The 115,343-nt window shown below is 52.7% G+C and carries 102 protein-coding genes, 1 other RNA gene, 2 pseudogenes and 1 riboswitch (1 of these 106 running past the window's edge); of the genes and pseudogenes, 23 read left to right on the top strand and 82 right to left on the bottom strand.

The annotated features are described in order from the left end of the window. The 5 genes from IEW70_RS06795 to IEW70_RS06775 all read right to left on the bottom strand — a co-directional run. Nucleotides 1-153, bottom strand: the 5' portion of a protein-coding gene (locus IEW70_RS06795; protein WP_188647177.1) for a homoserine dehydrogenase. The gene continues 888 nt to the left of window position 1, outside the view; 153 of the gene's 1,041 nt are visible here — the first part of the coding sequence; the start codon lies at nt 151-153; its stop codon lies beyond the left edge, outside the window. After that, complete coding sequence (locus IEW70_RS06790; RefSeq protein WP_229751863.1) at nt 150-1,388, bottom strand: M20 metallopeptidase family protein; 1,239 nt, start codon at nt 1,386-1,388, stop codon at nt 150-152. The genes IEW70_RS06795 and IEW70_RS06790 overlap by 4 nt, the downstream gene beginning before the upstream one ends. Before the next feature lie 154 nt (nt 1,389-1,542). Further along, complete coding sequence (locus IEW70_RS06785) at nt 1,543-2,763, bottom strand: cystathionine gamma-synthase family protein (protein ID WP_188647176.1); 1,221 nt, start codon at nt 2,761-2,763, stop codon at nt 1,543-1,545. Between the two features lie 41 nt (nt 2,764-2,804). Beyond that, entirely contained in the window at nt 2,805-3,797 is a 993-nt protein-coding gene (locus IEW70_RS06780) for a cyclodeaminase (RefSeq protein ID WP_188647175.1), read from the bottom strand. A gap of 3 nt (nt 3,798-3,800) precedes the next feature. After that, the gene (locus IEW70_RS06775) at nt 3,801-5,012 is read right to left on the bottom strand and encodes a M24 family metallopeptidase (protein ID WP_188647337.1); all 1,212 of its coding nucleotides are present in this window, start codon (nt 5,010-5,012) and stop codon (nt 3,801-3,803) included. 216 nt (nt 5,013-5,228) lie between these two features. Between IEW70_RS06775 and IEW70_RS06770 the strand changes: the two genes are divergently transcribed. The 6 genes from IEW70_RS06770 (at nt 5,229) to thpD (ending at nt 11,940) form a co-directional block, all read left to right on the top strand. Then, nucleotides 5,229-6,230, top strand: coding sequence for a pyridoxal-phosphate dependent enzyme (locus tag IEW70_RS06770; RefSeq protein ID WP_188647174.1), 1,002 nt, complete (start codon nt 5,229-5,231; stop codon nt 6,228-6,230). A 31-nt stretch (nt 6,231-6,261) separates the two neighbouring features. Further along, nucleotides 6,262-7,878, top strand: coding sequence for a PucR family transcriptional regulator (locus IEW70_RS06765; RefSeq protein ID WP_188647173.1), 1,617 nt, complete (start codon nt 6,262-6,264; stop codon nt 7,876-7,878). Between the two features lie 510 nt (nt 7,879-8,388). Next, entirely contained in the window at nt 8,389-8,904 is a 516-nt protein-coding gene (gene ectA, locus IEW70_RS06760; RefSeq protein ID WP_373285940.1) for a diaminobutyrate acetyltransferase, read from the top strand. A 90-nt stretch (nt 8,905-8,994) separates the two neighbouring features. After that, nucleotides 8,995-10,248 carry a diaminobutyrate--2-oxoglutarate transaminase gene (ectB, locus tag IEW70_RS06755; protein WP_188647335.1) on the top strand — a complete coding sequence of 418 codons (1,254 nt, stop codon included), beginning with the start codon at nt 8,995-8,997 and terminating at the stop codon, nt 10,246-10,248. Nucleotides 10,249-10,305: 57 nt separating this feature from the next. Further along, entirely contained in the window at nt 10,306-10,692 is a 387-nt protein-coding gene (locus IEW70_RS06750; protein WP_188647172.1) for an ectoine synthase, read from the top strand. 312 nt (nt 10,693-11,004) lie between these two features. After that, nucleotides 11,005-11,940 carry an ectoine hydroxylase gene (gene thpD, locus IEW70_RS06745; RefSeq protein WP_188647171.1) on the top strand — a complete coding sequence of 312 codons (936 nt, stop codon included), beginning with the start codon at nt 11,005-11,007 and terminating at the stop codon, nt 11,938-11,940. A 45-nt stretch (nt 11,941-11,985) separates the two neighbouring features. Here the strand turns inward: thpD and IEW70_RS06740 are convergent, their stop codons facing one another. The 3 genes from IEW70_RS06740 to IEW70_RS06730 all read right to left on the bottom strand — a co-directional run bounded on the left by IEW70_RS06740 (nt 11,986) and on the right by IEW70_RS06730 (nt 15,723). Then, nucleotides 11,986-12,618, bottom strand: a complete 633-nt coding sequence (locus IEW70_RS06740) for a LysE family translocator (protein WP_188647170.1) — start codon at nt 12,616-12,618, stop codon at nt 11,986-11,988. A gap of 263 nt (nt 12,619-12,881) precedes the next feature. After that, complete coding sequence (locus IEW70_RS06735) at nt 12,882-13,661, bottom strand: PhzF family phenazine biosynthesis protein (RefSeq protein ID WP_308423143.1); 780 nt, start codon at nt 13,659-13,661, stop codon at nt 12,882-12,884. 262 nt (nt 13,662-13,923) lie between these two features. Next, nucleotides 13,924-15,723: a peptidoglycan D,D-transpeptidase FtsI family protein gene (locus IEW70_RS06730; RefSeq protein WP_188647168.1), complete on the bottom strand. Its 1,800-nt coding sequence runs from the start codon at nt 15,721-15,723 to the stop codon at nt 13,924-13,926. Between the two features lie 157 nt (nt 15,724-15,880). Between IEW70_RS06730 and IEW70_RS06725 the strand changes: the two genes are divergently transcribed. After that, nucleotides 15,881-16,483 carry a YitT family protein gene (locus tag IEW70_RS06725; protein WP_188647167.1) on the top strand — a complete coding sequence of 201 codons (603 nt, stop codon included), beginning with the start codon at nt 15,881-15,883 and terminating at the stop codon, nt 16,481-16,483. Between the two features lie 88 nt (nt 16,484-16,571). On the opposite strand, the gene tatA is transcribed toward IEW70_RS06725, so the two are convergent. Continuing rightward, entirely contained in the window at nt 16,572-16,790 is a 219-nt protein-coding gene (gene tatA, locus IEW70_RS06720; protein WP_188647166.1) for a twin-arginine translocase TatA/TatE family subunit, read from the bottom strand. A 3-nt stretch (nt 16,791-16,793) separates the two neighbouring features. Beyond that, nucleotides 16,794-18,377, bottom strand: coding sequence for a PhoX family protein (locus tag IEW70_RS06715; protein ID WP_188647165.1), 1,584 nt, complete (start codon nt 18,375-18,377; stop codon nt 16,794-16,796). A 329-nt stretch (nt 18,378-18,706) separates the two neighbouring features. Between IEW70_RS06715 and IEW70_RS06710 the strand changes: the two genes are divergently transcribed. Continuing rightward, nucleotides 18,707-19,471: a pyridoxamine 5'-phosphate oxidase family protein gene (locus tag IEW70_RS06710; protein WP_229751862.1), complete on the top strand. Its 765-nt coding sequence runs from the start codon at nt 18,707-18,709 to the stop codon at nt 19,469-19,471. A 111-nt stretch (nt 19,472-19,582) separates the two neighbouring features. Next, nucleotides 19,583-19,927 carry a cupin domain-containing protein gene (locus tag IEW70_RS06705; protein ID WP_188647164.1) on the top strand — a complete coding sequence of 115 codons (345 nt, stop codon included), beginning with the start codon at nt 19,583-19,585 and terminating at the stop codon, nt 19,925-19,927. Nucleotides 19,928-20,070: 143 nt separating this feature from the next. On the opposite strand, the gene mltG (IEW70_RS06700) is transcribed toward IEW70_RS06705, so the two are convergent. From mltG (IEW70_RS06700) to IEW70_RS06640, 13 genes are all read right to left on the bottom strand, one after another. After that, the gene (gene mltG, locus IEW70_RS06700) at nt 20,071-21,147 is read right to left on the bottom strand and encodes an endolytic transglycosylase MltG (protein ID WP_188647163.1); all 1,077 of its coding nucleotides are present in this window, start codon (nt 21,145-21,147) and stop codon (nt 20,071-20,073) included. A gap of 178 nt (nt 21,148-21,325) precedes the next feature. After that, a complete protein-coding gene (gene mltG / locus IEW70_RS06695) occupies nt 21,326-22,363 on the bottom strand; it encodes an endolytic transglycosylase MltG (RefSeq protein ID WP_188647162.1) in 1,038 nt (345 codons plus the stop codon). Between the two features lie 90 nt (nt 22,364-22,453). Further along, nucleotides 22,454-22,765 carry a DUF1292 domain-containing protein gene (locus IEW70_RS06690; RefSeq protein ID WP_188647161.1) on the bottom strand — a complete coding sequence of 104 codons (312 nt, stop codon included), beginning with the start codon at nt 22,763-22,765 and terminating at the stop codon, nt 22,454-22,456. A gap of 8 nt (nt 22,766-22,773) precedes the next feature. Then, nucleotides 22,774-23,085: a DUF1292 domain-containing protein gene (locus IEW70_RS06685; RefSeq protein ID WP_229751861.1), complete on the bottom strand. Its 312-nt coding sequence runs from the start codon at nt 23,083-23,085 to the stop codon at nt 22,774-22,776. Then, complete coding sequence (ruvX, locus tag IEW70_RS06680) at nt 23,078-23,506, bottom strand: Holliday junction resolvase RuvX (protein ID WP_188647159.1); 429 nt, start codon at nt 23,504-23,506, stop codon at nt 23,078-23,080. The genes IEW70_RS06685 and ruvX overlap by 8 nt, the downstream gene beginning before the upstream one ends. A gap of 38 nt (nt 23,507-23,544) precedes the next feature. Further along, nucleotides 23,545-23,796, bottom strand: coding sequence for an IreB family regulatory phosphoprotein (locus IEW70_RS06675; protein ID WP_188647333.1), 252 nt, complete (start codon nt 23,794-23,796; stop codon nt 23,545-23,547). A gap of 231 nt (nt 23,797-24,027) precedes the next feature. Beyond that, complete coding sequence (gene alaS / locus IEW70_RS06670; RefSeq protein WP_188647158.1) at nt 24,028-26,652, bottom strand: alanine--tRNA ligase; 2,625 nt, start codon at nt 26,650-26,652, stop codon at nt 24,028-24,030. A gap of 365 nt (nt 26,653-27,017) precedes the next feature. Next, on the bottom strand, nt 27,018-28,088 hold the full coding sequence (locus IEW70_RS06665) for an AI-2E family transporter (RefSeq protein WP_188647157.1): 1,071 nt from the start codon (nt 28,086-28,088) through the stop codon (nt 27,018-27,020). Between the two features lie 123 nt (nt 28,089-28,211). After that, nucleotides 28,212-28,439, bottom strand: coding sequence for a hypothetical protein (locus IEW70_RS06660; RefSeq protein ID WP_188647156.1), 228 nt, complete (start codon nt 28,437-28,439; stop codon nt 28,212-28,214). Nucleotides 28,440-28,459: 20 nt separating this feature from the next. Then, nucleotides 28,460-28,657: a YrzR-like zinc ribbon domain gene (locus IEW70_RS06655; protein WP_188647332.1), complete on the bottom strand. Its 198-nt coding sequence runs from the start codon at nt 28,655-28,657 to the stop codon at nt 28,460-28,462. A gap of 19 nt (nt 28,658-28,676) precedes the next feature. Next, nucleotides 28,677-29,174, bottom strand: a complete 498-nt coding sequence (locus tag IEW70_RS06650; RefSeq protein WP_188647155.1) for a PRC-barrel domain-containing protein — start codon at nt 29,172-29,174, stop codon at nt 28,677-28,679. Between the two features lie 64 nt (nt 29,175-29,238). Continuing rightward, nucleotides 29,239-31,494, bottom strand: a complete 2,256-nt coding sequence (gene recD2 / locus IEW70_RS06645) for an SF1B family DNA helicase RecD2 (protein ID WP_188647154.1) — start codon at nt 31,492-31,494, stop codon at nt 29,239-29,241. Between the two features lie 328 nt (nt 31,495-31,822). Further along, entirely contained in the window at nt 31,823-32,242 is a 420-nt protein-coding gene (locus IEW70_RS06640; RefSeq protein WP_188647153.1) for a DUF4395 domain-containing protein, read from the bottom strand. A 167-nt stretch (nt 32,243-32,409) separates the two neighbouring features. On the opposite strand from IEW70_RS06640, the gene IEW70_RS06635 reads away from it, so the two are divergent. From IEW70_RS06635 to IEW70_RS17815, 3 genes and pseudogenes are all read left to right on the top strand, one after another. After that, nucleotides 32,410-32,973, top strand: coding sequence for a winged helix-turn-helix domain-containing protein (locus IEW70_RS06635; protein ID WP_229751860.1), 564 nt, complete (start codon nt 32,410-32,412; stop codon nt 32,971-32,973). A gap of 34 nt (nt 32,974-33,007) precedes the next feature. After that, nucleotides 33,008-33,244: a hypothetical protein gene (locus tag IEW70_RS06630; protein WP_188647152.1), complete on the top strand. Its 237-nt coding sequence runs from the start codon at nt 33,008-33,010 to the stop codon at nt 33,242-33,244. Nucleotides 33,245-33,386: 142 nt separating this feature from the next. Continuing rightward, a pseudogene (locus IEW70_RS17815) lies at nt 33,387-33,527 on the top strand (NAD-dependent dehydratase); the annotation flags it as partial. Between the two features lie 153 nt (nt 33,528-33,680). Here IEW70_RS17815 and IEW70_RS06625 read toward each other — a convergent pair. The 36 genes and pseudogenes from IEW70_RS06625 to IEW70_RS06450 form a co-directional block, all read right to left on the bottom strand. Next, nucleotides 33,681-35,144, bottom strand: a complete 1,464-nt coding sequence (locus tag IEW70_RS06625; RefSeq protein ID WP_373285925.1) for a CoA-acylating methylmalonate-semialdehyde dehydrogenase — start codon at nt 35,142-35,144, stop codon at nt 33,681-33,683. Between the two features lie 35 nt (nt 35,145-35,179). Further along, nucleotides 35,180-36,133 carry a 5-dehydro-2-deoxygluconokinase gene (gene iolC, locus IEW70_RS06620; RefSeq protein WP_188647150.1) on the bottom strand — a complete coding sequence of 318 codons (954 nt, stop codon included), beginning with the start codon at nt 36,131-36,133 and terminating at the stop codon, nt 35,180-35,182. Then, nucleotides 36,133-37,050, bottom strand: a complete 918-nt coding sequence (locus tag IEW70_RS06615; RefSeq protein ID WP_188647149.1) for a Cgl0159 family (beta/alpha)8-fold protein — start codon at nt 37,048-37,050, stop codon at nt 36,133-36,135. The genes iolC and IEW70_RS06615 overlap by 1 nt, the downstream gene beginning before the upstream one ends. A 166-nt stretch (nt 37,051-37,216) precedes the next feature. Beyond that, nucleotides 37,217-38,053: a 5-deoxy-glucuronate isomerase gene (gene iolB / locus IEW70_RS06610; protein WP_188647148.1), complete on the bottom strand. Its 837-nt coding sequence runs from the start codon at nt 38,051-38,053 to the stop codon at nt 37,217-37,219. 16 nt (nt 38,054-38,069) lie between these two features. Further along, nucleotides 38,070-39,011 carry a myo-inosose-2 dehydratase gene (gene iolE, locus IEW70_RS06605; RefSeq protein ID WP_188647147.1) on the bottom strand — a complete coding sequence of 314 codons (942 nt, stop codon included), beginning with the start codon at nt 39,009-39,011 and terminating at the stop codon, nt 38,070-38,072. 93 nt (nt 39,012-39,104) lie between these two features. Next, nucleotides 39,105-41,039, bottom strand: a complete 1,935-nt coding sequence (gene iolD / locus IEW70_RS06600; protein WP_188647146.1) for a 3D-(3,5/4)-trihydroxycyclohexane-1,2-dione acylhydrolase (decyclizing) — start codon at nt 41,037-41,039, stop codon at nt 39,105-39,107. 56 nt (nt 41,040-41,095) lie between these two features. Continuing rightward, a complete protein-coding gene (locus tag IEW70_RS06595) occupies nt 41,096-41,932 on the bottom strand; it encodes a sugar phosphate isomerase/epimerase family protein (RefSeq protein WP_188647145.1) in 837 nt (278 codons plus the stop codon). Between the two features lie 24 nt (nt 41,933-41,956). Beyond that, the gene (locus tag IEW70_RS06590; RefSeq protein WP_188647144.1) at nt 41,957-42,961 is read right to left on the bottom strand and encodes an ABC transporter permease; all 1,005 of its coding nucleotides are present in this window, start codon (nt 42,959-42,961) and stop codon (nt 41,957-41,959) included. Nucleotides 42,962-42,990: 29 nt separating this feature from the next. Continuing rightward, entirely contained in the window at nt 42,991-44,454 is a 1,464-nt protein-coding gene (locus tag IEW70_RS06585) for a sugar ABC transporter ATP-binding protein (protein WP_373285939.1), read from the bottom strand. Between the two features lie 95 nt (nt 44,455-44,549). Further along, on the bottom strand, nt 44,550-45,539 hold the full coding sequence (locus tag IEW70_RS06580; RefSeq protein ID WP_188647142.1) for a sugar ABC transporter substrate-binding protein: 990 nt from the start codon (nt 45,537-45,539) through the stop codon (nt 44,550-44,552). Between the two features lie 82 nt (nt 45,540-45,621). Continuing rightward, nucleotides 45,622-46,773 carry a Gfo/Idh/MocA family protein gene (locus tag IEW70_RS06575; protein ID WP_188647331.1) on the bottom strand — a complete coding sequence of 384 codons (1,152 nt, stop codon included), beginning with the start codon at nt 46,771-46,773 and terminating at the stop codon, nt 45,622-45,624. 95 nt (nt 46,774-46,868) lie between these two features. Continuing rightward, nucleotides 46,869-47,882 (bottom strand): Gfo/Idh/MocA family protein, encoded by a 1,014-nt coding sequence (locus tag IEW70_RS06570; protein ID WP_229751859.1) that lies wholly within the window; start codon nt 47,880-47,882, stop codon nt 46,869-46,871. 171 nt (nt 47,883-48,053) lie between these two features. Continuing rightward, the gene (locus IEW70_RS06565) at nt 48,054-49,064 is read right to left on the bottom strand and encodes a LacI family DNA-binding transcriptional regulator (protein ID WP_188647141.1); all 1,011 of its coding nucleotides are present in this window, start codon (nt 49,062-49,064) and stop codon (nt 48,054-48,056) included. Between the two features lie 111 nt (nt 49,065-49,175). Further along, on the bottom strand, nt 49,176-50,192 hold the full coding sequence (gene iolG / locus IEW70_RS06560) for an inositol 2-dehydrogenase (RefSeq protein WP_188647140.1): 1,017 nt from the start codon (nt 50,190-50,192) through the stop codon (nt 49,176-49,178). 70 nt (nt 50,193-50,262) lie between these two features. Next, nucleotides 50,263-50,717 (bottom strand): annotated as a pseudogene (locus tag IEW70_RS06555) (aldehyde dehydrogenase family protein); the annotation flags it as partial. A gap of 958 nt (nt 50,718-51,675) precedes the next feature. After that, the gene (locus tag IEW70_RS06550; RefSeq protein ID WP_188647139.1) at nt 51,676-53,085 is read right to left on the bottom strand and encodes a cobyrinic acid a,c-diamide synthase CobB; all 1,410 of its coding nucleotides are present in this window, start codon (nt 53,083-53,085) and stop codon (nt 51,676-51,678) included. Beyond that, entirely contained in the window at nt 53,082-54,191 is a 1,110-nt protein-coding gene (locus IEW70_RS06545) for a cobalt-precorrin 5A hydrolase (RefSeq protein ID WP_188647138.1), read from the bottom strand. Before IEW70_RS06545 ends, IEW70_RS06550 begins: the two co-directional genes overlap by 4 nt. Beyond that, nucleotides 54,188-54,985, bottom strand: a complete 798-nt coding sequence (cobM, locus tag IEW70_RS06540) for a precorrin-4 C(11)-methyltransferase (RefSeq protein WP_188647137.1) — start codon at nt 54,983-54,985, stop codon at nt 54,188-54,190. The genes IEW70_RS06545 and cobM overlap by 4 nt, the downstream gene beginning before the upstream one ends. After that, nucleotides 54,982-55,716 (bottom strand): precorrin-2 C(20)-methyltransferase, encoded by a 735-nt coding sequence (gene cobI, locus IEW70_RS06535; RefSeq protein WP_188647136.1) that lies wholly within the window; start codon nt 55,714-55,716, stop codon nt 54,982-54,984. The genes cobM and cobI overlap by 4 nt, the downstream gene beginning before the upstream one ends. Further along, a complete protein-coding gene (cbiE, locus tag IEW70_RS06530; RefSeq protein WP_188647135.1) occupies nt 55,713-56,954 on the bottom strand; it encodes a precorrin-6y C5,15-methyltransferase (decarboxylating) subunit CbiE in 1,242 nt (413 codons plus the stop codon). Before cbiE ends, cobI begins: the two co-directional genes overlap by 4 nt. Further along, nucleotides 56,920-58,056: a cobalt-precorrin-5B (C(1))-methyltransferase gene (locus IEW70_RS06525; protein ID WP_188647134.1), complete on the bottom strand. Its 1,137-nt coding sequence runs from the start codon at nt 58,054-58,056 to the stop codon at nt 56,920-56,922. The genes cbiE and IEW70_RS06525 overlap by 35 nt, the downstream gene beginning before the upstream one ends. Before the next feature lie 13 nt (nt 58,057-58,069). Further along, nucleotides 58,070-58,714, bottom strand: coding sequence for a precorrin-8X methylmutase (locus tag IEW70_RS06520; RefSeq protein WP_188647133.1), 645 nt, complete (start codon nt 58,712-58,714; stop codon nt 58,070-58,072). After that, the gene (gene cobK / locus IEW70_RS06515; RefSeq protein WP_188647132.1) at nt 58,695-59,489 is read right to left on the bottom strand and encodes a precorrin-6A reductase; all 795 of its coding nucleotides are present in this window, start codon (nt 59,487-59,489) and stop codon (nt 58,695-58,697) included. Before cobK ends, IEW70_RS06520 begins: the two co-directional genes overlap by 20 nt. A 38-nt stretch (nt 59,490-59,527) precedes the next feature. Then, a complete protein-coding gene (locus IEW70_RS06510) occupies nt 59,528-60,400 on the bottom strand; it encodes a sirohydrochlorin chelatase (protein WP_188647131.1) in 873 nt (290 codons plus the stop codon). A gap of 27 nt (nt 60,401-60,427) precedes the next feature. Then, entirely contained in the window at nt 60,428-62,134 is a 1,707-nt protein-coding gene (gene cobJ / locus IEW70_RS06505; RefSeq protein WP_268234831.1) for a precorrin-3B C(17)-methyltransferase, read from the bottom strand. A gap of 283 nt (nt 62,135-62,417) precedes the next feature. Beyond that, the gene (locus IEW70_RS06500; RefSeq protein WP_188647129.1) at nt 62,418-63,020 is read right to left on the bottom strand and encodes a cob(I)yrinic acid a,c-diamide adenosyltransferase; all 603 of its coding nucleotides are present in this window, start codon (nt 63,018-63,020) and stop codon (nt 62,418-62,420) included. Between the two features lie 5 nt (nt 63,021-63,025). Next, nucleotides 63,026-64,585, bottom strand: coding sequence for a cobyric acid synthase (locus IEW70_RS06495; RefSeq protein ID WP_188647128.1), 1,560 nt, complete (start codon nt 64,583-64,585; stop codon nt 63,026-63,028). A 68-nt stretch (nt 64,586-64,653) separates the two neighbouring features. Then, a complete protein-coding gene (locus IEW70_RS06490; protein WP_188647127.1) occupies nt 64,654-65,301 on the bottom strand; it encodes a HoxN/HupN/NixA family nickel/cobalt transporter in 648 nt (215 codons plus the stop codon). A gap of 106 nt (nt 65,302-65,407) precedes the next feature. Continuing rightward, nucleotides 65,408-66,937: a uroporphyrinogen-III C-methyltransferase gene (gene cobA / locus IEW70_RS06485; RefSeq protein ID WP_188647126.1), complete on the bottom strand. Its 1,530-nt coding sequence runs from the start codon at nt 66,935-66,937 to the stop codon at nt 65,408-65,410. After that, a complete protein-coding gene (locus IEW70_RS06480) occupies nt 66,883-67,149 on the bottom strand; it encodes a hypothetical protein (protein WP_188647125.1) in 267 nt (88 codons plus the stop codon). Before IEW70_RS06480 ends, cobA begins: the two co-directional genes overlap by 55 nt. Next, nucleotides 67,108-67,298: riboswitch (cobalamin riboswitch) on the bottom strand. Its footprint overlaps the gene before it by 42 nt. Nucleotides 67,299-67,369: 71 nt before the next feature. Beyond that, the gene (locus IEW70_RS06475; protein ID WP_188647124.1) at nt 67,370-68,056 is read right to left on the bottom strand and encodes an LrgB family protein; all 687 of its coding nucleotides are present in this window, start codon (nt 68,054-68,056) and stop codon (nt 67,370-67,372) included. Continuing rightward, nucleotides 68,056-68,421 carry a CidA/LrgA family holin-like protein gene (locus IEW70_RS06470; protein ID WP_188647123.1) on the bottom strand — a complete coding sequence of 122 codons (366 nt, stop codon included), beginning with the start codon at nt 68,419-68,421 and terminating at the stop codon, nt 68,056-68,058. The genes IEW70_RS06475 and IEW70_RS06470 overlap by 1 nt, the downstream gene beginning before the upstream one ends. 80 nt (nt 68,422-68,501) lie before the next feature. Beyond that, nucleotides 68,502-69,650 carry a cysteine desulfurase family protein gene (locus IEW70_RS06465; protein ID WP_188647122.1) on the bottom strand — a complete coding sequence of 383 codons (1,149 nt, stop codon included), beginning with the start codon at nt 69,648-69,650 and terminating at the stop codon, nt 68,502-68,504. A 16-nt stretch (nt 69,651-69,666) separates the two neighbouring features. Next, a complete protein-coding gene (gene cymR, locus IEW70_RS06460) occupies nt 69,667-70,086 on the bottom strand; it encodes a cysteine metabolism transcriptional regulator CymR (protein ID WP_188647121.1) in 420 nt (139 codons plus the stop codon). Beyond that, a complete protein-coding gene (locus IEW70_RS06455; RefSeq protein WP_188647120.1) occupies nt 69,989-70,750 on the bottom strand; it encodes a YczE/YyaS/YitT family protein in 762 nt (253 codons plus the stop codon). The genes cymR and IEW70_RS06455 overlap by 98 nt, the downstream gene beginning before the upstream one ends. A 178-nt stretch (nt 70,751-70,928) precedes the next feature. Further along, nucleotides 70,929-71,420, bottom strand: coding sequence for a spore coat protein (locus IEW70_RS06450; RefSeq protein ID WP_188647329.1), 492 nt, complete (start codon nt 71,418-71,420; stop codon nt 70,929-70,931). A gap of 287 nt (nt 71,421-71,707) precedes the next feature. On the opposite strand from IEW70_RS06450, the gene IEW70_RS06445 reads away from it, so the two are divergent. After that, on the top strand, nt 71,708-73,039 hold the full coding sequence (locus IEW70_RS06445) for an AAA family ATPase (protein WP_188647119.1): 1,332 nt from the start codon (nt 71,708-71,710) through the stop codon (nt 73,037-73,039). 274 nt (nt 73,040-73,313) lie between these two features. Here IEW70_RS06445 and IEW70_RS06440 read toward each other — a convergent pair whose 3' ends face one another. From IEW70_RS06440 to hisS, 4 genes are all read right to left on the bottom strand, one after another. Then, on the bottom strand, nt 73,314-73,883 hold the full coding sequence (locus tag IEW70_RS06440) for a 5' nucleotidase, NT5C type (protein ID WP_188647118.1): 570 nt from the start codon (nt 73,881-73,883) through the stop codon (nt 73,314-73,316). Nucleotides 73,884-73,959: 76 nt separating this feature from the next. After that, nucleotides 73,960-74,136, bottom strand: a non-coding RNA gene (ssrS, locus tag IEW70_RS06435) — 6S RNA. Between the two features lie 67 nt (nt 74,137-74,203). Then, nucleotides 74,204-75,994 carry an aspartate--tRNA ligase gene (aspS, locus tag IEW70_RS06430; protein WP_188647117.1) on the bottom strand — a complete coding sequence of 597 codons (1,791 nt, stop codon included), beginning with the start codon at nt 75,992-75,994 and terminating at the stop codon, nt 74,204-74,206. 12 nt (nt 75,995-76,006) lie between these two features. Continuing rightward, entirely contained in the window at nt 76,007-77,275 is a 1,269-nt protein-coding gene (gene hisS, locus IEW70_RS06425; protein WP_188647116.1) for a histidine--tRNA ligase, read from the bottom strand. A 614-nt stretch (nt 77,276-77,889) separates the two neighbouring features. Here hisS and IEW70_RS06420 point away from each other — a divergent pair. Continuing rightward, nucleotides 77,890-78,030 carry a hypothetical protein gene (locus tag IEW70_RS06420; RefSeq protein ID WP_188647115.1) on the top strand — a complete coding sequence of 47 codons (141 nt, stop codon included), beginning with the start codon at nt 77,890-77,892 and terminating at the stop codon, nt 78,028-78,030. 312 nt (nt 78,031-78,342) lie between these two features. On the opposite strand, the gene IEW70_RS06415 is transcribed toward IEW70_RS06420, so the two are convergent. Both IEW70_RS06415 and IEW70_RS06410 read right to left on the bottom strand, forming a co-directional pair. Then, a complete protein-coding gene (locus IEW70_RS06415) occupies nt 78,343-79,533 on the bottom strand; it encodes a threonine synthase (RefSeq protein ID WP_188647114.1) in 1,191 nt (396 codons plus the stop codon). Between the two features lie 138 nt (nt 79,534-79,671). Further along, nucleotides 79,672-80,412, bottom strand: a complete 741-nt coding sequence (locus IEW70_RS06410) for a YheC/YheD family protein (RefSeq protein WP_188647113.1) — start codon at nt 80,410-80,412, stop codon at nt 79,672-79,674. A 258-nt stretch (nt 80,413-80,670) separates the two neighbouring features. Between IEW70_RS06410 and IEW70_RS06405 the strand changes: the two genes are divergently transcribed. Beyond that, nucleotides 80,671-81,501 (top strand): glycerophosphodiester phosphodiesterase, encoded by an 831-nt coding sequence (locus tag IEW70_RS06405; protein WP_188647112.1) that lies wholly within the window; start codon nt 80,671-80,673, stop codon nt 81,499-81,501. A 436-nt stretch (nt 81,502-81,937) separates the two neighbouring features. On the opposite strand, the gene IEW70_RS06400 is transcribed toward IEW70_RS06405, so the two are convergent. The 3 genes from IEW70_RS06400 to IEW70_RS06390 form a co-directional block, all read right to left on the bottom strand. Further along, a complete protein-coding gene (locus tag IEW70_RS06400) occupies nt 81,938-83,452 on the bottom strand; it encodes a coproporphyrinogen III oxidase (RefSeq protein WP_188647111.1) in 1,515 nt (504 codons plus the stop codon). 112 nt (nt 83,453-83,564) lie between these two features. Beyond that, nucleotides 83,565-83,729 carry a hypothetical protein gene (locus IEW70_RS06395; protein ID WP_188647110.1) on the bottom strand — a complete coding sequence of 55 codons (165 nt, stop codon included), beginning with the start codon at nt 83,727-83,729 and terminating at the stop codon, nt 83,565-83,567. 257 nt (nt 83,730-83,986) lie between these two features. Next, the gene (locus IEW70_RS06390; RefSeq protein ID WP_188647109.1) at nt 83,987-84,604 is read right to left on the bottom strand and encodes a DedA family protein; all 618 of its coding nucleotides are present in this window, start codon (nt 84,602-84,604) and stop codon (nt 83,987-83,989) included. 125 nt (nt 84,605-84,729) lie between these two features. On the opposite strand from IEW70_RS06390, the gene IEW70_RS06385 reads away from it, so the two are divergent. Further along, nucleotides 84,730-85,002, top strand: coding sequence for an acylphosphatase (locus tag IEW70_RS06385; protein WP_188647108.1), 273 nt, complete (start codon nt 84,730-84,732; stop codon nt 85,000-85,002). A 215-nt stretch (nt 85,003-85,217) separates the two neighbouring features. Here the strand turns inward: IEW70_RS06385 and tkt are convergent, their stop codons facing one another. The 7 genes from tkt to IEW70_RS06350 all read right to left on the bottom strand — a co-directional run bounded on the left by tkt (nt 85,218) and on the right by IEW70_RS06350 (nt 99,921). Beyond that, on the bottom strand, nt 85,218-87,236 hold the full coding sequence (gene tkt / locus IEW70_RS06380; protein ID WP_188647107.1) for a transketolase: 2,019 nt from the start codon (nt 87,234-87,236) through the stop codon (nt 85,218-85,220). A gap of 119 nt (nt 87,237-87,355) precedes the next feature. Beyond that, entirely contained in the window at nt 87,356-87,811 is a 456-nt protein-coding gene (gene dtd / locus IEW70_RS06375; protein WP_188647106.1) for a D-aminoacyl-tRNA deacylase, read from the bottom strand. 16 nt (nt 87,812-87,827) lie between these two features. Continuing rightward, a complete protein-coding gene (locus IEW70_RS06370; RefSeq protein WP_188647105.1) occupies nt 87,828-89,978 on the bottom strand; it encodes a RelA/SpoT family protein in 2,151 nt (716 codons plus the stop codon). 134 nt (nt 89,979-90,112) lie between these two features. Next, nucleotides 90,113-90,448, bottom strand: a complete 336-nt coding sequence (locus IEW70_RS06365) for a hypothetical protein (protein ID WP_188647104.1) — start codon at nt 90,446-90,448, stop codon at nt 90,113-90,115. A gap of 309 nt (nt 90,449-90,757) precedes the next feature. Continuing rightward, nucleotides 90,758-92,824, bottom strand: coding sequence for a transglycosylase domain-containing protein (locus IEW70_RS06360; RefSeq protein ID WP_188647103.1), 2,067 nt, complete (start codon nt 92,822-92,824; stop codon nt 90,758-90,760). A gap of 291 nt (nt 92,825-93,115) precedes the next feature. Continuing rightward, entirely contained in the window at nt 93,116-96,655 is a 3,540-nt protein-coding gene (locus tag IEW70_RS06355) for a UvrD-helicase domain-containing protein (protein WP_188647102.1), read from the bottom strand. After that, nucleotides 96,652-99,921, bottom strand: a complete 3,270-nt coding sequence (locus IEW70_RS06350; protein WP_188647101.1) for a PD-(D/E)XK nuclease family protein — start codon at nt 99,919-99,921, stop codon at nt 96,652-96,654. The genes IEW70_RS06355 and IEW70_RS06350 overlap by 4 nt, the downstream gene beginning before the upstream one ends. Nucleotides 99,922-100,047: 126 nt before the next feature. Here IEW70_RS06350 and IEW70_RS06345 point away from each other — a divergent pair, with 126 nt between their 5' ends. The 4 genes from IEW70_RS06345 to mnmH all read left to right on the top strand — a co-directional run bounded on the left by IEW70_RS06345 (nt 100,048) and on the right by mnmH (nt 102,793). Next, complete coding sequence (locus IEW70_RS06345; RefSeq protein WP_188647100.1) at nt 100,048-100,212, top strand: hypothetical protein; 165 nt, start codon at nt 100,048-100,050, stop codon at nt 100,210-100,212. A 191-nt stretch (nt 100,213-100,403) separates the two neighbouring features. Beyond that, nucleotides 100,404-101,024: a Crp/Fnr family transcriptional regulator gene (locus IEW70_RS06340; protein ID WP_188647099.1), complete on the top strand. Its 621-nt coding sequence runs from the start codon at nt 100,404-100,406 to the stop codon at nt 101,022-101,024. A 242-nt stretch (nt 101,025-101,266) separates the two neighbouring features. Then, a complete protein-coding gene (locus IEW70_RS06335) occupies nt 101,267-101,632 on the top strand; it encodes a group I truncated hemoglobin (RefSeq protein WP_188647098.1) in 366 nt (121 codons plus the stop codon). A gap of 81 nt (nt 101,633-101,713) precedes the next feature. Next, nucleotides 101,714-102,793, top strand: coding sequence for a tRNA 2-selenouridine(34) synthase MnmH (mnmH, locus tag IEW70_RS06330; RefSeq protein ID WP_188647097.1), 1,080 nt, complete (start codon nt 101,714-101,716; stop codon nt 102,791-102,793). Nucleotides 102,794-102,917: 124 nt separating this feature from the next. Here mnmH and IEW70_RS06325 read toward each other — a convergent pair whose 3' ends face one another. The 3 genes from IEW70_RS06325 to IEW70_RS06315 are packed head-to-tail and all read right to left on the bottom strand — an operon-like array spanning nt 102,918 to nt 107,437. Continuing rightward, complete coding sequence (locus tag IEW70_RS06325) at nt 102,918-103,352, bottom strand: NUDIX hydrolase (protein WP_188647096.1); 435 nt, start codon at nt 103,350-103,352, stop codon at nt 102,918-102,920. Nucleotides 103,353-103,376: 24 nt separating this feature from the next. Continuing rightward, nucleotides 103,377-106,307 carry an AAA family ATPase gene (locus IEW70_RS06320; RefSeq protein ID WP_188647095.1) on the bottom strand — a complete coding sequence of 977 codons (2,931 nt, stop codon included), beginning with the start codon at nt 106,305-106,307 and terminating at the stop codon, nt 103,377-103,379. Continuing rightward, complete coding sequence (locus IEW70_RS06315; protein WP_188647094.1) at nt 106,304-107,437, bottom strand: metallophosphoesterase family protein; 1,134 nt, start codon at nt 107,435-107,437, stop codon at nt 106,304-106,306. The genes IEW70_RS06320 and IEW70_RS06315 overlap by 4 nt, the downstream gene beginning before the upstream one ends. 155 nt (nt 107,438-107,592) lie before the next feature. Between IEW70_RS06315 and IEW70_RS06310 the strand changes: the two genes are divergently transcribed. Continuing rightward, nucleotides 107,593-108,075 (top strand): hypothetical protein, encoded by a 483-nt coding sequence (locus IEW70_RS06310; protein ID WP_188647093.1) that lies wholly within the window; start codon nt 107,593-107,595, stop codon nt 108,073-108,075. Nucleotides 108,076-108,147: 72 nt separating this feature from the next. On the opposite strand, the gene IEW70_RS06305 is transcribed toward IEW70_RS06310, so the two are convergent. Together IEW70_RS06305 and greA are read right to left on the bottom strand one after the other, a co-directional pair. After that, nucleotides 108,148-108,531 carry a hypothetical protein gene (locus IEW70_RS06305; RefSeq protein WP_188647092.1) on the bottom strand — a complete coding sequence of 128 codons (384 nt, stop codon included), beginning with the start codon at nt 108,529-108,531 and terminating at the stop codon, nt 108,148-108,150. Nucleotides 108,532-108,638: 107 nt separating this feature from the next. Continuing rightward, nucleotides 108,639-109,115, bottom strand: coding sequence for a transcription elongation factor GreA (gene greA, locus IEW70_RS06300; RefSeq protein ID WP_188647091.1), 477 nt, complete (start codon nt 109,113-109,115; stop codon nt 108,639-108,641). Between the two features lie 475 nt (nt 109,116-109,590). Here greA and IEW70_RS06295 point away from each other — a divergent pair, with 475 nt between their 5' ends. Further along, a complete protein-coding gene (locus IEW70_RS06295) occupies nt 109,591-110,409 on the top strand; it encodes a CPBP family intramembrane glutamic endopeptidase (protein ID WP_188647090.1) in 819 nt (272 codons plus the stop codon). A 3-nt stretch (nt 110,410-110,412) separates the two neighbouring features. Here IEW70_RS06295 and IEW70_RS06290 read toward each other — a convergent pair whose 3' ends face one another. Beyond that, a complete protein-coding gene (locus IEW70_RS06290) occupies nt 110,413-111,393 on the bottom strand; it encodes a 2-hydroxyacid dehydrogenase (RefSeq protein ID WP_229751858.1) in 981 nt (326 codons plus the stop codon). Between the two features lie 442 nt (nt 111,394-111,835). Continuing rightward, nucleotides 111,836-113,644, bottom strand: coding sequence for a DUF2339 domain-containing protein (locus IEW70_RS06285; protein WP_188647088.1), 1,809 nt, complete (start codon nt 113,642-113,644; stop codon nt 111,836-111,838). Nucleotides 113,645-114,153: 509 nt separating this feature from the next. Between IEW70_RS06285 and IEW70_RS06280 the strand changes: the two genes are divergently transcribed. Next, on the top strand, nt 114,154-114,597 hold the full coding sequence (locus IEW70_RS06280; RefSeq protein ID WP_229751877.1) for a ferritin-like domain-containing protein: 444 nt from the start codon (nt 114,154-114,156) through the stop codon (nt 114,595-114,597). Nucleotides 114,598-115,343: the final 746 nt, after the last annotated feature.

Raw genomic sequence — 115,343 nt, 5'->3', positions numbered from 1 at the left:
ATGATACAGCGCCCCCTTAAATTTGTCCGAAACGGCGGTGATTACCGCTTCAAACCCCTCTTCCTTCTTCAAACGCTCCTCTTTGTCCAGCAGGATTTCTGCCAGTGCCTGACCTACGGTGCCGAATCCGATCAATGCCAGCCGATAGATCATATCCGTTCCCTCCCATCTGCCCGGAACCGGAGAAAACGAAGAGCTGTCTCTGCAAAGATCGCCGCCCCCATCGGCAGACAATCTTCATCGATATCAAAAATCGGGGTGTGCAGCTCCCGCCGTACGCCGTCTTTTTTGGCACAGCCCAGAAAAAACATGGCCCCGGGAACCTGTTCTGTCATATGACTAAAATCTTCCGCTGCCATTCCAAAAGGACCCCAGTGCAGACTGCACTCGGGATAAAGTGAACGAATCGTTTCCACAATGCGCCTGTTTACATCCGGATCGTTGTGCAGGACCGGTTCGCCCCGGTCCACCTGAAAAGTGTAGTTGCCGCCCAAAGAAACCGCCAACCCAAAGGCCCGTTCCAGCTCCTGGAATATTCTCTCCCGCACCTCCGGGTGAAAACTGCGGATCGTCCCCTGGATAAACACTTCCGCCGGGATCACATTGCTCGCCGTTCCCGCGTGAATTTGTCCGATGCTGACCACCGCCGGTTCCAAAGGGGAAATTCTGCGGGGGACTATGCCGTGGATGGCCTCCAACACCGGGATCAGCATCCAGGTCGGGTCCGTGCCGAGGTGCGGAGCAGCACCATGCCCACCGGTACCGTACAGGGTACCATGGAAGGTACCCACGCCCGCCATGGTATATCCCTCATGCACCCGCACCGCACCCACAGGCAGCTCGGGGTTCATGTGAAGGGCCATGACCGCATCCACTCCGTCCAACGCTCCGTCTTCGATCATACGGGGAGCTCCGGTCATCCCGTCGGGCCCGGTGTATTCTTCAGCGGGCTGAAAGAGGAATTTTACCGTTCCCTCTACGGCTCCCTCGGCGAACACCTCGCCCAACAAATGGGCCGTACCCAGCAGGATGGCCGTATGGGCGTCATGACCGCAGGCGTGCATCACTCCCGGGTTGCGGGAGCGATAAGGGGTTTCCGAAGCTTCCGTGATGGGCAGCGCATCCATATCGGCTCGAATGGCGATGACCGGCCCCGTACCGCGGCTCAGCGTACCGACCACCCCGGTGACTCCCACCCCCGTCTCTACCTGCATCCCTGGAATACGGCGCAATTCCTCCGCGACAAACTTCGCCGTTTCAAATTCCCGGAAGCTCAGCTCAGGATAGGCGTGCAAATGCCGCCGCCAGGCGATCAATTGCAGATGTAATGCCTCTGCCTTCGCTGCCATCACCTGTTTTTTGGCCGCCACTACAATCACCTCGTTCACTCATCACCTGCAGCTGTTTTCATTTAGGCACACTGGATTTGCCTTCCCTCTCCTTGTTAAATACCCCTGACGCTGTCCATGCTCCCGATGTTGTTCCGATAGGCAGTCCCTGTTCGCGATTCTTCACTCCACCAACGAGGTGCTGCCGTCTGTCTCACAGAGCCGCCGGCATCCTCTTTTTCAGCACATCCAGCCCTTGTTTTAAATCGGCCAGCAAGTCTTCCAGATCTTCTATGCCGGTGGAGTAGCGGACGAGTCCTTCGGGAATGCCCATGGCTTTACGTTCCTCTTCCGTACATTCCACATGGCTGGTGGTTCGCGGCGGTCCGGCGACGGTTTCCACCGATCCCAGATTGGCCGCCAAATGAACATGTTGCAACTGCGGCAAGAAAGCTCGTACGGTATCCACGCCCCCCTTCAGTGCAAAGCTGAGCACCCCACCGTAGCCCTTCATTTGCTTCCGGGCAACATCATGTGAAGGATGATCAGGCAACCCGGGGTAATAGACAGTCTCCACCATGGGATGAGAAGCCAAGTATTGCGCGATGGCCAGCGCGCTTTCATTTTGTTGGCGGATCCGCAAGTGCAGGGTCTTCATCCCGCGCAGAATCAGATACGCCGCCATGGGATCCAAGGTGGCCCCATTGATTTCCCGGTAGTGATAGATCGCGCGTACCAGCTCCTCAGAGCCGCACACCACGCCGCCCAGTGCGTCTGCATGGCCGCCCAGGAATTTGGTGGCACTGTGAACGACCAGATCTGCGCCCAATGCGAGGGGACGCTGGTTGAGGGGAGTGGCAAAGGTGTTATCCACCACCACCACTGCTCCGGCCCGGTGGGCTGCTCGCGCCAGCCGTTCGATGTCCACCACTTTGAGGGTCGGGTTGGTCGGGGTCTCCAGATACACCACCTGACATCCTTTGCTGATCTCCGCTTCCAAGGCCTCATGGTCCTCCGTATCACACAAAACGGATTCGATCTGAAAACGGGGAAGGAACTCCAAAAAGATTTTGTTGGTACCGCCATAGGTATCTTTGATGGAAACCACCCGATCACCTGGAGACAGCAAGGTAAATAAGATGCCGCTGATCGCTGCCATACCCGTGGAAAAAGCGGTGGCCGCCTCCGCTCCTTCCAAGGTGCGCACTTTTTCTTCAAAAGCTTCCACCGTGGGGTTGGTGTTGCGCCCGTAAATGTGACCCTGTTCTTCCCCGAGAGCGACCCTGTGCCACTCATCAATATCCCGGTACCCGAACGAGACGCTATGCACAACAGGCACCTGGGTCGCTCCCTGCAAAAGATAGGAGGTCTCCCCGGCCCACACGGTTTGGGTTCCCGGACGAATCTGATCCCAAGCGATGTTGCGTTCTCTCATAAGATCGCCCCTTTGCATTGGTTTTATGAAACAATAACCATTTACTGGATAGCACCCTCTACCTGAATCCCTGCACCGACTTCCCGCAACCGCCGGTACGCCAACAAAGCGATGGCCGTGTCTTGCACGCCGGTCCCGGTGAGATCACAGACCGTGATTTGCTCCTCCCGGACCCGCCCGTTTTCCCGGCCGAGAACCAAGCTTCCCAAATCCGGGACATGGGCATTCTCCGCCAACAAGCCTGCTTCTCGTACGCTGCGCAGCTCGCCCAGCCGCGCACACTGGTCAACGGAATCGCACACCCAGATATCCGCTCGTCGATACACCTGAGCCTCCAGTTCCTGCTTATGTTCCGCATCGGATCCCATCGCCGTCACGTGAACACCCGGTTCCAGCCAGTCTGTTTTTATCATCGGATGAGAAGCTGGCGTGCAGGTAATCACTACATCGCTCCCCCGCACCGCTTCCTCCGCATGGACTGCCGCCGTTACGAGAATATCCAACTCCTGCTCCATTTCCCGGACAAAGCGTTCCACCCGGGAGGAATCACGTCCTGCCACACGCAGCCTCTTCACATTCCGCACCTGCGCCAACGCCTTGACTTGAAACCGAGCTTGGGTTCCGGCCCCGATCACCGTGACCGTATCGGTTTCTTGTTTGGCCAGATAACGGGCGGCGACAGCACCTGCCGCCCCGGTCCGTACATCGGTAAGGTAGCCGTTGTCCATCAGCACGGCTTCCATCCGTCCATTCACCGCATTGACCAAAATCATCATGCCGTTTCCCGTGGGAAGACCCAACCGGGCATTGGCAAAAAAACCGGAGGAGATTTTGATGGCAAACAGCGATTCACCATGGATCACCGCCGTTTTCACATCTACCTCTCCCTCGTGTTCAGGAATGTCCACCCGCAGGATCGGAGGCATCGTCACCCCGTCTTCGGCCAAACAGGCAAACCCCTTCTCCACCGCCGCGATCGCATCACCATCCAGCCCAACCACCCGGCGAATCTCTTCTTCCCGAAAGATCCACATGGCCTACGCCCCGCTCTCTTCCAACGGACGGATAAATCCTGGACCAATCGGACGGTGAAACAGTTCACGGGGAAAACGGGACAACACTTCGCAGCCCGTTGGGGTCACCACAAAAGTCTCGCTCATCTCCACTCCGTAATGATCCAGCCAAATCCCCGGTATCAGGTGAAACGTCATGTTGGGTTTGAGCACGGTGCGATCTCCCGGACGCAAACTGGCGGTATGCTCACCCCAATCCGGAGGGTAATTGAGTCCGACTGAGTACCCCAACCGGGAATCTTTCCAAATGCCTCTTTGCTGGATGACGCTTTTCCAAACCGCTTCCACTGCTTCACAGGTCATTCCTGGCCGGATTGCATCCAGTGTGGTGTTCAGCCCTTCGATCACCACCTCCGCCAAATCTTTTACTTTCGAGGAAGGATGGCCGATCACTGCGGTCCGGGCCAAAGGAGCATGGTACCGACGGCAGCATCCGGCCAGCTCGATAATCACGGTATCCCCCGACTGATATGGACGATCCGTCCAGGTTAAATGCGGCGTCGATGTCTTTTCTCCTGACGGCATCAGCGGTACGATCGCCGGATAATCCCCGCCGAAAGCCGGTGTACCGCTGATCTGCGCATAAGATATGGCTGCAGCCACATCACATTCCCGCACTCCGCCCGCCAGCGCATCCATTCCTGCTTTCATCGCCTGCTCCGCGATTTTCCCGGCTTTTTTCATCCATTCGATTTCGGCATCCGATTTAATCATTCGGACTTCGTTTACCAGCCGGGTCGTATCCTGAAAGCGGGCATTGGGCATCTTGGCACTCAGCCGTTCCATTGCTTTGGCAGTGAAATAATAACTGTCCATCTCGACGCCGATGCGACGGTTGGATTGACCGATCTGCACCAAGAAGTCCGCGATGAACTCCATCGGATGCATTTCGGCGGACTGCACGTAATCGTCGGGATAGGGCATAAGATGATCCGGATGAAACCAGGTGGTTAAACGGGCTCCGTTTGCATCCTGCTTTCGTCCGATCCACAGCGGCTGCTCTTCATCGATGATGACGATCAACATTTGATGCACATAAAAGGACCAACCGTCATACCCGGAGAGATAGTGTATATTGGCCGGATCCGTGATGAGCAGCACCTCCACCCCGGCTCGCTCCATTTGCTGTTTGATTTTGTGTATTCTGTCTGTGTATTCCGATATTTCAAAAGGCAAATCTTTTACCACCGGTATCCCCTCCTTGCTTCTCCCGTCTTTCCTCCATCATATGGAGAACCCTTCTTTTCCAACAATCATCATTCTGTATGAAGTTAAAGCCCCTCTTTTCGTCATTTTTTCGAATAGACTGAATAACAACTCCGGTTTTACGATGGAGTCAAGAGCTTTCATACGCGTTCAATAGCAATCTTGTCCCAGAAAGGAGGACCCTCATTGGACGGTAGAACTTCACCCCCCACAGCCGAAAAAATCCACGTCCATCACGTATGGGAAGCCAAACGCCGCATCGCCGGAATCGTCCAAAAAACACCGCTCACTTACAGCGACCCATTGAGCGAAACAGCGGGGATCCCCGTCTATTTGAAGCAGGAACAGCTTCATCCTGTCCATGCATTTAAAATCCGGGGAGCCGCCAATGCGATTTTGCGATTGTCCGATGAAGAAAGATCCCGCGGCATCACCACATTTTCCACCGGCAACCACGGTCTTGCGGTGGCGTATGTATGCCGCCGGCTCAACATTCCAGCGGTTATCTGCCTATCCTCCCGCGTGCCGAGAGCGAAGACGGAGACCCTGCACCGCCTGGGAGCGCGCCTTGAAATCGTCGGCACCAGTCAGGATGATGCTGAAAATCGGTGCCGGCAGCTGGAACGGGAAGAAGGGCTGACTCTGGTCCCGCCCTTCGACGATCCCTGGGTGATCGCCGGGCAAGGAACGATCGGGTTGGAACTGTTGGAAGAACTGCCGGAACTGCGTTCCGTTTTGGTTCCCCTGTCCGGAGGCGGTCTTCTGTCCGGGCTGGCATTAGCTTTGAAATCCAACCTCCCCCGGGTCTCCATCATCGGCATCTCGATGGAACGTTCCGCAGTCATGCTGGAAAGCTTAAAGGCAGGAAAACCGGTAAAACTTGACGAAAGCGACACATATGCAGACAGTTTGCTGGGCGGCCTCGGAGCCTGCAACCACTGGACATATTCATTGGTCCGGCGATGGATGGATGCTGCGATCCAAGTTCCCGAAGATGCGATCGCCGCTGGCATCGCTTTTTTATACCGTCATCACCGAATCATTGCGGAAGGAGCTGCGGCTGTAGGAGTCGGTGCGGTGTTGACCGGACGTCTCCCCGAACCAAAAGGCCCTGTGGTCATTCCTGTCACCGGCAGCAACATCAACCCCGATCGATTCACTCAAGCGATCCTGTCTTCCCCCGAATAAACGAAAAACCCCGTCCTGCGGAGGTGGTACGATGCTGACCGTACAAGATGTGCTGCAAATGGAGATCATGTCAGGTTCCCGCGTCCATGCCGCCCGACAGGCGCTTCCCTTGCGGGAAGTGAAACGGGTCTCCGTTATCGAAGTCCCGGTGGAAAATTTTGTCCGCGAGCACGAATTGGTACTGAGCACGGCAGTAGGCTGCGGCCATGATACCGAGCTGTTCTGCCGGTTTCTTCGGGATGTCATTCACTCCGGCGCGTCAGCCCTGGGTGTGGCTACCGGTCCCCACATCGCCTCCGTCCCCGAAGATGCGAGAACGCTGGCGGAACAACATGACCTGCCCCTAATCGAAATCCCCTGGGAAACCCGCTTTTCGGATATCATTCAGGAAATTTTCCTGCAGATCGAAAGCCGGCAACATCGTCTAATCACCTTATCGGAGCGGGTGCAACGGGATTTGCACCAGTTGGTTCTTCAGGGAAAAGGACTCGCCTCCCTCACCTCCACGGTTCAGCAATTACTGGGCACTTCCGTTCAATTCGCCTGGGATGTGATGAATGAAGGGAGCCGGTGGCTGGATCATTCCTCTTTTGCCGGTGCCATCCCCCCGTTGTCTCCCCATCCCTCCCTGCCGCCTCATTGGGGCTGGTTTCAAAACGGACCGGAGATGCATGCAGCCGTCCCGGTTGCTTCCGGGGCCCGCACCCGCGGCTATCTACTTGTCAAAGTCCCGGAAGGCACGGGACTGGAATTGTTTCTGACGGAAGAGCGCAAAGTTGTCCTGGAGCATGCTGCCACCGCCTGTGCCTTTTGCTGCCTGCGGGAGTCGGCGGTCCTGGAAACCGAGCTGAGGCTGCAGGATGATTTTGTCTGGAGCCTGGCCCAAGGAGATTTCTCCTCTTCCGATCAGATGGCTTCACGCGCCCGTGTCTTGGGACTGGACATCTCCCTTCCTTATGTCTGTCTCATCGGCAAACTGGAAAAAAACAACCCTCTGACCCAGATGGGGAACGAAATTCCGCCGGACTTGAGCGAAGCCATCCACCATGCCGCCCGCAAGCTGAACAAGAGAGTCCTGACCACCTATCAAGGGTCGGAACGGATCATTTTTTTGGAAACCGATCCCGAGCAGGTGATGGAATACGTGCATTCCTTCCTCGACCAGGTGGAAGAAAAACTGCGGCAGCACCACCCGGGCTGGATCATCTCATGGGGCATTGGGGAAAATCAGGCCGGCGTCCACCGTTTTCACGAAGGATACCGGGATGCCCGTACCGCCTTCACCCTCGGGCGCCGGCAAAAAGGGCCGGGCCGCCATTTTACCGCAGATACCGGATTGTACCGGGCCCTGCACCACCTTGCCGCCCACGACGAGATGAAGGCCATCACCCGCAGCATCCTGGGGCGGCTGTTGGATTACAGTCGCCGCAGGGGAATCGACCTAATTCACACCTTTCAGTGCTACTTTCGCAACCACGGCAATGTGAGCCAAACCGCCCGGGAGCTGAACCTGCACCGGCAATCCCTCCTGTACCGCCTGCGCAAAATCGAATCCCTGACCGGACGTTCCCTGATCGACGCCGATGACTTGTTTCTGCTCCAACTATCGATCAAGATTTGGATGTGTGAAGAAGATGGAGGGGAGTAAGCAAACCTTTTTCCGAGAGGAAGCTGACGACGAGCTGTAGCTGTAACGAAAAGCGAGAATCGTTCTTCTCCAACAGCCACTTTTAAACGATGTACCGAGGGGAAAGCAGAAGGACTCGATTTTTTCATCCACTTCCTTTGACCAAGAGCCATTTTAGAGCTTCATCCTCCTTGTCTCCTCGGTTCAGGAAAAAAAGAGCGACAGGTAGAAGAGCCTTTCTGCTGGATAAAAACAAAAAGATTTGCCAATTTTTGTCGTACTTTGCCGGATCGGGAGCATTTGCAGGCGTATCTGAAGAAACTTTCCATCATTCCATCCTTACTCCGATTCAGGGCGAATAAAAATGTTTAACCCTCTGCAGATCGGGTAGAGAACTTTAGACGGTGAGAGCAAGAACAGTTAGGATAAAAAGGCGAACGGTAAAACGGACGCCAAAATCCAGAGGCAGGTGATGATCACATCCGACAGGACGACAGTGTGCAGGTGTTGGAAAAGACGGACACTTCAAGAGTGTCTGATGATCGTAAAGTTTCTCATAAACCATCAGAAGAACTGCTGTTTCGCAAACCCTCCGGCGAAGACGGCGCCCAAGTATGGGAGCTGATCAAAAGAGCCGGTACGTTGGATCTTAACTCTTCTTACAGCTATATCATGCTGTGTGAGTTTTTCCCCGAGACCTGCGTGATCGCCGAACAGGACAACCAGATCGTCGGCTTTGTCTCGGCCTTTCGTCCCCCGATCAAGGAGGACGTCATCTTCGTTTGGCAGATCGCGGTCGATTCCTCGCAACGCGGGAAAGGACTGGGGAAACGGCTGTTGCATGAGTTGCTGAACCGGCAAGCCTGCCAGGATGTGCGCTACCTGGAAGCAACCATCTCACCGTCCAACTCTCCTTCCCAATCATTGTTCCGCAGTTTAGCCAACAGCCTCGATACGGAATGTGAAGTGTCCGAGTGCTTCCCCGAAGAGTATTTTCCCGGCAGCGGACATGAAGAAGAGCTGCTGTTCCGGATTGGACCCTTTTAATCCCCACACCTATAGGAGGTATGTAAAACCTTGCTACAAGCATCTGAAACCTTGGAAGTTGACAAGAGCGACAAGACGATCCAAACCGATATGAGCGTATTTGAACAGTTGGAATCCGAAGTCCGCAGTTACTGCCGCAGTTTCCCGACGATTTTCACCAAAGCAAAAGGATATAAACTGTGGGACACCCAAGGCAACGAATTTATTGATTTTTTCGCTGGTGCGGGTGCCTTGAACTACGGACACAACGATCCCCACATCAAGCAAAAACTGCTGGACTACATCGCCGATGACGGTATTGTCCACAGCCTAGATATGGCCACTTCGGCCAAGGAGCGGTTTCTCGAACGATTTCACGAAGTCATTTTGAAACCGCGGGGATTGGATTACAAGGTGATGTTTCCGGGACCCACCGGAACCAACACCGTGGAAAGCGCCCTGAAGCTAGCCCGGAAAATCACGGGGCGGGAAACCGTCATCAGCTTTACCAACGCCTTTCACGGCATGACGCTCGGCTCTTTGTCGATCACGGGTAACTCCTTTAAGCGTCACGGCGCAGGGGTTCCTCTTAACCACAGCGTTTCCATGCCCTTTGACAACTACTTTGACGACGAGCTGGACTCCGTCACCTTGCTGGAACGGTATCTGGAAGACAAGGGAAGCGGCTTGGACCTGCCTGCCGCCATCATTCTGGAAACCGTGCAGGGTGAAGGGGGCATCAATGTCGCCCGGTTCGAATGGCTGAAACGGATCGAAGAAGTCTGCCGCCGCTTCGATATCCTGCTGATCATCGACGATGTTCAAGTGGGCTGCGGCCGGACCGGTCCCTTCTTCAGCTTTGAACCCGCTGGCATCGAACCGGATATCGTCTGTCTGTCCAAATCGATCGGGGCTTACGGATTGCCCTTGGCACTCACCCTCATCAAGCCGCAATACGACAAATGGGCGCCTGGTGAACACAACGGCACCTTCCGCGGTCACAACCTGGCTTTTATTGCCGCCACGGAAGCCCTGCGCTACTGGGAAACCGACGAATTCGCCAAGGAGACCCAACGGAAAGGGGAAAAGGTACACCAGTTCCTTAAACAGCTGGTGGAGAAGTATCCGCAGTTGCGCGGTGAAGTCCGCGGTCGCGGCTTGATGCAAGGGCTGGCTGTCGAAGTGGAAGGCTTAGCGGATCAGATATGCAAAGCCGCCTTCAAACGGGGCCTGATCATGGAAACATCCGGGCCGGACAGCGAAGTGGTTAAGGTGATGCCCCCGCTGATTATCGACGATGAGGGATTGGAGAAAGGTCTGTCCATTCTGGAAAAAAGCATCCAGGAAGCGATTAAAAATCTCTAATAAACGCGGAAAACACTCTTCTTCTAACGAAAAAAACATGGAAGCGAGGAATCTGACATGATCGTCAAACAATTGGAAGACTTGATCGGTACCGATGGAGAAGTCAAAGGAGAGACCTGGACCAGCCGCCGTCTGCTCCTGAAAAAAGACAACGTGGGCTTCTCGATGCACGACACCATCATTAAAGCCGGCACCACCACTACCATGTGGTACAAAAACCACATCGAAGCCGTTTATTGTGTGGAAGGTGAAGGGGAAGTGGAAGAACTGGAAACCGGCAAGGTGCATCCCATCAAGGACGGTACCTTGTACTGCCTGAATAATCACGATCGGCACCAGTTGCGTGCCAAAACGGATATGCGTATGATCTGCGTCTTCAATCCTCCTTGTACCGGACGGGAAACCCACGACGAAGACGGCGCCTATCCGCTGTTGGAAGACTGATAGAAAGCTGAATGCCAGATGGGTTTCTCCACGCGCTCTTCTGTCATTGACAAGGAAGCAAGAGAGGAAAACCAACCCGTGATATCATGATCGTCTAAACATCTTTTTCTGTCGTGTACAATTTCAGGGCATAGCGGAGGACACCGGATCGATATCCCCCCTTTGCATTCATCGATCCGGCTGTCTTCCTCACAATATCAATGTTACCGGTTCAGGAACATCGCTGACGAGGTACGGCATAGCCTCTTCTCGCTGAGACACTTCCAGTATGCATGGATTGATCAAATTAGCATTCATACAGGAGTGATCAACGTGAAGGATCTGTATCCCTCTCGGGTGTATCAAAAGCCGAAGATTCTGGAACGAAAGGACCCAGTGATTCACGGTGATAAACAGTCGGCCAAGGAAGGCCCGTTGAATGAACAGCAGTTGAAAGAATATGAGAAAAACGGTTTTCTCTTGCTGAAAAACTTCTTTTCTCCTCAAGAAGTAAAGAAGATGCGCGTCGAACTAGATCGTCTCTGGCAAGAGAATAAACACAATGCCTCTCCCGAGGTAATCCGGGAACCCGGAAGCCAAGAGATTCGGTCCATTTTTGACGCACACCGCAAAAATGAACTCTTTCACGACTTGGCAAGGGATCCCCGGATCACGTATATGATCCAGCAATTGCTCGGTAGTGATGTTTATGTTCACCAGTTTCGGATCAATTTTAAACCGGGGTTCAAAGGTAAAGAATTCTACTGGCATTCGGACTTTGAAACCTGGCACGTGGAAGACGGGATGCCGCGCATGCGGGCGGTCAGCTGCTCCATCCTGTTGACCGATAACCACTCCTACAACGGCCCGCTCATGCTGGTGCCGGGATCGCACAACTATTTCGTCTCTTGCGTTGGGGAAACTCCCGAGGATAACTATAAAACCTCGTTGAAAAAACAAGAGCTGGGCGTTCCCGACCACGACAGCCTCTCCTGGCTCGTGAAAAAAGGCGGCATCACTACCGCCACCGGCCCCGCCGGTTCCCTGCTCCTGTTTGAGTGCAACACCATGCACGGTTCCAGCGGCAACATCAGCCCGGAACCCCGAAGCAATGTCTTCTTCGTGTACAACAGTGTAGAAAATGCCTTAGTGAAACCTTTTTCCGGTCAGAAACCCCGTCCGGAATTCCTCGCCAACCGGACCACCCAAACACCGGAACTGGATAAACCGGCGGAAAAAGTAGACATGTCTAGCAAGAAGACAGGATAACGGGAAGAAGTAAACAGCCGCAGGCATTTAGTTCTGCGGCGTTTTTTAATCCTTTCCTTCCAAAATCAACCCCATCCCGAGCAGGGCATAAATCCCCGCTTTGACTTGATTCACCCATTTCATCCTCTGTCCTTGCCGTGTCAGCACCCGGCCCACACGGTGAGCAAACAGCGACACAAACACAAAGATCAACAACGCTTGGATGATGAACAGGGCTCCCAGCAACAGCATCTGCAAGGGAATGGCCCCGTCCTTCGCAGTTACGAACTGCGGCAAGAAGGCCAAAAAGAAGAGGGAGACTTTGGGGTTTAAGAGATTCATCCAGATCCCGCGCCAATACATGGCCCCCCAGTTTTCCTTTATTTCCGAAGCCAGCTCCGGCGTTTGGGTTTCTCCGCGTTCCCTCCATGCCTGATAGGCCAGGTAAAAAAGATAGATCCCCCCTGCGATTTTCAGCACTTGAAAGGCAAGGGCCGATTGATGGAAGATCGCTGAAATTCCCAGCGCTGCTGCCGATGTATGGACGATTAACCCCGTACATAGTCCGAATGCGACGGCAATGCCTTCTCTGCGGCTTTTGGCGATGCTTTGGGTAATCACAAACAAGATATCCGGCCCGGGCATCAACGTCAGCATGACGGAAACCCCGACAAAATAGATCAGGTGCGTCCAGTCCATTCTTGTTCCTCCCCAAGCCGTTTAGGGTCTGTCTGATCAATGGTTATAGGGGTTCCGGTGTGGCCGTCTCCGATCTCTTGCAAAAAGCGCATAGCGAGACCAGGGAGCGGAGCGACCTTGGCGAGACTTGTACTCTGTGAGTGCAACGGACCTTCGCCAATCACACGACCCTCTCCCTCGATTGAAAGACCAGATACGCCCTAGCCCGTTCTCCCTCTCTTACGTTGCCTTTCAACTCATTGCGACATCTTTTTTCACAGCAGTCAAAAGCTCCCTTTCATGACTGTGACCGCTTTTCCGTACAGCAACACCCGCTCCCCTTGCACTTCCATCCGTACCACGCCGCCGCGTTTGGAAGCCTGATACCCTGTGAGCTCAGACTTCCCCAGTTTGTTTTGCCAATAAGGGGCCAACATACAGTGAGCCGACCCGGTGACCGGATCTTCCAGTACGCCCAGGTCCGAATAAAAGGCTCGGGAAACGATATCCCGATTCGGGTGATTGCTGCGACAGGTTACAACGAGTCCCCGAGCCGTGTCAAAGAGAGGGGCCAGGCGGTGCAGGTCCGGGTTCAGCTCACACAGCACCTGTTCATCTTCCAACTCGATCAGCCAATCCATCCCTTTACTCACCTGTACAGCTGAAACATCCAACGCGGATTCCAAGTCCACAGGAGAAGCCGTTGTCTTCGGCACGTCTGCGGGAAAATCCATCCGTATCCACTCCCCGTTCCGTTCCGCCGTCAACCATCCGCTCCTTGTGAAAAATCGAGCGGCAACCGATTCATTCAACATCCCTGTTTCCCAAAGAATATGAGCGCTTGCCAATGTAGCATGCCCGCACAGGTCCACTTCCGCTTCCGGGGTAAACCAGCGCAGAGAGTATCCTTCATCGATCGGATACAAAAAAGCCGTCTCCGAAAGGTTCATCTCTTGGGCAACCTGTTGCATCCATTTTTCACTCGCTGGTTGCCCCATGACACAAACCGCCGCAGGATTCCCGGTAAAAGGAGCCTCTGCGAAGGCGTCCACCTGATAGATCACGGTCGACAAATCGGTTCACCTCTTCCATCCTTTTCGAATGTTATGACCACTATATCGTTCATCAGCCGAAAAAAACAAGACCCTGTTGCTCCTTACACAAACAGAAAAATGAGCCGTTTCACTGTGCAGTATATCACCGTCGATAACCACCTTGGTCCGGTAACACCCCCGGATGGTCCCTCTTTTTGTCGGAATCCGCTGATTGGAGCGACAGCCCTTTCTCAGTGTCTCGGAAAATAACACCAATGAAAAACCGGAAGCTTTATGACTTCCGGTTTGTTGAGGTCTTTTCCAACGAAGCGATTCCATCCATCACCCGTTTGAATACGGTGTGAGCACGGATATCTTTGCTGTCGGGTACTGAACGGATCACGACCGATACCACGACGATAGGCCGTTCGACAGGTCCGAATCCGATCATCCATTTATTGAAACGGTTTTCTTTCGGACCTACTTGTGCAGTGCCTGTCTTGGCGGCCAATGCCCACTTCGCTCCTTGCAGCGACTGGGCTGTTCCCTTGATGACGGCGGAACGCATCATCATCCTCACCTGCTCCAAAGCCCGTGTCCCGATGGGATGATCCGCCTGCAAAATATGAAGGGGAAAGCGGTGAATTACTTTGCCGTTCGAATCTTGAATCTCCTTCACAATCCGCGGGTTGGGCGTCTTTCCTCGATGAAAGAGCGCCGTCACCATGTTGGCTGCTTGCAAGGGGGTCATTTTCACATCCCGTTGCCCGATCGCCGTTTGCATAACTGCCCCCGTATCCTTCAGCAACGCCGGGTCGGATAGGATCATCCCTGTTTGCTCCCGGGGGAGTTGCCGAAACTCTTTTTCCTTATCGAGCGGTCCTTTCCACATCACTTGCTGACCCAGTCCCATCTTGCGGGCATATTGATTGATCGTATCCCCGCCGATCCGTTCCGCCACTTGGGCAAAGACGACATTGCACGAGTTGGCGTACGCTTCGGTAAAAGTTTGTTTTCCGTGGCCGTGCGGACGGGGGTCCCGCATTCCGTAGCGACCTAGTTCCCCTTTACAGACAAAGGTTTCATCGGGCTTCACCTTGCCGGTGTCCAAAGCGGCTGCCGCTACCACCGTTTTAAAAATGGACCCCGGCACGGCTTCCATCAGGGCCCGGTTATCCCAGGGATTCTGCCCTGAGTTGCCATCCTCCCAACCCGGCCGGCTCGCCATCGCCAGCACATCACCCGTAGAGATATCCTGAACGACGACGGCTCCCTCTTTCACGCCTTCTGCATCCAGCGCCTGTTCAGCTGCTCGCTGCACATCTTTATCCAGCGTGGTCACCAGTCGATGGGCGCTTCCATCCTTTTCTTCACGGACCCGCACCTGAAACCCGTTCAGCGGCTTTCCACGCCCATCTTTTTTATAGGTAAAGGTACGGACTTCACCGCCGCGTAAAAACGGCTCGAAAGCCGACTCCAAGCCGGTCACTCCGACACGGGAGTTGGAATGGTACTTTCCTTTTGCCCATTCCTCCGGATACCGGTCCTTGATCCAAAAGGGATTTCGCTCCACCCGACCGATGACTTGCCGGGCGGGTCGATGTTCGGAAAAACGATCATCCGATTGCATGACGAACACTCCGGGGATCTTCAGCTTGCGAATCTGCTCCACTTGGGATGGCGTCAACAGCAGTTCTTCCCCTTCGGGCGAAGACAGTGCCTGAGGCGCTTGTATTTTCGTTACGCTTCGAACCAATTGGGGATAAGAAAAACCGAGGATCGATGTCAGCTTCTGCATTTTGGATCGATTAGCGGCTACTTGCTGTTCCGACAGCGGAAACACAATGGCGCGCCAACCCCGTTCACCTGTGAGCGGCCGGCCCGTTCGATCCAGGATCGTTCCTCTCCCGCTGTCCACTACATATTCCTTGCTCTGCTGTTCTTGCGCTTGTGTCAATAAATCCGCCTGTTCACGGGAAAAAGAGCGTACTGTCACCATCTGAATCCAGTACAATCGCACGACGATCATGGAAAAAAGAACCACCATCAGCACAGCCAGCAGGATTCCGCGTCTCCGATCTTTCTTCTCCACATCCTGTCACCCGCCTTCAGCTTCCAGCTTCGGCATGGCAAGACCGTAGTATACCCGGAGATAAGAATTTCCCGATTCCGACACAACTTCCCCGCATGACTGAGACAACGTTACACACCCTATAAAAATAACATCAGGAAAAAAAGCAGGGGATCGTATGTACCGACACGGAACGATCTGGCTCGGCGGCAGTCTGATCGGGCTGGGAGTGCAACTGTTTATCACCCCCCACCGCCTGTTGGACGGGGGCATTTTGGGAATTGCTCTGATCCTGCAATATCTGTGGGGGATGCACACCGGTTGTTCGATGATCCTGTTAAGTCTGCCGGTATTTATCTTTCTCAGTATAGTCAATCGAAAGATGCTGATCAGCGGCTTATACGGCATGCTGATCTCTTCCGGATGGATCGAGCTGTTGGAGCCTATGCGGGGGTGGCTCGATTGGAGCCTCCTTCCCAGCGCGCTGATCGGCGGATTGTTGATCGGGTGCGGCGTCGGACTGATGATGTGTTGTGAAACCAGCACCGGCGGTCTCGATCTCCTGGCCCAATGGATTGCCCAACATAAACGATGGAATGCGGGGCTGCTGATCTTCCTCTGGGATACCTGCATCCTCGCCTGCGGAAGCTGGTTTTTTGATCCGCTGCGCATTCTGTATACCTTCTTGACCGTCAGCTGTGCCGGTTTGGCTACCTCCCTCCTGCTTCTTTGGAAAAAGAACCCCTCTTATTGGATGGAAAAAACGAAGCCCAGCACGTGACATCACAGTCCGTGCCGGGCTTCGTTGTGTTTTGCTCGGTTTGGCTTTCGTTTTTTGCGGAGTGGTGAATCGATTGATACTCGGGAATTCAGATCCTTTTGGAAGAATCTTTCTGATCTGTTGCCGCTTCTTTTTTCTTTTCTTCCTTTTTGTCATCGTCACTGAAAATTCCCGATGTAGATTCCTTGAATTCCTTAATGGTTCGGCCGAAGGCCCGTCCCATCTCCGGCAAGCGCTTGGGTCCGAAGAGGATCAGCGCCAGCAACAGGATGAGGATGAGCCCCGGAAGTCCAATATTGGTTAGCATCGGTTAAAACCCCCGGACTGCCACCACCGCAGGTTTCGGGGTATCCCCATAAGGCCAACGGCTGGTGGGATTGTTCAGGTCGGTGGTTTCTTCACCCGGATGTTGTACCGCAATAAAGAGGGTTTTCTCATCCGGAGTAAACCACGGACCCGTCATTTCACATTGCACGGGGCCGGATGCAAATTGGAAGGCATCTCCTTTGTTCGGCCCCTGGGTCGGGATGAAAAACGCGCCGTTGTTTTTGAAGGTTTCATAGGGACCTTCTTGGTTCAACTTGTCGGAAGACATGTCGCAGAAGAGCCACAGGTTCCCTTTTTTATCGAAGCAGATGTTATCGGGGCAAGCAAATCCGCTCTTCGGTCCGCCGACAGCAAATACATCAAAGGAGAAAGTTTCCGACGCAGCATCTTTTCCGTCTTCGATGAAGCGAAGGATCTGGCCATAGTAGTTGCCGCGTGCCACATTGTTTGTCAAGGCAAGGTAGGGGCATCCGTCCACCGGATTTACCTCCACATCTTCCGGACGATCCAGCGGTGTTGCTCCCAGCAGTTTGGCCGCCTCTCGGGCGTTCACCAACACTTCGCCCTGGGTGCTGAACTTCTCCTTCAACTTCGGAGACTTTTCCAGATCCAGCGGCAACCATTTTCCTTCCTCCAAGTTGGCTGCATACAGGGTTCCTTCTTCCAACAACTTGCTGTTGCCTTTCCCTTTGGCCGGATCGTATTTCCCTTTGGAAACGAATTTGTAGAAGTGTTCATCCGCTTTGTCATCACCCATGTAGACGACCAACCGATTGTCCTTGGAAAGCGTCATTGCTGCATTTTCATGGGAGAATCGTCCCAGCGCCGTATGTTTTTTCGGCTTGGATTTGGGATCAAAGGGATCCACTTCGACGACCCAGCCGTAGTGGGTAAGGTTGCGACCCCAGCGTTTGGCATCTTCTTCAAAGTTTTCCTCACAAGTGAGCACCGTATCCCATTTGGTGCGGCCGCCGCTGCAGTTTGCATACGTTCCTTCCACTTCGGCCACGCCTCCGACTGCTTTGTCTCCGCGTGCCGGACCGGTTAGATCCATCGGAGTGTTAGCCGTAATCCGACGGGCGTATTTGGACTTCTTGTCCAACACCCATTTACCCTTTTCTTTCTTGATCTCGATGACCGATCCACCGAGGTTGTACTGCTCGATTTTGTGCTTCTCAGCCTCCGGGGTGTTTTCTGGATAAAGGAAGATTTTTCCGTCTCCGGTGTACTCATGGTTCACCCACAGCAAGCCGTGTTCCGAAGAGCCATTGATGGGAAAATACACCGTCAAGTCGCAGTTGAATCCGAATTTTTCCCCGTTGCCGATGTCATCGCCCCAAGCAGCTACGACATCATACGTAAAGCCTTTCGGCAAGACCAATTCGTCTTTGTCGGAAGGAGAGATCGGTTGAAAAGGTATACCCTTGGGTGTACCCGCCGTTGTGGCGGCTTGGGTTGCATCCGCCGCTTCCAGCACTTTATATACACCGGCGGCCGAACCGATCAATGCCGCGGTTCCTGCCCCCAAATAGGTCATAAACTTCCTTCTCGTAATCTTTTTATCCATACGGTTTCTCCTTTCATGTCTTCATGACGCAAAGGATCCGTTTCACATTCGACTGTACCGACCGATCGTTAACAAAGGTTTAAGTGGAAATAAATTTTGATTAAACCTACTCTGTTTTCCACAATATTTTCTGCGCTTCCAACGCATCATGCTATAATAATCGTATAAAAATTCTATTTATTATGTCAAAACTTGACACTCGAAGTTCTAGTCTTGCTATAATGAAAAAATCGATTGAGTCGGTTAGTGGTTTATTCCTTTACCCCTGTGGTAATGTGATGGAGGATGACCGAAGCGATTACAGACCGGAGAGGAAGGATGTCTTCCCTATGTGGACAAGATACTACAATCGCCTTGCCCGCAAATTTCAAAAGGGCAAGTCTTTGATTGCCCAGCAACTTGGTAACACTCCCTCAGCTTCTGTTGAAGAAAAAAGCGGTCTCCCGGATTCCCATCCTGAGATGCCGGGTTCTCGAGGGGAGCACTTGTTGCAAGAACGCTACGGTACGACCAAGCAAGCCCTCACCTTTTACAACTACCAAATGTTGGACCGGCTGAACGACATCATGAAAGAGTACATTGCGGAGCAGGAGATGGTGTTTATCGCCACTTCGGATGCCCGTGGAGAGTGTGACTGTTCGTTTCGTGCCGGTGAACCGGGATTTGTGCGCGTCCTTGATGATAAATATTTGATCTACCCGGAATACCGGGGCAACGGCGTAATGGCCAGCTTGGGAAATATCACGGAAAATCCCCACATCGGCATGGTGTTCATCGACTTTTTCCGTACAGCCGTCGGTCTTCATGTCAACGGCAAAGCGAAGATTTTTGAAAATGAGGATTTGCTGAGCCAACCCGGTTTGCCCGATGTCATCCGGCAGGACATCTTCACCGAGGGCGGGCGTACACCGGAGCGCTGGGTGATGGTGGAGGTAGAAGAAGCCTACATCCATTGCTCCAAGCACATCCCCCGCCTGAAGAAGCTGGATAAAGAAATTGATTGGGGAACGGACGATACCGTGAAAAAGGGCGGAGATTATTTTAAGGCCAAAAACGAAAAACGCCCTTGGGACGCTTTTGTCTCACAAAAATAAATCCTTTTTGTTCGGATTTTGATGTTAAATACCTGGTGACTCCGGGTATTTTTTTATTAAGCAATAACCGGGGGTGCTGCGGTTTGCGGTTCAACAGAAAGGATGAGTAGCTTGAAACGGACAAGACATTCGGTGCCTCATATAATGAACCGTTCGGGATATCAACAGTGGAGTTTCTGTGAACGGAGCAACATGCGCATCGTAATGGAAGAGTTGCTCCCCGAGAGCAAAACACCGGTAAAAACACACAACAACTTTCGCTTGCTGCTGTATGTATTGCAAGGTCGTGGTTTTATTCGGGTGGACGGACATCATTATCCCGTGGCACGGGATGAATGCGTGGAAATCCCCCCGGGGGCGCGACATCAGATTCATAATTGGGGTGATAACACTTTGCAATATTTGCTCGTCGGCGTACCGGAAGAAAAGGAAGATCAGGCCCCTTCTCTTCTCTGACCCTTCTATTCCCTGCCTAATGGTCCCTCCTACGGAAGACAGGAGATCCGCTGATGCCGAAAAAACCCCCGGTAAAAACCGGGGGAGGTTCATGACCATTCTTTTGATCACCACATTAATACTCTTCTGATCATCGCTCCCTATTATTGTGACGAGGAACCGTTGCCGGAGGAAGGCTCACCTTGACTCGAGGTCTGCCCCCGGGCTTCCTGTTTGCTGCGGAGGATATTGCGTTGGTGGTCCGCCTCAGTACGGGCGAAATAGTGGCGTCCCGAACCGTCTTTTCGCGTCACATAGAAGAAGTACTGGTGCTTTTCAGGGTTCAGGGCGGCTTTCAGCGCCTGCTTGCCGGGGTTGGAAATGGGGCCCGGCGGAAGTCCCGGGTACAAATAGGTGTTGTAGGGACTTCTCACTTTCAAATCCTTGAAATACAAGCGCTCTTTCTGTTTCCCAAGGGCGTACTGGACCGTTGCATCCACTTGCAGCTTCTTGCCAGTTTTCAATCGATTGTAGATCACTCCGGCAATACGGGGAAACTCGTCCTTCACCTGCCCCTCCCGCTCCACGATGGAAGCGATGGTGACCCATTCATCCACCGTCATATTTTTGGCCTTCAACTTTTGCAGGACTTGCTCCCGATCCATTTCTTGTTGAAACTGGTCCAACATTTTATCCACCAATTTTTCCGGGTCCGTGTTTTTGGACAAATTATAGGTGGAGGGATACAAGTATCCTTCTAACAAATATTTTCGCTTGCTGCTGTTGATGTGCCGCAGGAAGGGATGTCGGTACGTCCGTTGATTAACCGCTCGGTAAAAAGCCTCCTTGTCCACTCCTTTTTTCTGCAGCTCCTCAGCGATTTGGTCCACCGTATACCCTTCCGGGACGGTTAACCGCATCACATTGTTTTCGGCATGGGAGAAGATATCAAGGATTCCGTTCACATCCGTCCCCGGCGGAATCTCATATACACCGGGCTTCAAGGCCTTGGCTTGGCCTTTGACCATTGCGTAGGCGGCAAAAAACAGATCGTCGCGGATCAGTTTTTTCTTTTCCAACTGTGTACCTACTTGCATAATGGAGTCCCCTTGGGAAACTTCCACTTCCACAGGTTTTGTCCGGGGAGGTGAGCTTAACGTGTATTGGACATACATATATCCGAGCACGGACACTGCCGCAATCAACAGAAGAGTTACCATGAATCGTATGAACCACTTCATTGGTTTGTTCCCCTCTTGCTGTTTTTTCATACCGTTAGCATAACACAGCTCTCCTGTGGATGTTACCGGATTTTTGTACTATCTCATATCCGAAATTTTGCAGAAAAAGGGACAGAGCCCTTCTGTCCGCCGCAGAAGAGCTCTGTCGTTTTGAACCAGCAAACAATAAATCCCTTCATCAGTTGCTGCTGTTTTGCAACTGATTTTTGCTTTGGAAGATGTAGCGCCGGTGCTCCTGGAAGGTCTTCGCAAAATAGTGCTCTTGGGAGCCGTCTTTCTTTGTCACATAATACAGATACTGATGCTGCTCCGGTTCCAGCGCAGCCAAAAGGGCATCTTCCCCCGGGTTTGAAATGGGTCCCGGTGGAAGTCCGGTATGAAGATACGTGTTGTAGGGGCTTTGTTTCTCCAAGTCGCTATAGAGCACCCGGTTTTTATGCTCCCCTAAAGCATATTGCACCGTGGCATCCACTTGCAATCGCATGTCCTGATCCAAACGATTGTAAATCACCCCGGCAATCTTGGGCAGTTCCTCTTTTACCTGACCTTCCCTTTCAACGATGGAAGCCACATTCACCAACTGGTCCAGCGTCATATTGCGGCTTTCCAATCGATCCATGACCCGATTTTTTTTGAGAATCTGATCGAATTGGCCCAGCATCATATTGACGACATCCTCGGCTTTGGCATTTTTGGGGATGTTGTATGTACTCGGATAAAGGTAGCCTTCCAACCAATGACGGCGTTCTCTCCCTTTGGGAATCTCTTTGAGAAAGGCATAATCGTACTGCCCATGATCCACCGCCTCAAGGAACTCTTCCCGGTTGATCCCTTTGGTTTGCAGCCGGTTCGCAATCTGTTCGGTGGTAAACCCTTCCGGGATCGTCACGGGAATGGTATTTTGCTTTCCATGAGTAATCATGTCCAAAATGTCATCAATATCCATATCGGGACGTATTTCGTAAACACCCGCTTGCAGGCCTCGAGAACTTCCGGTCAGCCAGGAATATGTGCTGAAGAACCAATCTTTACGAATAAGTCCGTTTTCCATCAGAAGATGCCCGATATCTTCACTGGTAGCGCCGGGCTGAATGGATAAGGTGACAGGCTTGTCTCGGGGAGGGGAGCTCAGAGAATGATCCACATAAATATAGGCCAACGTAGACCATGCCGCGAATAGGATGATCGTATACACAAATCGCATCAGCCATCTCATCATGGGTACTCCTTCGCTCACAATTTGACATCAGGCTTTATGGTAACACAGCTTACCAAAAAAAATAACGGGGATTTTCCCCGTCATTCGTCACCATTCGTCAAAATAGAGCATTTCGTCTATGGCATCCGCCACTTGTTCCCATTCGTAGTCGTCTTCCACATGCTCTAAAGAGTATTCGCCTGCTTGGTCCGTGACCCGGAAAAGATACGCATCATGACCGGAATCATCCCAGGGACACATAACGGCATAGTGCTTACCGTTTAGGTCCAGTTCTTTAAGAAGCCGATAGCGGGTGTCCTGCTCGCTCTTCCCTGAAGGGAGTGTGATATCGACCCCTCGCGCCTGTTCCAGCATATCCATTTTTTGAGCTTTTGTCCGCCGGGGATTCCTTTCTTTCATAGGAAGATTCACTCCGTCTCTTCGTCTTCTTGGAAGGTATTCAGCACTTCCTCTACCATATCCCATTCATCATCATCTTCAATGGTAAACAGCTTCAGTTGTTCGCCTTCTTCTTCATACCGGAAAGCGTACACATCTTGTTCCACTATGTCGTCATTACCCTGCACTTGGGCGTCTTCATCCTCTTCTGGAGCGACCACCATGTATTGGTTTCCCGTCTCATCATGCTCAAACGTCAGGATGATTCGAAATCGCTCCTTTTCTCCCTCTTCATTGGTGATAAAAATAAACTCATCTTCCGGATGACTGTAATTACTCAATAGTATGCCTCCTTCGAGCATCCAAATATCCCTGCAAAATCCAGGATGCCGCCATTTGATCCACTACTTTTTTCCGCTTTTTGCGGCTGATGTCCGCCTCGATCAACGTCCGTTCCACAGCCATGGTTGAGAGCCGCTCATCCCACAAATGAACAGGCAGGGAGAAGCGCTGCCTGATCTTCTCTGCAATTTCTCGGCACGCTTCTCCCCGCTGACCGATACTGCCGTCCATATTACGGGGAAATCCAACAACGATGCTGTTCACCTGGTAACTCTCGATCAATTGACCCAGGCGTTCCAACCAGCTGTCGTCCCCGTTTGGACGCCGAATGATTTCCACCCCTTGAGCAGTCCAACCCAATTCATCGCTAATCGCGACGCCAATCCGTTTTTCGCCGATATCCAAACCCAACACCCGCATGTCTTCACTCCTGCTTTTTACCTATTGACGGGCACTAATCAGCTGTGGTTCTCCAAATAGGATTTCACCAATTCCTCCAACAATTCATCCCGTTCCAGCTTTCGAATCAATGCCCGCGCATTGTTGTGCCGGGGAATGTAGGCGGGATCCCCCGACAACAAATACCCCACGATCTGGTTGATCGGATTGTACCCTTTTTCTTTCAAAGCATGATACACCGTTAGCAGCACTTCTTCTGCGCTCGCTTCCAGCTCCTCGCCACGGAAATCAAACTTCATGGTTTTATCCATGGACAATCTAAACACCTCTTTCTATCTTTGAATCTCACCTTTCCTGAACATTCGCCTTACAAGGATGCATTTCCTCTTTTTCCTTCTTTCTGCCCGTGGATGTTTTCAAGGGAACGAGAGAATCTTCCATTCACACAGCCGGTCGCCGCACTAGGTCCGTCAAAATGGTGTTCATTATCTTCGTTTTCTTCATGAGAAAACCAATCCGCCATACCACCGCTTTTTAAAACATTACACCTGAGCCCCTACCCAATCGCGGGCGGCTTGCAGCGCTTCATCCAATTTGGAAGGATCTTTGCCGCCGGCCTGAGCCATATCCGGACGGCCTCCTCCTCCACCGCCGCATCGGGTCGCTACCTCTTTGACCAACTTCCCTGCATGAAGTCCCTGTTTGACATAATCGGGGCTGACGCTGGCAACCAACTGCACTTTGCCGCCATTGACAGCGCCTAAGATGATGACGCCTTCTTTCAGCTGATTCTTCAGATCGTCCATCATATTGCGCAGCCCGTCCATATCCGGAACGTCCACTTTGGCTGTCAATACGGGAACACCTTTTACTTCTTCCACTTGATTCACCAAGCTTTGTCCTTCCAGCCGGTTCAGTTTGCTGCGAAGGGATTCGGTTTCCCGGTTCAATTCTTTTATGCGGCTTTGCAAAGCATCGACCCGATCCACGACATCCGCCGGGTTGGATTTCAGTTTGGCTGCCACTTGCTGCAGCAGGGCCATTTGTTTTTCAAAGTAGCGGAAGGCGTGTTGTCCGGTCACTGCTTCGATCCGGCGCACCCCGGAGCCGATCCCGCTCTCGCTGATAATCTTGAACAACCCGATTTCACTGGTCTGGTTGACGTGGGTACCGCCACACAGTTCGAGACTGTAATCGCCCACTTTGACAACACGTACCTCATTCCCGTATTTTTCACCAAAAAGAGCCATAGCACCCATCGCTTTTGCTTCGGCCAACGGCTTCACCATCGTCTCCACAGGAAGGTTGGACCAGATCTGACGGTTGACCCGCTCTTCCACTTCCCGGCGCTCTTCTTCCGTCAACGGATCGATGTGGGTAAAGTCAAACCGCAGACGTTCCGCTGCCACCAGCGAACCTGCCTGGTTGGCGTGTTCGCCGACCACTTCTTTCAACGCTTTATGCAAAAGGTGTGTGGCGGTATGGTTTTTCACAATATCCCGTCGCTGGGCACTATCGATTTCAGCCCGTACCTCTTCCCCTTGTCGGATGGTGCCTTCTTCCACCACGGCGGTGTGAACGTGCTCCCCGTTGGGGCCTTTCTTCACATTTTTCACCCGTAGACGGGCCCGGGAAGAGACGATCGTCCCCTGGTCGGCCACCTGTCCGCCGCTTTCAGCATAGAAGGGAGTTTGCTCCAACACGATCAGGCAGGTTTCACCGGCTCCCACCATATCCACCAACTGATCCTCATGGATCAAGGCAGCCACACGGGTATCCGTGCTCCACTTGGTATATCCCACAAACTCGGACTGTACATCCAAGTCCGCCAGAGCACCGCCCTGGACTTGCATGCTGTCTACATCCTGTCGGGCCTCACGGGCACGTTCCCGCTGGGCTTCCATCGCTGCGGCGAAACCGTCTTTATCCACATTCAGCCCGTTTTCCCGGGCGAAATCCTCGGTGAGATCCACCGGGAAGCCGTAGGTATCATACAAGGTGAAAGCCTCTTGACCGGTGATGATATCCCTGCCCTCCGCTTTCGCCTTTTCCACCACTTCGCTCAAAATGCGCAATCCCTCGGACAAGGTTTCCAGGAAGCGCTCCTCTTCTCCTTCGATGACGCGCTCGATAAACGCTTGTTTTTGTGCCGGTTCGGGATAATATTCCTTCATCCCTTCCGCCACAACACCGGTCAACCGATAGAGAAACGGACGCTCAATACCGAGTACCCGGGCATAGCGTACCGCGCGGCGCAGCAAGCGGCGCAGCACATATCCGCGCCCTTCGTTGGAGGGAACCACGCCATCACCGATGGCGAATACGATGGTCCGCACGTGGTCAGCAATCACCTTCAGCGCAATGTCCGTTTCCCGGTCCGTGCCGTATTCCACCCCGGCTTCTTTGCAGGTAGCCTGGATAATCGGCTGGAACAAGTCGGTGTCGTAGTTGGTAGGCACATCTTGCATGACGGAAGCCATCCGTTCCAACCCCATGCCGGTATCGATGTTTTTCTTGGGCAGCGGGGTATAACTGCCGTCGGGGTTGTGGTTGTACTGGGAGAACACCAGGTTCCAGATTTCCAGATAGCGCTCGTTTTCCCCGCCGGGATAACATTCGGGATCATCAGGATCACAGAGGTGCTCTCCACGGTCATAAAAAATCTCCGTATTGGGTCCGCTCGGCCCTTCTCCGATATCCCAAAAGTTCTCTTTCAACTTGACGATCCGTTCTGAGGGAATGCCCACTTGTTCATTCCAGATCCTATAGGCTTCATCGTCTTCCGGATGGATGGTGACCGAGAGCTTTTCCGGGTCCAACCCCATCCACTTGGGATCAGTCAAAAACTCCCATGCCCACAGAATCGCTTCTTCTTTGAAATAGTCTCCAATAGAGAAGTTGCCCAGCATCTCAAAGAAGGTATGGTGGCGGGCAGTATAACCCACATTTTCGATGTCATTGGTACGAATCGCTTTCTGCGCATTGACGATCCGGGGATTCTCCGGTTTTACCCGTCCGTCAAAGTACTTTTTCAGCGTAGCCACTCCGCTGTTGATCCACAACAACGACGGATCATCTACCGGCACCAGGGATGCGCTCGGCTCCACTCGGTGTCCTTTTTCCTTGAAAAATTGCAGGTACTTGCGTCGAATCTCATTTGCTTTCATCTAGGCGCCCTCCTTTGAAAAAATCCAACAAAAAAACCCTTCCCTCCCCTTTTTCAGGGACGAGAAAGGCTCCCGCGGTACCACCCCGATTACTGCCTGCGATCGATTCAGCAAAGTTCATATGTAACCGATCCAGATCGCTTTTGCCGGTACATACTTTGCAGACAGTCACTTCAAGGGATAACGGCGTTAGCCGGCAGGCTCTTCACCTGCACTCGGGAACTGGCTTTCAACCGCCTGCACCGAAGGAGCCTTCCAGCCAAGGGCTCCTCTCTCTGCAACGGGAGAACGGTCTACTTCGGTTCCGTCATCGCATTCTGCTCTCAAGCTTGTCTATTTATATTATACTACGAAACCTCCCCGCTTCAAACCTGTCCTTTGAAACGATGAGCAACGATGTGTCCGAAGATTACTTTGAGGATCGCGAAAAAGGGCACGGCCAAAATCAATCCGATGATCCCGCCGATCTCTCCTCCCACCAACAACGCAAAGATGATCATCATCGGGTGCAAATGAAGCGTCCGCCCCACAATCTGCGGCGAGAGGACATTCCCTTCCAGCACTTGCACGATCAGGTTGACGATCACCACACCGAATACCAATTCTTTGGATACGGTAAAACCAACCAATATCGCCGGAATCGCTCCAAAAAAGGGGCCCAGATAGGGAATCACGTTAAACACCGCTACCAATGCCGCCAACAACAAAGCATAGGGCAAGCCGATAATCAAATATCCGATATAGGCGAACATCCCCACCGCCGCACAAACCAACAGCTGACCGCGAATGTAGTTGCCCAGGGCGCTGTCGATGTCCTTGATTAAACGATGCGCTTCTTTCCGGCTTTTGAGCGGGAGCCATTTAATCAGAGTGCTTTCAATGGAGTGCACATCCTTCAGCATATAAAAAGCCAAAAAAGGGACGATTAACGCTAAAAATAGATGATTGATTGTTGAGCCCAGACTCCCCATCAAATCGCCTACTCCGTCGGTAATGGCCGCTTCGATGCGATTCAAAGTCTTTTCAATCCCCGCCTGTACACTCTCCGGCAATGCATCTTTATTGTGATTGTACTGCTCAATCCAGGACTGCACCTGCTGGTTCCATTGAGGAAAGTGTTCGATGATTTCTTGCAACTGGGCATTGAGTAAGGGAACCAAATTCAAGATGACAATCACAATACAAGTGATAAACAGCGAATAGATGAGCAGCACCGCTACCGAACGGGGAACGGCCCGGTTACTTAACATATTTACAATCGGATTGAGCAGATAGGAAATAATGACCGCTACAAAAAAGGGGCCCAGTACTGCCTTAAAAAACAGGAAAATTCCCGTAATCATCGGCTCGATCTGAAGCAACATATACAGGATACCGAGAAAAACCAAAGTGAGCAGCGACCAAAAAAACAACCGGCTCTGGGTTAAGCGTTCCATGCCCACGCAACCTCCCGGGACTCGTCTGTTACAGTATATGTCCAAGTCAGGGGGTTTCATGAAAAATCCCCTGAACCGGAGTTCAGGGGATTGGGAAGGATGGATGTTTTCACGGTGATTGAATCAGGCCACGCGTCGAAGCCATTTGCGGCCTACAACACGGGAGACAATACTGGCCAACTTGACCTGCAATCGGGCTCGCTTTAACCAACGGGGCGATGATAAATTACCCATTCCCGTCATCATTCTGCCCAACATGTTTTTCATGGGAGTGCGGGATCGCAAAGCCCGCGCAGCCATGACGGCTATGCTCCCAATCAACAAGGTGGAAAAGATTCGCCGCCGTTTCAAATGGAATTCCCCTTTCAATGTCACATGGACATCCGGTCTTGGCCTTCCTCTAGAAACAGATCGTTCAGGGAGCTCAGGCTCCCGTCCTCCTCCACTTGGTAAACGGACTGAATCTCGCCGTTTACCACCGACAACTCGATAAAACAGCTCCAACAGTAAAACTGATTGGTCCCCACTTTGCCAATATCGTGGGAATGACAGTTGGGACAGCGAAGCATGGACAACACCTGGCTTTCTTCAAACGTCCGCAAGCTGTCCGGCGGAAGGGGAGATCAGCACGTCTCCACCCCAAATGAGCGGGACGAGCGGTTGAAACACCTTGCGTCCGTGACGCCAATCGGTCAACATCCCCTCGGACAACTCGTACCCCAACAGGGTTCCCAACTTTTCATGGAAATAGACGTTTTCTACAGCACCCAATTCATTGCCGTCATCCGACATTACTGAGCGCCCTTTTAAGTGGTGTTGTCCCGTCAGCAAACCCGTCCAGCGGCTTTGTTCTCCGTCCAGTGCTTTGAGCGCCTCTTCGCTGTCCACCACCACCGCGTCGGTACCAAAAGAACCTACCCTTTCAGCAGGAATGTACCGTCCGCGGCGCATCCATCCTCCACATTCCAGCAAGACGCCCCGAAGGCGCTGCTGTTCATTAAACAGAAGGTCACACACGGTTCCCAACCGTTTGCCCGTCTGGACGTGAATCACCGGCAAGCCGATCACATCTTGGGATCTGCGCAAGGATCATCCTCCTTCCGCTATCCCTTAGTATGAACCCGACGAATTCCTCCATGCAGGGGGATCATTACCATTCTCCATGTAACAAATCCACCAGCTGGCTGTTCCGTTTCACCTGATCCTGCCGGCCTACTCCGAAGGAAAGAGCATCCACTTCCCCGCACAAAATCAGGTAAGATTTGCTGCGGGTGATCCCGGTATAGATCAGATTTCGCTGTAACATGCGACGATATGCCATTAACACGGGGAAAATGACGATCGAAAACTCGGATCCCTGGGATTTATGAACGGAACATGCATAAGACAGAGAGAGCTGCCCCAGTTGACTCCGTTTATAAGGTACTTCCTGCCGGTCAAACTGAACCCAAACCACAGGCTGATCCTGTTGGGCTTTCTCGTCAATCGCCACGATCTGTCCCATGTCGCCGTTATATACGGGGTGCTCCGGATGGTTGACCAGCTGCAATACCTTATCTCCCATGCGGAACACCGACTCCCCCCAGGAAATTTCCTTTTTCCCTTCGGATTTCGGATTAACTGCCTCCTGGATCGCTTCGTTGATCCGGTTGACCCCTGCCGGACCCTTATACATCGGGGCCAACACTTGGACGTCAAACAGGGTGTACCCTCGGTTCAACGCTTCCGTATAAGTTTGTAAGATCACATCCACTGCCTGATCCCGTTTACAGGGAAAAAAGCGACGGTCGGGCTGGGGCTTCAGGATATCGTCAGGCACTTCCCCTCTTTTCAGCGCGTGCGCCAGGGGAACAATCGAGGAGTCCGATTCCTGCCGGAAAATGTCGGTCAACTCTACTCGCGGAATCTCCTTCATCTGAAGCAAATCCTCTAACACCTTCCCCGGACCCACCGAGGGGAGTTGATCGTCATCCCCCACCAACACCACTTGCATCCCTTTGGGGACCGCCCGAAACAGCTGGTTGGCCAGCCAGACGTCCAACATGGATACCTCGTCCACGATTAAGAGTGAGCCTTCAATAGGATGATCCTGATCCCGCTCAAAAAAGTCGCCCCGCCAACCCAACAGTCGGTGAATCGTCATCGCAGGCATTCCCGTCGCTTCCGACATCCGCTTGGCTGCCCGTCCGGTCGGTGCCACTAACCGGATCGGATAAGGTTTATCCGACGCTTCATAAGCAGCGGGGTCCAGAGTACAATCATTCAATTTGGCAAACAAATGGCAAATCCCTTGAATCACCGTAGTTTTCCCGGTCCCCGGACCTCCGGTGAGGATCATCAACGGCGATTGGATCGCTGTGATCATTGCCTCCCGTTGCCGATCGGCATAGGCCACCTTCAACTCTTCTTCGATCTCCCCCACCGCTTTATAAAGCTCGTGAGCCGGGACTTCTTCGATCTCCTGTTCCAACCACCGCTTCACCCTTACGGCGACCCCGTGCTCGGCAAAATACAAGGAGGGGAGATAGTACTTGCCGTGATCCTCCAAGATACGCTCTTCTTCCACCATTTGTTTCAGGTAAATCGACCGTTTATCGGGGGGAAAAAGCTCATCGGCGTCTTTCTGCAACAGTTGTCCCACTTCTTCATCCAATTGCTCCTGGGTCACATAAACATGCCCATAAGATAAAGATGCTTCCTGGATGGCAAACAAAGCCGCCGCCTGATAGCGCTCGGGAGCATCCGCAGGCAATCCCGCCTGCCTTGCCAACTCATCCGCACGGCGAAAGCCCACCCCTTCCACTTCATCGATCAGGCGATAGGGATTTTCTTTGATCACCTGAATGGTGGCATCTTTGTAGGTTTGGACGATTTTCAAGGCGGTAGCCGGACCGATGCCAAATTGATACAAATACACCATCGCTTGTTCCAGTGCCTGATGCTCCCGCAGACTGTCGGCAATCGTCTGTCCCCTGGCCGCTGTCACTCCTGGCACATCCATCAGAACATCGGGGTTGGCAGCAATCTTTTCCAGCGCATTCGGCCCCAGCTGATTTACAATCTTTTCCGCAGTCTTTTTACCCACTCCGGGAAACAAGCCGCTGGACAAATATTTCACGACTGCTTCCGAAGAGCGGGGCAACACTTTTTTGATATGGTGCACTTGATACTGGCGTCCATAACGGGGATGATCCCGCCATTCTCCGTGGCACATCACGGTCTCATCAGGATGGGGACGCATCATGGTACCGACCACGACGACTTCGTCCGTATCCAGCTCTTCCGTCGCCTCCTCCACCCGCATCAAAAAAACGCCGAAATGATTTTCCTCGTTATAAAAAATCTCCTGCACCAGAGATCCTTTCAGATAATGTTCCTCAAACAGATTGAGGCCCACTTGTTCCATTGCCTTCGCACCTCTGCCGGACAAATGTTCTTATTCCAGTATAGAGGGAAATGGAAACGGATGCTATAGATCAGGGGGCAAAAATACTTCACTCCTTTTGGGCCTTGAAAAATCAGGGGAAAGCGAATCCGTCTTCGAACCGGATATTTCCCGGGGAAATTCATAATCAGATAAGATTTCAGCTTGATTGGGGTACGAATGTATGAAGAGGAAGCGTGTAGAAAAAGGACGGCGAGAAAGCTTCATTTCAAAGGGTGCCTCTCTGCGGAATTTCCTAGTTGCATACAAATCCAGACAAAATCGCTCTATGTCACAGAAATACAAGGCATCATTCTCCGGCTTTCTTTCGCCGGTGCCGCCATTGGAGGTATTGGAAACGGATAAAGCAGCCGATGCAAAAGCCGAGCAGGGCGATGGCAGCTGCCAGCCCGACCAGGACGGCAAAGGCGTAACCCACCGCAGGAAGACCGGCCAGGAAGCCGAGCAGGGAGAGAGTGAGGCAGATCACCGCGATCCACTGGTTGAACCGCTGTTGGTCCGCATCCTCCTGCTGATACTCCGAAAGGGGCTTTTTCAAAAACGGGGGGATCAGGTAGAAAAGCGGATTGCGACGAAAAGCCAAACTGTATGCCCCGAAAGCCAACGGAACGACCAGAATCCAATACGCACCCGATACCAGCGCGATAAGGACGGATACTACCTGAAACCACTGGTTGGCCCGGACAAAGGGGACGGGAATTCCGTTCATCATTTCTCCCTCCAGAAAACCAAGTAATCCAATTTTTTATTATATTTTACTATGGATGTATATAGCATTTCCATATCTATTTCAATTCTAAAATAATTTAGACATTTTCACGCCTACGTAATAAACTATTTTTACGTGAATATATTATTTTATAAGGAGATGGAGATATGGAAAAAATACAAGAGACTTATGTGGTGGAATCCCAGGAACAGGCGAGTTGTTTATTGCACCCTTTGCGGGGCGAAATTTTGTCCCGGCTCTGCTCTCCTGCCTCTGCCGCGCAAGTGGCACGCTCCTTGAACGAACCGCCCCAACGGATCAACTACCATATCAAAGCATTGGAAAAAGCCAATCTGGTCCGGCGGGTGGGTACCCGCCAAGTTCGCAATCTGGTGGAGGTTCTATACCAAGCGGTCGCCCGAAACTATTTGTTATCGGACACGTTGGGATGGGGTGCCGATACGGTTCAGAAGCTGAAAGATCAATCCTCTCTCCGACATGTGTACACCACCGCCGAGCGCCTGAAACGGGATGCACTCCGATTGATGGAACAGACGGAAGCGGGCCAAGAGATTCCCAGTGCAACGTTGGATGCGGTGATTCAGCTAGCGGATGAAAATCACCGGGAAGCTTTTGTTCAGGACTATATCCGCCTAATGAAGCAGCTGATTCAGAAATACCAAAAAAAAAAGCAGGTCAACCATCTAACTATCCCTATCAAGTGCGTCTGACTGTATACCCCTTTCCGGAACAGGAGGAATTAACGTGAGCGAAAAAGAGCAGCAATCCATTGTTCGCTGGAAGAACCCCTCCCCCCACACGAAAGAAACCCACTACGACCGGATCATTCCGTTCCCCGGTGAAACCTCCAGCAAAGAATCGACATTAACGGTTTGGACGGTACAGCCGAATGAAACCGCCCCTGTCAAGATAACTCAAGTTTCTTCCGGTTTTGGCAAGGGTCCAAGGGCATACAGCCACCTGTTTTCTCAAGCTGCGTGACGTCTCCCTACGGCTAAGCACCCCCAGAGCACTTCCTGCGGATGCCGGGGGCTTCTCAAAGCATTCGAGGGCAGCCGCTTTGGACAAGGGATTGGTGCCGGGCAACCGAGTAAACAAATAGGAGGGGGTTTTCTGTGCACTTATTGATCTTGGGAGGCAATTTTGGGGCCGTCATGTCGTGGAGGCTGCGGTAGCCGAAGGGCATGAAGTCACGTTGTTCAACCGGGGCAACCACCCGGATATGTTTCCGGAGTTGGAACAACTGCAGGGAGATAGGGAAAACCCCTCTCTATGGAAGGTGGTGGGACCACCCGCTCTTAGCTTCTACCATGGTCTATTTGAGTGTAAACCCGTATAACAACAAGCTCCCTCAGAAAATCCGAGGGAGCTTGTTGTTATACCCTATTCATATCAGCCAATGAAGCTTCGGTATACATCAATAACGTGCCGTCACCATCTTCTTACGGGTGTAGAACTCCACCCCGTCCCGGCCGTTGGCATGAAGGTCCCCGTAGAAGGAGTCCTTCCATCCGGAGAAGGGGAAGAATGCCATGGGAGCGGGGACGCCGACGTTGACGCCCAGCATGCCGGCATTAGCCTCCTCCCTGAACTGGCGCACCGCTCTGGCGCTGTCGGTGTAGATGCACATGCCATTGGCGAAGCGGGAGCGATTGGCGATTTCAATGGCCTCGGTCAGGTCCTTGGCCCGTACCACCGACAGGACCGGGGCGAAGATTTCGTCCTCCCAGATCTTCATGCCGGGCTTGACATTGTCGAAGATCGTGGGACCGACGAACCAGCCGTCTTCGGGAAGGTCGTCTATCCGGCCGTCCCGGACCAGTCGGGCCCCTTCTTTCATCCCGGTCTCGATGTAGCCCAGGGTCCGCTCTTTGTGTGTGTCCCGGATCACCGGGCCGAGAAAGACTTCTTCCTCCAGACCGTTGCCGATCTTGATCCCATCCGAGGCTTTCACCAGCCGGTCGACCAGATCGTCAGCGATGTCGCCGACGGCTACTACGACAGAACAGGCCATGCACCGTTCCCCGGCGGAACCGAAAGCGGCGTTGACGATCTCTTTGACCGCCGTATCCAGATCCGTGTCAGGCATCACCACGGAATGGTTTTTGGCGCCGGCCAGGGCCTGGACCCGCTTGCCGTTAGCAGAAGCGTTTTTGTATACGTACTCCGCCACGGGCTGGGAGCCGACAAAGGAAACGGCCTTAATCTCCGGATGTTCCAGGATGCCGTTTACCACATCATGGGCGCCGTGGACCACGTTGAGCACCCCGTCAGGAAGACCCGCCTCAGTGAAGAGCTCCGCCAGTCGATTGGCGGAAAGGGGGGCCCGCTCCGAAGGCTTCATGACAAAGGTGTTGCCGCAGGCGATTGCCAGGGGGAACATCCAGCAGGGCACCATCATCGGAAAGTTGAATGGTGTAATCCCCCCGACCACACCGACGGGATAGCGATACATCCCGGATTCAATGCCGGTGGCGATGTCCGGCAACTGGTTCCCCATCATCAGGGTGGGAGCGCCGGCGGCAAACTCCACACATTCGATGCCCCGTTGCACTTCTCCAAAAGCTTCCTTGATGCTCTTGCCGTTTTCCATGGTGATCAGACGGGCCAGCTCTTCTTTGTGCTCGATCAAAAGTTGTTGGTACTTGAACAGGATCCGGGCCCGTTTCGGAACCGGCGTCTTCCGCCAGGTACGGAAGGCTTCCGCGGCAGTTTCCACCGCACGGGCTAGATCCTCCTTCGTCGAGAGTGGGACGGTTCCGAGAGATTCTCCGGTGGCCGGGTTGGGAACTTCCAGTCGGTTTTCGGAGGAGGAATCCACCCAGGCTCCCCCCACATAGTTTTTCAGTACCTTCACTTGGATCGGTACAGTCATATCCATTCCTCCTTATGATCTATTCATGGAACCGTGCGGATTCACTCCCGTTGGGCGGAACCGCCCATGATCTCCTCCACTTCGGAGCGGGTCGGCATCGCTTCGGAACAACTGTGGCGGCTAACCACGATCGCCCCCGCGGTGGCGGCGAACTCTACCCGTTTCCGGGCCGGCCATCCCTGCAGCAGGCCATAGGTGTAGGCGGCGCCGAAGCCGTCCCCGGCGCCGAGGGTGTTCAGCACCTCGACGGAGACCGGCGGGACGCGAAACTCCCCTTCCTCCCCGTAATAGAGAACGCCGTCACCGCCCCGCTTCGCCACCACTTCCGTCACGCCGAGGGAGCGGAGGACTCGGGCTGACTCAGCAGGTTGGTCGGATTGACCGGCAAAGGCGAGCTCCGGCTCGTTGGCCAGCACCACATCCGCCATCCGGAGCGCCGCCCGGTAATAAACCCGTGCCTCCTCTTCCCCCGACCAGAACATCGGCCGCCAGTCCAGGTCCAGCACATTCAGCCCGCCGGAAGCGCGGTTGGCCTCCAGGGCGGCCAATGTCGCCTCCCGACCCGGAGACTGGGAAAGGACCGTACAGGAAACCGTCAACACCCTGGATTTCCCCAACGCGTCGAAGTCGATGTCTTCCAGGGATACGTGGGCGTCGGCACAGGGCTTACGGTAAAAGAGCACGTCGGAGTCCGCGGGCGGGAACAGGGCGGCGAACGCCAGCCCGGTCGGGTACCGGGGATCGGTCTTCACCATCCCGGTATCCACCCCCTCTTCCCGCAGTTTTTCGGAGAGAAACGTACCGAACTCATCGTTTCCCACCCGACTAATTAATCCCGCCTTCGCCCCGAGGCGGGCGAGGCCCACCGCCGTGTTACCCGCCGATCCCCCCAGGTACTTTTGAAAGGAGCGGACATTCCTGAGGGGAGTCTGGATTTCATTGGCGTACAGATCAACAATCACCCGGCCCATACTGTATACTTCAGCAGTACCCATCAGACGACCTCCTTCGCCGTTTTTCCGTGGATTACTTCCGCCAGGCGGGCGGCCACGGTTTCAGGCGCCTCCCCGTCCTCGGGGAACAGCACCCCGCGTCCGATCATCAGGCCCCTCACATGGGGACCCGCTTCCATACAGCGGCGAACATCCTTCAGCAATTCCTCCGTCCGTCCCGGCTTCCCGCCCCCGAGCAGCACGATCGGGCAGGTGGTGGCCTGAGCCACCCGGTCGAACTCTGCGGTCATGGGCAGCTTCAGCCATCGGCCCTCCGTGGTGCGGCCCAGTCCCGTGGCCACCCCCACCAGACGCACCATTTCGTCGGAGCTGCGCGGGATGGAAAGCGGCTCGAGAAACTGGGGCAATCCCTGGTCCGCCAACGCGTTCAGGGCGTCGTTGCAATACCCGAGAGTTCGGGCGCAATCGCGGGTCCCCGGATCCAGCCGCAAGAGAAGCTTGCCCCCATCCAGACCCATCCGTTCGATCTCCTCCGCCGTGTAGGCGGTGACGAAGTCGTCCAGCTCAAAAGCGGTGCCGGCAAGGCCGCCACGGTTCATGGATCCGATCAGCACCTTGCCGTCCAGTAAATCCGGACCTCCCTTTTCCGTCACCCATTCGTTTATCAAAAACAGTTCGTCGAACAAATCCGGCGTCGCCAGCAGGCCGTCGATGCCGGGCTGCATCAGGACGGAGGCGATCCGATGAAGGAGTTCTCCCCGGTCCGCCATCGCCCAGAGGTCTCCGCCCCCGCCCGTTTCCCGCCGGGCCGGGTGGTCCGCCGCCAAGATCACCAACTTCTCCTTTTGCCATCCGTCCCTTCTCTTCCTGCGTGCCGCTAGTTGTCGAGGACGTTTGGGGTTTTGGAGACGCTGCTCCAGAATAATGGATACCCAATCTTCTCGTTCCAATCTGTTCATGCCGGACTCAGCTCCTTTCCGTAATGATGGTGAAACGAGGGTCTATACTTTTCCTATTTTGAACGTCTTTTGAGAGCGATGTGTTCGAAATCGCGAACGATTTGGAAAACGATCGATCGGGATAAACCCATTGGTTTTCAGCGTTAAGTCAAATGATTCATCGTATTTACCCTTTCTGCGAAAACTGTTTCGTTGCCAGTTTCCTTTCCATAACCCACTCATGATCCGGGTCATTATGAAACTTCCACGTACGGACCGGTCCCGCCATGACGTTCAAATAATAGATTTCATACCCAGGCGGCGCCGAAACGGGGTGGTACCCTTTAGGGACCCATACGGCATCCCCGTTTTTAACGATCATCGTCTCATCCAGAGAACGGTCGTCCGTGTAGACTCTTTGTACAGCGAACCCATGATCGGGATTCACTCTGTGATAATACGTTTCTTCCAAATAGGATTCATGGGGCAAATGATCCTGATCATGCTTGTGCGGAGGGTAACTGGACCAATTCCCTTCTGGTGTAAACACCTCTACCACAAGCAAGCTGTCTGCAGGTTTTTGTTCAGGAAGAATGTTATGAATCCTTCTTTCGATGTTTCCCGCTCCTCTCATCTCAACACCGACGTCTTCAGGAGCTATCAATCGAGCAGGATGCGTTCCCTTTCCTGGAGCTGAACAGACAGCCAATTCTAGATCCGTCACAGCCTCTACTTCATAAAAATCCCCTGTTGGGATATAGACGGAATAAGGGGGGGTTTTTTCGAAAACATTCATTCGTTGTCCAATGTTTTCCCACTTTTCATTTTGGGTGGTGATATGGGATTTGCCTGCCAAAAGAACGACACAAACTTCCTGATCTCCGGTTTCCCTTTTTAAGGTTTGCCCTTCCTGCAAGGCATACACTTCGAATCCCACATACTTCCAACCAGCAGATTCGGGGGTCACACTCAAAACCTTGCCTTCTTCATTCGGTTTACGGCTGGGAACGATTAATTTACTCAAGTGTTTTCCTCCCTTCTTACCTTTGGTTCAAAGCTTGAATGGACATGATGGTAGAATCGATATAATCCTTCGCCATCTTCGCATATTTATATGGATGGGCCACAGCCGGATCCTGTTCCGCTTCTACAATCCACCAACCATCGTAGCCTCTTTCAATTAGTTCCTTGAAGATCGGTTTAAAATCAATGCAGCCCTCTTTATCTCCTGGTACAGTAAACAGCCCTTTCACTACCGCCGTACGGAAATCAATATACTCTTTCCTGACATACTCCAAAACATCGCGGCGGACATCTTTCAAATGGACATATTTTATCCGGTCTTCATATTTTTCCAACAGCTCCAGCGGATCATAGCCTCCGTACAGGGCATGCCCCGTATCATACAATAAATGCACCAAACTGGGATCGGTCAACGCCATCAAGCGGTCGATCTCTTCAGCAGTTTCTACGACAGTGCCGGCATGGGAATGATAGACCAGTTGCATTTCGTGTTCTTGACATATGTGGGCCGCCCGGTGCAGACCCTCCACCAGGGATTCCCATTCGCTATTCGTTAGCTTTTGGATCGTCATATCTTCTTGGGAACGCCGAGGATCCCAATGCATCGAGCCTCCCATTTCGCACACAATCACATACTCACAACCCATTTTCTTCAGGTATTTGACCCATTCACTAAAGGATTGCAGCTCTTCTTCCAGACGACTCGCATCGGAAAACAATGTCCCCACGAATTTACTCGCAAGCTGTATTCCGTACTCGTCTAATTTGGCCTTCAGAGATGGAGGATCCTGCATGAACAGGCGTCCCATTTCGGTGGAAATATAACCAATAGAGGCCATTTCGGATAACACCTGATCTTGTGTATAGTGGTCGCCGAGACCAGGAATATCATCATTGACCCAACTGATCGGGGCGATTCCGATCCGGAAGTGATTGTTTTTCGTTTGATTCATTTCCATTTCACACCCTTATTCCGGATTAGATTCTTGTTTTTTATCTGCTCCTCTATCGAGGACAGATATTTATCACTTTTTTCGAGGGGGATCTGCCAATCAATATTTTCTTGCCTTTTTCAGGTGGATCTCTTTATTCTGGTAGGCTTCCCTAACCTTCGGATTGTCGGAAACAGCCGCGATACCAACATGCCACCATGATTCGTAACCGCCCGTCATCGTTTTGGGCAGAACTTTAATATCGATCAACGTAGACACCGTTTGTTTTTTTGCGTCTTCGATGGCAGCCCGCAATTCTTCCAGGGTGCTCGCCTTATATGTTTTCACCCCGTATCCCGCAGCACTTTGGGCAAAATCCATTTTTATTAAACCGCCATCCAATTGACCGGTCTCAGGATTCCGATACCGGAATTCCGTTCCGAAGCTGCCCATGCCATTCTCCATCTGGAGGTTGTTGATGCATCCGAAAGAGGCGTTATCAAACAGCAGCACATTGACTTTTTTCCCTTCTTGGATGCTGGTTACCAATTCGGAATGTAGCATGAGATAGCTACCATCACCCACCATGGCATAAACCTCTTTGTCTGGCTCCGCCAATTTTACACCAAGGGCTCCGGATATTTCATATCCCATGCAGGAGTAACCGTATTCCATATGGTAGGTGTTCGGTCGACGGGACTCCCACATTCTCTGCAGGTCTCCGGGAAGGCTTCCCGCAGCCCCGATAATGATGGCATCCTCATCAATCAGTTTGTTTATTTGCCCGATCACTTCGGTTTGTGTCAGGCATGAATGATAGGTTTCAACGAATTCGGGCAGCACTTCATCCAGATGACCCGCGACTTCGGGTTTAAATCTTTCATCCTTGTATCGAACTTGATGAAGACGGTTAAGCTCGGCTTTCCATGCATCTTTGGCCGATTCAATTTCACGGGTGTAACCTGAACGGTATGCGATCTTTTCCAATTCCAACTCCAAAGCGGTAAGGGCCAATTTGGCGTCGGCCACGATCTTGACTGCATCGAGCTTGTTTGCATGGTATTCGGACACGTTGATGGTTAAAAAATCTACTTCAGGATTTTGAAACAATTGTTTGGATGCCGTCGTAAAGTCCGAATATCGGGTACCGACCCCGATTACTAAATCGGCCTCTTTCGCAATGAGGTTCGCTGCTAGGTTTCCGGTTACCCCGATCCCTCCCAGATTGTAGGCATGGAAACTTTCAATCGCGCTTTTTCCAGCTTGGGTTTCACCGTAAGGGATGTTAAACTTCTTAGCAAAACGTTTTAACGAGTCGGCTGCTTCGGAGTAACGAACACCTCCACCGCATAGGATGATGGGCTTTTTCTTTCCTTTTATCAGTTCCACCGCATCTCTCAGATCCGACTCGGTCGGTACGCGGCGTTCAATCCGGTGTACACGTTTTTTGAAGAAATACTCAGGAAAGTCATACACCTCTCCTTGAACATCTTGTGGAAGGGCAATGGTTACTGCCCCTGTATCTGCCGGATCAGTGAGAACTCGCATGGCATTGATCATGGCTGTCATCAATTGTTCCGGGCGGTTAACCCGATCCCAATATTTGCTGACCGCTCGGAATGCATCATTCGTTGTCAGCGTTAAATCGTGGGTATGCTCAATTTGCTGAAGAACAGGATCTGGCTGTCTTGTAGCAAAAGTATCTCCGGGAAGGAGTAGTACCGGAATGTTATTAGCGGAAGCCGTCGCTGCGGCCGTCACCATATTGGCCGCTCCCGGACCGACAGAGGACGTGCATGCCATGATTTGTTTTCGGTGCTTTTGCTTTGCGAATGCCACCGCTGCATGGGCCATACCTTGCTCATTTCTTCCTTGGTAAACTTCCATATCTCCCGGATCTTCTTCCAACGCTTGGCCAAGACCCAGTACATTCCCATGGCCAAAAATGGTGAAGATCCCTTTTACGAATTTCTCCTCCTCTCCATCGAATTCCACATACTGCTGATTCAAAAATTTAATCAACGCTTGAGCCGTTGTTAATCGGATCGTTTTCATTCTTTCGTTTTCCACCTTTCTGTCGGCCTTAAGCGCTTCACTTTCTGTTTAAAAAATTATCCTACTTCAAAATATTTTCTTACCATTTTCTCCGTCGTTTCTTTTGCCACTTTGATGATTTGTTCGACCTCCCATTCCCAATATTCCGGGCGGAATAATTCGATAGACACCATTTCCCGATAGCCAATTCCTTTTAAAGTGCCCAAGATGGATTCCAGTTTAATCGCTCCTTCTCCCGGCCATACTCTGTGATGATCCCGCAATGAGCCAACAGGGAGATCTTCGCAATCATCGATATGAAACACAAAGATTTTATTTGGGTCTGCCTTCTCGAGATCTTCCATATTGGAGTTCATGGCGTGAAAGTGAAAGCAATCCAGAACCAAACCCATATCATCCCGGTTTACTTCTTCTACAATTTCATAAGCTTGACCAAAGGTATTGACTGAACAATTGGGATATCCGCAGAACTCCAAGGCTAATTTTACGCCATGGGGTTGAGCCAGATCTGCCAGTTCATTTAGAACCCTGACGGTTTCTTCTTTTATCTGTGAATAGGTGTAGTCTCCTACGTCAAAGGTCGGGACGACAACGATTTTTTTGCAGTCAATTGTTTCACCCATCTCACATAAGAATTTCAGGTCTTCTCTGATTTGATGGTAACCTGCATCATCTCTGAAATTGATAAATTCCAGGGCATTGAAGGCATACGGCTTAATCCTGCTCGTATCGAAAAAGGTCTTAAGATCCTTTACCGTATTTTCCACTAAATAGTCATTTAACTTATCCAATCGGATTTCTATGAAATCATATCCATGCTTTTCACAAAGCTCCAGATCCCTTTTGAGAGTGGAGTGTTTCATCGTCGTCGCTTGATTAAATGCTATCTTCATAAAAACTCCCCTACCCGATTCGCTTTAGGATTTTTTATTTTTCCGGGAATCGATAAGAACAGCGGTCACAATAATCGCTCCTTTCAGGATTTGCTGCCAGTACGAGGATACGTTTAATAAATCCAGACCATTATTTAGAACACCGATGATCAAAGCGCCAATCATCGTGCCCGGGATGGTCCCGATTCCCCCGGTTAAGCTTGTGCCGCCAATAACAGCCGCAGCGATCGCATCCAATTCATACATAACCCCCATACTTGGCTGACCCACACTGATTCTGGCCGTCAACATCAGACCGGCAATCGCTGTCAATAAGCCGGCATAGGTATAAACCAGAATCAGATGCCGATCGACATTAATCCCGCAAATTCTTGCCGCTTGTTCATTTCCTCCGATTGCATATGTGTATTTACCGAATTTTGTATTGCTCAGCAACAGATGCGAGATGATCCCCACTACCAGAAATACAATAATTGGAAACGGGATACCGAGTATCTCTCCTGCTCCAATGAAAAGAAAGGAGTCAGACAAATTTCCAATCGGTCTTCCATCACTGTATAGCAAGGCCAAACCCCTGGCTGCCGTCATCATCCCCAAGGTGGCAATGAATGGAGGTATCATCCCTTTTGCCGTAATTGTACCGTTAATCAGACCCGTAAGTGCACCAACGCCAACTCCGATCGCAAGCGGAACAAACAAAGAATGCTCACCGGGATGGGCAAAATCTGCAGCAACTACGGATATCAAAGCAATCACCGAACCCGAAGACAGGTCGATTCCTTTGGTAATAATGACAAACGTCACACCCATTGCGACAATACCGATAAAAGAAACTTGACGTACGACGTTGATAAGGTTTAAAACATTGAAGAAATAAGGTGTCAGGAAGGACATCAGCGTAACCATGCCAAGGAAAATGATGAATATTCCATAGCGACTGAATATCTCGGACACCTTCTCTTTCCATCCGGTTTGATAGCGATCGCTAAGAATGGTCGGTTTCTTTGCGATGGTTTCTTGACTTTCCATCCTTGATCCCCCTTTTTGCCGGTTTTCGCTTATTGATACGCAACTTCCAGGATTTTTTCCTGAGTGGCTTCTTCTCTGCTTAATTCACCCTTTTGATTCCCCTCGTGCATCACCAAAACTCTGTCACTCATCCCTAAAATCTCCGGCATTTCAGAGGAAACCATGATGATGGCTTTTCCTTCTTGGGCCAATTTAGAGATGAGTTTGTGTATTTCTGCTTTTGCCCCTACATCGACCCCTCTTGTCGGTTCATCCAAAATGAGCAAATCTGGGTCGTTGAGTAACCATCTGGCCAATAAGACCTTCTGCTGGTTTCCTCCGCTTAAATTCATGATCAGCTGATTTAAATTTGGAGTCTTAATATTTAACCGTTTTACCTGTGCATCACATGTCTTCTTAACTAAACGACTTTTAATATATCCAAAATTTACAAAATTTTCTAAACTGGAAATAATCATATTTTCCTTAACGGAAAGCGGGAGAAAAGCACCGGTTAGCTTACGGTCTTCGGTTAGTAACCCGATTTTGTTCCGAATCGCGCCTGAGGGTGATTGGATGCTTACTCTTTTGCCGTGGAGATAAATTTCACCTGAAGTAGGAGGTGCGATGCCGAAAATACTTTCAATGAGTTCTGTCCGTCCGGACCCCATTAATCCCGCTATTCCTAGAATCTCCCCCTTCCTCACCTCAAAACTAACGTTGTTGAATTTTCCTTTTCGGGACAGATTCTTAACGGATAATACGACCTCTTTCACCTCGGCCTTCTCCTTGTGGAAAACTTGCTTGATTTCCCTCCCCACCATCATCTGTATCAATGAGTCCTGGTTCAATTCATGGGCTGGTTTGGTTCCTATATATTGACCGTCTCTCAACACGGTAATCTCATCACAAATCTTAAAAACTTCATCCATTTTATGGGATATATAGATGATGGAGACACCTTTTTTCTTCAGCGAGCGAATGATTTTGAACAAATGCTCAACTTCTTTTTCAGTAATGGCTGAAGTGGGCTCATCCATAATAATCAGATTCGCATGGTGGGATACAGCCGCGGCAATTTCTACCATTTGCATGTTCGCGATGCTCAGATCCTTCATCTTTGTAGTCGGATCGATAGAAATATTCAGGGTTTCAAACAACTTTTTCGTATTCTCTATTAATTTCTTTTTGTTCACCCACCCGGATTTTCCATAAACCGGTTCCCTGCCCAAGAATATATTTTCGGCGACCGTCATGTATGGGACCGGGCTTAACTCTTGATGGATCATCGAAATTCCATTGTTCAACGCATCTTTGGGCCCCGACAATTTTAATTCTTTCCCGTTGAATTTAATCGTCCCACTGCCGCTGTAAATTCCAAAGAGAATCTTCATTAAAGTGGATTTCCCCGCCCCATTCTCACCCATCAATGCATGAACGGTTCCTTTTTTGACCTTCAGCTGTATATTGTCCAGAGCTTTTACACCGGGAAATTCTTTGGTGATATTCTCCATCTCCAAAATATATTCAGCCCCCACCTCATCCCCACCTCCAGTTTTTTGATGAGGGGCCACTTACGGAAAGCTGAGCGGCTACCCCAGATTTAATTTTAGTTGTTGTTGTATTCCTTCCATTTCTTAACGTATTTTTCTACATTTTCTTTTGTAATTAACTCGTATGGTACCCATACCATTTTGTTGTCCAGTTTTTGACCCTTTGCGAGTTTAACTGCTGTTTCAATTGCTCCCTGACCTTGTTTCACCGGATCTTGGAACACGGAAACATCTAAATCTCCAGACTGAACATATTTAAGAGCATCCGTTGTGCCGTCAATACCCGCAACAAGGGTATCATCGAGTTTTCCCGCAGATTTCAATGCATTGATCGCTCCAATGGCCATCTCATCGTTATTTGCCACAACGGCGTCAATTTTGTCACCTGATTGAATCCAGTTCTCCATCAACTGGATAGCTTCCGCTCTTTGATACTTGGCAGTTCCTTCACGCACTACTTTCATATCCGGGTGCTTTTTGATCACATCCTTATTTCCTTCCGTTCTCTTCACTTGGGATTCTGAACCCAGTTCACCGGTCATAATTGCCACATTACCCTTTCCACCCAACAATTTCGCCACTTTTTCCATTTGCATGGTCCCACTCTGAATCGATTCAGATCCTACATAGGCGTCGACTTTATCCAGAACATCCTGCGTTGGCATTCTATTGACGACAATCACTGGTATGTTCGCTTTTTTTGCTGCATCCACCATCGGTTCCACGGCACTTGTATCAACAGGGGTAATGATAATGGCGTCTACTCCTTTAACAACCAACGTTTCCACTTGGGTTAATTGTTTAACGGAATCGTTTTTAGCATCCACCATTTGAACTTCGACATTACCGTGTTTCGCGTCATAATCATTGATGGCATCGTATAGGTAAGTCAGCCACTTGTCATCGAATACAGGCATTGCTGCACCAATGACGATCTTATGATCTTTACCTCTTGCATTACTGGATTGACTTACACCACAACCCGATAGTAAGCCAATCATTAAAACCGAGATCATGAGCCAACTGAATATTTTTTGTGCTTTCATTTTGAGCCCCTCCTTTTTTTGAAGCGCTTACCGTCGAAAGGCAAGGGATATCCAGGAGCCCTGATTACCTCACTTTTTCACCTTAACTTAATACATGTACCTTTTCCGAAACTCCAACCCAGCTTCGCGTTTGAACGGATTCTTCCACCGCTTCTAGCACAGCCTGGTTTTTTACCCCGTCTTCAAAGTTCGGTTGCGGACTGTATCCTTGGGAAATGCCGTTCATTAACTCCGAAACGATGTTAATAAACGTATGTTCATAACCGAGAATATGTCCTGACGGCCAATACGATCCGGCATAAGGATGTTCTTCTTCGGTACAGTTGATGGTTCGAAAACCTTGCAACCCCGGTTCATCATCCGCCAGATAGACTTGTAAATTGTTCAAATTCTCCATGTCCCAACGAAGTGATCCTTTTTCCCCATTGATCTCGAAACGATTTCCCGCTCGATTTCCTCTGCTGAACCGCGACGATTCAAAGGTACCCAGAGCCCCGTTCTCAAAGTGGGCCAAAAACGCGGTAGCATCGTCTACGGTCACTTCTCCCCGCTGATCACTTTCGATTCGCCCTTTCAAATTGTCTGTCATGGAACCAAGCGGACGTTTCTTGATGAAGGTTTCCATCATTCCCACCACTTCACTGAACTCTCCGACCAAGAATCTTGCCAGGTCAATAATATGAGCCCCCAGATCGCCGAGGGTCCCACCTCCTGATACTTCCTTCCGCAGACGCCAGATGAGGGGGAAATCGGGATCCATCAACCAGTCTTGCAGGAAAGTGGCCCGGATGTGATAAATCTTGCCCAGTCTACCTTCTTCGATTAATTTTTTGGCGAATTGCACCGCCGGGGAGAAACGGTAATTATGGCATACCATATGAGTGACGCCGGCTTTCTTGACAGCCTCTAACATTTGTTTTGCTTGATCCAAAGACAGGGCCAAAGGCTTTTCACAAAACACGTGTTTACCGGCTTCAGCGGCGGCTATTACGATTTCAGCGTGTGTATTGTTCGGTGTCACGATATCGATCAAATCGATATCCTCTCTCTCAATCAAACGGCGCCAATCGGTTTCCCAGGATGCCCAGCCCATTTTGTCGGCCGCAGCTTTGACCCCTTCTTCATCCCGGCCTGCAACCGCTTGGAGAACCGGAATCGTATCGGAATCAAAATAGAACGGAAAATCACGGTAAGCGTGAGAATGGGCTCTTCCCATCAACCTGTAACCAACCATTCCAACCCGAATCTGTTTTTTTGATTTCAATATTCACCCGTTCCTTTCACACAAATTGGAATCCAAAAAATGAAGCGCTTAAATTAAATGTGCTGTTAAACTCTTTGTCTAAAATCGATATGTTTTCCTGTTTTAGCGCTTTCATAAATGGCTTCCAGCAATTGAACCGAGCGGAATCCGTCCTCCGCTGTCACAGGAGGTTTGGTCCCCTGGACAACAGCATCAATGAATAAACGATCTTCCTCTGCATACCCCCACTTATCCTCTACAGCCAGTTGGTAATAGTCGTTGATCTGTGCTGTTTGGTTCAATCCGGGGGAAACCATCACCTTCTCCAATTCTTGTGTTGCGATTGTTGAATGTTTTCCATAAACCTCCAAACTCTCAAAGGGAAAACTCCATCCAGCGTGGGCATAGGTAACAAAGTTAGCAATCGTTCCCGATTCAAATGTAAGCATAATCGCAAACGTATCCAGTTCCGACTCTGAGATATTTTGTCTTGCTTCGCAATAAACGGTTTGTACTTCCCCAAATAAATAACGGCTCAGATCCATGAGATGGAAAGGGGTTTCATAAAGAAACCCACCTGTGACCTGCGGATCGGAAGTCCAAGCAGGGTTCAGTAACTCTCCCCGGTTCATCTTTATATGGGCTAAGTATGGCGTAAGCTCCCCTGAAACGATCAATTCCTTCACTCTTTTGTAAACCGAAGCATAGCGGCGATTCATCCCCAAATTGTATACAGCTTTCGATGTTGCCGCTGCCTCTTTGATTTGCTCCGCTTCTGCCAACGAGGTGGCCATCGGTTTCTCCGAAAACACATGAATGTTATTTTCCAGACACTTCAGTACGGGTTCCACATGCAAAGTATTGGGGGTGGTTACATATACCGCATTCACACCGAGATCAAATAAATCTTCTATACTTCTAACGGCTTTGGCATTTCCCACTTCACTCGCCAAGGCAGTTGCTCTTTCTTCGGAAATATCCGCTATACCAACGATTTTAACTCTTTCATCTTTTTTCAGGATCGAGGTGTGTACCTTAGCAATCCCGCCCGCTCCCAATATTCCGATTTTTATTTCAGTCATTATTCCACCCTCTCCCAATGTTCAGTTAATTTTGGACATATGGGTCAGAAAAAAGAACTTCCGATATTAAGCGCTTACATTTCTGATTTTTTAAGCGCTTAATTCAAGTGTACTAATAAATCGGGAAAAATCAATAGATACTTTTGGCATTACCGGTGATGAATTGTTTTGATTGAACGGTTCTCCATTCTAAACCTTGTTTTTCAAACGACACACACCGGTTGATTTTCGTATAATCAGACGCGGCAGCATGATAATCCGTTGTTTTGTTTTGCTCTTCCCTTCGATCTCTTCAATGAGAAAATCGACAACCCGGGAGCACATATCATGGATCGGCTGTTCAACCGTTGTTAAAGGGGGGTCGCTGCTCCGGGACAAGAGGGTATTGTCAAAGCCGACGATGGAAAGATCATAGGGAATGCTTAATTTTCTTTCCCGCGCAGCAAAAATGGAAGCTATCGCCAATATGTCATTGCAGGCAAATATTGCGGTTGGCGGTTCGGAAATATCCAACAATTCCCCTGCCAGACGTTTCCCATCTTCCCAACTCGAATCACTTGTGACAATCATGCTTTCATCAATTTCAAGTCCTTTGTCCCGCAGCGCCTGCTTGTATCCGCGAATGCGTTCCTGACTGCTGGTGACGTCTTCCGCAATGACTGCTATTTTTTCATGGCCAAGAGAGATCAGATGGGAAGTTACTTCATACCCTCCGGCAAAATCATCGACTTTTACGCTGTTGACCGATATAGAAGAGTGCGATTCAGCAAGAAGTACAACTGGAATGTTTTCCTGAAGCAATTCTTTAATAACCTCTACATTTTTAAAGCCACCGGCCAAAATGAAACCATCCACGCTCTTTTGTCTTAACAGCGAGGTGTAAAGCGCTTCTTTTTTCGTGTCAAAATCAGTGCTGCAAATCACAAGATTAAACCCGCGTTCATGTGCACGGTCTTCTACCCTGCGAGCCATTTCTGCAACGAAAGGGTTTGCCAGGTCGGGTAGCAGGAATCCTATCGTGGATGTTCTTTTCCCAGTCAATGCTGATGCCAGAACGCTTGGTTTGTAATTAAGTTCTTTCATTGCTTTTAAAACTTTTTCTTTGGATTTCTTCCCGACTTTTTGGTTATTCATCACGTAAGAAACAGTGGCTATTGAAACACCCGCTTTTTTTGCCACGTCATAGATGGTCGGTTTCATTTGATCAAACGCCTTCTTTCCCTACCGTATAAAACTGTTTGCCCTGGTTCGTTAAGCGCTTAAAATAAGCTTACCAATGCAATGTAAAAAAGTCAATGGAGCCCTTTTGGATCAAGAATGGATGGCCTCTAATTGGATCGTTGTTCCTTTCTGATATGATTGGGTAGCTGCCACGGAAATATTGAGAGCAATCTTTCCGTCGTATTCATCGACCAAAGGTTTTTGGTTGTTTCTTAAGCATTCGATAAAGGATGCCATTTCAAGAAGGTAAGCATCCAGAAACTGAGATGGAAAATCAGGAATGATGTCATGGGTACAACCCTTTTTCGTAAGGATTTTTATATCATGATGTTGGAGGGAGCCGATTTGAATCGATCCTTCCGTACCAATAATCTCCGCTCTGATATCATAACCGTATGCCGCATTGCGACTGGCTTCTACATCGGCCGCCGCTCCGGAATCAAACGTTAAATAGGTCAATGCCTGGTCTACATCATTGAATTCCGCCACGTATTGGTTATGAACCACACTCCCAAGTGCTGTGACCGATGTAACTTCCGCGCCTAAAAAGAAACGCGCCGTATCGTAATCATGAATGGAAAAATCCAAGTACAGTCCGCCACTGTGTTTAATGAATTCCGGCGGCGGTGTATTTCCGTCCCTGGTGATCCCTTTGAAATATATCGGTTTTCCGATGTCTCCCGCTTCAATTCTTTTTTTGGCCTCCACATAAGCCGGATCAAATCTTCTCATGAATCCAACCTGACAAAATACATGATTGTTTCGGATAGCTTCGATTACCTCATCCGCTTCTTGCAACGTTTGAGTGATCGGTTTTTCAACAAAAATGTGTTTCCCATTGGCAGCGGCTTTTTTGATCATTTCAGCGTGTGTACTTGTAGGGGTGACAATGGCGACAGCGTCGATATCAGGATTCTCAAACACATCATTTGGGTTTCGGGACCATTTCGGCACTCCCAGTTCCTGTGCGACTTGTTCAGCTCTGCCTTCTAATGGATCCACCACTGCCACCAACTCTGCACCCTTCACCCTTTGGGAAAGATTTTCGGCATGCCAGTACCCCAATCTGCCTAACCCGAGAACTCCACAACGGATTTTTTTAGACATCAAAACACAACCTTTCATTTGCTCTGATTATTTTTAAAACTACGGGGATTACATACCCCACTGAATTGGGTTAGAGGTTCATTACAACCACTTTCTCTCTTGTCATGGATTCGATGCTTTTCCGGACACCTTGAACTCCCATTCCAGAACTTTTCACTCCCAGAAACGGAAAATGATCCGGCCCCCGTTCCGTTCTCCCATTCAACTTCCCACTTCCAATTGGGATGAAATCCTGAAAGCCTTTTCAAAATTTCTTGTGTATGTTGGCTTGCAATCCATATTCCGACTCATTTGTTTTCGCGTATGATAGGAAGAACAGGACCAAACAGCTCTTCCCACGCAATCTTGTGTTTTTGAACATGATCCAGAATTGTTGAACAAATAAATTTCCTTCTCTTTTATTCCCTGTGACTAAAGAGGCTCCCTTTGTTAAGCATCCTTGATTAAACCATGAACAAAATCAACTGATTTCGTATCAATTAATGGAGTGATATCAGCATCGTTCTCCGGAAAACCAAAGGTAATCATCTGCAACGGTATCCATCACCCACGCCTCTTTCCTTATGGGATCACCTCCGTTCTAACCTTTATGATCAAAAGCGCCTAATCTTTTGGTTATCCAAGTATGATAAGCAAGGAGCGAGCTTTACCGATTCGATTTTTTTAAGCGCTTCACTTTTTGCTATTATAAATCACTATTTCGCGAATGACAATAGTGAAAAATATTCGGTTTTTAACTGATGCTGGCCAATTATTCGGTGTTAGGGATTTACTGCTTCCCAGCGAAATGAACCGTTTTGACAAATTCAGTACTCCGATTATTAAGCGCTTAAATTTTTGGGTGTGACAAAGACATTGGGGCCATTTGCAATACCGATCCATACAAAATAAACGGACCTTTGAAAGGTGCGTGAAGTCAATGACAAAACCCTGCACCAAAAGGCGACAGGGCTTTGTTCCTTCCGGAAACAGAGTTTGGCCTTCCGCCGATTCGGGATGAAGGAGATATTCCAAACCTGGTATCAACACTAGCCACTAAACCGGACGCATTTGTCAGCGGTGACAAGTATGTTCAGACACCAGAAGGTCGTGAATGTCTACCGTTTTACACCCCGGCCGAGTTCATGCAGCGATTGGGGTCGGATCACGTAGTTACTCCATAACTTAAACCATGAAAAACCACTGATCGACAAACCACATGAACAAAAAAATAGGATCATAAAGATAAGACACCCGCATCCAAAACAGCTACAACCTTCCTTAGGAGTGCAATACATGTTTCTGGACCGAATGAGCACGGCATGACAGCCTCCTCTGCTAGGTCTAACAGGTACTCTGTTCCTCTCCGGAAGTGAAAAACAACGTTTCAGAGATATATTCTACCTTTGTCATCAGCCTCAGCGGCCGGTAATTCCCGGCCGCCCTCTTCTTGACAAGTTCTATCCAGACGAAACAGAATCACTTCGCTTGGAGTGCTGTTCCTTCAACGTATCTGGTTGCAACGGGTCACATGGTACTGTCGGCAGGTCTCCACCCATCGCTCAGCCATCGACGGATTGGAAGCAAAGTGAAGGTGCGTATATCCGGCCAACAAGTTGCCCGCAACAACCCCTTCCTTCTTTTTTCCTCTCCGGCCCTTGACTTCATACGCATGGGCAGGGTCCGCCTCGTTCCAGAAGAGTGTGGAATAGTGAAACTCATGTCCGCGTGCTGTCTCCCCTTTTTTCAGCAATACGGTATCGGACAGAGCACGAACTTCCCGATACCCCAAAGCAGCCAGCCGCTTTTGCATCCGAACCCGGGCAGGGATCACACCCACCATGGGAAATGCTTCTCCCTCACCAGTCACAATCTCTTCGCAAAGATACATATACCCGCCGCATTCGGCATAGGTGGGCAACCCTTCACCCATTCGTTGCCGGAAAGATTCTTTGACCGCTGTGTCCCCAGCCAATTCCTTTACAAACTCTTCGGGAAAACCGCCGCCGATCATCAGTCCGTCTGCCTCTTCGGGTACCGCTTCTCCCTCCAACGGACGGAAAAACTGAAGCTTGGCGCCGTAATGCTCCAACAGCTCCAGGTTTTCGGGATAATAAAAGTTGAAAGCCGCATCTCGCGCCACGGCGATAACTGGAGCATTCCCTTTGTGTGAACGGGCACTGAAAAGGGAGAAAGCCGGCTTTTCAAGTGCCGGTGCTTGAGATGCCAGTTTTTCCAGAGAATCCAAATCGACCGTTTTTTCCACGGCGTCCGCCAAGCGTCCAAACAAGGAGTCCAGCTCTCCCCGTTCCATAGCCGGAATGAGGCCCAGATGCCGTTCAGGAATGGACAGCGTTTCATCCCGACCCAGCCAACCGACCACTGGAACGCCGCACTCCTGTTCAATGGCCGCCTTGGCGAGTTGGTAGTGCCCTTCACTTCCCGCCCGGTTCAGAATCACCCCCGCGATCCGCACTCGGGGTTGCAGGTGCTGATACCCCAGCACCACAGCGGCAGCACTCCGGGCCATGCTGTGGATGTTCACCACCAGAACCACGGGACTCTCCAAACGCATCGCAATGTCTGCGGTACTGCCTTCGTCACTGAGGGGATTTTTGCCGTCGTACATCCCCATAACCCCCTCTATGATGGACAAGTCGGCTTCCTCGCTCCCCCGAAGGAAGGTTTCGACCATCCGGTCCGGCGATATCATCCAGGTATCCAGATTACGGGAAGGACGACCGGTGACGGCGGTGTGATAACTGGGATCAATATAATCCGGCCCTACTTTGAACCCCTGCACCTGATGGTCGCGCCGGGTGAAAGCAGCCAACAATCCCAAAGTCAGCGTGGTTTTGCCGACACCGCTGCCGGTTCCGGCAATCACCAGACGGGGACGGTGCACCTGGGTCATCGAACCGCCTCCTCTTTTGCTCCGTGCTCCACCAGGGCAATGGAAATGGTGACATTGCCGGATTTCTTTTTCTCCAGTAGCGGCTCCCGGCTCCCGGCGGAAAGCAGAGCGGCGGGTTCGCTCACTCCATAGGCACCGGTATACTGATATACCGTTTCCGAGGGGTTTTTTAAGGGGACCGTATTCAACTCATCCGGGGTGTAAATCTCCAGGTCCCAACCGTACTTCTCCGCCAGGGAGAGCAGGCCCGGCTCATCCTTTTTTAAATGGATCGTCGCAAGATTCCGCACACTTTTCAGTGCCAGTCTCTCCTCTTTTAAGGTAGTGAGCACCACCTCTTCGATCTCTTCCATCGATGTTCCCCGGTTGCATCCGATCCCCAGTACAATCACTTTGGGCCGGTAAAGAACACCGTTGGAGAGAAACCGCTCCTCCTCTTCCGGGGTCAACAACCGGTGCGTAACGACCAGCGCCGCCTGAAAAGAGAGATTCCACGCCTCTTCCGTGGACCGGCAGACACGGATATGGGATGGAAGCGGTCTTTGGTAGGGCCACCATCCCGTCTCTCCCGACTCCTGTATGAGAACCACCGGCTCCTCATTTACCACGGCGGCACTGACGGGGGTCGCCCGGTCAAAACTCTCAATCTCCCAGCCGAAAGAACGACCGAACAAATCCACCGGGATCGTCTGTTGCACATCCGAAGCCGTGGTGATCACCGGTTTCGCCCCCAAGGCACCGGCTACCCGGCGGGTCAGTTCGTTGGCTCCCCCCAAATGGCCCGACAAGACGCTGATGGCGTGTTCCCCGCGGTCATCCACCACCACCACTGCGGGGTCCGTCTTTTTATCTTTCAAAATGGGAGCGATCATCCGCACGACGGCTCCCAGGGAGATAAAGAGGATGATGCCGTCGTATTGTTGGAACAGATCGGGCAGAATTTTGCGCACCGATCCGGAGAAAAGGGAAATCCTCCGCTCCTCTTCATCTCCCTGCCGGAATTTATCCATGTAGTACAACGAACTTGCAGGCAGTTTCTCCGCCAACTCTCTTCCCATTTCCACCCCGTGCTTGGTAATGGCCACAACAGCCACTCTTTCACTCATCGAACACCTGCCCCCTTCCGGTATCCATGGGTAAAGGTTTTATCATACAACTTGGAGCGCAGGGCATCTCCTTTTTCCCCGAGGTGCTCATCCAAAGCCCAACCGGCCAGGATCATGGCGTGGCTGCGGATGCCGTTTTGGCGCATATCTTCGTCCAACCGACTCAAGGTGGAACGGACAATGCGCTGATCCGGCCAGGTCGCCCGCTGAACCACTGCCACCGGCGTATCTTGGGACCACCCGGCTTCCAGCAGCTCCCGGACCACTTTTTTGGTCAGGGTGGCACTCAAAAAGAGAGCCAATGTCGCATGGTGGGCAGCCAAATCTTTCAGCTTTTCCTTTTCCGGGACCGGCGTTCTTCCTTCCGCACGGGTCAGGATCACCGTTTGGGTGAGTCCGGGAACCGTCAATTCCGCCCCCAGCACCGCGGCAGAGGCAAAGACGGAACTGACCCCGGGTACGATTTCAAAGGGGACGCCATGCTTTTTCAGCTGGACCATCTGTTCAAAAATGGCCCCGTACACCGCCGGGTCCCCGGTATGTATGCGGGCCACGCTTTTGCCCTGTTGCACATGGGTGACCATTGTTTCCACGATTTCTTCCAGGGCCATTCCCGCGCTTTTCAGGATCATCGCATCGGCCCGGGCGCGGGCGATCAGTTCCTCACTGACCAGGGAATCGGTATAGAGGATGACATCCGCCTCCCGCAAAATCCGTTCTCCTTTGAGCGTGATCAAGTCCGGATCCCCTGGTCCGGCACCGACAATATACACTTTCGCTTCGAGGTTGTTCATTTTCTCACCACCATTAATGTGAGATAGCCGGGATTTTGTCCCCGTAACTCGGTGACGTTCTTCCAGACAACTTCCTCGTCAGAGGTAACTTTGGTTGCCACCATGGCCTTGTCAATCAGGTCCAGTTCCTCGAGCAAGTCCAGGATCAGGTCCATCACTTTGGCTACCTTCAAAAAGACCACTGCATCATGATCCCGCAAAGCTTTTGCCATCCGCTCCCGTTCTTCCGTCGCGGGCACGATGGCTACCTGTTCATCTCCGTCGGCCAACGGCAGATCCAGACGGGAAGCGGCTCCGTTGATCGACGAAATCCCCGGCACCGAGGAGACTTCCACGGCCGGATATCGCTCCTTCAGCCGACGGCTCAGATGGATGAAGGTGCTGTACAAAAGGGGATCCCCTTCCGTCACAAAAGCCACGTCCTTGCCTTGGGAAAGGTGCTCCCAGACGGCATCCACCGCTTGATCCCACTCCCGTTCCAATACATCCCGGTCGCGGGTCATGGGGAAGATCAGCCCCAGCATCTCTTTTTCCACCGGGTTGACGTAGGTTTCGGCAATAGTGAGAGCGTAGCTTTTCCCACCCATACGTTTTTTTGGATAAGCGATGACCGGGGTTTCCTTCATCACGCGAAAAGCTTTCACCGTAATCAGCTCCGGATCCCCCGGACCCACACCCAGACCGTACAAGCGGCCAACGGGAGAAGTCGTTGCTTTTGCTTGTTCATTCATTCCTTTTCCCTCTCTTCTGTCGGTTTCCGGGTTCCGCAAATGATCCAGACCGGGTTGAACCCTTCCAGCCGGGTCAGGTTCAAGATCGGTTTGCTTCGCGCCGCTTGCACCATGGTGATACGGGATTCAAAACCCTCTTGCTGCAAGACTTCCCTCGTGCCGTTCAAGGTTTCCAGGGTAGCCGCGTTGACCACGATTCGCCCGTCTGCCTGAAGACGACGACAACAAAGGCGAAGCAATTCTGCCAATTCTCCCCCGCTTCCGCCGATAAACACCGCATCCGGGTCCGGCCATTTCTCCAACCCCGCTGGCGCTTTGGCGTGAAGCACCGGAAAATCCGCGCGAAACTTCACTTGGTTGGCGGTAATGTTGTCCAGATCCTCTTCGTTCTTTTCCACTGCAAACACTTTTCCGCGATAGGCGATTTTCGCAGCTTCCACAGCAACGGAACCGGAACCCGCCCCGATATCCCACACCACACTGTCGGGCTGAAGACGCAATTCGGAAAGACTGAGCACCCGGACCTCCCGCTTGGTGATCAGTCCTTTGTCCGGCTTCCTCTGAAAAAATTCAGCGTCCTCCATTCCGAGGGACCAGCGGGGCACCGCAGCCCCTGTTTTCCGCTTCAAAATCATGACGTTCAACGGGGAACATTCGGCTTCCGCCAACTCCTCCAACTCGTACCATCCGCACCGTTCATCCCGGCCGCCCAGGTTTTCGGCGATAAACGCCCGGTATTCCGTCATTTTGAACCGCAGCAGGTAAGCGGCAATGGCGGCAGGCGTATGGGTTCCGTCCGTCAGCAGGGCAACCTTTTCCTTACCGTCGATGCGCTGGGCCAACCCCTGAATGGATCGTCCATGGACGCTCTCCACATGGGCATCCTGCCAGCTTTCTCCCATGCGGGCAAAGGCCAGTTGAAGGGAACTGAGATGGGGATGAACCTCCACATGTTCCGCCCCCAACCGGCGGACGATCAAACCGGCCACACCGTAAAACAGAGGATCGCCGGAGGCCAGGACCGCCACACTTCGGGTGGCAGCCGCGTCGGCAATCCGTTCCAGCGCCTCCTTCAGGCCGCCTCGAAAAGGGATTTTTTCTCCCGGATGATCCGAAAAAAAAGCCAGCTGACGTTCTCCGCCTGCCAATACCTCCGTATCGTTGATCCATTGGCGGTACAAGGGAAACAGTCCTTCGGCACCATCATCTCCGATTCCGATCACTTTCACTTTGTTCATCGCACCATTCCGCCCTTCCCAGCAATTCTCCTTTCATCTTGACCAAAACCGTTTCCAGGCGGAGGCCGCCCTCCACATGCTGATGGGCCTGTTGGCAGACATACCGGCTCAAGGTGGAAAAATACGAGGGATATCCCGCCGCTTCCATCAGTTGGCCAGCATGGGTAGCGGTATTGGCTTCTTTTACTTTCTCCACCAACGACGAAGGTGCTCCCACTTCCTCCGCTACCCGCGCCAAAAATCCGAAATCCACCGGAGCGCTTTTGGAATGAACCATCATCACCCCTTGAGCCACCTTGGAGAATTTGCCCATCATTCCCACCAGGGTGACTTTTTCTGCCCCGTGGCGTTTGGCATGTTTCAAAGCAAATCCTACAAAGTCCCCCATCTGGATGAAGGCTTCCTCCGGCAACTCGGGGAACAGTTTCATCGCATGTTTTTCACTGCTCCCCCCGGTGGTCAGCACCAGATGCTTGCAGTTATTGGCTCGAGCTACTGAAATCGCCTGCACAACGCTGGCCCGATATGCGGCAGTGGAAAAGGGAACCACAATACCCCGGGTGCCCAGAATGGAGATTCCACCTACAATTCCGAGCCGGGCGTTCAGCGTTTTTTCGGCAATCTCTTCTCCCCCCGGCACAGAAATGACCACCCGAACCCCCCGTTCCTCTTCCAGCCCTTCCAAAACCTCTTCCACCGCCTGGCGGATCATCTTGCGGGGAACCGGATTGATCGCTGCCTCCCCCACGGGAACCGGAAGGCCCGGCTTGGTCACCCGGCCTACTCCCTCTCCCCCGTCCAGGTGAATTCCCTTTTCAGAAATCCAACGAACCGTGGAGGCAATTTCCGCCCCATGGGTGGCATCGGGGTCATCCCCGGCATCTTTGATCACACTGCAGGTTGCCGTACCGGGAGATTGGGCAGCTGTATGGATGTGAAAGGTGGCGGAACGGCCCACAGGCAGTTGTATATCTACTTTCGACGGAGCTTCCCCTGTGAGCAGGGTAAGAAGTGCCGCCTTGGTCGCGGCTGTGGCGCACGCACCCGTAGTATAGCCCTGGCGCATCTGTGAAGGATCTTTTTTCTCCGCCCGGTTTTTCATCTTATTCCCGCGTTTACTCCCGTACCGCCAAGAGAGAAAGTGCGTTGACGGCGGCCACGGCTGCGGGACTGCCTCCTTTCCGCCCTCGGTTGGTAATAAAGGGAACGTCCAGCTGTACCAGCTCTTCCTTGGACTCTGCAGCGGAAACGAAGCCGACCGGTACACCAATGATCAGGCCGGGCTTGGCGATTCCTTCCCGGACCAGTCGGATCAACTCCAGCAGCGCCGTAGGGGCATTGCCGATGGCAAAAATCCCTCCTTCCGCTTCTTTCACCGCTTTTCGCATCGACACAATGGCACGTGTCGTTCCCAGCCGTTTCGCTTCTTCCACCACGTCCGCGTCGGAAATATACACCCGTACATCCCCGCCGAACTGTTCCAAGCGGGGCTTGCTGATGCCCACCTGTACCATTTGAACATCGGCTATAACCGGACGTCCCGCCCGGATCGCTTCGATTCCCGCCTGGACGGCCCGAGGATGAAAGAGTAGACTGCGTCCCAATTCAAAATCGGCGGTAGCGTGGATCACCCGCTGGACAACCGGATACTGCTCTTCCGTAAAGGAATGCGCACCCAGCTCCTCAGTAATTATGCGAAAGCTGTTCGCTTCAATTTCCTGCGGACGTGTCGTCATCGGTTCAAAGGGTTGACGGGACATGTTCGCCACTCCTCTCCTGTGGTTGCAATTCTTTGAGCACTTCCTCCATATCCGTAAATACCCGATCATAATGCAAACGGGGGCGTGCGATCAAAATGACGTTCAAGCCCATATCCAGGGCAGAACCGATTTTCTCGTCTACTGAACCTTCTTTCCCGCTTTCTTTGGTAATGACCGTGGTAACGCCGTAATGCCGGTACAATGCCCGGTTCAACTCTTCCCCGAAGGGCCCCTGCATCGCGATGATGTTTTTCTGCTCCAACCCCAGTGCTTCGCATTTCTCCATGTTTTCCCGGCGGGGGAGCATCCGGGCCACCAGGCGGACTTCCGGATGGGGCAACAGTCTCTCGGCGAAAATCTGCAACGTCTTGCTGCCCGTCGTCAACATCACCACGCCCGGCTGCTTGGCCGCTTCCTCGGCTGCTTGTTCGTAAGAGGGGACCACTTTTAACCGGGGATGGTTCCCGTACCGTCCAGCAGGCCGTTCATAACGGATATAGCGGACACCGACTTTCCGGGCTGCTTCCATCGCGTTCTTGGAAGCTTCTTCGGCAAAGGGATGGCTGGCATCCACCACCTTGGAACAACCCTGCTCGCGGATCAATTCTGCCATCTTCTCGGCATCCAACCGGCCGATCCGGACCGGGAGTCCCTCTTCCTTGAAACTGGCCGCCGCCGACTCGGTCACCACCGTCGCCAGGAGGCGGTGACCCTCCTGTTTCAAGCGGACAGCCAACTCCCGCGCATCACTGGTTCCCGCCAAAAAGAAGATCATCCTTTCACTCCTCCATTTAAAAAGAATGGGATTATCCATTACCCCACAGGCTGCTCTGTCGGATCATGAGGGTGATGATCGTGATGGTGATGGTGATGATGATCATGGCCAGCTGCCTTCGCCTGTTCAGCCAAGGCTTGCCAGTCTATTCCCCCCTCCTGCTCCACTTCCCGTACCCGATTTAGGAGCAATGTCACCAACCCCTCATCCAACCCCAGATACGATGTCATCTTCAGCGACATATCAGGATGGTCGGCGGCAAATCGGCCCAGCTTCTCTTCCATGCGCTTGATCAACACTCCCGTAAACAGAAAGTAGGGCAGAACAATACATTCCTGCGCACCGAGAAGGCGGCACCGATCCAATCCTTCCTCAAAGCGGGGATCGGTCACGCCGATAAAGGCCGTCTCCACCCATTTGACCGGAACTTCCTCCCACAGCAGCCGGCTGATTTTATACAGATCGCTGTTGGCATCGGAATCGCTGGAACCTCTGCCCACGAGCAATACGGCCGTGTTTCGCCTCTCCTCTTCTTCTTTCTTCCCTGACAGAAGCACCGAAGCCAGCCGTTTTCGAAGGATCGGCAGAACCAGAGGGTCCACCCCAACCGGACGGCCGCAGCGAAACCGGATATCCGGGTATTTGTGTTGCGCTTCCTGAATGGCAAGGGGAATATGGACCTTGGCGTGGCCCGCGGAAAACAGCATAATCGGGACGACGAAGATCCTGGTCGCCCCTCTTTTCACACAGCGGTCGATTCCCTGGGGAATATCCGGTTGAGTCAATTCAAGAAAACATGTCTCGATCACAGAATGTTGAAGGTTCCCTGCCACCTGGTTGGTAAAACGGAGAAGCTCTGCATTTCCCTCCGGATCCCTGCTTCCGTGACCCACAAACAAGACCGCATCCATATCGGTTCCTCCTTTGGTTCACCCCTGTTATTCCCCGCAGGCCAGCTCAGGAATTTTCGGTTTCGGCGCTTCGGAAGAGCGAAAACCCGCCACTTCGCCTACCCGTTTAAAAAACTTGTTAAAGCGTTCGTTGGGGTGCCCTTTTTCGGCATACTCCTTGACCACTTTTTCAACAGCATTCAACAGTTCCTCCGGGCTGAGCCCTTCGGCCACCCGTTCCGCCGCATGAGCATTGCGGCCGATGGTTTTGCCGCCCAAAAACAAATCAAAGCTCCCCCGGCGGAACACCACTCCGATTTCTTCCGTCACCGCCCCGTAGCAAGCCATGGCACAACCGTTAAATCCGATCTTCAGTTCCTTGGGGACGGACAGACCGCCGATGCGCCGTTCCAGTTCCTCAGCATAGGGAATGCCTTCCCCTTTGTCCCCGTGGCAAAAATCGCAGGCTTTGATCTGGACGTGATCGCCCACCGGTTCCGGATACAAGCCACCTTTTTTCAGGCGGTCGACGATGTCTTCCGGGCGGTCCGTCGGTACCCGAAGCAGAATCCGGTGGTGGGGAGTGTACTCAATCTCCCCTTTTTCTCCGGCGATTTCAGCCAACAAACTCATCTGTGCCGGCGTCCATTTCTTCTCGGCCAGACCGGGAGAGACCGCCAATTCCAAAATGGAGACCACTGGTGTGGAGGCTCTGCCGGGAACAGCCCCTTCCTTCACTGCTACCTTTCCTTTTGCTTGCAGGATGGACAGCGCCTCCGAAGCCAACGCGTTCAATTCTTCCTTCGGGGGTTTTTCAGAAGCGCGCTCCTGAGATTTTGCAGAGGCAACTGTACTTTTTTGTGTGTCGACCGTTTCCCCGTAGCCGTCCTTTCGTTGATCCGCCGGCTGTCCCTTTCCTTCCAGCGACCAGGGTTCCGCCTCCGGTTTCAATCGTTGATGGGGCTTCAGATCCTGAACTTCTTTGGTCAATGTATACTTGCGTTGATAACCCCTCGGGGTTATTATCAGACCTTCATGGACGAAGGTAGTAGAGTTGCCGATAATCACGGTGGTCAACATGCCGATCTCATGCTCCAGCATCTGGTCCAAAGTGGTCAGCACCACCCGCTCCCGTTCCCGGTAAGCGCTTTTTACCAAGCCGACAGGAGTATCCGGCGAACGGTAATTTAATAAAATGCGACGAGTCTCCACAATCTGACGGGTCCGACGGCCGCTTCGGGGGTTATACAAAGCGATCACAAAATCCGCCGAAGCTGCCGCCTCGATGCGGCGGGCGATCGTCTCCCACGGCGTCAGGTGATCGCTCAGGCTGATCGTGCAAGCATCGTGCATGACGGGAGAGCCGAGCAAAGAGGCACAGGAATGGATCGCCGATATACCCGGGATCACTTCCACTTCCACACCTTCGCCGGGACGCCAGCCTTTTTCCACCAATACTTCGTATACCAATCCGGCCATGCCGTACACACCAGCGTCCCCGCTGGAGATCACGGCGACCGCCTTTCCCGCTTCCGCCTGCCGAACCGCTTCCTGTGCCCGGCTTACTTCTTCGGTCATTCCCGTACGGACGATGGTTTGGTCGGTCAATAAACCGCGGATGAGATCCACGTACGTGTTATAGCCGACGATAACATCACTCTCCAAAATCGCCTCTCGGGCCCGTTTCGTCATATGATCGACATGTCCCGGTCCAAAGCCGATCACCAACAGCTTGCCGTTCTTCCGATCAGTCAAGGTCTCTCCCTCCCACTGCGATTTTTTGGACGACATCGAATCCTATCCCGGTTTGGTCTTACGAGGTTAATGACAAACCTTTATGATAGCTTCGACTCTTTTGCTCCGTTGCTCCCTTTCCTCCGACGCAGAAGTCATACTGTCCGCTCCAAGAGATTCAACGAGACGCGGCACAATGCGGAGTGCGCCGCTTTTTGTCTCGTCTCCTCTCTTGTCGCTGAGTTCGTCGTCAAAAGTCGCTGCTCGGGCAAAAGAGTTCTTCAGCTCATGTCAAGAAACTTTGTCAGCAGCCTCTATCTACGGTTGATTTCTCTTTTGGGGAGCGGAAAACGTCGCCGCTCCGTGCATAAAGGATATCTTCCCTCTGTTCCCGTGCATTGGCCGCCCGGGCCAAGACGAAAAAGAAATCCGACAGCCGGTTCAAGTACCGGAGGACCTCCCCGTTGATCTCCTCCAGGCCCGCCAGGGTGACTGCCCGCCGCTCGGCCCGCCGTACCACGGTACGGCAGATATGAAGAGCCGAGGCAATCGGCGTTCCCCCCGGGAGAATAAACTTCTTGACCGACGGTGCCTGGGAAAGATACTCATCCACCCGCTTTTCCAACCGATCTACATACTCCCGGTGAACCTTAAAGGGCCGTTTTCCGCCCACTACGGCCAAATCCCCGCCGGCATCAAACAGTTCCTGCTGAATCTCTGTCAAAAGTTCTATCATATCCCCGAAAAGCTCCGCATCCTTTTCCACCATGCGAGCAATCGCATCTCCAAGGAAGGAATTGGCTTCATCCACGCTCCCATAAGCTTCCACCCGTATGTGATCTTTTCGGACACGGGCCCCGATCACCGACGTATCCCCGCCGTCACCCCTGCGCGTATACACCCGCAATCGATTCACCTCCCCTTGGTGATTTTCTCGTCTTCTTCCCACCCCAGCACCCGTTTCAGCCGCTTTAGATCCAGGTGCTGCCGAACATGGGCCGCCAGTCGTTCAAAAGCTTCTTCCCGCTTTTCCTCGTATCGGAACGTCAATTTCAGCGGAGGCCATCCTTTTTCCGCCCGCAACACATTGAGCCATTCCCGCCGGAACCGGTCATTATCAAACACCCCGTGCAGATACGTCCCCCAATGCCGTCCGTCTGGGGAAAGCCATCCTTCTTCCCGGGGATCTTCTCCGTCGGCCGCCAGCCGGAACAGCGGGCGACCCGGCTGCCCCCCGGGCACTCTGGTTGTAATGCCCATATGAATCTCGTAACCTTTCACCCCGATCCCGGCAAGAGCAGGCCACACGTCATCCCCAGCGGTGACGATGCCCTCCACCCGAAGGGTCCGCTTCTCGGACAGAAAGGTGGTTTGAAGAGGAAACAATCCCAGGCCCTTCACCCGGGGATGATGGGACTCTACTCCATGAGGATCCGCCATTTCCTCTCCCGCCATCTGATAACCGCCGCAGATCCCCACAATGGCAGTGCCTTGTTTCGCCCGTTCCCTAATCCGATGGGCAAGACCTGTCCGAACCCAGTGCAGCCAGTCTTCCGGAACGTTTTTGCTTCCCGGCAGGATGATAGCGTCAGGATTTCCCAAAGATTCTGCATCCTGAACATAGTAAAGAGAGACATCCGGCTCATTCTCCAGAGCATCAAAATCGCTGAAGTTGGAGATGTGCGGGTGCCGGAGGACGGCCAGCCGAAGTTGGTCTTCTCTTCCCGCTGTCACAGGCCGGACACGGGTGTCCAGTGCCATGGAGTCCTCCGCTTCCAGATCCAATCCGGGCAAGTGGGGAATCAGCCCCAGAACCGGTTTTCCCGTCCGTTCTTCCAGCCAACGGAGCCCTGATTCCAAGAGGGACGGGTCCCCACGGAATTTATTGATCACAATCCCCGCAACCAGATCCCGCTCCTTTGGTTCCAGAAGTTCCAGCGTGCCTACCACTTGAGCAAACACGCCGCCGCGATCAATGTCAGCCACCAGAAGCACCGGAGCTTGAAGCCAGCAGGCTACACGCATATTGACAATTTCCCGCTTCCGCAAATTGATCTCCGCCGGGCTCCCGGCCCCTTCGATCACAACCAGGTCCGCCCGCTCTTCCAGACGACGGTACGATTCTTTCACAATCTCCCAAGCCTGATCAGCAAAGTGCTGGTATGACTTCGCCTCCATCGAGGCCAGAGGCTTCCCCCTGACCACGATTTGGGAACGCATGGACCCGGAAGGTTTAATCAGGATGGGATTCATGTCCGCCGTGGCGTCCACACCGCAGGCTTCTGCTTGCACTCCTTGTGCCCGTCCGATTTCCTTTCCATCCGGAGTCACATACGAATTCAGGGCCATATTTTGTGATTTGAAAGGGACCACCCGGTACCCGTCCTGTTTAAATATCCGACACAGCGCAGCAGCGAGCACGCTTTTTCCCACATCGGAACCGGTACCCTGAATCATTATCCTTTTTTTCATGACACCTCTCCCACACAATGGTCATTGCCAAGCTCTACACCCATATTCATCCTTCGTCGAAACATGATTTACAAAAACAAGGTGTCTTGGAGATAGTAGCACCCGAACAAGATCGAAACCGCTCCTGCCGTGATCCCCATTCCCCGTTCGACTCTGGCAAAATGGCGGCCGGCATATGTAAAAGGAAAGCCGATCAGAACGGCAAACAGACTCATCCCTGCAACAGTGCCGAGACCAAACACTACCAGGTAGAGAAGTGCTTCAACGATGCTGTGCATGGAAGCCATTACCATCACCGCCATGGCACCGCTCCCGGCCATCCCGTGAACCATCCCGACCAAAAAAGACCGCAAACGGAATTTGCGTTGAGTGGATGGCAGGGTTTCTTGCATTTCGACCTTAGATTGGCTTCCCTTCTTCCGAAAGGCCTGCAAAGACGTCCAACCCAGCAGGACCAGCATCGTTCCCACGGCGATCTCCATGGACAGCTGCACCGGTTCCGGCATGGCCATTTTCATGACAAAGAGCGGGATTCCAACGATCAACAAGGTTAATGTATGGCCCATCCCCCAATACATCCCGGAAACCGTCGCCTTCCACATGTTTCCGGTTCTACTGGCAATGGTAGACACAGCGATAAAGTGATCCGGATCCAAAGCATGGCGAAGTCCCAACAACAGACCGACCCCCAGGGTCGTCAACAACTCCCAACCCATTCACATTCCTCCCAAAAAGTGCATCCACTTCATTGGCAAACGAGAGCGCATGTTCTTCCGCTGTGTATGATGCGATAGAACATTCCTTTGATTCTGCTGCAGTCATCTATTTAGCCGCCCAGGCAAGCTCACCTTGCGGCTTTTTCGAGAAACAGCTTTCCATCGCTGTTACAAGACCTTCTACGGTGTAGGGTTGGGCAACCCTATCCACACGCAACCCCAAAGCTTCCGCTGCACCCGCCGTTTCAGGACCGATGCATACTACACTCACCGAACGCATCCGGTCTTTCCAGTCATTCAGCTTCGTGCCGATCCCGTCCACGAAGTGACGCACGGTTGACGAACTGGCAAATGCAATGCCGTCCACCTTGCCTTCCTGCAATGACCGAACCGCCTTTTCGATCCCATCATCACGCGTCTGAATAGCAGCAGCCTCCATCTCGATGACCCGGCACCCCAGGGAATGAAGTTGTTCTATCATCTGCCCCGAAGGTTTCCGTCCTCTCAGATGAAGAATCCTCTCCCCCGGTTCCACCGCGGAGGCCATCGCTTCCAAGTCGTTGCATATATCTGTCTGCAACCCCTTCTCACGCAAGAATTCGGCGGCTTCCGGATCCCAGACGGCCACTTTCGCTCCGGCCCATCGCCGGATATCCAGATCCCACTCCTTCAGTCCACGGAAAAACATGTCCGCTTCTTGTACACCGGCGAAGGACAGCCATTGAAAAGGGCCTTCATCTATTATCGTTTTTCTTATCCTTTCCGCAGGGACCAGGCGGGCCACCGGAAACACCAGCGCTTCTCCTCCCAAGGCTTCGATCTTTTTGCCCAGCCGGCTCGTCCCCTTCCGTGTACGTGGAACCAGAATCTTTTTCCCAAAGAAGGGCTTTGATTCATGCCAGTTCAGTCTCATCCGCTTTCGGACAACATCTCCCACCACAATGACCGCCGGGGGCCGAAAGCCGTTCTCTTTCACTTGCCGGGTGATGTCGCCCAGCGTTCCGGTCAATGTCTCCTGTTCCACCCGTGTTCCCCAACGGATCAGGGCCACTGGTGTGTCTGGACTTCGTCCGTGGCGGATCAATCGATCACAAATGGAGGGGAGGTTTGACACCCCCATTAAAATGATCAGGGTTTCCGCCCCTTTGGCAAGGTGCTCCCATTGGATGGAAGACTCCTGTTTATCGGGACATTCATGACCGGTCACGATGGCAATGGAAGAGCTATCATCGCGATGGGTGACAGGAATTCCCGCGTAAGCGGGGACCGCGATCGCGGAAGTGATTCCCGGTACGATCTCACAAGGAATACCCGCTTCTTTCAGTGCATCGGCTTCTTCGCCGCCTCGTCCGAATACAAAGGGATCTCCGCCTTTCAAGCGAACCACGGTCTTACCCTCCAACGCTTTTTCGATCAGAAGGCGATTGATCTCTTCCTGATCCCTGCAATGCCCGCGGGGCCGCTTGCCTACATCCAATATCTCGCAATGATCCGGAACGTGCTCCAACAGGCGCGGGTTCGCCAGCCGGTCACAAAGAACCACATCGGCTTCCTTCAGTGCTTCCAACCCTTTTACCGAAATCAGACCGGGATCACCCGGACCGGCGCCCACCAGAATCGCTCGTCCACTCTCCATAAGCACTCTCCCTCCAAAAGTTGCGTCTCATCAGACTGCACCAACCCTCTTTCCAATAAAAAAACGCATCCCCCAGGATGCGTTTTTTGAGCGTACGCGCAACAATACCGCGCTTCGCCCACGGCGAAACCGGCAATCTCACACGTCACCTCCCCATCCTCGTAGGTACCATCGGTGAACAAGAACAGGCAGGTCTCCTGGCTGATGGTCATCGCTTCCTGCACCTTCCCGTCCCTTCCGGACAGTGGCTTTTTGCAGGTCGCTCCCAAACACAGTGGCGGGACCGCGTCGGATTCACACCGAACTTCCCTTTTAACCGACAGACAAGCTTCTGATCGGCACCTGTTCTTTCGAATATTTGATTGTTCCATTTTAAATTATCGCATCTCTCCGTTTTTGTCCACAGGTTTCACAACAATACCAGAGAAAATTTCAAACCAACAAGGGGCATATCAAAGCCGTCAACACTGCACACACTGTCATTGCCACGGAGCTGAGAGCCCCCTCTTTTTCTCCGTTTTCCAATGCTTTGGATGTCCCGATGGCGTGGGATGCACTCCCGAAGCCAACCCCTCTGCCCACCTCATGCTGCATGCGCAGGCATTGAAATACATAGGGTCCTGCCAAAACCCCCGTCACACCCGCCAAGATCACGAAGGCGGCGGTTAAAGAAGGAATCCCTCCCGTCTGTTGGGAGAGGTCCATCGCGACAGGAGTCGTGACCGACTTGGGCAGTATCGTGTGAATCAGTTTGGTATCGGCACCTGCCGCCTCTGCCATCGCCATCCCTCCGACCAATGCGGTCAGCGAACCGGCACATGCCCCGCCGAGGACGGCTGCCCCGTAGCGACGAAGCAGATGACGTTGCCGGTACAGGGGATAAGCCAAAGCAACCACCGCCGGACCAAGCATTTGATTGATCCATTGCCCGCCCTGCATATAGGTTTCATAAGGAATATGAAAAACTGACAGCACCATCATAATCACAACCCCCGCCGTTACAACGGGCAGCAACAGCGGGGTGGAATAACGCCGATACAGCTCCTTCATCAGGACATACACTCCTGCACTCATCACAACAAATCCACACCCGGCCGCCCATTGTTCCCATCCACTCATCATGCGTCTTCCTTTCTACGGGCAATTCGGGTCCCCACCCATGCGGAAACCACCATCACCAGCAACGTATTGACGAAAACCACCCCGGCCAACACCACACCCTGATGAATGAAAAACGAGCTGTAATTCATCACACCGATAAAGGACGGGAGAAACAGAAACGGCAGCACCTTCAGCAGCCAATCGGCACCGCCGGCAAGCCATGCCTCGGGAACAATGCCGGTGATCAGCAAGAAGAACAACAAAAACAGACCCATGATGCTTCCGGGAATCGGGAGATGTCCGATTTCCTGCAGCAGATTCCCCACCCAAAAAAGCAGGTAAAGCCCTCCCACTTGCAAACCGATTCTTACCCCTTTCCTCATGTGCATCCTCTTTCTACTTTGCTTTGTTTTTTTGTACATCAAAAAGAGGTTCCCTCTCGGGAAACCCCTTTCATGTCTGTTCAGATTCCTTTTTGACCCAAGCGGCGGGCGATTTGCACTGCGGTCCGAGCGGCTTCTGCCGCCTGTTCCCCGGTATTTCCCAACCCGAAGCTGAAACGGATGGCCGACCGGGTCACATCCTCCGGCAGCTGCATTGCTTTCAGCACATGGGAAACCTCCAATGTGCCGGATGTGCAAGCAGAGCCGCTCGCACAGGCGATCCCTTCCAAATCCATATTCATCAACATCACTTCCGTTTCCACACCGGGGAAACTCACATTCAGGATGTGGGGCAGAAAGTGCTCAGGATGACCATTCACTGTATAACGAATACCGGAAGCCTCCAATTCCTCTAAAAACGCATGACGGCAAGCCATTGTCTGCTCCCGGTGTTCTTTCCGATTGGCTACAGCCAGTTCCGCTGCTTTACCGAACCCGACGATCCCGGGGACATTTTCCGTACCTGCCCGGCGGCGACGTTCCTGCTGTCCGCCGTGCATCTGCGGAAACAGAGGAACTTCCCGGCCGATATACAGAGCGCCCGCTCCCTTGGGCCCGTTGATTTTATGACTGGAGACCGTAACCAGATCCACGGGCAATTCCTTGACGTCCAGCTGTTCCATCCCGAAAGCTTGTACCGCATCCGTATGAAAAAGAATGCCGCGTTCCCGAGCCAGCTCACCGATCGCTCGGATCGGCTGCAATGTACCCACTTCGTTGTTGCCGTACATGATGCTGATGAGCGCCGTTCGATCACTCACCGCTTCCCGCAACACATCCAGTTGGATCTGTCCTGTCGCATCCACCGGCAGGTAGGTTACGCGAAACCCCATCCGTTCCAGATAGTGACACGTATCCAGCACAGCATGATGCTCCGCTGCGGAGGTAATGATGTGATCTCTTCCCCGTTCTTTTTGGGCCAACGCCACGCCGATCAACGCCAAATTGTCCGCTTCCGTTCCGCCGCTGGTAAAAATGATTTGGCTAGGATCGGCATTCAACCCGCGGGCCAACTGATCCCGGGCCCGGTCCACTGCTTGGCGGATTTCCCGGCCATAACGGTGAATACTCGAGGGATTGCCAAAGTATTGATCCAAATAAGGCAGCATCGCCTCCCGCACCTCTGGATGAACGGGAGTAGTCGCCGCATGATCCAAATATATCGCCATATTCCTTCACCCGCTGTCAAATATAAAACATATAGGCATCGTTATTGTCTTGCCCGGAATGACTGTTCAAGTCCGCCAGTGTGGTGTTGTCCAATACATCTGCGATAGCATCCCGGATCTTTCGCCACAACTCCCGCCGGGCGGGGTTGTCTTCCTCATGAAATTCCACTGGACTGATCGGACCTTCCAGCACCCGAATCACATCTCCGGCAGTAATTTCTTCCGGCGGTTTCGCCAGTTTGTATCCTCCGTACGCTCCCCTCACGCTTTTTACCAGGCCCGCATTGCGCAAAGGGGCAATCAGTTGTTCCAAATAGTGTTCCGACAGGTCGTGCCGCTCAGCCACGCTTTTCAGAGCGGTAGGCTTGTCCCCGTACCGGGCGGCCAAATCCATCATGATGGTGAGCCCGTAACGGCCCTTGGTGGATATCTTCACGTCCATCACCTCTTCCCAAACGCTCTTCCAACAGTTTCTCCCAAAATTGTATCGAATGTTGCATCATGGGGCCAATCGCCACAGAAAAAAGCAAGGTTCCGATAAATACCGGCCCGCCCAACAGCCAGCCCCATACCAGAACAGACAGCTCCATCACCGTGCGAACCCGTCCGATCGGCCATTGAAGCTTTTCCGCCAACACCAGCGCTAATCCATCCCTCGGACCAGCCCCCACGTGAGGAGCGATATACAGTCCATTTCCAAGCCCGATCAGACCGATCCCCGATACCAATAACAATCCGCGTTCCCAGTAAGTATCCGGGGTGTGGATCACGTCAAGGGACAAAATCCCATCCACAAACAGACCCACCAGAAGCATGTTAAGCAACGTTCCCGGCTCCGGCATCCTTCGGCTGAGCCACACCGTCAGTACGATCAAGATCAGGCCGATCATTTGCAGCCACATCCCTACCGACAGGGGAGTAACATACGCAAGGCCCATGTGAAACACGTCCCACGGGGCCAACCCCAGCTCTGCCTTGATCATAAGCACAATGCCAAGGGCCATAATCCACATCCCCGCCAAAAAGGCACTATAACGAATCAACCAACTTTTCCAATCCCCGTACAGTCCGTCTCGTACTATTCTGCTGATGCTTTTCAACTACTACCCTTCTTTTCTCGTTGAAGATCTAGGAAGAAAAATCCCACTAATGGATAGTTTAACACAGGGAAAGTCTGTTGGAACAGTCGGCTTTGGATATTCCTTATGTCACAAATAACGGTCACAGCAGATGGGAAACCAAAAATCCCCCACATATGACGGAGGGGTTTTATCTTTATCAATATGGAAGGGAAAGGGCCCGTGTTGCGTGCCGGACATCCCCGGCTAAAAGCTGATTTAAGTCATAGGCCGGATACATACTGCGTTGCAGCATGTAGTAAAAAATCATTCCATGTAAATGAACGACCATCATTAATTGTTTCGTCAACACCTGGCGAAGCATCGGAGTGGCTGTTTCGGTGATGGCGATCGCATAATTGCGGACAGCCGTCTTGGTGAGTCCCAGCAAATCCCCAGCGTAAAGGGCAACCCCTCCGCTGTCTTTCACTTCGGAGTCCTCCGCTACACGGGGAGCCGCTGGATAAAAAGCGAGCAACTCCCGAAGGTTGTTCTCGAGGGCTTGAATGGAATACACGTACAGGTTCCTGAGTTGGGGGTCTTTTACTTTTCGAACGCTTTTCTTCAGCTTGATAAGCCCTGCAGCTTGAAGTGTCACCAATTCATGCATATCCAGGGTTTCATGCCATGCCAGTTGATGCATTACAGGCATTTGGTGTTCCACAAGCATTCCTCCTCGGCTGAATGATTTTATCCTTCATCAGCCTATGAACAGCGGAGGAAAAGATGCTTGCCCAGAAAATGTAGATGAGGGATTTCTCCCACGGCTAGAGCCGAGAGTTTCTCGGATCACTGAGGGAGCAACATCCCTCTCTCCCCTAAGGCATCGTCCATGCCTAGAAAAACGAATTGGAAGTTTGAGGGCTCCCTTGTCCTGCGTGATGGTTTGTGGTATGCATGGAGAGAACTTGTATTCGTCATGCACAAAGAGGTGTTGATATGAACCTGTTCGATTACGGGCAAGAGCAGGAAAAAGAGAAAAAAGGGCCGCTGGCCGCACGGATGCGCCCCCGCACACTGGATGAAGTGGCGGGACAAACTCATATCATTGGGCCGGGGAAACTTCTGCGCCGTTCCATCGAAGCGGATCAACTGACATCCATTATTTTTTACGGCCCCCCGGGAACCGGCAAAACCACCCTCGCCAAAGTGATCGCCGGAACCACGGAAGCCCACTTTGAGCAGCTGAATGCGGTCACATCGGGTGTGGCGGATATTCGCCGGATCACTCAGGAGGCCAAAGAGCGGCTGGGTATGTATGGCAAGAAAACGCTCCTGTTCATCGATGAGATTCACCGTTTTAACAAATCCCAACAAGATGCCCTGCTACCTTATGTCGAGGATGGGACTGTCATTTTGATCGGCGCCACGACGGAAAACCCCTCCTTTGAAGTCAATTCCGCTCTGTTGTCCCGCTCCCGCATCTTTCAGCTGCAACCTTTGACGGAAGCGGATTTGCACCGAATCGCCCGCCGCGCTCTGCAAGATGAGGAGCGGGGACTGGGACAATACCGGGCGGACGTGGATGACGAAGCGTTGGACCACATCATCCGGATGGCCGGAGGGGATGCCCGCTCGATGTTGAACGCGCTGGAACTTGCCGTCACCACCACTCCCCCGGATTCGGACGGAGTTCGTCGGATCACGCTTGAAGTGGCTGAAGAATCCATTCAACGAAAGGTGATCCGCTATGACAAAAGCGGGGACAATCATTACGACACCATATCCGCCTTTATCAAAAGCATGCGGGGGTCCGATCCCGACGCCGCCCTGTATTATCTCGCCAAGATGATTCATGCCGGGGAAGACCCCCGGTTCATCGCCCGCCGCGTCTTTATCCACGCTGCAGAAGACGTGGGTATGGCCGATCCTCGAGCCCTACTCATCGCTTCGGCGGCGGCTCAAGCGGTAGAACACATCGGCCTCCCGGAAGCGCAGATCCCGCTGGCCCAAGCCGTTATCTACATCGCTACGGCTCCCAAAAGCAACGCTGTGGTACGGGGAATCAACGAAGCGATGGCTGCCGTAAAAAAAGAATCCCGTGCCGATGTGCCTCCCCATCTGCGGGACAATCACTTCCCGGGAGCCAACGAACAAGGACGGGGCAAAGGATACCGCTATCCCCACGATTATCCCCGGGGATATGTCGAGCAGCAATATCTGCCGGATGAGCACGTGGGCAAAACCTTTTATCATCCCACGAATAACGGCTATGAGAAGAAGCTGCAGGAGTTTATCCGCTGGGTGAAACAGGGGCCGGATCGGAAATAGGTATACCGGTGCCGCTCGACCGTTTGTTTTGTTTAAGACGGTTTGGACGTTCGGAAAGCATCCTTTTTAGGTGCTTCAGCTTGATGACGAACTTCTTAAATAAAAGTCGCTCCCTTTCCGACGTCACAGATGCGATACTGTCCGGTCTGACAATGGAATGGAGCGACACATCGCACGACTAAATGCCTTGTGGGTGCGATGACTAGGCACGAGCCAAAGGAAAATCTGGATTGGTCCATTCTGTACAAGAATACCCCGCTCTTCAGAGACGGGGTTACTTTTGCTTTATTTTTTCGATCAGATCATATACCTGTTCCCATTTATGGATACGGGGCACCTTCGGGTTATAATCCCGGTTGTAGACGGCATCGACAACCACCGTGGGCACTCCGGCTTCCACCAGTTTATCCAAATGATGCGGAGCATCTTCGAAAAAAAGTTCAATCCCCAGATTTTGCGCCACCACCGCTTTGTTCTGGCTGCCCATGTGCAGGTTGTTGCCATCGTAGGGAAAACCGTGTTTTTGCAGCCATTTTACGGTGACATCCCGGATGCGCCTCATCCCCGGACGTGCGGTGACAAAATACACCTTGTGCCCTTGCTCCCTCAGGTCCGTCAAGACTTCGGCAGCATTGGGAAGCGGCACTCCCAGGGAGTAGATCTTGTGTTCCAGCTTGCGCCATAAGCGGGCGCCTTCTTTTTTACTCAGCCCATAGGCTTTATCCAGATAAAAATCGGTGACATCTTCTTGTTTCACTTTGCGTCCCAGTTCTTCATTGTATACCTGGACAGCGGCTTTCTGTGTATTTTTAATGGTGCCGTCGATGTCCACACCCAGTTTCATTTGCTGTCTCCTTTTTCATGAAAGACTCCTCGTTCCTATTATAGACAGCTTCCTTATCCTTTATCGGCAAAAAGAAAAGAGCCCCATTATGCCGTGGCTCCCGTAGTTTTGAACCTGCTCTCGGCAGGTGGGTGCCCTGCACTTGTGTTTACAAGGTCCCCGAAGGGCATCTGCGCCCACAAGTGACGCCAGGCTCCCATTGTAAAGGTGTTGGCTCAAAACTTCCGGTGGATCACAAACATCGCAGGGCTCTTTTTAGTGTTTTTATGGTACCACAGAAACGATTTCCATATCAAGCGGTAAACAATCTTCAAAACCACCTAAATCTCTTTTTTATGGGAAGGCTTTTCTTTTACCTGAATATGCAGCTCATCCAGCTGTTTTTCATCTACCGGGGACGGTGCCTCCGTCATCAGGCAGCTGGCGCTTGCCGTTTTCGGGAAAGCGATGCAATCCCTCAAGTTGTTCCGTCCGGCCAGCAGCATCACGATCCGGTCAAACCCGAAAGCGATCCCTCCATGGGGCGGAGCACCGTACTCAAAGGCATCCATCATAAAACCGAACTGCTCTCTAGCTTCCTCCATGGTGAAGCCGAGTGCTTTGAACATGGCTTCCTGCACTTCCCGGCGGTGAATCCGCTGGCTGCCCCCGCCGATTTCATACCCGTTCAGCACCATGTCGTAAGCTTGGGCGCGCACTTTGCCCGGGTCCGTCTCCAACAACGGAATATCTTCTTCCATCGGCATGGTAAAGGGATGATGGTTGGCGTAGTAACGGCCATCCTCTTCATCATAGGTCAGCAACGGAAATTCTGTGATCCAGGCGAACCGGAACGCTTTCTCGTCAATCAGGTTGAGCGATTTACCCAGGCGCAGGCGCAGTTCACCCAGCACATCGTTGACCGTTTGCGGCTTGTCCGCCACAAACAGGATCATATCGCCGGTTTGCGCATCCATCGCGCGTCCGATTTGTGCCACTTCGTCTTCGGACAGGAATTTGGCCACCGGCCCTTTGAGACCTTCCTCTTTGAAAGCCAGCCAGGCCAGTCCTTTTGCCCCTAGCTCCTGAGCCGTTTGTCCCCATTGGTCTACTTCCTTGCGGCTCCAGCCGGCACTTCCTTTGGCGTTGATCGCCTTCACTTTACCGCCGCCAGACACTGTGGATGCAAACACCTTGAAGCCGGATTCTTTCACGATTTCCGAGAGATCCACCAATTCCATGCCGAAGCGCAGGTCCGGTTTATCACTGCCGTAACGTTCCATCGCTTCTTGATAGGTCAAGCGCTGGAAGGGACGGGGTACGTCCAAACCGATCGTTTCCTGGAACAGTTCGGCCACCAGTTCTTCCATCATGCTGAGAAACTGTTCCGGTTCCAAGAAGGAAGCTTCAATATCGATCTGGGTGAATTCCGGCTGCCGGTCTGCACGCAGGTCCTCATCCCGAAAACACCGCACAATCTGGAAATACCGTTCCATCCCAGACACCATTAAGAGCTGTTTAAAAATTTGCGGCGACTGGGGCAGCGCATAAAACTCACCGTGATGCACCCGGCTCGGCACCAGATAGTCCCGTGCCCCTTCCGGGGTGCTTTTGGTCAGCATAGGCGTCTCCACTTCCACAAACCCGTTCCGATCCAGGAACCGGCGGGCCACCTGCATCGCTTGGTGACGCAGCTGAAGCGTCCGTTGCATCACCGGCCGCCGCAGATCGAGGTAGCGATACTTGAGGCGAACGGTTTCGTCCACGTCCACATCATCTTCGATCATGAAGGGCGGTGTTTTGGATTCGTTTAATACTTCCAGCTCTTTTCCCTGGACCTCGATTTCCCCGGTTTTCATTTTCGGGTTGATCGTATCCGGTGACCGCTCAATCACTTCCCCCCGGATCGCCAGCACATATTGACTCCGTACCTTGTCCGCCAATCGAGCCGCTTCTTCGGAAATTTCCGGGTTGAACACGACCTGCACCACACCGGATCGATCCCGTAGGTCCAAGAAAATCAAGCCACCCAAGTCCCTTCGTTTTTGCACCCAACCGTTAATGACGACTTCCTGTCCCACGTGTGATTTATCCAATTGGCCGCAATGATGGGTCCGATATACGCTTTTCATGTTGTCCTCCTCCTATTTCCGACTGCCTTCCCGTACATAATCCACAAATTGGTCCAGTGCGATCGTTTCTTGTTCGCCCGTAGCCAACTCTTTGACAACGATGCTGTTTGCTTTCAGCTCATTTTCACCCAAGATCGCCACATAACGGGCTTGGGCACGGTCCGCCGCCTTCATCTGCCCTTTCATCTTGCGGTCCAGGTAATCCCGCTCAGCCGAACAACCTGCTTGCCGCAAGGCCTTCAGCAGCGTGACGGATTGACGCTTGGCCTCTTCCCCCAGCGTGACCAGGTAACAATCCACCCCATAATCGATAGGAAGGGTCACCTCTTGTTCCTCCAAAGCCAGCAGGGTTCGTTCGATGCCAATACCAAAACCAATGCCCGGCACGTCATCCCCGCCGATTTCTTTTACCAGCCCGTTGTAGCGGCCGCCGCCGCCGACAGTTCCCGCTTGGGAACCTTTGCTCTCCACAGTGAACTCGAAAGCCGTCCGGGTGTAATAATCCAGCCCGCGAACCAACCGCGGATTCAGCACATAGTCTACACCCAGTACATCCAGGTACTCCTTCACCGCATCAAAGTGCGTGCGGCACTCATCGCAAAGACAGTCCACCATTTTCGGGGCATCCTGGGTCAGTTCCTTACAGCGCTCATTTTTACAGTCCAAAATCCGCATCGGATTTCGGTCCAGGCGAGACTGGCAATCCTTGCACAGTTCGTCTTTGCGCGGGGTGAGGAACTTCACCAGTTGTTCCCGGTGAACCGGCCGGCACTGGGGACAGCCGACACTGTTCAGCTCCACCTTCACGCCCGTCAGACCGAGGGATTGGTAAAACTGAACACCCAAATCGATAATCTCCGCATCCATCGCCGGCTCTTCTGTCCCGAACACTTCGACGCCGAATTGGTGAAACTGGCGCTGCCGCCCTGCCTGGGGCCGCTCATAGCGAAACATCGGCCCGATATAATACCACTTGGTGGGCTGGGGCTGACCGAACACCTTTTTTTCCACAAAGGAACGAACCACCCCCGCCGTCCCTTCCGGACGAAGCGTCAGACTGCGGTCGCCGCGGTCCGTAAAGGTGTACATCTCTTTTTCCACAATATCGGTGGTCTCCCCCACCCCCCGCTGAAACAGCTCCGTGTGCTCGAAGATCGGGGTGCGAATCTCCGAGAAATGATAACGGCGACACAACTCCCGCGCCTTACTTTCCACATACTGCCACTTTTCCACTTCACCCGGCATCAGATCCACTGTGCCCCGGGGTATCCGAAAAGCCATCCTGCCCGCCTCCTTTGTCTTTTTCCGAATCAATAAAAAATCTCCCGCCACTGACCGTGTTGTCAGGGACGAGAGATTGGTTCCCGTGGTGCCACCCTTGTTTGGAGACGATCGATATGTACGAAAAACAGCGTCTCCCTCTTTAAGCCGGGTATCGTCCGGCGGACGTCCGGCTCTACTCTCCTTGACGGGATTTCGGTCCGGAACCTCCAGGTGTCTTTCCCCGAATCGTGACAGAGAGACGCTTGCAGCCACGGCGTCTCCTCTCTGGCTGCCCGGTGAACGGGTACTCTCCCTTCATAGGCATGCATAATCCATTACTTTGTACATCGCCGAACAAAGAGAAGCATTTCCCAATCCAAAAAGCTTGGTTTGAATATGTATTTTACGGGAAGAACAAAACGTTGTCAAGCTTTTATCTTTGTTGTCCAATAACTGTTCTCTCGTGTAATCCGACGTCCAGGTTTGGAGGGTATTTTTGAAAGCCGCTCTTCCCTTTGTTCGCGGCCTGCTTTCAATCGACGCCCGATTTCGGTTTTGTTGTATCACAGATGTTTACATAACGTATACTGTTATAGTATAATATGTGTAACTTCTTCAGGGAGGGTTCCGATATGGAACAGGAATTCAACACGACGCATGTGGCTATCTGCCAAGTGTGCGGTTCCGAAATCAAGGAGTCGAAAGATTCCGTATTGAAAGAGTGCTGCTCCAATCAATGGGTTAAGCAGCAGATCGACTTCATGTATCGGTAACGGCAACTTAGGCACATCTCCTTATCACGTTTTTCTGCAATGTTTTGTTTTCATTTTTCCCAATCTTCGGCCTAAGGCCGTTTTTTTATTCGTTTATATGGAGAATCACCAACACAAGCGGGAATTTGAAGTACGGACTCCGATAGGACCTTATGCATTTTGGTCAGCCAACAGACGCCATCCCATCCGGTCCTTTACTCGAAAGCCATGATAAAAGACTGGCATGAGAGCTATCCAAAAAACAGGATCGTCCAATAACAGACGTCCCTGTTTACTCGATGTTATAGATCAGAAATGGACTTCCCGAGTCGTTTACTCCATTTCTCTATACTCTCGAATGACTGAAATCTCTCGTGGCGCGGGATAATGCCAGTATTTCAATGCATGCGCGGTATTAAACAACACCACCCGGTCATCTGAACGGATAAAGCCGCTGTCACAGAGCCAAAGCAATGCTGCTGCCACAGCTCCTCCCTCCGGCGACGCCGAGATGCCATGTGCACCCAATATACGTTGGGCATCGGCGATTTCTTCCGCCGTGACCGCCACCGCCGTCCCTTCGGTTTCCCGCAGGATGGATAAGATCAGTGCCCCTGCGGGCGGCCGGGGGACCCTGACACCCGTCGGCGAAGAAGCTGGCGGATTGGCCGGAGGGATCACCTGAGTTGTCTGTTTCTTGACCGCATCTACAATGGGGGTGCAGCCTTCTTCTTGCACGCTGACAAATCGCGGCATCTCCCCTTGTACAAGCCCCAACGCTTTCAGCTCGCGAAAAGCCTTCCAAATGCCGATCAGACCGGACCCGCCACCAGTAGGGTACAAAATTACATCGGGCAACTGCCATCCCATCTGCTCGGCCATCTCCAGCCCCATGGTCTTTTTTCCTTCCAGGCGGCCCGGTTCTTTGGCGGTTCCAACATTGAACCACCCGTGCTCTTTTTTTCCGTCTTCAATGATTTTTCCCGCATCATGAATCAATCCATCTACCAGCCAAGTGGAGGCTCCAAAGCTGACCGCTTCCCGAACAAACATCCCTGGGCAATCTTGCGGAACAAACACATATGCCTCGATGCCTGCCCTTGCAGCATACGCAGCCAAAGCAGAAGCCGCATTGCCATTGGAGGGAACGGCTGCTTTTCGGATGCTCCGCTCCTGAAGCAAGGAGACCGCAACCGAAAATCCCCGAGCTTTGAAACTGCCTGTCGGGTTTTGTTCTTCTCTCTTCACCCAGATTTGACCGACAGGAAGGGATTTCGCCCATCGATCCAAAGAGAGCAGCGGCGTCCACCCTTCCCCCAGAGAAACAACTGCCTGTTGGTTCTGTACCGGCAGCAATTCCCGATAACGCCACATCGAGGCCGGTCGTCTTTGCAAAACTTCCCGGGTCATTTTCGCTTTTACGCGATCCAAGTCATATTCCACCATCCAGACACCACCGCAATCGCACATCCCGATCAATTCAAATGCTCTGCTTTTGCTGCACGCAGAACAGACCATCCGCATCTTTCCATCTCCTCTCCGACAAGTCTATTCAATAGAAGATAGTAACCGGAGGAGGTATTTATGATAGGTGAACGGGATCCCATGAGATCATCAAGCTATGTTCCATGAATCTCGCTCTATACAAGACAGTCGTTATTTTCAACGTTTCCGTAAACGAAGAATTCGGTAATACTGCCCCTTATTCGGCAGGGATGCAAAGATGGCAATGCCTGGAGTGATATTTACTTCATAGATCCACAGTTTTCCATTGGAATTCAGGCCAAAATCAATCCCATACTCCCGAATACGGGGATACCCTTTAGCCATGGCTCTGGCCGCTTCCCGAGACAACTTTTCCAACTGCTGCTTCATATTAGAACGTTGATTTTTGTTGTATCCCAAATGCCGCTTCAGCAACACGTTCATCTCCATCGGTGTCCCGCCGCGGTGACGGTTTGTCACAATCTTCCTTGGGGGAGCCACTGTTCCCGCCACGCCTCCAATCACCCATTTTCCCTGAACACGCTGGATATGCACTCGGATAGCAAAAGGGTTTCCCTTCAGCGTCACACTGGGAATCCCCTGTTGGATCACATATCGACGATGTTTGGTTGATTTCCTTAACACCCGAAACAGGGCTTTACTATCTTTGGAAACCATTCTTTTGCCGGCGGTCCGGACAAGATACCCGCGTCCTTTTCGTCGGTCCACACGAATCACACCGATTCCCTGTCCACCGGCATCCGGTTTGACATACAACGTGGAATACCGGGAAAGCAACCGTTTCATATTGGCAGCGGAAAAGGGAAGCGTCGCCGGTACGTGTGCTGCTGTCGGGGAATGCCTGGTTAACAAATTGGCCTGTGTCCATTTGCTTCTTACGTATCTGAGAGTACGCACCAAATCGATCACCCTGTTCTCCATTAGTTCTCCTATGTTATATCTACGAAACTAGCAAAGAATATGTGTGGGTGTCTTCTCCAGTAAAAACGCCTGAATCCTCTGTTCACTATGGAACAGCCGGTATTCCAGTCTAGCAGGCAGAAAGCTAATTCAACTTAGGTATTAAAATTTACAAAAGGTTTTATTATGTTTAAATCCTTCTTTATACACTCTCCCTACAATGTACCTGAACAACAAAAGGAAGAGGGTATGATCATGCGCTGGAAACCCATGTTGCTGGCTGTCGTTTTGATGTTTGGTTTGGCGGTCGGCCCGGCATTGGACGGTAATGCTTCTGTTGCTCACGCGGAAGACAGCTTTTTGAACATTGCCCACCGCGGCGCATCGGGACACGCACCGGAAAACACCCTGGCTGCTTTTGACAAAGCCGTAGAGATGAAGGCGGATTATTTTGAGCTGGACGTGCAAATGACCAAAGACGGTCACCTGGTTGTCATTCACGATACCACCGTGGACCGGACCACCAACGGAACCGGTAATGTGAAGGACTACACCTTGAAAGAGATCCGCCAACTGGATGCTGGCAGCTGGTTCGGACCCGAGTTTAAAGGGGAACGGATTCCGACCTTGGACGAAGTGTTAGATAAATACCAGGGAAAAATCGGGATCCTGATCGAGTTGAAACAGCCGTCTCTGTATCCCGGCATCGAAAAGAAAGTGGCCAATGAGTTGAAAGAGCGAAACCTTCACAAATCCCATAAAAACATCATCGTTCAATCCTTTGACCAAAACTCCATGAAAACTTTCCACCGCCTGTTGCCCCAGGTACCGATCGGTGTATTGGTCAGTCTCTCGGAAAATCCGGACGGGATCTCCAAGCAGCAACTCCTGGAATTTGCTACATATGCCGACTATGTCAACCCCAACCACAAGCTGGTGGATAAAGATCTTGTCGATAATATCCACTTGTTGGGAATGAAGATCACTCCCTATACCATTCTGGACAAACAGACTGCCGAAGCAATGGTATACAACGGCGTTGACGGCATTATCACCGACTATCCGGAATTGGGGTTTATCAAGTAAAGGTCCAAATGGACCAATGGCTCCGCTACTTTCCGCACTGGGAAAAGCGGGGCTTTTATTTGCACAAAAAAACCGGCACAGGGCCGGGTTGAGATTAATGACAACCTTGCACACAGCACAAATTTATTCTATGAGCAGCTTGAAAAAGAAAAACAACGAACACCACCCTTTCCTGTGAACGTAATATATCCAGACCATAGGGTCTAGTCCGCAAGACATATCTTCCCCCAATATCGTATCGTCATTAAAAAGGCATCCAAGCCTTTCTTTCCTGAGAATTTTGTTATCGTTGTCCCAAAAAACCAGATAAAAAAGCCGATTCCCCACTGTTTGTCAGTGAGAAAATCGGCTTTGTCCTGCTATATCCATCACACGCAAGACCGACGTCGATGGCGTCACCGTCGTGAATCGGGAGGGAATTACCCGCACCATCCTGCTATACTCCAGCAGACGTACCCACTCCGTAAGCTTCGTCCAACGCCGCCAGCTTTTCGTGGATATGGCGGAGGTAGGTATCGATGTACGCCTGGGGTTCTTTTGGGTTGGGCCAGCGTTGGATTTTTCCGGTACCCGGCGGGATGATTTTGCTGACGGCACCGCAGCCTAGGCCGATGATCGTCTGCCGCTCTTCCATGATGATGATGTTGTAGAGGCTTTCTTCCCCAGGAAACGCATAGCCGACGTTTTCCTGATTCCCGAGAATATTCTTCTGCCGGTAGAGATAATAGGGCACGTAACCTTGTTCCCGGGTCCACTCCCGGGCGAGGCGGACCATCTCTGCCACTTCCCGCCATTCGGCCACTTTGTACTTTTCTTTGTTCCGAGTCATGATCGAACCCCGTTTAAAGGACAAGGTATGGACGGTAAGGGATTCCGGACGCAGCTCTTGCATCACGGCGAGGTTTTGCCGGAACTCCTCCACCCCTTCGCCGGGCAGCCCGATGATCAGGTCCATATTGATATTGTGCAGACCCATCTCCCGGGCGAGTTGGTATTTTTCCAGCGTCTCCTTCACGGTGTGGTGACGTCCGATCAGCTTCAGGGTGTTTTCTTCAAAGCTTTGCGGATTGATACTGATGCGGTCCACTTTCCAGCGCTTGAGGAGATCCAGCTTCTCTTCATTCAGGGTATCGGGACGCCCGGCTTCCACCGTCAACTCCCGCACCTCCTCAAAACCGGGAATCGACGCCTTCATTTTGCGAAAGAGCTCATCCATCTGATTTGCAGTGATGGAGGTCGGAGTTCCTCCGCCGAAGTAAATCGTCGTGACCGGAAGTTGGTTTCGTTTCAACCAATCCCCGACCGCTTCCACTTCCTCGTGAAGTCCGGACAAAAATTCTTCTACCGAGCCGTTGCGCCCCTGTATGGCATAGGCGGGAAATGTACAATAGGCGCACTTGGTCGGACAAAAGGGAATACCGACATACAGGCTGACTTCTCGATCCAGCTCGTATAAATCCGGCAGCACCGTGGTTTGCCGATGGACAATCTCCTGCAAAATAGCGATTTTCTCCGGCTCCAACAGATAATCCTTGCGCAGAATCGCCGCGGCTTCGTCCATGGTGTAACCTTTTTGCAACATCATGTGCAGCAGCTTAGTAGGGCGCACTCCCGTCAAGATCCCCCATGGCTGCCGGATGCCTGTCGCTTCTTCCAATACTTGCAGCAAGGCGTGGCTGATCGCTTGCTTCACCCGTTTCCGGTAAGCTTTGCCCGTCTCTCCCGCTTCAGCTTCCCGTACATGAGAACCGTGCCATGCCTGGTCCCGCCCCGGATCGCTCAGCGTCACCGACACCCGGATCGGATGACCTTCCTCCACGGAAAAATGGAGCCACAGATCTGCCGTTTCCTGGTTTTCACTCACGTTTACTTTGGAAAAAAACAATGAAGCAATCAGTTCTATATCCCGATAAAAGGACGGGTCGACCCCGGTTACCCGCAATTGTTTCATCGATTACCGCAACACCTAGCCATTCAAGGTGTGCGTTCCTCCTTTGACGTTAAACTCCTCAGATTTTCTCTCACCAGTCTAGCCCAGTCTTCGCCTGAAATCAATGCGGTTGTTACAGGAAATCCGACGGGTCCAGCCCCTCTAACCAATGCCGGACATAAATCGGCACCCTGCTGGTTCCGACCCCCGTGTCTTGCTCCTGATCATCCTGAAAGTCCACCGACAGATGGAGCGTTTGTTGCACAGCTGCTTTCCGTTCCTTTTCGGCTCGGCGCACGGATATCACCACCGTTTCTTATCGATAGCACTATCCTGCCCGCGGAAAAAGGAGTTTCATACATGTACGAGGTTCTGATACGGAAAACGTTCTTTTACAGAAAGCGCCGACTGAAAGCCTACGCCGCCCAGGCGGGTACATTTCTAACTGCATAGGATGGGTTAATGAGACAGCCCTGAACTTGGGAGTTGTCCGAAGCAGAAATAATGGAGGACGCTAACTACCCAAGAGTCCCACGCCTTCATGCCTGTGGAGTCTCAATGTTTCACATGTTCCTCCTTCCGGCGTGCCCCCCGTACCTTGCTGAACAACACGCCAACCAACACGATAAAACCTGTACCTGCCAAGAGATACGGTGTATACTGATCCAGCGCATGTTGAATCCAGTCGATCGCGTTCTTGAATATCATGCCGGCGGAAAAAAAGAGGAGTGTCCATATAAAACCCGTACTATAAGATAATAGGGCATATTGACGGAAAGGCATCCGGTTCATCCCCACCAGATAAGGCACCACATGGCGCAGTACCGGAAAAAAATAACTGATGCACAACGAGTAGGGGCCGTACTTGGCAACCAACTCCTGCGACTGACGAATGGCTTTGCGCCATTTTGGCTTCCGTTCAAAAGAGTCCAATACCGGTGCCCCTACACGCAACCCCAACACATACCCGAGGCTCAGTCCAGAGATGACCCCCAGATACGTGACGGCGAAAGAGCCGACCGGTTGCAGAATCCCTGCAGCCGACACCGCTCCCCCTGTCATAACAATCCCTTCATCGGGGAGGGGCAAGCCGACGATGCCTAGCCACAAGCAAAAAAACAGGGCCAGATATCCATACTCCATAATCCATTGCAGAAGCAGTCCGTTATCCAATGGATCACTCCTTTATCGTCCAACGATCCAAGATTGGCTGTTTCATTTCTTTGATCTGGAGGGAAGAGGGTTTTTGAGACCGTATATCCCATATGTTCAGGAATCGTGAGATGGGAGTGACAGCAATGCAGCGAGTGCATATGATTGTTCACGGAAAAGTTCAAGGTGTCGGGTTTCGCAGGCACACCCAGCAGTTGGCCGCCCGACGCGGCATTGTCGGATGGGTACGAAACCGGTCAGACGGAACGGTGGAAATCGATGCCCAAGGACCGACAGAAGCGATGAACAAGTTTATCAAAGGTGTACGCAAAGGGAGTCCTTTGTCCAAAGTGACCCGTATCTCCACCCAGTCCAAGACACCGCGGAACGATCTCCGCTCCTTTCAAATCACTTACTGACACCGTATTCCCGTCACGAGAAGCATACATCGTTATCCCGTACCAACGAAAGGGATTTTCGTTCTTTTCGGAAACTTGTCATGGCTTGTTCCCCTCTTTTGCAGATGGGGAGCAGAAGCGCATACTTGCTGGAAGTACCGATTTAGAATACGAATGCCCTCCAATGACAAATACCCGGTCCGGGTGTTCCGGAACCGGGTATTTGATTGCTTTCCTTATGACCGACCCAACACCGTTTTTACGTGTTGAATCACATTGTCCACGTTGAAGCCGTATTTCTCCATGACCAAGTTGCCGGGGGCAGAGGCACCGAAGGTGTCCACTCCGATGACGGCACCCTGGTCACCTACATATTTTTCCCATCCGGAAGGGTACGCCGCCTCGATGGCCACCCGTGCTTTTACCTGGGACGGAAGGACACTTTCCTTGTAATCATCGGATTGCGCGTCAAACAGTTCCCGACACGGCATGCTGACCACCCGGACGTTGATGCCATTGGCTTTCAACTGTTGCTGGGCTTCCATAGCAAGGCTCACCTCGGAACCGGTAGCGATCAGGATCACATCCGGATGTCCGTTTTCCGCATCGGACAGGACATAACCGCCTTTCGCCACGGCTTCTTTGGCCCGTTCGGCGGTGCCCTCCAGCACCGGCAAGCCTTGACGGCTCAGCACCATGACTGAAGGCTTATCCTTTTGTCCCAGCGCATAACGGTAAGCTGCCACCGTTTCGTTGGCATCCGCCGGACGGAACACATTCAGATTCGGGATCAAGCGCAACGACGGAAGCTGTTCCACCGGCTCGTGCGTCGGACCGTCTTCACCGACAGAGATGCTGTCGTGGGTAAAGACATAGGTTACAGGCAACCCGGACAGTGCCGCCAGCCGGATCGAAGGACGGAGATAATCCGAGAACACCAGGAAGGTGGCACCAAATGCTTTCAGACCGCCGTGCAGCATCATCCCGTTCAATGCGGCACCCATGGCATGCTCCCGTACACCAAACCAGACATTTCGGCCGGAGTAGTCCTCTGCGTGGAAGACGCCTTCTCCCTTGAGCTCCGTCTTATTGGAAGAAGCCAGGTCGGCGGAACCGCCGAAAAGCGACGGCACGGTCTTGGCAAAGTAGTTCAACGCTTCACCGGAAGCCGCCCGGGTAGCGATCTTCTTCTCCCCCGGTTGGAAAACGGGCATATCGGCATCCCAGCCCTCGGGAAGCTCGCCATGGATGGCCGTCTCCAATTCACGACCTTGCTCCGGATATTCCTGTTTGTAACGGTCAAACAGCTCGTTCCAGGCTTTTTCCGCATCGGCTCCCTGGGCTTTCAACTGTCGGAAGTGTGCCCGTACCTCTTCCGGGACATAGAAAGGTTCGTCCCACTCCCAGCCGAGGGCTTTCCGCACCGCTGCCGCTTCCTCGGGCCCCATAGGAGCACCGTGCACTTTGTGCGTGCCTGCCAGGTTGGGGCTGCCGAAGCCGATCGTGGTCTTCACTTCAATCAGGGTCGGACGCTCGGTGTCGGTCTGAGCCTCTTTAATGGCCGCTTCGATGGCATCCAGGTCGTTCTCGTCTTCCACCCGGAGTACTTGCCAGCCGTAAGCTTCAAAGCGCTTCTGCACATCTTCCGTAAACGCTTGAGCGAGCTCTCCGTCCAAGGAGATATCATTGGAATCATACAGCGCGATCAGTTTGCCCAACCGCAAATGACCGGCCAAAGACGCCGCCTCTGCGGCTACCCCTTCCATCAGGTCACCGTCACTGCAGATGGTGTATGTGTAGTGGTCGATGAGCGGGAAGTCCTTCTTGTTGTATTTGGCAGCCAAATGGCGTTCCGCCATCGCCATCCCCACAGCGGTGGAGATCCCTTGTCCCAACGGACCAGTGGTCGCTTCCACACCGGGGGTATGTCCGTATTCCGGGTGTCCCGGGGTTTTGCTTCCCCATTGCCGGAAATTTTTCAGTTCGTCCATAGACAGATCATAACCGGAAAGATGAAGCAAGCTGTACAGCAACATCGAACCGTGCCCTGCTGAAAGGACAAAGCGGTCCCGGTTGAACCACTTCGGATTGGCCGGATTGTGGTTCAAGAAACGGGACCACAGGACATACGCCATCGGCGCAGCGCCCATGGGCATTCCCGGGTGTCCCGAGTTGGCCTTTTCCACACCGTCAATCGACAGCATGCGAATCGTATTGACGGCCAGTTGATCCAAGGACTGTTGTTTGATTGTCATATCCGATACGTCCTCCTTATCGAGCAAAATTGCTCCATTGTCTCACGTTATTATAGCACAGGCGGTTGCCAAACCTAGGGTCCCGAAAGTTCCCTGGCGAAGGCCGTCCGCTCTTCTCATCAGCAGCCTTTTCCGTTTTTGCTTTCCAGTATCAGGGTAACCGGACCGTCATTGGTCAGCTGGACATCCATCATCGCACCGAAGATCCCGGTTTCCACCGGCACTCCCAAGGAACGGAGCTCTTCGTTGAACCGATCATACAGCCGCTCCGCCTCTTCCGGCCGGGCCGCTGCCATGAAATTGGGCCGGCGCCCCTTCCTGCAGTCGCCGTAAAGAGTGAACTGGGAAACGGACAATACCCCGCCCCCCACGTCCTTGAGGGAATGGTTCATTTTGCCGTTCTCATCTTCAAAAATCCGCAAATGAACCAGCTTGTCCGCCAGATAGCGGATATCCGCTTCGCTGTCTCCTTCGGTGAAGCCTACCAGACAGACGAGACCCTGTTGAATGGCCCCGGTAACTTGCCCGTCTACTGTCACGCTGGCCTCTTTTGCCCGTTGCAAAACGATGCGCAAACCTCTCCCTCCTCTCCTATTGCATGATGCGGCGCACGCTGTAAATATCGCGTACGGTTTTTACTTTCTCTACCACCGATTGCAGGTGGCTGAGGTTGCGGATGGAGATCGTCATGTTAATCTTGGCCATGCCGCGCCGATCGGCTTTCCCGCTGACAGCGACCAGGTTAACCCGCGTTTCCGAGACCGCTTGCAACACCTCGTTCAGCAAGCCGTTGCGATCCAGCCCGGAGATCTCGATGTCCACATTGTACAACTGATCTCCGATGCCTTCCCATTCCACGGGCACCATCCGCTCTTCCTCAACGGATTTGAGATTGGGGCAATCGGCCCGGTGAACGGAAACCCCTCGTCCCTGGGTGACAAACCCTTTGATCTCGTCACCCGGCACGGGGTTGCAGCACCGGGACAAGCGAACCAGCAGGTTATCCACACCTTTGACGCGCACTCCGTGCCCCACCCGTTTCCGGCGCTGGGGAATCGCTTTGACATCCGGCAGCACCAAGGGCTGCTCTTCTTCGGCGCGCAGTCCATCCGTCAGCCGGTTTACCACCTGCGTGGCGGAGAGGCCCCCATACCCTACAGCAGCGTACATATCCGTCTCATCGGGGAAATTGAACTTCTCGGCCACCTCTTTTACCCGGTCGCTGCCCAGAATCGCCCCGGCATCGAAATCCTGCTTTTTCAACGCCGCTTCGATCATTTCCCGGCCTTTGGCCACACTTTCCTCTCGCCGCTCTTTTTTAAACCAGTTTCGGATCTTGTTCCGGGCTTGGGAGGATTTGACCAGCTTCAACCAGTCCCGACTGGGCCCGTAGCTGTGTTTGGATGTCAAAATTTCTACGATATCCCCGGTTTTCAATTTGTGATCCAACGGGACGATTTTGTTGTTCACTTTGGCTCCGATACAACGGTTTCCCACTTCCGTGTGAATCCGGTAGGCAAAATCCAGGGGAACAGAGCCTGACGGCAGCTCCAGCACATCCCCCTTGGGGGTAAAGACGAACACCGAGTCGGAAAACCAGTCCATCTTCAAGTTTTCCACGAATTCCTGGGCATTGTTGCTCTCTTGCTGCAATTCCAGAATTTCGCGGAACCACTTCAGTTTATCATTGAAGCTCCCTTCCACTTGGGAACCTTCTTTATACGCCCAATGAGCGGCGATACCGTATTCCGCCGTCCGGTGCATCTCCGTGGTGCGGATTTGTACTTCAATCGGTTCGCCTTTGGGACCAATCACCGTCGTGTGAAGGGATTGGTACATGTTGGCCTTGGGCATGGCGATATAGTCTTTAAAACGGCCAGGCATCGGCTTCCAAATCGTATGAATGATGCCGAGCACCGCATAACAATCCCGAATCGTATCAACAATCACCCGAACCGCCAACAGGTCGTAGATCTCATTGAACTGTTTGTGATCTTTGACCATTTTGCGATAAATGCTGTAAATGTGCTTGGGTCGACCGGAGATATCTGCATTCAGCCCCATCTTCTCCAACCGCTCGCGCAGGGTCGCAATGACCTCATCCAGGTACTGTTCCCGCTCCGCCCGCTTTTTCTTCATAAGATTGACGATCCGGTAATATTGCTGTGGATTCAGATGACGGAGAGCGATATCTTCCAGTTCCCACTTGATCGTGGAAATTCCCAGCCGATGTGCCAGCGGGGCGAAAATCTCCAGGGTTTCCTTGGCGATGCGGCGACGCTTCGTTTCCGGCAAGTATTTGAGGGTCCGCATGTTGTGCAGGCGGTCCGCCAGTTTAATCAAAATCACCCGGATATCCTGAGCCATGGCCACAAACATCTTGCGGTGATTTTCCGCCTGATGTTCTGCCGTCGACTTGTATTTCATATGTTTTTTCAATTTGGTCAAGCCGTCCACAATCTGGGCCACGGTCTCACCAAATTCCGCCTCCAGCATCTCCAAGGTGACCCCGGTATCCTCCACCACGTCATGCAAAATGGCGGCAGTCAGTGTCGTGGCATCCATCTTGAGATCCGCCAGGATTTCCGCCACTTCCACCGGATGCACGATATAAGGTTCCCCAGATTTGCGGGTTTGCCCGCGATGCGCCTCTTCGGCGAAGAGATACGCTTTTTCAATGGCCGGCAACTCTTCCTCTTTCAAATACCGGCTTACTTTTTCCATCAATCGTTCTATCGGCATCGTCACACTCCACCACTTTGCTTAATTTCTCAACGAAATTTTTCCCTATATTATCTCGTAATCCAGGGGCGAAGTAAAGGGGCATAGCAAAAACCCCCGGGGGTTTTACCGGGGGTTTTTGGCTGTGCCTCATCTCAAGCACGATGCTTGAGGAGCATTTTTCCCGTCACTCGTAAATAGAGGAAATATACCGAGGCGATAATCGACAACGTTAAGGAGATACCGTATTGCAAATCCGCATCCGTGCTGTTTAATCGGTAAAATGACCAGAGTACCCAACCGTATGAAGCCATCTCAAAGGAATTCAAAAACAAGGACCAGACCCGGAGGAGATAAGAGCGCAGGTTGACATCTCCAGGGCTGAACAATTCCTTGAACAACAAGCCGACCACCAACACCATCCACAGAACAAAGCCAGATACGACGATGCGGGCGAATCCGGCCAGTAATTCGGTAAAAAACTGGGACATGATATTCTCCTCCTTTCATTATATCATGATGCTCATAGTATACCACGTTCTTCTGCACATCTTTGAAGTCAAGCGGAAAATGATCCAGAACCCTTTTGACACCACAATCTCTTATACACAGCAAAAAGCTCTTCTATCCGTCGCGCCATTCCGACGTCGCTAAAAGCGATTCTGTCCATCCAGTGAGTCAACGAGACGCGGTACCATGTGGGATGCACTCAAAAGCGCAAGTACCCACAGGGGCACACGTCACGCCTTGGTCGTACTCAGGTCGTGTTATGTGCCGCTTTTTTGTCTCGTTTTTTGCCACTACCACTGTTCCAGCTTTTCCCGCCATTCTTTCGCTTTCTTTTTGAGCGCGTCTTCCAGTTGCTTCTTCCGTTTGTTCCATTCCTTCTTCAGTTCTTTGCGCAGCTTGTCGGGTTCCTTTTCCTTTTTCTTCTCCTCTTCCACTTTGGGCGGCTTTTTGTACTTGACCATTGATAGATCGAAAGCCTTCACAGGCTGTCCTTTCAACGCTTCCGACATGATCTCCCGGAAGATCGGCCCTGCCGTCGATCCGCTGGACGTAGTCAGGTAGTGGCGGGCATCCGTCTTGTCATAGCCGAGCCAGACTGCTCCGACCAGCTGCGGCGTATAGCCGACAAACCAGTTATCTTTGGCTCCGCTGGCCTGTCCGGGCACTTGAGTGGTTCCCGTTTTGCCGGCTGTGGGACGACCCGGCAGTTGGGCCTGCCGTCCTGTTCCCTCCTGCACCACTCCCCGCAGCATATAGGTAATGTGTTGTGCTACTTTGCGGGAGGTGACGCGGATGGATTTCTTGTACCATTTGCCCATGTTTTCCCCGTCAACGTTTTCGATCCGCTTGATGGTATGGGCATCCGCCATTACCCCATTGTTGGGGAACACGGAATATGCCTGGGCCATGTGCAGCGGGGATGTTCCCTGATTCATGCCGCCGAGAGCCAATCCGAGACTCTTGTCTTCCTGTTTCAGCGGGATGCCGAAACGCTCCACCGCATTGGCCCCTTGTTCCACCCCGATCCGGTCCAACAGCCAGACCGCCGGTATGTTGGCCGAATGGATGACGGCTTCATACATGGTCACTTCTCCCCGGTACCGTCCATCATAATTGGTCGGACGGTAATCCCTGAAACTCATCGGTTCGTCCTTCAGCCGGCTGGCGATCGTATACCCTTTTTCCAAAGCAGGCGTGTAAACGGAGAGCGGCTTCATCGTGGATCCGGGCTGCCGTTTCAACTGGGTGGCATGGTTGAAACCGCGGAACACATGCTCTCCACGCCCGCCGACGAGCGCCCGAATTCCCCCGGTGGTAGGATCCAGCAACACGGTGCCGCTCTGGACCAGCTGATCATCCGGACTTTGCGGGAAATAGGCGGGATTGCGATACACCCGTTCAGCAGACTCTTGCATGCGCGGGTCCAGTTCCGTATAGATCCTCAGCCCGCCGCTCAGCACCTCGTTTTCGGTCAGGTTGTACCGATCGATCGCTTCCTGGATAATCGCATCTACATAAGAAGGATATCTCCCTTTGTATTCGTCCAGTTTCTTGCCTTGCAAGACAACATCCGCGCTTTTCGCCCGGGCCAGCTCCTGGGAAGAGATAAACCCTTGCTCCTCCATTTTATCAAGGACGACGTTCCGTCGTTCCATCGCCTTGTTAAAGTGTTTAAAGGGGGACAGGGATGACGGAGCCTTGATCATCCCAGCCAGCGTCGCGGCTTCCCCCAGGTTCAAATCTTTTGCATCCTTGCCGAAATAGGTTTGGGCCGCTTTTTGCACGCCCCAGGCACCTTCACCGAAATAAATGGTATTCAGATAATGTTCCATGATCTGATCTTTGGAATAAGTGCGCTCGATTTTCTTGGCATATAAGAATTCCTTGATCTTCCGCTTGTACGTGCGGTCATGGGTCAAAAACACATTTTTCGCCAACTGTTGCGTCAGCGTACTCCCTCCCTGAACCACGCTGCCTGCTTGCAGGTTGGTCACGGCAGCGCGCAGGGTTCCCACATAATCGACGCCGGAATGATGATAAAACCGTTGGTCCTCAATGGCGACCACTGCCTGAATCACATGCTTGGGAACTTGATTGATTTTCACTCCCTCGGATTGGGAAGCGGAAATCTTGCTGGCAACCTTGCCGTACCGGTCATAGATCAGGGTGGGTTGCGGCGTCGCTTTATCCAGTGCGCTGACATCCATCGACCAGATCGCCACGTTCAGCACCAGGACAAACAGCAGCAACGCTGCTCCCGCTCCCCATAAGGTTCGCCGAAACCAGGGCTTTCGTATCCAGCCCTTCCATCTATCGGTCCAGCCGGAGTTCGGATGCACATCCCGTTTGTTATCCATCGATGAATTTCTTCACTCCCATTCCCTTCATTGCAAAAAGTCCCTCCCGCCAAAAAGGAGGGACCGCCCCTTGTTTTTTGGCGTCGCATTTCCTAACACATGCAACGCATTAGGATCCCGGCACGGTGACAACCTTTTATTTCCATAAACGGCGGTACTGGCCCAAAGCGTCGTCATCTGTGCAGGAGGATTCCATCTCTTGCACAGCCAGTAAAGCTTCCCCGTGCTGCCTAGCTGTATTATACCTTGGAAAGAAGGCGGTGTGTGAAGAGATTCAACGTCGGACTCCCCTTACACCTGTTCCCCTTCTTCACACAGAAACCGATACGCACAATACTGACAACGTATGCCCGGACGCGGGGGGAACGCTTCCGGCTTTTCTTCCTGCCGCAGCATGCGGGAAACGGTATGGAGTGTGGCCTGCGCTTGGTGCAACCATGGTGGATTCACTTCCCACCGCTTTTGCCGGTCCGGTTGGAGAAAATACAGGACCGCGCGCCGAACGGAAAGGTTCCACGCCTCCTTTGCAGCCAACACATACAGTTGGATCTGAGGAAGGTACTCCTCCGCCGTTTCTTCCACTTCTTCCGCGGAAATTCCGTTCGTCTTGTAATCGACCAGTTCCCATTCTCCATCCGGGCCCCGATGCAAACGGTCGATGATCCCTTCCAGCTTCAATCCTGCCATCGGCTGCAAAAAACGGGCTTCCTTCCGCACCGACTCGTAACCGGTACCGTGATATTCACTGGCGAGGTATACCTGAACCAGCTTCTGCACTTCCTCCACCGCTGCCGGAGAGGACGGGTCTGCATTCATTTCCGCCAGTGCCTCCCGGATCAATGGCGCCACGTCATCTGCCGTTTCATCCCCTTTACACCACTCCAACACCCGGTGGACCACCTCCCCTTTGATTTGAGGGGTCAGCTCACGGGCTTCATGCGAACCCTCAACAGACCCGCTTGGTTCGTCCCATCCTTCTCCCACTTGCGGCAGCTGCCACATCCGTTCATAAAAATAGCGGCGGGGGCAGTTTGCCAATCGGGTTACATCGGTCACACTGACCGGAAACAGATCAGCTTCCCCGTATCCCCGGGTTTCCAAACACAGCCCCTGAATAGGATCGGCCATGGGGACCCGGGACAAGAGATCTGCTTCCGCTGGTTCCGACCGCAGCTGAACGGGCAATGGCTCCCCCGCTTCCTCCCATTTCCGCAACTGGATATGCACACCGGTTATCGGCTCCCATCGTTCCCGGCTGTTTCCGATCTCCCCGAATGCACCGTTCAACCATTTGCTCCAAGTGTCTCCCGACAGGATGGGTTCCCCTTTGGCGAACCCTTTGTGTTCTTCCGGCGTTCCGCTCAGAATCAAGCGGTCTTCCGCTCGGGTAACCGCCACATAAAAGAGGCGCACCGATTCTTCCCGCTCCCGCTTGCGCTCCTCTTCCGCCCTCTGCTTCCAGCGAAAGCTTTCCCGGCGTTCCCCCCATTCATCGGTTAACGTGATCGCCAACCCTTGGTCCGGGTCGAGCAGCACATCCGGCACCTTCACCGGCTGCCGACGGGACAAGTCGGGGACAAATACCACCGGAAATTCCAATCCTTTGGACTGGTGAATCGTCATCAGCCTGACGCTGTTACCATTCGCCTCTTCCACCTGGGCTTCTGTTTCCGGATGACCCGCTGCCGCCCATTCCTCTACTTTACGCAAAAAGCTGTTCAAGGAAGGATCTGCTCCTTCCTCCCAACCCCGGGCCACCTGAACCAGCTTTTCCAGGTTGGCCACCGCCTGTTTTCCAAAGGGAGTACTCCATAAAACTTGGCGGTAACCCGATTCCTCCAACAAACACTCCATGAGTTCGGCAACCGCTACCCTTCCTGCCCGTCGGCGAACCCCATGTAACACGCGGAGAAACTGGCGCAGCTTGAGCCGCTCCTCCTCCGGCAGTCCTTCTGTCCGCAGCCAGCTGTCCGGGTCGGACTCCCACTGCTCCCTGCGGGAGAGTAACCAAAGGGTTTCGTCCGAAAGGCCGCAAAAGGGAGAGCGCAGTACACCCACCAAGGAAAGCCGGTCTGACATATCCGCCGCATAACGCAGAAAATGAAGCACATCCTGTACTTCCTGCCGCTCGTAAAATCCACGCCCTTTTACCACATAAAAGGGAATTCCTCGAAGCAGCAACGCTTCCTCATATCGTTTCACATGCTTCATGGTTTGAAAAAGAACAGCGATCTCCCCCGGCTTTCTCCCTTCGTGGATAAACTGGCCGATCCGGCGGGCAATCTCGTCCGCCTCCACATCCCGCACTTCCCGTCCCTCGGGACAATCCTCCCGATCAGGCAAACAAATCCACTCCACCCGCGGCCCTTTGGCGGATGAACGTTTGGCAAGGGCCGGGCGGTAATGGTTTACCTCTTCGGGATCACTGGACATTAACTTTTCAAACAGACCATTGACAAAGGCAATCACGGCCGGATCGGAGCGGAAGTTGTCCACCAGCGCCACTTCTTTTCCTCCCCGGGCTTGGATATCCCTCCGGGTGGCGCTGAACACCTCGACATCCGATCCTCGAAACCGATAGATGGATTGTTTCGGATCCCCGACTACAAACAGCTTGCCCGGCTGGGGTTGACCGTCCGCTCCCAAGGAAAGCAGATCGACCAGCTGCTTTTGCGCTTGGTTGGTATCTTGAAACTCGTCTACCATCAGATAAGCAATCCGGTCCCGTTCTTTTCGGTAGACCCGGGGATGTGTGCGAAATAACTGAACCGACCGTATCTGCATCTCGTCAAAATCAACGGCATGCCGTTTTTCCTTCGCTTGGCGGTACCTTTCATCCACGTCCGCCAGCAAAGACAGCAACCAATCCACTAACTCCCGCTCTTCAGGCAGCGTCATCCACCCTTCCAACACTTCGCTCCAGGCGGCGGCAGCCGTCCTCATCCGGTCCCGGGGCAGGGTTACTTCCTCCTTCTTGCCCCAGTTTCCCTTCAACAGTGCCTCCGCTTCCCGCAAAGCGGGAAGCCACTCTTCCGGTTGCGATCCTTGTTTCAGGGACGCGGCCAGGGACGGCCACGCTTTTTGAAAGGCCTGCGCTTTTTTGCCGCCTTCCACCTGCATCAGCCGATCTCCTGCCGCCAGCACATCCAGGAGACCCGTCCGGACCTTTTCCTGCAACTGTTGCCGAGTTTTCTGCAGATGATCCAGTGTAGCCTCCGACAGACGCTGGGGGTTGAGTCCTTGGTTGAGCATCGCCCGGTACACCCCCGCGATCTGTTCCACCGTCTTGTCGATTCCCCAGCGCATCCACGTGCGTTCCACGGGTGAAGTGCCGTTCTCCTGTTGCGGCAGCCGGGCGAAGGAGCGGTTGAGTGCTTGCTGAATGGCTTCACGTAACAACACCGTTCCCTCTGCCTCATCCAACACCCGGAAACCGGGGTCCAATCCCGCCTCCACCGGATATTCCCGCAATAAACGGGCACAAAAAGCATGAATGGTTGTGATTCGCGCCTGTTCCATCTCTGTCAGCAAACGATGCCACGCGCCGGCCTCCCTCTCTTTGCCCGACTCTTTGGCTGTCTGCCAGCGCGCTGTGACCCCGCTTCGTATCCGCTCTTTCATCTCAGCGGCGGCTTTTTCGGTAAAAGTGATGGCCACCACCCGCTCCCAAATATCTTCTTCATCCAGATGGCGGGACAAAATAAGAAGAAAGCGTTCCACCAGTACCCGGGTTTTGCCGGAACCCGCACCGGCCGTCACGATGCAGTCCGTATCCAGAGAGTCCACCGCTTCCTGTTGCGCCGGGGTCAGCAGAAGCTTGTCCGTCGTCATGGTTGATCACCTTCCTCATCCGGGCTCCCTTTGCCTGAGCGGCGGGTATCGATGCGGCACACATGTTGATGGGGACAGTAGGCGGGACAGCCCCGGGCAGGGTCAACGGCAAAGTTGCCTGCTTCGATCCAGTCGAGCTGCCGGGACAGGCTGTTGCGGATCTCCTCCTGCACACGAACCCAATCCCCTTCCTCCAAGAGACTGCCGGCCCGAGCGCTGATTCCCGCTTTGTCCGCATGTGCTTTGCGCCACAACCCTTGGTTGCGGTTGTCTGTGGGCGGATTGCCTCCTTTTCGCTTTCCCGGTGTATAAAAGGCCGCCCCCAATGCCCGATCCGGCTGAAAACCGAAGGATTCTTGCAAAGCCCACATATACAGCGGCAGCTGCAGATGGGCTCCCCCATGCACATCTGCCGTCAGGGGTGCCGATCCGGATTTGTAATCGTAAATCACATACTCTCCCTCATCATTCACATCGATCCGGTCCACCTTTCCCCTCAGCCGGATGGTACGAGTCTCGGACAGGGGGATCTGTGCCGGAGACGAGGTGGACGCCCCATCCACCTCCCCGGATTGCACCAGGGTGGAATCCACCTGCATGCCAAAAGAAAACTCCAAATGGCGGGGCCGCAGTCGGTGGTCTCCCTTTTTCCGCCACATCTGCTCATGTTCCAGCATCGTCAACAGCTTTTGCCGTAGGCGCGCTTTCTCCACTCGCAGAACCAAGGAATCGACAGCACCCCGTACCGTCATCCATTCCTGCCAGACGCTGTCCAGCACGGCCAACATCCGATCACGAGCATCTTCCGGCTGGATCTTGTGCAGAGGTGTTTCCCGGTGAAATTTCCAAAAACGGGTCAGCACCCGGTGCATGAATTCTCCCCGTTCCAACGCGGTCATTTCCTCATCGGCATCCTTTCGGGGCAACGCCTGCAACATGCGACCGGCAAAAAAATGAAAGCGGCACTGCATCAATTCATTTAACTGAGTAGCACTCCACACCTGGCTACGAAAGCGTTCCCGCCAGTCGTCCATCACCGCCAGGCTCAACACACCATCGAACTTTCCGGCCTTCCCGTACCAACGTTGCCTCTCCGCTTCCACCCTTGCGGCGAGATATCGGGCTCCCTCTGGATTCTGCCGGAACCACTCTGCAAGATGGGCATCGGCTCTCTCCCGTTCCTCGGGGCTGTTAGACTTTGTCTGTGGTTTATGCAAGGTGGCGACGGCCCACTCCGTTTTCCGGGACCAGGAAGGACAATCTTCCCACCTGGGAGGTAAGACATCGGACACTGCTCGCTCTGAGACAATCAAAGTTCCCGGTAAAAACACTTGTTTCAGCTCTTCCAGATAGGGAGAAGGCAAACGGCGGTTCCCTTCTTCCGACACAGCGGGATAAGAAAGAACCAGGCGTTCCTTGGCGGCGACAAGCGTTTGGAAAAAAGGAGTGATCTGATGCGCCCGCTGCTCTTTGGACAAGGCCAATCGCACCCCTTCTTTCCGAAGGCGCTGCCGTTCCTCATCCGAAACCAGCCAGTCCTCACGAATGGGACGGGGCCAAACCCCTTCCGCACATCCCAGCACAAATACCGCACGGAATCGTTCCCCCCGCACTTGGTTGGGCTCCAAAATCCGAATGCCGCCTTTGCGCCCGGGATTCATTTTCACCTCTTTCCGCTCCGCGGCCCGTTCCAAAGCGGCGGCAAAATCCGTTAAGTCCGCCTCTGTCTCTCCCCAACGGCTGGATGCGAACAGCGGCTCCCATTCGTCCAAAATCTGCTTGATCTGTTCCCAAACGCTCATCTCCTCCGCCAACAAGGAAAACATCCGGGCATCCCGGGCCATTTCCCGCCAGGCAGATGGACGGCGCAACACATGGGCCCAATCCCGGAACCAGTCCCTCCATTCCTGCCAGGTGCTGCGAAAAGGGATCGCCTCCACCCAACGATAAAGGGTGCGCAATCGGGTGAGCAGCTCCCATGGGACACCTTCCGATTCCATCTGTTTGCGAAAAGCATCCTGTTCTATACGGGACAACCGGCGTTCCAGGGCTTCCGAGGAACGAGGCTGCCCCAGCAGGCGATACCCGCGGATGAGGGCTCCCCGTTGTTCGGGTTCTCCCAACGGAAGCCAAGAGCTTTCCATCAGCGCCGGACGCAGGGATTCATTGCCCGCACGGACGGACAGCCCATGCAGCAAGGTACGCATCAACGGATGCCGGGATAATCGCTTTCTTTCCTCCCGTTCGCATGGGATGCCCGCTTCCCGTAAAACGGAGAAAAGGTCGTGACGATAGATATCCAAATCCGGACAAATGATCGCCGCTTCCGATATCGGGGCACGGCTCAGCCGCCGCCAAGCTTGAATGCGGGCCACCACCTCTTCCACTTCTCGGCGAATTCCCGGAGCAGCAATCACTTCAATCGAATCGTCCGCCGGACAGGAAGGCGCATCGGGATGAAACACCCAACGCGTGAGGTGTCGCAATGTTTCTTTTTTCTCTTTTCCACTGGGAGAAGAAGTCAGCTTCCGGGAGACAAACCCGCGACCACGCAAGCGGTTGATCAATTGCTCTGTTTCCTGGAACAGGCGGGGGCGCTCTTCATCCCATGCCAAATGCAAAGAGACTTCAACCCCGGCCGTCACCAGTTGTACCAGCAATTGCTCCTGCAACACCGACAAATCGGGAAAATGTTCTGCCGCTACCCTTTGCGGCAGGTCCACTTCCATCTTGCGCACGGCTTCCATCAACAAATAGTAGGGCTCCTCGTGATCCAGCAGTCCTTCCTCATCGAGAAGGCGCTGATACTCCCGGTATATGCGAGCCAGTTCCCTGAGGGGGGCCTCTTGTTTCTGCCACAGGTCATCCAGCCGCTCCGGACGGATGCCCGCCCGTTTAATCTCTCCGATGCGGGCTTCCACTTTTTTCAACCATCCGGGTTTATCCGTCATTTCCCGGTAATGCTCCAATCCTTCTTTCGCCAGCACATTGGCTGCCGCCTGGCGAACCAGCCACTCCTGTTCCACCGGAGTCATCAACCGGCGATATTGCGTAACAGGAAGGGCGCTCAATACAAACTGGTCAAAGGTAAGAAAACGGACCGTCCCGGAAATCCCCCACCGGACGGACCTCCTCCGAAATTCTGTCACTTGGCGGACCGTCGGAAGCAGATAAACCACCCGGCCCTCTCCTTTACTCAGGAGCTCCGCCAGCCCCATTCCTTCTGCCGCATGTTCCGGCGGATGCAGTAACACGGTTCCCGGCATATGTATCCTCCTCACGTGAAAAGTTCCACGCATAAGAACTCCCCATGGGAAACAAGATTTTAATACTCATGCTTACGATAGCAAAACATCCTACAGCTGGGTACTGCAAACAAGGAGGAATTTTTCATGGAACAACGATCCAAACGACTTCCCCCCGAAATGGAAGCCAAAAATCTGGTGCAATTAACCGACGAGGACGAATCGGAGATCACCGATTCTATACTGGAAGCTTACGGACCCACACCCTACGACCCGGAAGCTGTGGAAAGCGAGGAAGAAAAGCAGGAGTAGTGCCCATCGAAATGCGGGAATCCCCCCATGGACGATTCCCGCTTTTTCCTTAAAGAAAAAGTTTGCGGGTGACAACGTTTTCTTTTACACTTTTCATAGAGGTGGGCGGAGGGACGGTCAACATGAATCCAATCACATCATTTTTACAGACAATTCCTTTACTTCATCGCCTTTCACCGGAGATCCTCCGCATGGTCAGTCAAAAAATGATTGAGCGGAAGTACAAACGGGAAACCGTGATTCATCTGCGAGGCGAACCGATCGACCGGGTGTTTATCCTCCGCAGCGGCAAGGTGAAAATGTACAGGACAGACCCGGACGGAAAAAAATCGCTGCTCACTTATCACCATCAGGGCGACCTCTTTCCGCTTTACGGCTTTTTTCAATCGGCTGTATTCCAGGCAGATGCGCATGCTGAGGAAGATTCTGTCCTTCTGGTCATTACGCTGGAAGATATGAATCAACTGCTGAAAGAATATCCAGAATTGAGCCAGCGTGTGATCACCTTGATGGGGCAGCGAATGTTGGAACTGGAACAACAATGGAGTGAAACCATTATTTTTGATGTTCAGGAACGGCTGATCATGCTCCTTCTCCGATTGGCTCAGGATGTAAGCCGCCCGTATCAAGGATCATGGGTAAAGCTTACCGAAAAATTCACCAATCGAGAACTGGCGCAAATGATCGGTTCCACCAGGGAAACGGTCAGCCGCATTCTGAACCGGCTCAAACGGCAGGGAATCGTCGGAGGTCATCAGGGGTATCTGTTGATTCACGTGGCTCATTTGGAAAGCCGGATCGAGGAACATTAATCAATTCCTGCAAATGCAATCCATCCCATTATTTTTATAGAAAAGCAACCTCGGGTGTGATATATATCACGCCTGCTTGTTTGTGGATTTGTTACAGTAAATACATCTCTTTGTTTCTTGTACTCATTTCCATCCATCCTTTACTTTGTTCATGGGTATATGGATTCCCGCCTGCATCCCCGAACTTTTGTCTGAAAACCAATGATACTTTTCTCTTGCTTGTTGAAATGGGGGGAACATCCGTGGCAGCAGAAACGTTGTACGATAAACTCGGCGGCGAAAAAGGCATTTCCGCCGTCGTCCATGAGTTTTACGATCGCATGATTGCTGATGAGAAGGTGCGACACTACTTCACATACACGGACTTGGAAAAGCTTCGGGAGCATCAGATTACATACTTTATGAGCTACGCTCTGGGCGGTCCCCACAAATACCAGGGAAATACACTGCGCATCGCTCATAAAGGACTGAATATCTCATTCGAAGCATACGAAATTGCGATCCGTCACATGAACGGAGCCTTGCGGAAATACAATGTTCCGATCGATGACCGGGTCACCGTGGAAGCTTTTCTGCGGGCAGTGAAGCCGCACATCATCAACAAGTGACTGAAAAGCAGCGTCTGTTCGCGGACGCTGCTTTTTGGTTTCCAATGCATTTCCAATGATTCATGAAAGAAGGGAACCTACTTGAAAGAGTTGCTGCCGGAAGAAGCATGGCACCTAGGGGATCTGCAATGGATCGATGTACGTTCTCCGAGAGAATATGAAGAAGCAACCGTGCCGGGAGCGGTGAACGTCCCTCTCTTTACCGATGAAGAGCGAGCCCTGATCGGCACGTTGTATAAGCAACAAGGACGTGAACCTGCCGTTCAAAAAGCGATGGAAATCGTTTCTCCAAAAATCCCCTCGCTGGTAAACCGCGTCTTGGAGGCATGCGGCGGAAAAACCCCGTTGATCTTTTGCTGGCGGGGCGGCATGCGCAGCAAAGCGGTGGCCTCTTTTCTCGATCTGGCACAACAACCGGTCTTTCGCCTGACGGGAGGATACCGCGCCTATCGCGAAATGATCGTCGACTGGCTGGAACATTATTCGCTTTCCAGCCGCCTGATCGTGCTGCATGGGCTGACAGGTACGGGCAAAACCGATATCCTGCGCCGCTTGGAACAACGCGGCATCCCTGTCCTGGACCTCGAATCCCTGGCCGGACACCGCGGTTCCGCGTTTGGCAACCTCGGGGATATTTCCCCCCGAAACCAGCGGATGTTTGATGCCCTGCTGTACCATCGCTTAAAAGCCTTGTCCGGTGCCCCTTTCATCTGGATGGAAGCGGAAAGCCGACGAATTGGACGGGTCCATCTGCCCGCTTTTTTAATCAGAGCCAAAGAACAGGGCATCCCCGTTGTGGCAGAAGCTTCCCTGGCCACCCGAATCCGCCGCATTGTGGAGACATACCATTGTGACCAGAACCATCCGGATCGGTTTCAACGTCAAGTTGCCGGGGCGTTGAGCCGGATCGAGCGCCGGCTGCCCCCTCCCCGGCGGCAGATGCTCCATCACCACCTGAAGGCGCAACGTTACGATGATTTGGTTAAAATCTTGCTCGAATCCTATTATGATCCACGCTATCGGCATACGCAATCTGCCTATGAAAAACAGGCACGCTTCCGTGTCTGCACGGATGATTTGGATACGGCTGTCCGCCAGTGCCAACGGATTCATCAGGAGCTGCAAAAAAAACCGTCCCCCGCAGTAAACAGGAGACGGTAAGTCCAAAGCTGCTGATAAATCTCTTCCATACAGTAACACTCTTTCCCGAAGATGGACTTTGCCAGCCACCTTGAGCACCAAGCCCTCTTTTCTATTGCTTGCTCCAAGCAGAAGGCCGGTTTTTTTATGCTCCCGGTGTCCGATAATCCCGGACAAAAGGCGCCGTCTGATTTGCAAACGCATCGCGGAGCCGATCCCGCATCAGCTCCCGCGTCACCAGCTTCATCGCTTCTTCCCTCGAATAGTAACCGGCCGCCACTGTTTCATCACCGGGCTCGGGACGGCCGCCAATCGGACGGCAGAGGAAAACGAGGCTGACGACGTGGGTGCCGCGGCGGCCGACACTTTTATAGACACCCACCAGGCGCTCCACCCGGACGTCGACATGGCTCTCCTCCTTTACTTCCCGGATGACCGCTTCTTCCAGGCCGTCTTCCAGTTCCACCACCCCGCCGGGAGGTTCCCAGCGCCCGTTGTCAGCGCGTTGGATCAACAGGACATGTCCTTCCCCATTAATCACAATACCAGCCGCAGCCACATGATGTTTCGGCAATTGCACGGCATACCATCCTTTCTCACAGGATTACACCACCTGCCGTACGAAAGGGATGCCCTCCTCTTCCATCACCCTTTTTTCCCGGCTTTGACAAGTACACAAAATCACCTGATGGTCTTGGGCCATCTCTCCCAAGATTTTGAGTGCCGGACGAAGTCGATCATCATCAAAGTGGACCAAACTGTCGTCCAAGATAACGGGTAAACGGAGGCCGCTGGTTTCGGAAAAGAAGTGAATCAGTGCCAACCGCATAGCGAAATACATTTGGTCCACCGTGCCTTGGCTCAGGTTTTCGACGGGTTGCCGGTCGCCGGTTTCCGGTGTAAACACACTCAGACTCAGCCCGTCTGCCGGATCGATCAGTAAATCCTGATATCTGCCGCCCGTTACGCCTGCAATCCACCTGGACGCATGAGGGGCCAGCCGGGGCGCCAAATCTTCCTGTACTTCCTGTACCGCCTCTTGCAACACTTCCCGTGCCGTCTCCAATGCCGTCCGTTCTTTCTCCAAAGCACGGACCTGTCGCTGGGCTTCTTGCCAACGGGTTTCCACGTCACCCAAGGGAGGCAGCTGACCATACCGGGTTCGAATCCGCTCCTCCAGCTTCAAGACCTCCGCCTCTTTCTCCCGGTAGACAGCTTCCGCTTCTTCCAGGTCCGCTTCGGCCCGGGCCAAAAGGTCACGGATATTTTCCCCTTCTTGCTCCTGATTCGCTGCAAAACCTTCAGACTCCTTCTCCAGCGCTTGCATTTCCTCCTGCACTTCCGCCAACTGGATATCCCAGCCTTCGCGCTGTTTTACCCGCATCAGCTCCTCCCATTCCTGCTCCAGGGATTCCAACTGACGGTTCAGGCGGTGCACTTCCCCGCTTCTTTCGAGCCATTCCGCCCACTCTTCCACATCATCGGTACCCAATCGTTCACTCCAGGCAGCTTCTTCTTCCTGTAAACGGTCCAAAGCCGCCAACAAGCGCCCTTCCTCTTCCTGTTTGGCAGACAGCTCCAATTCCAGCTTCTGCACCTGTTCCCGAGCAGCTCTCGCTTCATCCGCCATCCGGCTGATCTCTTTCAACCAACGCTCTGCTTCAAAGGAGCCCAATCGACTCCGGAATCGTTCACCCCAGTGTTCCAGTTCCTCCTGAAGTTCAGCGATACGGGCCCGGTATTCTTTGTCTCTTTTCTTGGCCGCTTCCCGCTCCTTCACTTTCAACCGTTGCTGTTCCACTTTCCAGTACAATTCGGCCGCGGATCCGGCTTGCCACCGCTCAAAAATGGCTTCCTGCTCCTGGATGATCAGTGCCAGCTCATCATACAATCGATGCAGCTGCTGTTTGATTTCCGCCGTTTGTGCCAGCAGTGAATCATAATCCAGTTCAGGGACATTCTGCCGATTATTTTTCTGCTCCTCTTTCAACCGCGCCCATTCCGCTTGCAAGCGCTGTTGCCGTTCCTGCCACTCTTGACGCACTTGCTGATCCAACAGTCGCTGTTTGCGGTAACGGAAAAAGGCAAATCCCGCAACACCAAGGGCCATCAGCCCCAGAACCGGAGCGTCCTTCAAGAGCAAGATCCCCAGCACCGTTGTGCCGATCCCGCCCCACAGCCAATTGCGGGAGGGGCGGGCCGGCTCATTTACTGTCACTTGTGTCGCTTGACGCAGGAAATGTTCCCGCTCCCATCCTTCCAGACGGGCTTTATAGGAATAGTGGCGGTCTTCCAGCTCGCGCCGGCGGCGACGGCAGTCTTCTTCCCGTTCCTGGAGCTCCTGCAACCGTTGATGATCCTTTTCCAACCGCATCGCAGTCACTTTTTCATCCATCGTTTCCTGAGCCACCGGGGTGATCAAGCTCTGCTGCAACCGCACGACTTCTTCCAGCAGATGCCTCTGCCGCTCCATTTGGGAAACATCCTCCGCCAAAAATCCCGCCTGCTCCCGCCGGACTGAAGCCAGCTTTTGGGCCAAGTCGTTCCGCTCTTCCCGCAAGGTTTCCAAACGGATACGAGGCACTTCCCGTTCGTTTAACAGTTTGTTCATCGCGTCCATTTCCTCGGGAGACAACACAACCGGGGGAGCCAAATGGTCCCGCTGTTCCTTTAAGGCAGCTCGTTTCTTTTCCAACTCTCTCAATGTCTGCTGTTTATAACTGAAGTGCTTTTGTTTCTCCTGCAAAGTAGCCAGCCGGTCCTGCAAACGGACCTGCTGCCGCAGCTGGTTGGCCCGTTGACGACAGGCCTCCCACCGCTTGGTTTCTTCCGCCAGCTCCTGCTGCATACGGGATAAACGGCGCTGATCTTTCCGGAGTTCTTCATAAGAAGCCCGGAGATCCCTCAGATTTTTCTCCAGCACTTCCACCCGGTTGACTGCGGCGCCGTAAGGTTTGCTGCGAGCCAGGGGAGACTTGCCGATCCGTTGAATCTCCTGTTCCAAGCGTTCCAACACCGGTGCCAGATCCTGTTCCTCGCCCTGGGTCACCAGTTGGCGGATGCGATCTACCAATTGTTTTTCCCCCGCCAAGCTGTAGGGAGAAATATAGGCGACACGCAAAAACAGATTTCGGTTCAGCCCGATTAACTTTTCCAGCAGATTGCGATCCTTTCGTCGATCCAGAGGATATAGCTCTGTTAAGTCGCGCCCGGTTTTTCGATCAACCAACTGCTCACGCTCTTCCTCCCACAGCAGATTGCGGATGATGCGGTATTGCTTTCCCTGAAGGGAAAAGTCTACTTCACCGCCGTAATGGCGACTCTCCCAGGGAAGGTAACGGTCATAGTGATCCGCTTTTTGCCGGCGGGAGATTCCTTCTTTTTTCACCCCGTACAACAACGCCGTCAATCCGTGAATCAGCGTGGATTTTCCGGCTTCGTTGGGTGCCTCGAACAAATTGAGCCCGGGCTCCAGTTCAAACGTGCGGTCCACATATTTACCGAATCCCCGGAAGTAGATCCGTTCCAGCTTCACTTGTGAACCACCTCCGGTGTCAACAACGCTTCCAACCCTTTGTACAAGGCTTCTTGCAGCATTTCTTTTTCTTCCTCGTTCGCTTGTTCGATCCGGGCTTCCATCCGCCGGACAAAAGCGCCTGCCACCCCGTCCGCCTCCCGCAAACGTTCCACATCAAAGTCGGGCACGGACTGATCCATACATTCCGTGTAAAAGAATCCTTGCTGGCGAAGTCGAAGTTCCAGCCAGTCGGAAGCATAGACGATTTCCCGAGGCCGCCTGCCCTGAAAAATCAAGCGGAGATACGCTTCCCGGCGGTCAGCGGGGATGTTCTCTCCGATCCGTCGCAGCAGCTCCTCTTCCGTCTCGCACCCTGTCACATCTATATGATAAATTTCGTAACGACGCGTGTGCACAGGCACGGCCTCCCAGCGGATTCCACCCGTGTCCAGACGTCCGACGGTGACGGTTCGTTCCCCGGTTTCCTTCCAACGCAGCGCCTCCGGAGACCCTGGATAACGGACGACCGTCTTCCGTTCATTGGCCAACCGATGCGTTACTGCCTGGTGAATGTGACCCAACGCCACATAATCCATCTCCAACGGGGCCAACTCCTCCATCGACAGCGGAAAATAGGGGGATGCCTCCTTTCGGTGGCCCAACGTCCCGTGAACCAACATCAACCGCCGTTCTCCATCCTGCCCATTTTCGGGCAGCGAGCTCTCTCTTTCTTCCATATCCGCAAACCCCTTGCCGTACAGGCAAAGGTCATACTGAGAAAAGGAATGGGTCTCCCATTTCTCTGAAAAGATGTGTACGTGATCCGGCCACTTGACCGTCCGGTAAAAGGAGTCTGTCCGATAAGGATCATGATTGCCGGGAGCAATCAACACCTGAACATCCGGAATGCGTTCCAATTGCTCCATCACCCATTGCACGGTGGAGCGATTCACATATTCGTGCTCCAAAAAATCCCCGGCAATCAGGAGAAACTGCGCCTCTTTCTCCTTCGTTAAGCCGACGATGCGGGAAAATGTTTGCCTGTATTCTTCCCGGCGCAGCAGCAGTTGTTCTTCATTCCCTTTCCATCCTTGCACCGGCAGATCCAAATGGAGATCTGCTGTATGTACGAAGGTGACGGGTTTCACTTCAGTCCCTCCCCATGTTCCTTTCCATTTCTTTTCTTTTTGTAATATGAGGAGATATACGGGATCCCGAAAAAACATTCCGGGAGAAAGCGAAGGTATGTTTCCTCTGTATTCATTACACAATAAAAATAGCATGAGTCAAAGGAGAAAGTACAATGAACCGAATCAAACGACATAAGCGTCTGGCCCTGTGGGTCGTGTCTGCTGTGATGCTGTTCGTCCCGCATGCCACGGGATGGGCCGCTCCGCCGGCGCAAATCCCGGCGGTAAAAGGCTATCGTGTCCAGTCTCAGTCGGAACAGCCGGTTCCCGTATCCGGCATCGCCAAGGGAGAATTGGAACGGGTGTTGGGAGAGATCACGCAGATGTCCGGCATGCGCTCGCTGCAGATGCCACCCCGGTATTGGGTGTTCCGCTTTCCATCCCCCGTCGTTCTCAATAGTTCTCCCATCGGCCATCCCGTGCGGGAAGTAGCTGTTATTCCGCCATCCTCTGCCACGGACGAACCCCGCCTCTTGGTGAAAAACACCCAAAACCAATGGGTGGAATACAAAACCGCCCGCCCCTTGTCCGGACTGCTGAGTCAAATGAGAGGACAAGCGGGACATCCTCATCTGGAAAAACTGAAGCATACGTGAAAAGAAGCCCGCAGCCGACTGTGGGCTTCTTCCATTGAGCATGAGGATTCAGCGCTTTGAATGGACATTCCTTCAGTCGCTTTGCACCTCAATCGTCACCTGATCTTTACCCAATCGGTGGACAGGCTCCGGTTGGACGGCTCCCGCTACAGAGATCATCAGGAGTACATGGTCCACCTGCTCATAAAAGGCCTGAAAGAATTGCCACGTCTCATCTTTCCAAATTTCCCCTGACCACAAGGTTTCCTGTTTCTCGACCAGCTCAACGGACAACTCTCCCGCCGGAGTGCTTCGAATGCGCAACTGAAGAGCGGGTGTGTTTTTGGACGCCAACCAGTCCCTCGCCTGAGCCGCCGATGGTTCATCATCAACATCCAACGCAGCGAAGGGATACGGCTGTTGTTCATTCTCCTCGTATCCGCCGATCAGTAATCCGGCTTCACGACATCTCAGCATGGCAACTCCCTCCTCCCTATCAGCTTATCATGCCGCCGCCCGCCTGGGGAGTAAGAATGCGTAAACGATGAAATGAAAAAGACCGCGCCTGTGCACGGTCTTCCCTGTTAATCGATCGAGATGATCTTGAATTCAATCGTGCCGGAAGGAGCAGGCACCCGGACCGTTTCCCCTTCCCGTTTCCCGATCAGCTCCGCACCGATGGGAGACTCGTTGGAGATCTTGCCGGACAACGGATCGGATTCCGCGCTGCCCACGATGGTGTACGTCTCTTTTTCTCCTTCGGGCATTTCTTGAATTGTCACTTTGGTCCCTACACTGACAAAGTTTTTATTTTGATTATCCTGGTTGATAATTTTAGCGTTGCGCACCATGTTTTCCAGGGTGACAATCCGGGATTCGATAAAGGCTTGTTCTTCCTTTGCGGAATCATATTCCGCGTTTTCACTCAGGTCTCCTTGCGCAATGGCCTCTTTCAGCCGCTGGGCCACTTCCGCCCGCTTCTTTGTTTTCAACTCTTCCAGTTCCGCTTTTACTTTGGCCAGACCCTCTTCCGTCAATAACACTTCTTTTTTCTGCGCCATACCGATTCCTCCTTATGAAAACCACAGCAATCCGTTGTTGTTCACCCTTCAGTAAGCCCTTACACGGCGGAATATCCCGCATGTGAAAGTTCGGCAAATCCATGCTTGTTTGTTTAAAACTTATTCACAGCAGACCGTTTTCATCCAGCCTCGGATTGTATCCATACAGGGTGAATGAATGAAAATGTATTCACCAAATCAAAAGCAAATCCCTGCCGATGGCCGAGATTTTCCGAAAGGCGGTTGTTTCAGAAGGGTTTTGTTCAAATACGGGGAAAACAAACATATTAAGACTTCCCTGACACCAACCTTTGTACTCCATTTACCTGCCGAAGTGGTTTTCAAACGTCATTCCGGCTGATGAGGTCCTTCTTTATTCACGGACTGAGTGATATATTATCACAAATACTTCCACCATAAAAGGGACAGCGGAAAAATCCCGACAACTGCCTGTTCCTCCGAGAGGAGAAAAACGATGACACACGGATGGATCATCCTGGCAAAATTGATGGTTGCCGTTGTAACGGCGATGGTTACAGCCGTTATATTTTCCCTGCTGGCAGTCCTTTGGTTTCCCTTGGATCAAGCTGCCACTCCGTACATTATAGCCCAAAATGCAGCCTTTACAGCGACAGCGTTGGTCTTTTGGCGCCGGTGGGAAAAACGGAGCCTTCGGGAAATGGGTTTTTCCCCTACGCGAATAGCTCCCTCGGCGGGAGATGGCAGTATGCTGGGATTGTTCCTGATCGGCGGTACGTTTCTCTGGCTGTGGCTCACTCCATGGCTGAGTGTGCAGGAGATGAATTGGAGCCCGGCCATTTGGAACCGCCTTGGTTTGTCTGCCGTCACGTTTTTCTGTGTCGCCGTCGGAGAGGAAATCTTCAACCGCGGCTATATACAGGGACTTCTTTTGAAGCGGACCGGGCCGGTAGTCGCCATTGCCGGATCATCCTTCGTGTTTGCTTTGCTGCACATGCAAAATCCCTTTATCGCCCCGCTGCCCCTGTTGAACCTGCTCCTGGCGGGAATCTTGCTGGGATGCGCCCGGTATGTAAGCGGCAATCTCTGGTATCCGATCGGCCTTCATCTCACATGGAACTGGACACAGGAAGCGTTGTCCCTTCCGGTTTCAGGTCTTCACCTGTCCCCCCTGCACCCGGTTACCGCTGCGGAAACCGGTCCGGATTGGATCACAGGCGGCCCCTTCGGGTTGGAAGGAGGACTGGCCGGAACCTTGGCCATTCTGATCGGGATCGGGTGGATTCTAAAAGGGCATCGATCCCAACGAACGTGAGTGTTACTGCCATACCTCTTCATTGACCAGATGGGGCGGCCGTTCTCCTCTTAAAACGGCCAATGTGTTTTCCGCTGCCAACCGGGCCATTTCATTGCGGGTTTCCCAGGTGGCGCTCCCCAAGTGCGGAGCCAGTACCACATTGTCCAGCCGCTTCAGTTCCTCGGTCACATGGGGCTCCCGTTCAAAAACATCCAATCCGGCACCGGCGATCCATTTTTCCCGCAACGCCTCGGTCAGCGCCCTTTCATCTACCAGCGCCCCCCGTGCCGTATTGATCAAAAAAGCAGAAGGCTTCATCAGACGAAGTTGTTCTCGACCAATCAGATGCCGGGTTTCATCCGTCAACGGTGCATGCAGCGAAATAAAGTCCGCCTCCTGCAACAATGCATCCAACGGACGGTAAGAGACACCCCATTCCTGTTCCTCCGCTTTCCCCAGTCGGGTGCGCGAATAGTACACCACTTTCATGTCAAACCCTTTGGCCCGGCGAGCTACTGCCCGTCCAATCCGGCCAAAACCGATCACTCCCAACGTGGAACCCGTCACTTCTTTCCCCAGCAGTAAAGTAGGGGACCATTCGCTCCACTTCCCTGCACGGGTATATTGATCCGCCTCCGTCACCCTTCGGGCGGCGTTCATCAGCAGCGCCCACGCCATGTCCGCCGTCGCATCTGTCAGCACTCCCGGTGTATTGGTTACCGGGATCCCTCTGCGGGTGGCCGCAGCGATGTCAATATTGTCGTAACCCACAGCATAATTGCTGATCACCTTGAGATTGGGATTGGCGTTCATTACCTCTTCATCGATCTGTTCCGTCAGGGTAGCAACCAGCGCGTCTTGTCCTTTGACCGATTGCAACAACTCGGAACGGGACAGCGAACCTTCCGTGGAACCCACAGTCACATCGCACGATTTCCTTAGCATATCCATTCCTTTTGGAAGCAATTCCCTCGTGACAAAAACCTTTGGTCGAGTATTCACCGACTCTCCCCCTTGTTGCTTCATTATAGATAGTGAGCGGGAAAACCCAGCCCTTTAGGGTGGGAATGAAAGCGAGCGTCGGACGAGGGAGGGTGTAACCCCTCTGGCAAGTCCGACAAGATTTGGTATCTTTCAGACACGAGCGGAAACTCGAACCGAATCATATAGGGTTGGCAGGAGGAATCCGTCCTGCCGTAAAATGATTCTTGTCGAGTAGTCGATGGAGGCTCAGCATTTCTCAGGCTTGGACGGAGCCTTCGAGAGAGGGTAGCGGGTTGCCGCAATAATCCGAGCAGCCCACCGCGCCCGTAGGAAGTGCCCTTGGTGTGCTTTAGCCGTGTGGAGCAAGTCACATGGAGACACCAAGGGATATTCACCCGTTTGCCCCCCTACGAAACCAAACACGGTTTGCTGAATCTAAGCTGTCCGCAAAGCGGTTGTTTCACAGGTGATGTTGAAACCCGTCTTTTCTTTTTTGATACACATAGGATACGACCAGCAGAACCGTTCCAAAAAGGAGAAACGCCAGTATCCGGTACAAAGTATCTAGGAACGAGAGATCCAACAGCACTATTTTGAGAAGGGTTATCCCGAACAAGCCGATCGCCGACAAGCGGAACAGGCGTTGTTTTCGCCACATCCCCAGAACCATCAACAACACCGAATACAGGGTCCACATCCCTGACAAGCTGAGCTGGTACCTATTCAGCCACGAAGTATAAAGCGGCGAACCGCTCTCCAGATCATCCATCCGTGGGCCAAACCAACCGTTTACTTCCGCCGTGCAACCCAAAAAACCGAGCAAGGCCAAAGCAATACGGAACGCCGTTCGCCACCAGCGACTCTCTCGATCCGCCAATACCCGGCTTCTGCGCGCTGCATCGACCATTACTCCCATGAGAAACAGAAGGGACAGGGTACGCCCATTGAAAAGAAACGGGGCATCCGCCAACGGATCCAACCCGGTTTCCGTCAACCACCCTGCCGCTGTCAGCCCCAAAAACACCCGGGCTGTCCGCCACAAATAAGCGGCTTCCATTTGAACGGCCTTACGGTGAAGAACTCCCGCACCCACAGCCCACAGGATCAGCGTCAACCAGCCGTCGGATAACCACAAAAGGACACACCCCAACAGCGACACGCTGTAGATAATATAGAGCCGGTGCTCCCAGCGACCGGCATCCAACCGAGCCGCCCAGCCATACACACCTGCGGCCATTGCATACCACACGGCTGACGCCCAATCGGGTGAATCAGCTAAAGCCAGAGCAGTTCCGCCCGTCCAGAATAACGCATTGACTACTGATACGACACGGTGCAGGGAGACATAGCAGCTCTTCCCTGCTAAAATCCACCGTTCCCAACCGAGTAACATCAACCAATACGCCGTTAAAAAGCCCTCTTTTATCCCTGCATTTCCCGGCAGCCATTCAGCCAATAACCAGCAGATGACAACCCCCGCTAAAGTAAAGGGGCTGAGTAACTCCCACCGCTCTCCCTGCTTCGACAACCAGAGCAATCCCGCAGTTAAAATCAGGATATAACCTAGCAACCCTGCCGCATGGCTTTGATCACCCGCCAGCATAAAAGGGGTTAAAAAGCCGCCGATTCCCCCGATAAAGGCCATGGCCAGCGCCCGATAACGAAAGGCGTGCACCAACGCCAGCACCGTCACTGCGGACATCAAACCCAACGCCATCCACTGAGGGAGCAGCTGATACCAATTGAAGGAAGCATAAACGGAGCTGTATAAAACAGCGATACCGGCACCACTGATCCCCTGTCCGAAAACACCCATCCCTTTTCGCTGCCACTTCCCCCCGGCCAAAGTGAGCAGCACACCAACCGCCCCGCCCAACAATACCCGAGTTCCTTCCCCGATCCATTCATGCTTGAATGCATATTGCAGGAAAAATACCATGCCCGCAAAAAGCATCACAGAACCGATCCGGTTGAGCAGCTTGCCGCCGATAAACAGTTCCCAGCTCTCTTTCCAACGAGGTACCGAGGGAAATAATGGTTCCACGTGCTCATCGGAAGCCGGGAACTTCCGAGAAGTTTCCGATGGTCGAACCGACGAAGGCTCCAAGGGCGGTGACGGCACCTGAGGTAGCTGTTTCCATTCTTGTTCCAGCCGTTGCAGCTTGAATGCCAGTTCCCGTTGCCGGATCAAGAGATACAGTACACATCCGCCCAACACAAAAAAGCAGAATAATAAGAGCACTACCCATGCAATCAACCAGTCCATCATATGGCCTCACACTCCTTTCATCATTCGATAAAGGAAAGAATTCTATCCCTCCCTTTATATTCCTTTTTATAGGGGTAGAACCAGCAACTAAAATGACGGAGCTTGTTAGGGGAATGGATTGTTCCATCCCGCCAAGAGAATTAGTTCCATTTCCGAAATGAAATTCAACACACCGGATCGCTCACACTAACTGTATATATTAAACGGATCTCGGAGTATCCCCTTCTTGTCTGTAATCCCTGCTCCCCTCAAATCATGCAGGGACACCCACAACCAGGAAACGACTTTACTTTAAAAAGGATACGGCAATGAGTCGCAAAATAGGGAGCTATGCTGAAACGAGTTTTTTTCGACCATAACTTTAGCGAAGAGGGATACCGATTCCATTCCCCACGGACCCAGCATACCATGGGCAAACTAGGCGCACTTCCCGAATAGGGCGACATATTATGTAGCGAAACAATCGTCGAAAGAGAGGGAAGCTGGTGAATTTCCTACCCTATTTATACATCCGGGCGGAACGGATCACTGACTTGATTCAAGACATCGCCAAAGCAATTAACGGCGAGTACAGTGCGATTTCCTGTTACGCCCAATTAGCCGAAATGGCTCCCACCGAGGAGGAAAAAAAGCAGATCCTTGAAATCCGTGGGGATGAGATCCTTCACTATCGCGAATTCTCCGCCATTTATACACGATTAACCGGGAGACAGCCGACGCCACGGATCACAGAGCTCTGCCCAGAAAACTATTGTCAGGGTTTACAGTTCGCTTTCAAAGACGAACAGGAGACTGTGGACTTTTATTTGGACATCGTGGACAAGGCGAGGGATCCTCATATCAAAAATCGGTTCCGTCGAGCGGCGGCGGACGAACAGAACCACGCTGTTTGGTTTCTTTACTATTGGACGAGGAACGGCTGTCCCCCAAAAAAACAGAAGGAGCCTTATTAGGAGGAGCAGCATGTCTCTCAAACGGTAGGATCAAGGAGAAAAGCTGCGGTAAACATTTGGGTAACCTACTTAAAATACAGAGTGGATATCACTTAGTTACAGTTGATCTTTAACCACTAGTCAAAATGGCTCGGTATAACAAATAAACCCTGGATTCCAGGGTTTATTTGTTATACCGGCATATCTTCGAAATAAGGAAAGCGCTCATCCCTTTCCCAGGATTCCACAATATAAAGCGCCTGGGGATAGGGAATACCTCGACCCATGAGGAAAGCAATGGCATTTGTTTGATAAAGTACGTGGCGTAGGGAAAGTCCAGCGGAATGTTCAATAATTCCGTGGTAAACCACTGGGGATACAGCATGGAGGACCGAATAACCTGGGGGCACGGTATACAATGAGATTCCCTCCTATTCTTAATTAGGATCAATATATTCCTTTCGCCCAGATGGGTTCCATGTCCAAAAAAATGTCTTCCCCCCAGCTCCGCAGGAAGTTCGGGATATCAGCATCACTAGGGTTCGGCGATCCCCGTGTACGGGAATCTCGTTTGGGTACTTAAGAGGGTCTTTTACCGATTACCCCCACGCTAACCGTATATATCGCGGGTATCTCGGACTAGTGCGACGTGAAAGTCGCTTGGGTAATTGCTTCGCAATACGATGAAGCCTGTTGTTCCACCAGCAGTATCCTAGGCAGATCGGCGATGAGGTAACGAACCGTCGAGAGCCTGCCGACAATGTACC

Origin of the sequence: Marinithermofilum abyssi, assembly GCF_014641195.1 — a bacterium.
Lineage (GTDB): Bacteria > Bacillota > Bacilli > Thermoactinomycetales > DSM-45169 > Marinithermofilum > Marinithermofilum abyssi.
The sequence above is the reverse complement of the archived record's forward strand: the minus strand, read 5'-3'. Positions and strand labels throughout refer to the sequence as shown.

Bases quoted from the DNA above. Each gene is read 5' to 3' on its own strand.
- IEW70_RS06785 (WP_188647176.1), bottom strand. From the start codon at position 2,763: ATGAGAGAACGCAACATCGCTTGGGATCAGATTCGTCCGGGAACCCAA.
- IEW70_RS06780 (WP_188647175.1), bottom strand. From the start codon at position 3,797: ATGTGGATCTTTCGGGAAGAAGAGATTCGCCGGGTGGTTGGGCTGGAT.
- IEW70_RS06765 (WP_188647173.1), top strand. From the start codon at position 6,262: ATGCTGACCGTACAAGATGTGCTGCAAATGGAGATCATGTCAGGTTCC.
- ectB (WP_188647335.1), top strand. From the start codon at position 8,995: ATGAGCGTATTTGAACAGTTGGAATCCGAAGTCCGCAGTTACTGCCGC.
- IEW70_RS06750 (WP_188647172.1), top strand. From the start codon at position 10,306: ATGATCGTCAAACAATTGGAAGACTTGATCGGTACCGATGGAGAAGTC.
- IEW70_RS06740 (WP_188647170.1), bottom strand. From the start codon at position 12,618: ATGGACTGGACGCACCTGATCTATTTTGTCGGGGTTTCCGTCATGCTG.
- IEW70_RS06725 (WP_188647167.1), top strand. From the start codon at position 15,881: ATGTACCGACACGGAACGATCTGGCTCGGCGGCAGTCTGATCGGGCTG.
- tatA (WP_188647166.1), bottom strand. From the start codon at position 16,790: ATGCTAACCAATATTGGACTTCCGGGGCTCATCCTCATCCTGTTGCTG.
- IEW70_RS06715 (WP_188647165.1), bottom strand. From the start codon at position 18,377: ATGGATAAAAAGATTACGAGAAGGAAGTTTATGACCTATTTGGGGGCA.
- IEW70_RS06710 (WP_229751862.1), top strand. From the start codon at position 18,707: ATGTGGACAAGATACTACAATCGCCTTGCCCGCAAATTTCAAAAGGGC.
- mltG (WP_188647163.1), bottom strand. From the start codon at position 21,147: ATGAAGTGGTTCATACGATTCATGGTAACTCTTCTGTTGATTGCGGCA.
- mltG (WP_188647162.1), bottom strand. From the start codon at position 22,363: ATGAGATGGCTGATGCGATTTGTGTATACGATCATCCTATTCGCGGCA.
- IEW70_RS06690 (WP_188647161.1), bottom strand. From the start codon at position 22,765: ATGAAAGAAAGGAATCCCCGGCGGACAAAAGCTCAAAAAATGGATATG.
- ruvX (WP_188647159.1), bottom strand. From the start codon at position 23,506: ATGCGGGTGTTGGGTTTGGATATCGGCGAAAAACGGATTGGCGTCGCG.
- IEW70_RS06675 (WP_188647333.1), bottom strand. From the start codon at position 23,796: ATGGATAAAACCATGAAGTTTGATTTCCGTGGCGAGGAGCTGGAAGCG.
- alaS (WP_188647158.1), bottom strand. From the start codon at position 26,652: ATGAAAGCAAATGAGATTCGACGCAAGTACCTGCAATTTTTCAAGGAA.
- IEW70_RS06665 (WP_188647157.1), bottom strand. From the start codon at position 28,088: ATGGAACGCTTAACCCAGAGCCGGTTGTTTTTTTGGTCGCTGCTCACT.
- IEW70_RS06655 (WP_188647332.1), bottom strand. From the start codon at position 28,657: ATGCTTCGCTGTCCCAACTGTCATTCCCACGATATTGGCAAAGTGGGG.
- recD2 (WP_188647154.1), bottom strand. From the start codon at position 31,494: ATGGAACAAGTGGGCCTCAATCTGTTTGAGGAACATTATCTGAAAGGA.
- IEW70_RS06640 (WP_188647153.1), bottom strand. From the start codon at position 32,242: ATGAACGGAATTCCCGTCCCCTTTGTCCGGGCCAACCAGTGGTTTCAG.
- IEW70_RS06635 (WP_229751860.1), top strand. From the start codon at position 32,410: ATGGAAAAAATACAAGAGACTTATGTGGTGGAATCCCAGGAACAGGCG.
- IEW70_RS06625 (WP_373285925.1), bottom strand. From the start codon at position 35,144: ATGGATATGACTGTACCGATCCAAGTGAAGGTACTGAAAAACTATGTG.
- iolC (WP_188647150.1), bottom strand. From the start codon at position 36,133: ATGGGTACTGCTGAAGTATACAGTATGGGCCGGGTGATTGTTGATCTG.
- IEW70_RS06615 (WP_188647149.1), bottom strand. From the start codon at position 37,050: ATGAACAGATTGGAACGAGAAGATTGGGTATCCATTATTCTGGAGCAG.
- iolE (WP_188647147.1), bottom strand. From the start codon at position 39,011: ATGGAAATGAATCAAACGAAAAACAATCACTTCCGGATCGGAATCGCC.
- iolD (WP_188647146.1), bottom strand. From the start codon at position 41,039: ATGAAAACGATCCGATTAACAACGGCTCAAGCGTTGATTAAATTTTTG.
- IEW70_RS06595 (WP_188647145.1), bottom strand. From the start codon at position 41,932: ATGAAGATAGCATTTAATCAAGCGACGACGATGAAACACTCCACTCTC.
- IEW70_RS06590 (WP_188647144.1), bottom strand. From the start codon at position 42,961: ATGGAAAGTCAAGAAACCATCGCAAAGAAACCGACCATTCTTAGCGAT.
- IEW70_RS06585 (WP_373285939.1), bottom strand. From the start codon at position 44,454: ATGGAGAATATCACCAAAGAATTTCCCGGTGTAAAAGCTCTGGACAAT.
- IEW70_RS06580 (WP_188647142.1), bottom strand. From the start codon at position 45,539: ATGAAAGCACAAAAAATATTCAGTTGGCTCATGATCTCGGTTTTAATG.
- IEW70_RS06575 (WP_188647331.1), bottom strand. From the start codon at position 46,773: ATGGTTGGTTACAGGTTGATGGGAAGAGCCCATTCTCACGCTTACCGT.
- IEW70_RS06565 (WP_188647141.1), bottom strand. From the start codon at position 49,064: ATGAAACCGACCATCTATGACGTGGCAAAAAAAGCGGGTGTTTCAATA.
- iolG (WP_188647140.1), bottom strand. From the start codon at position 50,192: ATGTCTAAAAAAATCCGTTGTGGAGTTCTCGGGTTAGGCAGATTGGGG.
- IEW70_RS06550 (WP_188647139.1), bottom strand. From the start codon at position 53,085: ATGACCCAGGTGCACCGTCCCCGTCTGGTGATTGCCGGAACCGGCAGC.
- IEW70_RS06545 (WP_188647138.1), bottom strand. From the start codon at position 54,191: ATGAGTGAAAGAGTGGCTGTTGTGGCCATTACCAAGCACGGGGTGGAA.
- cobM (WP_188647137.1), bottom strand. From the start codon at position 54,985: ATGAACAACCTCGAAGCGAAAGTGTATATTGTCGGTGCCGGACCAGGG.
- cobI (WP_188647136.1), bottom strand. From the start codon at position 55,716: ATGAATGAACAAGCAAAAGCAACGACTTCTCCCGTTGGCCGCTTGTAC.
- cbiE (WP_188647135.1), bottom strand. From the start codon at position 56,954: ATGAACAAAGTGAAAGTGATCGGAATCGGAGATGATGGTGCCGAAGGA.
- IEW70_RS06525 (WP_188647134.1), bottom strand. From the start codon at position 58,056: ATGAAAAACCGGGCGGAGAAAAAAGATCCTTCACAGATGCGCCAGGGC.
- IEW70_RS06520 (WP_188647133.1), bottom strand. From the start codon at position 58,714: ATGTCCCGTCAACCCTTTGAACCGATGACGACACGTCCGCAGGAAATT.
- cobK (WP_188647132.1), bottom strand. From the start codon at position 59,489: ATGATCTTCTTTTTGGCGGGAACCAGTGATGCGCGGGAGTTGGCTGTC.
- IEW70_RS06510 (WP_188647131.1), bottom strand. From the start codon at position 60,400: ATGGATGCGGTCTTGTTTGTGGGTCACGGAAGCAGGGATCCGGAGGGA.
- IEW70_RS06495 (WP_188647128.1), bottom strand. From the start codon at position 64,585: ATGAAAAAAAGGATAATGATTCAGGGTACCGGTTCCGATGTGGGAAAA.
- IEW70_RS06490 (WP_188647127.1), bottom strand. From the start codon at position 65,301: ATGGGTTGGGAGTTGTTGACGACCCTGGGGGTCGGTCTGTTGTTGGGA.
- cobA (WP_188647126.1), bottom strand. From the start codon at position 66,937: ATGGAGAGTGGACGAGCGATTCTGGTGGGCGCCGGTCCGGGTGATCCC.
- IEW70_RS06480 (WP_188647125.1), bottom strand. From the start codon at position 67,149: ATGACCATCAGCCAGGAGACCTGCCTGTTCTTGTTCACCGATGGTACC.
- IEW70_RS06475 (WP_188647124.1), bottom strand. From the start codon at position 68,056: ATGAGTGGATGGGAACAATGGGCGGCCGGGTGTGGATTTGTTGTGATG.
- IEW70_RS06470 (WP_188647123.1), bottom strand. From the start codon at position 68,421: ATGAGGAAAGGGGTAAGAATCGGTTTGCAAGTGGGAGGGCTTTACCTG.
- IEW70_RS06465 (WP_188647122.1), bottom strand. From the start codon at position 69,650: ATGGCGATATATTTGGATCATGCGGCGACTACTCCCGTTCATCCAGAG.
- IEW70_RS06450 (WP_188647329.1), bottom strand. From the start codon at position 71,420: ATGCCTGTAATGCATCAACTGGCATGGCATGAAACCCTGGATATGCAT.
- IEW70_RS06445 (WP_188647119.1), top strand. From the start codon at position 71,708: ATGAACCTGTTCGATTACGGGCAAGAGCAGGAAAAAGAGAAAAAAGGG.
- IEW70_RS06440 (WP_188647118.1), bottom strand. From the start codon at position 73,883: ATGAAACTGGGTGTGGACATCGACGGCACCATTAAAAATACACAGAAA.
- aspS (WP_188647117.1), bottom strand. From the start codon at position 75,994: ATGAAAAGCGTATATCGGACCCATCATTGCGGCCAATTGGATAAATCA.
- hisS (WP_188647116.1), bottom strand. From the start codon at position 77,275: ATGGCTTTTCGGATACCCCGGGGCACAGTGGATCTGATGCCGGGTGAA.
- IEW70_RS06420 (WP_188647115.1), top strand. From the start codon at position 77,890: ATGGAACAGGAATTCAACACGACGCATGTGGCTATCTGCCAAGTGTGC.
- IEW70_RS06415 (WP_188647114.1), bottom strand. From the start codon at position 79,533: ATGCGGATGGTCTGTTCTGCGTGCAGCAAAAGCAGAGCATTTGAATTG.
- IEW70_RS06405 (WP_188647112.1), top strand. From the start codon at position 80,671: ATGCGCTGGAAACCCATGTTGCTGGCTGTCGTTTTGATGTTTGGTTTG.
- IEW70_RS06400 (WP_188647111.1), bottom strand. From the start codon at position 83,452: ATGAAACAATTGCGGGTAACCGGGGTCGACCCGTCCTTTTATCGGGAT.
- IEW70_RS06385 (WP_188647108.1), top strand. From the start codon at position 84,730: ATGCAGCGAGTGCATATGATTGTTCACGGAAAAGTTCAAGGTGTCGGG.
- tkt (WP_188647107.1), bottom strand. From the start codon at position 87,236: ATGACAATCAAACAACAGTCCTTGGATCAACTGGCCGTCAATACGATT.
- IEW70_RS06370 (WP_188647105.1), bottom strand. From the start codon at position 89,978: ATGCCGATAGAACGATTGATGGAAAAAGTAAGCCGGTATTTGAAAGAG.
- IEW70_RS06365 (WP_188647104.1), bottom strand. From the start codon at position 90,448: ATGTCCCAGTTTTTTACCGAATTACTGGCCGGATTCGCCCGCATCGTC.
- IEW70_RS06360 (WP_188647103.1), bottom strand. From the start codon at position 92,824: ATGGATAACAAACGGGATGTGCATCCGAACTCCGGCTGGACCGATAGA.
- IEW70_RS06355 (WP_188647102.1), bottom strand. From the start codon at position 96,655: ATGACGACGGACAAGCTTCTGCTGACCCCGGCGCAACAGGAAGCGGTG.
- IEW70_RS06350 (WP_188647101.1), bottom strand. From the start codon at position 99,921: ATGCCGGGAACCGTGTTACTGCATCCGCCGGAACATGCGGCAGAAGGA.
- IEW70_RS06345 (WP_188647100.1), top strand. From the start codon at position 100,048: ATGGAACAACGATCCAAACGACTTCCCCCCGAAATGGAAGCCAAAAAT.
- IEW70_RS06340 (WP_188647099.1), top strand. From the start codon at position 100,404: ATGGTCAGTCAAAAAATGATTGAGCGGAAGTACAAACGGGAAACCGTG.
- IEW70_RS06310 (WP_188647093.1), top strand. From the start codon at position 107,593: ATGAACCGAATCAAACGACATAAGCGTCTGGCCCTGTGGGTCGTGTCT.
- IEW70_RS06305 (WP_188647092.1), bottom strand. From the start codon at position 108,531: ATGCTGAGATGTCGTGAAGCCGGATTACTGATCGGCGGATACGAGGAG.
- greA (WP_188647091.1), bottom strand. From the start codon at position 109,115: ATGGCGCAGAAAAAAGAAGTGTTATTGACGGAAGAGGGTCTGGCCAAA.
- IEW70_RS06295 (WP_188647090.1), top strand. From the start codon at position 109,591: ATGACACACGGATGGATCATCCTGGCAAAATTGATGGTTGCCGTTGTA.
- IEW70_RS06285 (WP_188647088.1), bottom strand. From the start codon at position 113,644: ATGATGGACTGGTTGATTGCATGGGTAGTGCTCTTATTATTCTGCTTT.